Raw genomic sequence first — 115,343 nt, forward strand, 5'->3', positions numbered from 1 at the left:
ATTTACCGTTCGAATCAACAATCGCTGTGAAGGTGTTGTTGTCTTTGTCTGTCACGATAATGGTATCGCCAGCTTCGCCTGTTCCTGCCAAGCCATTGCCATTGTTGGAAGCTCAAAACACTAAGCTGATTATTATCATCAAAGACAACACTATTACTATTTTCAGCATTAAAATAATTTTCGATTATTATTTTTTCACCATTTTTCAAAGTAATAATTGCATTATTACCACTTCGCTCGATTGAAAGTACATCTTGTGCAGAGGCTTTAATCTGCACAACAGAGTCACCATTCAACTTAATTTGATTATTATTAACTTTTTCTAAAATCTGGTGTGTTTTTTTAGAAATAACTTGAATGTTTGACATAAACCCCTCCATGTCATTAACTGGCTTTCTGTCACGTAGAGCAGCAACAAAAAATTAGAAATCATGTTTTGTTTAACATTTATTGTTTTTTATGAGAAATACTATTTGCTTAAATGTAAGACTACTTATTTATTATTAAACCATTATTTAAATTTAATTTAATAATAATAAAGCATTGATTTTTAAATACAAAAAAAATAAAAATACTGCACACTTACCATGTAGATATTGACTTATGTCACATTAATATTATTTTATGTAAGTTTTGACAATTTTATAAGATTAAAACAATCTTTATATTTTTTTATTATAATAATCATACATTTTTAATATTTTATTGAAATAGATAATGAAAATAAATAAATCTTAATAATAGATTGTATTTTTAATTATGAATTAACAATTAAATTACATTTTTTGTTTAATTATAGAAGTAATTCACATAAAAATAATGAAATGTGATTCAAGATATTATTTAGAAATAATGTAGAGTGCTCAATAAAAAACACTCAGCATATATTGTCTGACAAAAGACAAATAACTGAGTGTTTCTATTTAACGCAATATATGAGTATCGATTACTCGATTAAGCAGGAATACGTAACACCTGACCTGGGAAAATATCATCAGCATTTTTCAGTAATGGGCGATTAGCTTCAAAAATTTTGTTGTATTGATTTGGATCACCATAAAACTCTTTAGAAATTTTCGATAAATTATCACCAGATTTAACAGTATAAAATTTACTTTCAGGCTCTGGTGTTGCTACTGTGATCTGATCATCCACTTGTGCAACATGATCCACATTGCCAATCGCCAAAACAATTTTTTCTTTATCCGCTTGGGTCTGTACTTCACCACGCACTGTAGCCAAATCTGTTTCAGAGTTATAACTCACTGACAGTCCTGTAACAGGCAGTCCTAAGCTTTTGACCAATCCTAATAATTTATTTGCGACCTCTTGTGCAGTCGGTTCAGCTGGAGTTGCTGGTGTTTGTGGTTCAGCAGGTGCAGTATTTTTCTTACCGATACCTTTAACAAAATCAAATAATCCCATGTTGTACTCCGTGTTGTTTTATTCAAAATGAATGTGGTTATAAAAATTGTTCTTCTTGTATAACCAAATTCATTGCTGAAAAAAAGTACTATTATTCTGATTCACGTAAAGACTTGTAACTTGAGATAAAATTCATCTAATTTGTGCCGATTTAAGCCATAAAAAAAGCCACCCAAAGGTGGCTTTCATTCGTAGAAAAACTACGCAATATGCAAATTAACCAAGTTTCTTAGAAACGTAGTCGATTGCAGATTGAACTGTAGTGATTTCATTTGAATCTTCATCAGGGATAGTGATGTCGAAGTCATTTTCGAAAGACATTACAAGTTCAACTAAGTCTAAAGAGTCAGCACCCAAATCATCCATAAAAGATGCTTCGTTTTTGATTTCTTCAGCTTTCATACCCAATTGTTCTGCAACAGCTTGTTTAATGCGTTGTTCGATATCGCTCACAGGAATTCTCCTCATTGCTTGTGGCGGCTTTTAATTGCCTATAGTTTAATTGATTATTGAATTTTTTCAAAGTTTATACATCGCATTAAGCCATGTATAAACCACCATTTACGTGTAATACTGTACCAGTGATGTAACTAGCTTTGTCTGAAGCCAAGAAACTCACTGCATTTGCGATATCTTTTGGCTCGCCGAAACGGCTTAGCGCAACTTGATCGCTCATTTTCTTACGAATATCTTCACTTAATTGCTCAGTCATTTCTGTCGCAATAAAGCCCGGTGCAATACAGTTCACTGTAATTTGGCGGCTACCCATTTCTTTTGCAAGACTACGGCTAAATGCCTCAATACCCGCTTTTGCAGCTGAGTAGTTGGCTTGACCCGGATTTGCAAAATGAGCAACCACAGAACTGATATTGATAATGCGACCAAAACGCGCTTTGGTCATACCTTTAAGCACACGTTTTGATAAACGGAATACTGCTTTAAGATGGATATTTAAAATATCATCCCAGTCATCTTCTGACATACGAAGCAATAAATTATCTTTGGTAATACCTGCATTATTCACCAAAATCATGACTGAACCAAAGTTTTGTTCAATATCAGTCACCAATGCATCAATCGCTGCACCATCGCGTACATCAAGTACACGACCTGCACCATTTTCAGCAAAAGTTGCTGATATTTTTTCAGCACCAGATTCAGATGTTGCAGTACCTACAACAAAATAACCGTCTTGAATGAGTTGCTGTGCAATCGCCGCCCCAATTCCTCGGCTTGCACCTGTAACTAAAGCAACTTTACGTTCTTGTGTCATGCAATTTTCCCTTCTGCCACCAAAATGGCATTTAGTGCATCTTCCATACGACTTTTCGTATCGATTGGAAAGGCTTTTTCAATATTTGGTAAGCGTTTTGCCAAATTTGCAAGTACATTGCCCGGACCACACTCAACAACATATTCGATCCCTTGATCTTGGATATATTGCATTGTTTTTGTCCATTGAACTGATTTGTATAATTGTTCAGTCAATGCTTTGCGTAATGCAGCAACATCAGTTGCAATTTCAGCACCTACATTTTGTATTACAGGAATACTTGGTAGCTCAATGGCAGTATGTTCCAATGCTTCCGCAAACTTTTCAGCAGCAGGAATCATCAATGAACAATGTGATGGCACAGATACAGGAAGTGCAATTGCTTTACCTGATTGTTCTTTTGCCAATGCCATAACGTCTTGTACCAATGCTGTTGTTCCAGCAATCACAACTTGACCTTGTGCATTGTAGTTCGCAGCTTCAACAGAACCATTTCCAGCTTGAGAAACGCTTTGGCAAAGTTCAATCACTTTAGCATCTTCCAAACCTAAAATAGCGGCCATTGCGCCCTCGCCTTGAGGAACTGCGCTTTGCATCAATTGACCACGTAGGTTGACCAATTTCACAGCATCACCAAGTGACATCGCATTTGCCGCAACAAGTGCACTATATTCACCAAGTGAATGACCAGCCAAATATTTAGGTGCAACACCACCCAAATCTAGCCATACACGCCATAAAGCAATACTCGCTGTCAGTAAAACAGGTTGAGTATTTTCAGTACGATCTAAACCTTCACCGCTTTGAGCGATGTGCCATAAGTCAAAACCAATTGCATCAGATGCTTCAGCAAAGGTGTCAGACACACCGCTAAACTGTTCTGCAAGTTCAGCCAGCATTCCGACTTTTTGTGATCCTTGTCCAGGAAACAAAAATGCTGTTTTGGTTGCTTGAGCTGCTTGCTCGAGTCGTTTAGCAGACATATAAAATCCTTTAATCGGGGAATATTTTTTATTCAATGAGAATAGAATAATCAACACGCCCTTATCTTAGCTTTTTTCTGGGGGCAAATTTAACACTTAATTTTGACGATGATAATTGCGAAAAAGAACAAAAAAAGGGAGCTTTCGCTCCCATTTTTTCTTAAGCATGACGCTTAATTTGGTTTCAATTATTCAGCATCAGCTGCTTTAGCGAATAATTGACGACCACGGTAGAAACCATCTTTAGTTACGTGGTGACGACGATGAGTTTCACCAGTAGTTTGGTCTACAGTTAATGCATTCTCGGTTAAAGCGTCATGTGAACGGCGCATGTCACGGCGAGAGCGACTTTTACGGTTTTGCTGAACGGCCATGATGGCTCCTTACAAATCGAAAAAATGGATCAGAACAAATTTGGTTGTCTTAACTTAACAGTATAACACAAATCAGTTAAGTTTACCCTTCAAACTTGCCAAAACATCAAACGGATTATCCCGTTTTTCTTCAGCTTCGTCCTGAACGGTAGGCTGATGCTTATGCTCACAAGCGTCATGCTTAGGAGATAAAGGCATCAACAATAACAATTCATCCTCTATCAGTGAGAGTAAATCAATAGAAGCAGGAGTATCAAAATCTCCTTTAACTGTCGATTCGCTTTCACCTAAAACGATGAAATCAGCATCCTCATCCAAGCGCTCTATCAGTGATTCATCATCCACAAGAGCTAAATGAAAATCTGAAACGAGAGTGATTTCAACAGGTTCCAAACAACGTTGGCATTCCATTGGAACCTTCGTTTCAACATGACCATCTAACCATACGATACGATGATACGTATCCATTGATAGTTTACAGTCTATGTTGATCAATTGGTTATCAATTGATCCAACAGCTTCACGGGCAATACGAGCAAAGCGAGACAATGGCAGTGTACCTGACCATGTAAAGCCTTGTTCAGCCCATTTAAACGGCTCAATCTGTGCCGGAAAGGTATTTGCTGACATAATTAAGGCGGCAATTCTACAAATTCATGGGTACTCTGTCAAAGATTAAGATACAATTTTGTACTTATTTAGACAGATCGCTTGGGGAAATAAGTCATGCACCTGTTGCAGCCGCAACCCGAAATAACAACTTCATCACCTATCAAGCCCCTGTCAACTCTTGATTCTGACTTGGATTTAGACCATGTGCAACGTGATCCATGGGTCAATTTAAAAACAGAAATCGAGCAAGTTGACTGGCTTATCTTACACTTTAATCATTGGTTTTCCCACTTAAATGTGACGCTTGTTCGTGGAGATTTTGAACCAGAATATTTTCCAGCTGAAAATAATGCACCTGCACGTATCCAATTTGCCCATGGTTTTTTCAATAGTGCCTTGCATGAAATTAGCCATTGGACGATTGCTGGGGAAAAACGTCGTTTATTGCCTGATCTTGGCTATTGGTATGCGCCAGATGGACGAACTGCGGAGCAACAAGCCTTATTTGAACAAGTCGAAATCAAGCCTCAAGCCATCGAATGGATGTTTTCTACAGCCTTCGGAAGACCTTTTCGAGTCTCTTTAGACAATCTCACTGGTGAAGGTGGTGACGGTCAGATTTTTAAAGACCGTGTTTATGCTCAAGTACAAAAATTTTTCTCTGGGGAAAGCCAACTTCCACGTGATGCAAAACGATTTATTGACTGTATTTGTCTATGCACCCGAGGTGGCAAAATATTACAATCAAATGAGTTTAATCGGTCAATGCTCGGTTAATTTACAGATTTCAACGTGTAAATGATTGCCAGCAATTGAATTAAACCTACATAATAACGAAAAGGTAAATCTGGGAGATAATAGATGTTGCACTTAAGAATACACCCTGATAATCCTCAACCGCGTTTAATTGATCAAGCTGTTGAACGAATTCGTGCTGGAGATGTGGTCGTTTACCCAACAGATGCAGCGTATGCAATTGGTTGTCAAATCGGAAATAAAAATGCAATGGAGCGCATTTCACAAATTCGTGGTCTAGGTCCTAAACACCAATATGCGATTATTTGTGCAGATTTATCAGATATTGCAACCTATGCCAAAGTAGATAATGCGATGTATCGTCTACTCAAAGCCAATACGCCTGCGGTCACAACCTTTATTTTACCTGCGACGAGTGAAGTACCTCGACGTTTGATGCATCCTAAAAAGAAAACCATCGGGCTACGTATCCCAAGCAATCCAGTCTGTCAAATGCTACTCAAAGAGTTGGGCGAACCTCTTTTGACCAGTACTTTGATATTGCCGGGGCAAACTGAACCTTTGGATGATCCTTATGATATTGAAAGCCAGCTTGAAAAACGTATTGATGTATTCATTGATAGTGGTTTAGGTACACTTAGCACCACCAGTATTATTGATTTATCAGGTACTAATCCTGAAATCATACGTCGTGGTGTAGGTGATGTCAGCGCATTTGAGTAAGAGATCAATGCTGTGGATCTGCAATATGTCCTCTTAAATATAAATCAGTTTCAACATGATGCTGTAATTTATGCTCAAAAGCCTTGGACACTCATGTCTGAGGCTTTTGTTGTTTCTGAAGATCAAATCATAGAGCTTAAAAATGCTGAGCCGTGCCATTTTTTGGCTGTATATCAAGTGAGAATGTTACTCAGCAAATTTCAGACACAAAATCTATGTTTAAATGATCTTTGCTTGAGAATAATTGAGTATGCTATACAACTAAAATAATCTTTTAGATTTATAAAAATGAAAAAAATAATCTTTGGAATCATCTTCGCTATTGTTGGAATCATTTTATATCTCCATTTTAAAGGTCCAAATTTAGTTATATCGACGACAAAAAATAGTGTCGCAATCAATAGTGTATTTTTAGGTGACTATCATTTAGGTTTTAGTAAAATCAGAATTATTCAATATAAAAACAATGCTCTAGTATGTGAACTCATACATCGACATTATTTTCGAGCGAATGATGCCATTATTCAATTAAAATATGGAACAAATACAGAAGCCAGTATTTTTGGTAGCGCTCCACAAGATGGACTACAAAAGAACTGCATCTTAAATCAACAAAAATATCTCGTTGAGGTTTGGGGGAATAATGGCTTTGCAAATCAAACCAAAGCGACAACATTGATTGATTTAAATAAATAAAGTAAGAGGGATAGTGTATGGATTCAAATCAAAATAATTTACCCCAAAATAATCAAAACAATTCACCAGATTTAACACTCATTACAAAAGAAAAAAAGCGTATACGACTCGTTTTAAAATATGCATCGTTTCAGGCATAATTTTTTCAATATTATTCTGTATCTTTTATATTCAATAATATTTATTTTCACACTCAAAAAATAAGCATTCCAACATGATATCGTTAGAATGCTTATTTTATAAAATATCTAAATTCGAATATATTAATTCCGTATCACCTGCGTTTCCCAACCATCATAGTCACCCCCTACTTCAACTACCATAATCTTGTCCTCTAATTAATTCATATTATTTTCGATATATTTTCAGACGATACATTGTTTAGCATTACAAATTAGTTGCTTTTATACAACTGCATAAAATCCCCCAATCGAATCTTTTGCTGACCATTCTCATCAAAATTATCTGCTTTCAACCAAGCAAGATAGGCTTTTTCTAAAGTGCCCCATTCTTCATCCAGTATTGAATACCAATCAGTATTGCGATTACGCCCTTTGGAAATACGATCCTGTCTAAATGTGCCCTCATAACTGAAACCAAATCGATCCGCAGCGCGTCTTGAAGGCTCATTTAAAGAGTTACACTTCCATTCAACTCGACGAAAACCCTGATCAAAACATGCTTTTAATAATAAATAGATCGTTTCAGTTGAGGCAGTTGACTGTTTCATTTTATGGGAAAAATATACATTACCAATCTCAATGACGCGATCATTGGCACGTTCATTAAGTAGACCAATCCAGCCCACAGCCTGTTGATTGACGATGATGAGATAATGGGTTGAACCTTTAAAGCCAAAATTATGCTGCAATGCTTGTGCTAACTCAGCCTCAGATTCAAAACCCGAATAAGGCAAATACGTCCAACAACGACGATCAGGCTCACTGCTGACACATTGCCATATCTGCTCAAGCTGATCAGCTGGTAGCGTATTTTCTGATAAAGCAACTAAATGCACAGCACTACCCTGCAATGTCTCCGCTAGAAAATGAGTCGCTAAAGGATTGGGAACAGCCCACCCGATCGCTTGTCCGAATTCATTCGCCTCAGTTTTTTTAAAATTTTGCATGAGAATGGTTCAACTTATCAATTTGGGATCAAATGATCTCTTTTATAGCGTATATATCTAAATTTTCATTGATTAATTACAAATCATATTGTCAAAAAATATGTCATTTACCATCAAGCAAAAAAATGTTCTCTATTTATTTACAGTTTTTTTGCGCTTTTTAATGTTTTAGCAATTTATTCATTGTGATTTTTATTTTAGAATAGACATACTTTCTATATGCAATTCGTCTTTCACTCATCTCCTTACTCATCCGAAGAGTGATTCTGAATCCAACATGCTTTTGAAAATTCGCGTGGCTAATAATTGTAATGACCCAAATCATCCATGACCCTATGGAATCGACCCCACACATCCGAATCTTAGATGAGTGGACAGATACGATTCCAGAGGACTTGTACATCCCGCCTGCCGCATTCGAAATTTTACTTGAACATTTCGAAGGACCACTCGATTTTCTCATTTACCTGATCCAAAAAAGCGGTTTTGATTTATTACAAGTGGATATTGCCCCGATTGCAACACAGTATTTATCCTATATGGACAGCATGAAGTCGCTCAATATTGAACTGACTGCTGACTATATGGTGATGGCAGCCTTGCTTGCCGATTTAAAATCTCGTTTGTTATTGCCTAAACCAACATCAGTTCATATCGAAAAAGATCCAAAACAAGAACTGATTGATCGTTTAGAAACCTATTTACGTATAAAAAAGGCAGCTGAACGCTTAGGTCAAATGACTGTTTTTGAAAGAGATACTTTCTCTACAAATGTGGCTATTGGACATATTGCTAAAAGCTATGACGGCTATCAAGCTGATATGCTTCGTGATGCTATTTTTTGTATTTTCAATCGTCCAGAACCGATTACACATCAAATTGTACAAGAACCCGTTTTACTCGAAGAACGTATTGCCTATATTGAGCATATGATTGATTCGGGGGAAGTTTTAAGTTTTGAACAACTTTTAAAACCAAGCCAAGGTAGAATGGGAATGGTGGTAACTTTTATGGCTATTTTAGAGCTTACTCGCCAACAGAAAGTCAATATTATTTCGACTGGTATTGAAGCGCCTTTGAGTATTCAGGGAGCGTTGCAATGACAGCCGATCAGCAAAATGCATTTCATGTAGATGAACTCCATCATGAAGTGCTCATGCAACTTGAAGCGATTATTTTTGCCAGTGATGCTCCTGTATCACTCGCCCGCTTAAAAGAAGCGTTTCAAAACCAATACAACAAGCAACAACTACGTCAGTATTTGGCACAACTTGCTGTATTACAACATGGTCGTTCAATTGAGCTTGTTGAATCTGCTCAAGGATTTCGTTTTCAGGTCCGTGCAAAATATCGCAATATTATTGCGCAGGTTTGGCCTGAAAGACCAACTAGATTATCACCATCACTGCTCGAAACCATAGCAGTGGTCGCTTACCATCAGCCTGTTACCCGGGCAGATATTGAGCAAATTCGTGGAGTAACAAATAATAGTCAGATATTACGGACTTTATTTGATTGGAACTGGATTAAAGAATCGGGTTTCCGCGAACTCCCAGGAAGACCTGCGTTGTTAGTGACAACGCCACAATTTTTGAACGCATTTGGTCTAATTTCACTAGATCAATTGCCTCCCCTGCAGGATGCCAAGGAAGCTTTTATGGCTTTGGATGTGCAAGCACCCAAATCATAAATAGGTGAACTGTTGATGAATATTTCTAAGGTTATGCTGTCATGAGTGAAAAATTGCAAAAGGTATTAGCGCGGGTTGGATTGGGTTCTCGCCGTTATATGGAAGAAGTCATTGCTGCTGGACGCGTTAGTGTCAACGGTCAAGTTGCTCAAGTAGGTGAGCGTATTGAACCGGGCGATGAGCTTCGTATCGATGGTCGTAAAGTCCAATTTCAAATCGAAGATGAAATTCGTCGTCGCGTACTCATTTATTACAAACCAGAAGGTGAAATCTGCTCACGCAACGATCCAGAATCGCGCCCAACTGTGTTTGATCATTTACCAACAATTGCCAATGATCGCTGGGTCATGGTTGGTCGTCTAGACATTAACTCAACTGGTTTGCTTCTTTTTACAAATGATGGCGAACTTGCTAACCGTTTAATGCACCCTTCAAATGAAATTGAACGTGAATATGCGGTACGTGTGATGGGTGAAGTCACTCCACAAATCCGTCAAAATATGTTGAATGGTGTTGTATTGGACGATGGTCCTGCCAAATTTGAATCTTTTACTGAAATTGGTGGTGAAGGGATCAACCGTTGGTATCAAGTGGTTGTAAAAGAAGGTCGTAACCGTGAGGTTCGTCGTATTTTTGAATCACAAGGTTTAAAAGTAAGCCGTTTGCTACGTACTCGTTATGGTACGGTTATCCTTCCTCGTGAGCTTCGTACAGGTCGCTGGATGGAGCTTGATAAAGCGGACATCGATAACTTGACCAAAATCGTGGAGTTAAAACCACGTCAAGGTACTGGTCTATTCGGTATGGCTAAACGTCGTAATGAACGTATGCAAGAAAAACCAATGGCAGCACGCCGTGGTGGTTACTTGCGTCAACAACGTCGTGATAATGAAGGTGAAAACCATCAGCACGAAGGTCAAGGTCAAACTCAAGGTTTTAATAACAATTATCGTCAAGAACGTCAGGACAATCGCTCTGAACGTAACGATAACCGTTATGATCGCAATGATAATCGTGGCAACCGCAACGACAATCGTTCAGCGCGTGGCGAAAATCGCTATGACCGCAATGAAAGAGGTTTTGATGAGCAACGTGGTGAACGTTCAGGTCAACGTAAACCATTTGTGATCAATAAGGGCTTTAAAAAGTTCTAATATTTACTTAAAAGTTAAATCAAGTGATTGATTAGACTAAACCGCAATATCATTTCAACATGCTATTGCGGTTTTTTACGTTCATTTTCAAGCAAGTTTCAACAAAATCGAATGTGAATTTATCCTATAAAAATACTTCTATTCATTTGATTTATACCACATCAAGATGTTTGTTTTTGCTTCCAAAACTCGTATAACTCAAAAGGTAAATTTGTTGAAAGTTGCACAAATTGCAGACCTTCTTGACGATGTGGTTCCTGACGTAATTTTTCAGCAATAGCTGCTGTAGACAATCCAAATGGCTCTGCATCAGCATTTGAATAGGCATAAACAATTTTTTCTATGCCAGCCATTCTCAAAGCAGCAAGGCACATCGGACATGGTTGACCACTTGCATATACAGTACAATCTTTCAAAGTTAAACTTTTCAAATTTTCACACGCTTGACGCAAAGCGTTAAGTTCAGCGTGAGAGGTCGGATCACCACTCGTCAAAATCTGATTTACACCTTGGCTAACGACCTCACCATTTTTTACAATCACTGCTCCAAATGGGCGACCACCTTGCTCTACATTATCTTTTGCAAGATAAATTGCTTGTTGTAAAAAACCTTGATCGTCCATAAATTTCCTCGATATCGCTTAGATCTGATTGAACATTTTCAGCCTAACATATTTTCAACAATCACCTTAAAAGTTGCTATATTTTACCTAATTATTCACATAAAAGATTGAAGCTGATCTTGATCGAATTTTTCATGTATTCTGTAGATGATCATTTTTATTTAAATATCTCATTTGCTATATAAATCATATGAAAAAGAATAATCCCACCACTCAAGCAACAAAAAAGAAAATATATTTGATTCTATTTGCAATCTGGTTGATCGCTTCTACGTCTATTGCCTATCAAGCACAGTTTATTGGTGGTTATCTCGTTCATGTCCGAGGAATGACACAAGAGGAATATCAATATCCACTTGAACACGTGCAGATGCTTTGCGGATTTTTAGGGCTACTCATTCTCAATGAAGCTTATCTAATCACAAGCGAATTCAGTTATAACCATCCTATTTTTTGCTATTTTATCTGCTCCATCGCTCCACTATTTCTCAGTGCAATAGCTGTATTTAGCGCGATGCATGCAGCAGATTATTTAATCAATTTTATCCTACTCGTCCTACTTATAAGTCTGTTCCATTTTTTGATTTTGCCTTTTCTTTTAGTTAAATTTCACAAAATAATTCACAAAAAATACTGAAGCTACTCAAGGATAAATTTCACATGTATTCTGTACATGATCATTTTTATTTAAATATCTCATTTACTATACAAATTATATGAAAAAGAATAATCACATTACTCAAGCAACAAAAAAGAAAATATATTTGATTTTTTTGACGATCTGGTTGATCGCTTCAACATATATTGCCTATGAAGGACAATTTGAGTCACCTTACAGATTTCATCCTGCAGGGGTAGAGCACCTTCCTTTTGAGTATCCGTTATTTGGCGTCACGTTCGCTATAAGCTTATATTTACTTGAGATGCTAAATTATGCATTGCTCTTTTCAAACAGCTCGATCGTCAAACATCCTATAATATCGTACCTCTTCGCGTCCATTATTCCATTCAGTCTTTTATGCATCGCATTTTTAGGTGCGATGCATGCTGCTCCATTTTGGGGGGCATTTATTCAAGTGATTCTTTTTACATCACTCTTCCATTTATTGATTTTACCGCCAACGATCAGTCATTTTAGGCGCAACCATCAAATTGAAGAAAGCAATGAAAATTAATTGATCACTGGAATATCAATCCATTTTGCTTTAGGAAAATGCTTCGCTAAATAGGCTTTCAGGTAATCTGAAGTATCTTTGGAAATTAATGCATCTTGAGACTCATCATTGAGATTATATGCCAATGCATAGAGTTCGATTTGACGTGATTTAAGCGCTTCAAGACTCAGTAAAGTATGATTAATGCTACCTAAACGTCCCGAACTAACCAAAATTACTGGAAATTTCTTTTGCTCGATATAGTCAATGGTCAGCAAATCAGTGGTGAGTGGAACCATTAAACCACCTGCCCCTTCAAGCAGTACGGTGTCGTATTTTTCACACAATGCCTGAGTAGCATCTTCTATTTTTTTAAAATCAATTTCACGAGAATCAATCTTAGTCGCCAAATGCGGTGAAGCAGGATAAGTAAAAATTTCTGGCATGGTGAGCTTGCTTTCATCTTCAGGAAACCACCCCATTCCCATGATCTCACGATGCTGTTCAATATCTTCTGAAATATCAGTATTTCCAGTTTGAACCAGCTTTTGCGTGATGGTTTTAATGCCCTGTTCATTCAATTGTTTTGCCAAAATACCTGTGGTAAACGTCTTACCAATACCTGTATCTATACCGCTAATAAAATAAATAGGAGCTGTCATTTTTCTCTCCGAGCAACACAATAAATTGGGTGATAAGTCAATGGATACTTCATTTGATTCATAGCATCGAAATAGCCATATTTTTGATAATCTTGATAAAAACTTTGCAATGAGGCTTTATTCCAACGATGTCCAGAAGCAGTCGCGGTCACCCCAGTCGCTTTGAGATGCTTTAAGATATCTTTAGGATGCTCAAAGCTAAGAGTCTTGGTTTCTTCAGACAGGTGTAAAATCTCAAAACCCTGCTCAATGAGCATGGTTTGGATCTCCTGCATCGTTAAATAGCTTAGGCCTTGACCTGTTAACTGTTTAATTTGTTGAAGATTATCTGGACCGAAAGTCGAAAAACAAAAATAGCCATTCGGTTGCAAAGCATGATTGATCGTGGACATTAGTTTTGCTAGATCATCCATCCATTGCAAAGCAGAACTCGAACAAACCAAATCCAAATGTGCAGGAAGCTCAAGCTGTTCTACATCCCCGATGCAAAAACTAATTTCAGGAAAGTCTGTGAAATGTTGTTCAATCTCAGGATATATATCATTTAAATAAAGCTGCTCTATTTGAAATTTTTGTAGTAAAAGGGTCGTTAAATTACCTGAACCACAACCGATCTCCAACACCTTAGATAAATGTTCTTGTGTTAAAAAACGTCGTATCAAACCGATTAAAGCAAAACAAATGTCTTTTTGCACAAACGCCTGTTGATTGTAACTTTGCGTCGCTTTGGCAAATCGCCGAGCTACCTGTGATTTATTAATATTCACTTTTATCTTCCATCACAATAACGCAATTAAAGCATCTATTTCTGATTGCTCAATCAAAGCCGTCAGCGAAATACGCAATCGAGCACTCTGCTTCGGCACTGTCGGTGGACGTACAGGCATCACATAAAAACCTTCACTTTGGATATGTTTCGCGAGATTGACCGTTTTTTGCGACTCACCAATAACAACGGGAACAATATGACTGGTCGATGGACACTCGTACTGTTTAGCAATAATGCTTCGCTGCAAATATTGACTCAAATCATGCAATTTTTCGCGTGAAGCATTTAATAAAAAGACTTTTTTTAAGACAAAATTAGTCCATGCCATACAAATCGGTGGTTGAGCTGTACTGAAAATCAAAGGACGCATGCTATTGATCAAATACTCTCGAATAATAGGATGACAAATCAAATATCCACCAATAGAAGCAATGGCTTTTCCAAATGTTCCCACCAGCAAATCTATATCATTAATCACGTGATATTGTTCAGCACAACCTAAACCTTGTTTGCCTCGCACCCCGATTGCATGAGCTTCGTCTACATAGAGCATGACATTTGGGTATTTATTTTTGATCCGAACCAATTCAGCAAGATCAGTTTCATCACCGTCCATACTAAAAATACTTTCAGTAACCACGATAATTTTATTAAAGGCTTCATCTTGCTGATATTTTTCTAATAATTGTTCAAGATGTTGCAGGTCATTATGTCGATAACGCAGATACTTCGCAGCAGATAAACGAATCCCATCAATCATACTGGCATGAACCAATTTATCAGCTAAGATCAAGGTTTTACTATCACTGAGTGCTGGCAATATACCAATATTCATGTGATATCCACTATTAAATAAAAGTGCTGATCTACCTAAAAAAGCTTTACTTAGCGTATCTTCAAGCTGTTCATATTGAGGGAAATTTCCTGTTAATAAGCGTGAAGAAGCAGCACTCATCACACGAGCTGAGTGATCTGTAACATCAAAAAACTCCTCACGTAACTGTATATTTGATGCCAAGCCCAGATAATCATTTGAGGATAAGTTGAGCATCCGTTGCTGTTCGATAGTAATGTATTTATCTTGCTGAATATTCGATGTAAAACGGCGTAAATTTCCTTGCGATTTAAGCTGTTGCAAGGACTCTGCATATTGATCCAATAAATTCATGATCAGATCTCCTGCATCTCTTTCACGACCTTAACTAAAGCCTGTAACAATAATTCAAGTTCTTGTTTTGAAATAATATACGGTGGCATGACATAAACCAATTTTCCAAAAGGTCGAATCCAAATACCTTGATCAATAAATTTTTGTTGTAGTGACTGCATATCGACATTAAAGGTCAGCTCAACCACGCCAATTGCCCCCAACACTCTGACATCTTTCACATAATCAAGTTGGGATAATTGAGGTAAATATTGATTTAATTGTCCTTCAATTCTTTGGATATTACTTTGCCAATCTTGACTAAGTAATAATTGAGTACTTTTCAGAGCAACAGCACAAGCCAAAGGATTTGCCATAAATGTCGGGCCATGCATAAACACACCCGCCTCGCCCAGACTAATGGTTTCAGCCACATGCTTGCTCGTTAAAGTTGCTGACAAAGTCATATAACCGCCTGTTAAGCCTTTACCGATACACATGATATCGGGCTCGACGCCTGCATGTTCCCAAGCGAACAACTTGCCTGTACGACCAAACCCCGTGGCAATTTCATCGAAAATCAATAAAATTTGATATTTTTCACAAAGCAATTTTGCTTGGCGTAAATATTCAGGATGATAAAAACGCATCCCTCCTGCACCTTGCACAATAGGCTCTAAAATCAGTGCGGCAATCATTGAATGGTTTCGTGATAATTCATTTTCCAATTCAACAATATCTGCTGGGTCCCAATCTTCAGCAAATGTCGTTTGTGGCGCAGGTACAAAAATACGATTGGGTAAACTACTACCAAAAATCTGATGCATGCCTGTTACAGGATCACAAACAGACATCGCATTCCACGTATCACCGTGATACCCCGAACGGGGTGTAACAAAGTTGGTTTTTTTGCTATTTCCTTGCGAAGTCCAGTACTGAACTGCCATTTTCAAAGCAACTTCTACAGCAACTGAACCCGAATCTGCATAGAAAATTTTGTCTAGACTTGGTGGGGTAATTTCAATCAAAAGCCTTGCTAAATCAATCGCTGGTTGATGCGTCAATCCACCAAACATGATATGCGACATATTTTGTAGCTGGTCGATTGCCGCTTGATTGAGCTCAGGATGGTTATAACCGTGAATCGCGCACCACCAAGATGACATGCCATCGATCAAAGTACGACCATCTTCCAATTCGATCAACGCACCATAGGCTTTTTTTACTTTAAATGTCGGCAGTGGTTTCAACATCGAAGTATAAGGATGCCAAATATGTTGCAGATCAAATTGTTGATCATTGAGCGCTATATTTTCAAGCTTGGTCATCCTTAACTCCTGCAGTACATCAAATTTTCAATGTTTTGATGTTAAACCTGCAAGAATAAAAAATAAATTGCGTGATCATCCAAATCTGTCTGAGATTAGTTATTTTTTTCCAAATAATGGCAGATTTTGTCAGTTAACAAGTCAAATTTAAAAACTGGCAAGCCATGCGAGCCTTCAATATTTTCAATTTCCAAAAATTTTGCTGGAATTTGTTGTAAATATTGAGCAACTTTGCAATCAACCAATACATCTTGCTCAGCAAAAATATGATATTGCTTTCCAGAATAATTTTCCAAGATACTCACAAGATTGAGCTGTTCCAACATCGCCAATCCTTGTTTTAGTAGATTGAGTGGTTGTGGCTGGATTAAACTTTGTAAGTTTATAAAATCAACTTTACTTGTAGATACTCCTTGGCAAACCATATAGCCAAATTTTTTCAAAGTCGCAATTGCATCATGTTCGAAAGATGCTTTAAAACTTTGAAATGTCGCTTGAGGCATGGCAGTTTGCCAGTTTTCATTTGCAACAAAGCAAGGGTTGGAAGCAATCGTGATCAATATCTTTTGTTCATGATATTTCTGCTGGATTTGGTCGACTAAGATCGTCGCCAATTGACCACCTAAAGACCAACCAATCATCACATCAAATGTTTTGGCGAATTCAACATTTTTCTCTAATTCATGAGGATCAAGCGCATTAAAAATATTCATCAAATGCACTTCAAAACCTTTAGATTCAAGTGAATTTTTAAATGAATTTAGCAGTTTTGTACCACCACCCCAACCCGTGATCAGGAGAATTTTTTGCTTCAAAATATGACTCGATAAATGTGTTTATTGGTCACTATTATTCAATAAACTTAAACCATTTTCATAAATATTTTCTTTGATCTGCTCTAGACTGATGTATTTGTATAAAAATCCTCATTGTTCTTTAAAGGCTTCATTTTCCAAGTCCAATAGCAGCTTTGCTGGATATACCTTTTCCCAAGTTTGTTTAAATGCTTTATGTACTTGATCGATGGCAAATTGACTCTTGCGACCGATCTCCTGGGCATGAGCGATATTTTCTGCACGCATATAAGCAATCAGATAGTTTTCTCCCTCAAGTTCCACATGGAACCATGATTCAATCGTGACACCTTCGGCTTTTAAAGTTTCAAGCGCCTCACTTTTACGTGCTTCAAGCTGTTCTTGCCAACTTTTGACTTGCTCTTGTGTATCTGGCTTTAGCTTGATGAGTACCGCGCCTATATCCATCTCAATCACCTTGTTTTCATTGTTATTGCCTGAGTTTCAATTTGTGTTTAAAAACTTCACAGCCAAAATTTGCATCGCTAGGTTTTTATGCCTTTGCGTAGGCTTATTCAACTTTTGCTAGCCCAAAAGTTGAGCAAAAGGGCTTTGTTGGACAGATGGGCATACATCCATGTAACCCCTGTCCAACGGACGGCATCCTGCCTTAAATCTCGATAGTATATTTTTATTAAAAGTTCAAAATCTTAATAAAACAGTAAAATTTATAGATAGAGAAATAAAGTTAAGAGTCCTGTAATTATTCATATTTAGTATTGTTTAAATCAATATACAATTACCATAAAATTTCAAAACTTGTTAAGCTTTTATCCATGCACTTTTACACCAAGTGAATCGGATGAAATACTCAAAATTTGTTGCAATGAGCATATTTTCTATTTGTTCAATATTTTCATTTCAAAGCATCACACATGCAAATAACGGCGTATTTTCAAAATTTGAAGACACGCAAAAACAATGGGTAGGCAAAAAAGCGCCTGATTTTAGTTTGCAAGATCAAAATGGGAAACTACATAGCTTAGCGAAATACAAAGGTAAATGGGTTGTACTGTACTTTTACCCTAAAGACAACTCTCCTGGTTGTACTCAAGAAGCCAACCAATTTAAACGCTTATATCCCGATTTTGTTAAAAATAATGCAGTGGTGTTGGGTGTAAGCTTGGACGATGTCAAATCACACCAGAAATTTTCTGAGAAATTAGCTTTGCCTTTTCCAATCTTGGCTGACAACAACCATGTTTTGGCAGATCAATTAGGCATCGTGCGCAATCTAGGGGTTTTGAAAATAGCCAAACGAGAAACCTTTTTGATTGATCCTCAAGGCGTCATTATCTATCACTACGAAAGTGTCAATACACAAACACATGCAACACAAGTATTGGCAGACATTCAAAAAAACAAATGATGCTAGTGCTGAGTGTCTTCGCTATCGTTGTTAATACATAAAAAATAAGTGCAGGCTGCTTGCTCATATTTATCATGTATAGATTATATAAATTTTATATTTAAAATCAAAAACATCGCTACATGTTTTGCAGCGATGTTTTTATTTTCTATAACTTATATGAGTTTCAATAGGATACAAATAATCGTACATTTATTTACAATAAATTCATTTCTGTATCACATAAATTTCACTGTAAAAAATTATTTTGACAGCTCTTTTTTATTAATATTTATTAGGGGCTACATTGAAAAACTCAAAAATTATTCTCCCAGTGGTCTTATCCACTGTGCTTGTCGCATGTAACGATGAATCTAAACCTGTCGCTGTGACCAAACCCATTCCAACGCCTACTCCCGTACCGACTCAACCCACAAAACCTAATCCACCAACACCCCTTCCAACTGACAATGGTGAATTATTAGATCCAAGTAGTCGTGGAGATATTTCGGTGAATGGTGGTGCCACTCGTTTAAAAAAAGAACGTAGTGAAGCCTTGAAAGCATCGATCAGCAATCGTAATGTGAAACATGTAATTTTGTTTATTGGTGATGGTACCAGTGAGTCTGAAATTACCGCAGCACGTAACTATGCTGAAGGTGCAGCAGGATATTTTAAAGGCTTAGATGTGTTTCCATTTACAGGGGCTTATAGTACTTATTCTTTGATTAAAGGCACCAAATCAATTGACTACGTGACTGATTCAGCGGCATCAGCAACAGCATGGGCAACTGGCACAAAAAGCTATAATGGTGCAATCAGTGTTGATCGCGATGCAAAGCCTCAACAGACAATACTCGAACTTGCTAAAAGTGCAGGTTTTGCTACTGGTAATGTCACGACCACTGAATTACAGGATGCAACTCCTGCTGCCCTCGCTGCACATGTCACTTCTCGCAAATGTTATGCCCCAACGCAAACCAGCAAGAGCTGTCCAAAAAATGCTTTAGAAAAAGGTGGCGCAGGTTCTATTACTGAACAACTTTTACAAACCAAAGCAGATGTCACTTTTGGTGGTGGTGGAGCGAGCTTTAAGGATGTTGCGAAAGCTGGGACCTATAGTGGTAAAACGCTCTTTGACCAAGCAATTGCTATGAACTATCAGGTGGTGACTGATGTAAAAAGTATGAATACACTTACAGAAGCCAATCAAAATAAACCTGTATTGGGCTTATTTGCTGATGGCAATTTACCTGTAATGTGGTCTGGACCTAAAGCCCAAGTCGATGGGAACAAGGGCGCAGCAAGTCTATGTACTGCAAATCCTTCACGTAGCTCAAATACACCAACGCTCAAAGAGATGACCGCCAAAGCCATTGATTTGCTAAAAACTCATCAGAAAGGTTTCTTCTTGCAAGTCGAAAGTGGCTCTATTGATAAACGTAACCATGCTGCGGATGCATGTGGTCAAATTGGTGAAACTGTGGCTTTGGATGAAGCGATCCAAGAGGCACTTGCCTTCGCCAAACAAAATCCTGACACCTTAATTATTGTCACAGGAGATCATGCCCATACCAGTCAAATTATCCCAAATGATGCAGATAGTCCTGGAAAAACAGTGAAACTTCTGACCAAAGATCAAGTTGAAATGACGATTAATTATGCGACAAGCAAAGATGGTAGCCAAGAGCATACCGGAGCTCAGGTTCGAACTGCTGCCTATGGTCCTCATGCTGCCAACATCTCTGGTCTATTAGATCAAACGGATCTATTCTTTATTATCAAAAAAGCATTTGGTTTATAAACCTACAAAAAAAAGCAGCTTGTTTAAGCTGCTTTTTTAAATCTTCGATATTACATTTGTGACTGAATATAATTTTGCAATCCAATCAACTCAATCAGACGAATTTGTTTTTCTAACCAATATGTATGATCTTCTTCAGTATCGCTCATTTGCTGGCGGAGCATATCACGAGTAACGTAATCACCTTTTTCTTCAGCAAGTTTGACACCTTGCGCCAGTTTTTCACGAACATGATACTCAAGCTTTAAATCAGCTTTTAAACAAGTCACGACATCTGTACCTGTTTCAATATCATCACGATTCATATTCGGCGTACCTTCCAAAAACAGTACACGGCGAATCAAAGCATCTGCATGTGATGCTTCTTCTTGCATTTCGTGGTCGATGCGCTCATAAATTTTGCTTAAGCCCCAGTCCTCGTACATGCGAGAATGGATAAGATATTGATCACGCGCAGCCAGTTCACCACCGATCAACATATTTAGATAGTCTATGACTTCTGGATTTCCACGCATTTCAATTACTCCATACCTTTTCAGCTATTATGGAGAATTTTCGTGAATAATGCAAAATTATATTATTGTAAGTTTATGATTTTATTATAATTAAAATGAGAAGCATACTCATTTGCAGTTTTAATTAGTAAAATTTCCACATAGAAAATAAGCCTTTGCAAAATTTGAACCATTTCACAAAGTCTTAGTTTCCAGTATTTTTATCATGTCTATTTTTGTAACTAAAATTAATCCGAATAAATTGAATGACAAAATTTATGGCTTTCTCTACTTTGGGGCTTTAGCGATAGACCATATAGAACCTACTTCTGCAATCTGACTTCTCAATCTTGCTTGCTGATAAAAGCGTAAAAATGCTAGAGCGAATAAAATTGCAACTAGATCAATGATAAGCAAACGCCCCATCGAATACCATAAACCCACATCAGGCACGAGATAGGCGATCAGTGAGGTAAATGGAATGGCAAACAAAACGATCGCAATTGCTAACAATAAATGAGGCAATGCCCGTGCAGCACCAAAGCCAAAGGTATAAAGCAAACTCAGTATAAATGCAGCATAATAAGTATAGATAAAGAGATGATTCAGACTGGCTAATTCAGGATAAATCACATAGCCCCATCGTCCCAAAAGCATGCTGACACATACCGCCAAGATCGTTCCAAGACACGCGCCAATCGTAAGATTGGTGACAAATCGAACATCCTTACGCTGTGCTGGAGCAGGAAGATTTGGATTTTTTTGTCTTTTTATCCGTGATTCAATCCATAAAATATTGCCAGAATAAAATAAGAAAGCACCGCCGATTCCCAAAACAAAGTACATCCAACGAGTAAAATCACCACCAAAACTGCCAAAGTGCAAACTGAACATCGACTTTATGACTTTATCTGCAACGGTCGCATGAGGATTTAAAGTAGCGACTTTATATGGCTGTTCTTGATAAGGATTTATGAGCATAAAGTCAAAATTATCCCCTCGAAGCATCTGATCAGCACTGTATAAAGCAACTCGTGCTGATGCCTTTTCTCGTTTATCTAGCTGATTGAAACTGACGGACATAATTTCATATTCTGGAGCGGATTGCTGCAAACGGTATAAAATCTTTTCAACATCAAGTTTAGGCTGTGGGTCTGCAATCTGCGTCGGTGCCGGACGCTCAAACAGTGGCTTTCCTTTGCTGACCAGTTGCCCTAAGGCGTCATACATCAAATCGTGAAAGGCAAACACAATCACTGAAACACAAATAATGATATGAAATGGCAGACTGGTAATCCCAATCACATTATGTGTATCAAGCCAAAAACGCTTCTTATTTTTCCCCTTACGAATTGCAAAATAATCTTTGATCAATGTCGGTAAAAGTACAACAAGCCCAGAAAAAATGGCCAGAAAATACAAAAATGCAATGATGCCCATCACATAGACACCCAATGTATGGTGACCTAATAATCCAGGAATACCTGCAGTTTCATGTAATTGTTCTATTAACCAACCGAGTTTAGATACATTCTCTTTTTTTACCTCAAGTTGACCATCTTCATCCAAAGTCGCCAACATTGTATTTTGCGAAGCATTGAAGCCCCGCCCCTCACCCGCTTTCGAAGTACTCCATTGTATAGGCGCATTGTGCAATTCTTTTGAGGCGAAATTGACTGTAAAACTCTTTTGAGTTTCGGGATATTTTTGCTGTACTTGCTCGACGAGCTGATTATATTGATTTGTCTGAATCGCGGAGAGTTTTTGCTGAGGAGGCGTTGCCCACTGGCTGAGATCATGTTGAAACATAGTCAATCCACCAGCAAAAAAACAAATAAATAGCAATATGCCTGCACTAATCCCCACCCATGTGTGCATTTCTTTTGCTAATTTGAGGATATCCGTTCTAACTTTCATTTCAACCTCGTAGCAGCAATAGCAAAATATACGCGAGCATTGTCGCTAAGCTATAAATAACAATCGCTTGCCAACCTCTAGGGATAAAATAGGCAAGAAAAAGTAAAGGACACCAGATCCAAGGAATCGTCCACATCCCCATTTGCGGCGCAAGTACTGCCTCCATTCTTGTGAAGCTAAGCACGGTCACAATCGCTCCAATACAAACCGAAAATGCAAATCCTAAAAAAACACCTGCAAAAGTTTTGGACAACCAATCAGCGTGAATTTTTGGAAATTTTTGTAATCTCATGCTGTTTCAACTTTTGAAATAGAGGAATAAATGGAATAAAACTCCACATCACGATCGCCGTGATCATCAACATATAAATTGCGACCAGTGCAGGAAGTTTTACAACAAGAATAATGAAAGACAGAAAAAGTAAAATCCCCGCAAGCCAACGATATTGACGTTGCAATGTCACTTGAATCAAAGCCTGATTTGGGTGCGTCAGATACAATGTCAAATATCCAAGCATCGCTAAAATAAAACCCAATATTTTCATTACTCTTGCTACCTATATGATTTTTAAATCATTAAAAAAGCAAAAAGCCTATAAACATAGGCTTTTCAAATATGAATTAAAAATCAAAACTCACGCCTAGCTTATAACTACGCGCTGCACCAACAATGGCATAGTTATCGTTAAACACACCTTCCCAATAATTTTTATTGGTTACATTATCGATATTGGCAAGGAATGTGGTATTTACTCCACCAATTTTAGTCGTGTAACGAGCGCCAAGATCCCAAATGGTAAAGTCTGGAAGTGTTAAGGTATTTGCACTATTCAAATACTGTTCACCGACATAGCTCACTCGTGTATTCACACTCAATCCCTCTACATAAGGAATTGCATAATCTAAACCAAGAGAGGCTGTAAAATCGGGTATACCATAAACATCTTTGTTTTTAAGCGCAGCAGAATTTTTTGTGTATTTAGAATCAATATAAGCAAGATTACCGATCAAATTTAGATCATCGGTTACTTTGCCTGAGAACGACCACTCAACTCCACGAGAACGGGTTTCAGCATTGTCTGTTGTGATTTGAGTTTTTTTATTTTCATCTGCCGCTGCAAACTTTGTCGTCAATAAAGCAGGTTTTTCAATCTGATAAATCGCTAAAGTATGCAACCAATTTGATGTTTGATATTTCGTACCAATTTCATATTGCTTTGTTTGATAAGGCGCAAAAGTTTTATTGTAGTTGACATCATCTTTATAGATTACATCACTCAATGTAACCCCTTCCGATAAGCCCTCAACATAACTTGCATAAAAAGATAAATCTTCGCCGAAAGGTTTGATTACGATTCCTAGGCTTGGTGAGATCTTATCTTCGTTATAAGAGGTCTTTTTTTGCAGATTGACTGTATCAATATTTTGATAACGTGCCCCAATAATCAACTGTAACTTGTCATCCAACATCGAGAGTTGATCAGTCAATGTATAACTGATGTAGTCATTATCACCTAAAGGACGAATGGTTGGATAATCATATGGCATATGACCACCATTACTTGGATTATACAAATTGGTATCTTTAAACGCAAATGTCGTCGCTGCGGTATGCTGCGTGTATTTGCGTTTTAAATAATCTGCTCTTAAACCAAGCGTATGCTTAATCGAACCTGTATCGAATTTGCCTTCAAAGCCCATGTTCGCAGCAGTATTTTTTTCTTTAGACCCAACACGATAATACTGTGAAGTCCCATCACCTTGCGCATTAGTCAAAATCATACGGGTACCAAATAAATGCCCCGAATATTCTTTTTCAATATAGCCTATACCTGCAAAAGCTTTAAAATCAGGAGTGAACTGATATTCTCCAGATAAACCTGCAAATCGGCTATTGGTATAACCTTCTAGATGACGAAAATGATTGGTATCACCGTCTGGTGCCTTAATCACACTGGTCAAGTTTTGCATTGAAACCATGGCAGGTGAACCACCATTACGGCTATCACGAAGCACGTACGAATCAAAATTCAGTTTTAATTTATCAGTCGTATAATCAGCAGCAAGCGCTCCTGAAATATGACGGTCATTCATGCCTTCAATATAATGTTCACCATCACCATAGGTGCCATTGACACGTACACCAAATTCTTTCTCAGCACCAAATCGTCTAGAAATATCAAAACCAGACTGGTAATAACCCTTTTCTTCCATTGAAGCTGACAATTGAGTGAGTTCTTTATCTGCACGTTTTGAATTGGCAATAATCACACCACCCACACTACCTGTAGGCGCGACACCAGCGATAAGTGCATTTGGACCTTTCAGTACCGTGACCGACTCTAAAAATTCGGTTGGTACACGTCCATAAGGTGCAACCCCAAATAGTCCGTTATAAGACATATCTTCGTGATTGACATCAAAGCCACGTAATTTAAAGTTTTCGTTTAAATGCCCCTGATTCGTGGTTACACGAATACCGGCATCATTCTTCAATACATCGCCAACTGTTGTTGCTTGTTGATCCTCAATGATTTTTTGAGAATAAGACTGAACACTAAAAGGTGTATTGAGAATTTTTTTCTCACCCAATGCCCCAAGCTTTGCCTGTTGTACATATGTACCCGTCGCATCCGTTTGACTCAGTTCCTCAGCCTCTGCAGTGATTGCAGGTAGCATCGAAACGTCTTCAGCCCATACGATTTGAGCAGCCCCACCAGACAACATAAAAAATGATATCGCTTTGACTAAAGCTTTTTTTGGCATAAAGATCATAATAACAAAAATAGAATAAATGATAATCATTATTATAAACATTAAGAATATAATTTGTATACAAAACTCTAATATTAAATATGATCAAAAGCGCAACAAATAAAAAAAATTGAAATCTATTTTTTATAATCAAAAAAAAAGCCAAGCAGATCCGCTTGGCTTTTTTAGTTTAGCTTTTCAAAAGGTTATAGCGTCAAACCATAGTCAGCCATCAAAGCCAAGAACGCAGTTTCATCCATAACTGGAATATCTAGTTTGGCAGCCTTTTCAAGTTTAGAACCCGCTTTAGCACCAGCAACAACACACTTAGTTTTGCTAGAAACACTACCGCTGACACGTGCACCAAGCGTTTGTAACATCGCTGTGGCTTGATCGCGGGTCATTTGCTCAAGCGTACCTGTCAGTACCCAACTCTCCCCATTTAAAGGTTGGCGAGTAGGTGCAATCGGTGCATCCCAGTGGATCCCCGCTGCAAGCAAACGCTCAACCACTTCCAAGTTATGCGTTGCTTTAAAGAAATCTTCGATCCATTCAGCGGTGATTTCACCCACATCAGGCGTTTTCTTCAAAGCTTCAATATCAGCCAGACGAAGTGCCTCAAAGGTTTGGAAAGTATTGGCAAGCATACGTGCGGTTGTTTCACCTACCCCACGGATCCCCAGTGCATAGATAAAGCTGGCAAGTGTAGTCTTTTTGCTATTTTCAATCGCATCCAATAAATTTTGAACCGATTTTTCACCCATTTTTTCAAGGCCTAACAGTTCATCTCGATGCTCATGTAGATGATAAATATCAGACACATCTTTGAGTAAGTTCAAGTGCAACAATGACTCAACCCAACGATCGCCTAAACCTTCGATGTCCATAGCCTTACGCGATACAAAGTGACGAATTGCCTCGATACGCTGTGCAGAGCAATATAAACCTCCAGAACAACGTGCCAAAGCTTCACCTTCTGGCATCACGACAGGCGATGAACATACTGGGCATTGTTCAGGTAAATGAACTTCTATCGCATCATCAGGACGAAACTCGGGCCAAACTTTCTCTACCTTTGGAATCACATCACCGCTACGATAAACACTGACTGTATCACCGATACGCACGTCTAGACGGTGGATTTCTCCGATATTGTGTAAAGTCACATTGGAAACTGTCACCCCACCCACAGCCACTGGATTTAGGCGTGCCACTGGCGTTAATGTGCCAGTACGCCCGACCTGCCAATCAATATTTTCAACAATAGTCAGTGCCGCAACCGCAGGAAATTTATAAGCCGTTGCCCAACGTGGTTCACGACTTAAAAAACCCAGTTGTTGCTGTTGTTTTAGGTCATCAACCTTGATCACCATACCATCAATTTCGACAGATAAATTAGGGCGTTCTTGATTGATCTGTTCGTATTTCTCTTGTACTTCTTGGATGTTATCGCAAATAAAATGACGTTCACCAATCGCAAAGCCAAAATTGGTAAGCCACTGCAAACTTCCTGACATCGTGGTTATTTCATTTGCTGGTTCACACTGTGCAATCCCGTAGGCATAAAATGCAAGTGGTCGTGAAGCTGCAATATTTGGATCAAGCTGACGTAGGCTACCCGCTGCTGCATTTCGAGGATTAGCAAACGTTTTTTCTCCCTTTGCCTCATTTTCAGCATTGAGTTTTTCAAAACCTGCTTTAGGCATCAATACTTCGCCACGCACTTCAAGCAAGCTTGGAACGGATACTTTATCTGAGCTAAGTACTTTAGGTAAGTTACGAATGGTTTTAACATTTTGGGTAATGACTTCACCTGTTTCGCCATCGCCACGTGTTACGCCACGAACCAACACGCCATTTTCATACCAAAGCGAAATCGCTAAACCGTCAAATTTAAGCTCAACATCGTACTGAACTTTTTTATTGGGTAGACGTTCTTCTACACGACGAGCAAATGCAAATAATTCTTCTTGATTAAAGACATTTCCGAGAGACAGCATCGGTACGGTATGAGTAATCGTTTCAAATTTTGTCAGCGCCTTACCACCAACTTTATTGGTTGGAGAATCGGACTGTACCCATTCTGGATATTGTTGTTCTAGGGCTTTGAGTTGATGAAAAAGCTGGTCATATTCACTGTCCTCAATACTTGGCTCATCCATCACATAATAGGCATGGTTGTGCTTTGCCAAGAGTTGAATCAGCTGACGCATCTGGGCTACAACTTTAGACTTTTCCATAAAAATATCACCATAAAAAGGGCGGATAATTCCGCCCAAAATTTCTTTCACAAATTATAAATCAATTTTGCTTATTTAAGCTTCTTGTTTAGAGCGATAATCAATCGCTTGATGACGCCAATGTTCTTTCAACTGAGGGGTAAATTCAAGATTATTTTCATCATAAACCGTACCATCAATCTCACGTGCAATCAGTCCTGCAATACTCGCCATCGTATCAAAGCCTTTTTGTACATTTGGATGCGGTAATGCCAAGAAAAATGCCAAACCATTGACTTGTTCAGTCGATAACGTTTCCAAATCAAATCCTGCTGGACCTTCATCTGTAATACGAAGCACAGAGAACATCAACGGGCTAGGCTCATTGATATCTTCATAACGGTGGAAACATGACATTTCCCCAAAACGTAAACCATATTTAAGTAGAACTTTTAAGGTTTTATCGCCTGATAATGCACGGCGTGGATTTGGATAAAGATTTAAACCAATGATTTGTTCTGCATTTGCGAGAATACTCTCATCATCTGAACGCTGTTGTTCATGCAAATGCACATCTAAAATATTGCTTTCGCCTTCAAACTCTTGAATTGCAGCCGCTTCAACATCTGGATTGAGGCTAAATTCAGCATCTTTAGAATCTGGTGTTTGTGCTGTAACTTCCGCAGGTTTTTCTGAAGTTTCAGTAACTTTATCTTGAGCAACTTCAGAAGTTTCTTGTTCAGGAGAATGTGTTGCATCTGAACTTTTTACTGCTTCTTGATCCGCTTTCTCAGTCACTGCTGCTGTTTCAGCACTATTCTCGACCACAGCAAGAGGCTCATCTTTTTGATTGGCAACTTCAACTTGATCCAAAGTCTCAATCGACGGTGTTTTGACTGCATCGGTTACTTCAAGTGATGCAAGCTGATCCAAATTTGGCTCAACACGTTGTCCTGCAGATTCTTCCACAGCCAATTGATCTCGAACATGTCGAGGAATAATCGGTTGCTGGCATTCTGAATTGATATGCAACTCAGATTCTAGTGAGGGTGCCTGATCATTTGACTTACGAAAAATCATTCGCAGTCCCACCAGAATAATAATAACTGCGACAACAATCCCAATAATAGTGGTAACTTCCATACTATGACTCCGCGGCAGCTAGACCGTATTCTTTAGCCTCTTCCAAATTCACAGTGACGAGTTTTGATGTTCCTGGTTCAGGCATGGTCACACCCAGTAAATCTGTTGCCATCGTCATTGCAACTTTATTATGCGTAATGTAAATGAATTGTACCTGTTCCGAAAGTTCTTTTACCAAATTACAAAACCTTCCAACATTCGCATCATCTAGCGGCGCATCAACTTCATCGAGCACACAAAATGGTGCAGGATTTAAACGGAAAATCGCAAAAACCAATGCCAAAGCGGTCAATGCCTTTTCCCCACCCGAAAGTAAAGCCAGCGAACTGTTCTTTTTACCCGGTGGACGTGCCATCAATTTAACACCTGATTGCCAGTCATCTTCAAGGCTTAATGAAGCTTCTCCTCCATTAAACACCTTTGGAAAAAGATTTTGAAGCTCTGCATTCACTTGATCAAAGGTTCCCATAAACAATTTTTTGGTTTCCTGATCAATACTTCGCATCGCATCTTTGAGCGAAGTCACCGTATTTTCCAAATCTTCAATTTGATGACTTAACTCTTCAAAACGTTTTGAAACTTCATCATATTCCTCTGATGCAGCCAAATTCACTGCACCTAATTTTTCAAACTGACGCTGTGATTTTTCAAGCTTAGTCTGATGTGCAGCCAAGTCAATCACTAAACCTTGTACAACTTCACTATTCAGCTCTTTTAACTGCTCTGAATAATGCTGTAAATCCGATTTGGCTGATTGCCAAGCCAAACGTTTATCTTCAAGCGCAGTTCGCAATTTTTCATCACTTTGCTGATGCTGATGACGACGCTCAGTCAAACTCTGTTGTTTTTCCTGAATATTGTTCAGTTCAACTTGCCATTCATTCCAAGTTTTTTGCAATTTTTCAGTGATCAAAAACTGTTCTTGGAACTCAGACTCTAAACTTGGTAGCTCAAGCTGTATCGGATCAACAAATTTTTTGGCACTTTCCATTTGTTGTAGGATTTGCTGATATTGCTGTTTTAAAAATGATAAATCTTTTTCTAAGAGTTCGATTTGTTGCTGATTTTGCACCGTCAAACGACGAGTCGCTTCCAAATCTTGCTGTTTTTGCAACAATTTTTGTTGGGACTCATCTAAGCCATCCGCCAACTCATCCACTTTAAATTGTAGTGTTTTATATTCTGGCAGTGCTTGTTCAAGCTTCATGATCAGAGAATGCATATCGATTTCAAGATCATCTTTTTGCATTGCATCTTCTTCTAACTGTGCATCTAGACCTGCAAGTTGCAGATTTAATTGCTCTTTTTGCACAGCAAAAGCCTGCACAGCAGTTTGAATCTTGACGATTTCAACATCAAAGCTTTGAACCGCCTTTTGAGCTGATTTTAACTGTTCAGCATCTTGTTGAATTTGCTGTTGTAAGGCTTGGATTTTTTGATTTAACTCAGGTAGTTTTTGCTCTGCCAAAGTAAAATCATCAGTCAACGCCGCCAAAGCATTTTCAATTTCTTCCAAACGTACACGATGGCTCAATGCACCTTGGGCTGCCTGACTTGATTCATCAAAAAAAAGACCAATCACCCAATCCGCCCCGACATGATAACCATCCAAGCTTAGGATGGATTGTCCTGCTTTCAAGGCGTGTTGTTGGGAAAGTGCTTGATGAAGGGTTTCAGCAATCGCAACTTGATTCCATAGAGAATACTGCGGTGAACTGATAAAGCTTGCAAGACATGGCAAATCAGCAAGTTGAATCTGTTCAACTGAAGCAGAAGATTTTAACTGACGCGCTAAGCCTTCTTGAAAATTGGTCTCATCAGCAACAACTTGCGCAGATAACCATTTTGCCAAAAACTTTTCGATCAAATTGGCATGTACTTTACCCGCTTCACTCAGTTTCAGCACTTGCATCAACTGCACAGCATTTTGATCCGTTTTGTTTGAGGTCTTCGCTAAAAGTTGATTTAAATTCTTTTGCTCAGACTGCAAAACTTGAATCTCAGAACGCAAAGTCGCAACTTGAGATTTTTGCGTATTGAGTAAGCTTTGCTCTTGCTCCAATGCTGTCTTTTGTTCAGCCATTTTAGCTTCAAGCGTGGCAATCGAAGCCAAACTTTGCGCTTTATCTTGCTCTATTTGCTGAACATCTTCAGATTGATGCTGATTTTGGATCTGAGTCGTTTGCGCTTTTAAAGTTTCTTTCTGCTGTTCAATACGTGCAATATTTTTTGCCAATTGCTCAGATTGTGCAGTCATCTGCGCTTTTTGTTGTTGTTGCTTTTCGGCTTGCGCTTTGATCTGCTCAAATTGTGCCAGAGCATTTTGGTGCTGTGATTTTAAATCAGCAAAACTTTGATTTTGATTTTGTGTTTCTTGATCACTATTTTGCAAAGCTTCAAGCTGTTGTTCTTGCTGAGTTTGCAATGTTTCCAGTTGCAATTCAATCAACTGAATACGTTCTTTGGTTTCCGCCTTTTGCGTTTCTAACTGGCTCAAAGCTTGGCTATTTTGTTGAAATAAACCTTGCTTTTGCTCCAAGGTAATCTTCAGTTCAGCGAGTTTTTTCTCAGCTTGTTGCCATTCGTTTTGTAATGGTGTCGATTGCTGAATCAAACGCTGAAATAGTTCACTGGTCGAACCCAAGTCATGTTCAAGCGTCGTTAATTCAGAGCGAACCAGTTTAAATTGTTCACCTAAATCATGCATATACACATCATATTCTTGTTGAATACGCGTGCTTTGCTCACATTGAAAAGACAAGATTTCAATTTTTAAACTACGAATCTCAGTTTCAAGCGTTTTATATTGGATCGCAGCTTCAGCTTGACGTTTTAAAGTCTTTAGCTGACCTTTCAACTCATGCGCAATATCATCTAAACGCGATAAATTTAGAGTCGTATGTTCCAAATGTTGCATCGTTTCACGGCGACGTGCCTGATAACGTGAAACACCCGCCGCTTCTTCGATAAATACCCGCATTTCTTCAGGTTTGGCATCCACCAAACGGTTGATCATGCCCTGTTCAATGATCGCATAGGATCGAGGACCTAAACCTGTTCCCAAGAAAATATCGGTAATATCGCGACGACGACATTTCGTACCATTTAGAAAATAGTCCGATTTGCCATCTCGCGTCACCTGACGACGAACGGATAATTCATTATACGCATTGTACGCTCCCCCCAGTTTTCCCAAGGTATTTTCAAAACGTAACTCTACGCTTGCCACTCCGACAGGTTTACGCTTTTGCGTTCCTGTAAAAATGACATCCTGCATGCTGCCACCACGAAGCTGACGCGCACTTGATTCCCCCATCACCCAACGGATTGCATCAATCACGTTAGACTTACCACAACCATTCGGTCCAACGACTGCGGTACGGTTTGCTTTAAATTGTAATGTTGAACTATCGGCAAATGATTTGAAGCCAGAAAGTTTTAAGCTGCTTAAACGCATAATGTCCTAATTACCGACGCGATCGACGCGCCCAAGCCAATTCTATTTGTTTCATTCGAGTTAGAGATTCCAACACGAGATTACGCAAGTGTCGACAAAAATCTTCCATAAATAAAGTAGCTTGTTGTGATTTTCGGATCAAAATTGCATCAATCACCAACTTTAAAAGCTCTAGAGACTCTTGTAACTCACGTTTTGATGTATTTAATGTCAAAAAATAGCTTCTGCGAAGTGAAGGTAGCAATTCTTTGTAAAATTTTATGAGATATGGATTGGCAACCATATCCGATTGATGAGCAAGATATTGAAAGATCCCATCATAAAATTTCTCGGTATTGCCCTGCTTGACCTGATCCACCAAATGCTGAAAAACGTGTTGTAAATGTTCAGCTTCATGATTGCGCCATGTCTCACTGATTCTTTGCACGATCTGCCCCAACAAAAGTGCAGTTGTATCAAATAATGCACGTACTTGCCCTGCTGACATTTCTGATACCACAGCACCCCTGCGTGGATAAATCTCGATCAGCTGTGTACGTTCTAAAATGAGTAAAGCCTCGCGCACCGAACCTCGACTGACATCGAGTTCTTTGGCAATACGTAATTCTTGTATTCTTTCCCCTTCTACAAGCTCACCGCTGATGATTTGCTCACTAATATGTTTTGCGATTTGCTCCGAAAGACTATCCACTTCTTCATGTTGCATAGTTGTCCTGTCTTACTTTTTTTAATTTGATGACGATTTCTAGTTATATTTACCCAATTTTATAGGACTATTTCCATGTCTTTGTCTGACAATTTTAGTGACTTTTGGGTCAATAATGTAGATTAGAAACACTTTTTAAAGATATTCTCAATGAATATTCTAAATATTTTGTTATTTCATTCAATGATCTATGGTTTTTAATTTCCACATTTCTTGTCATTTACGAAAAAAATCATTCCAATTTATGACATTTCGCCATGAGCAAAGTGATTATTCAATTAAATCAAGAACGATCAAAAAAACTCAATCCAATATTTCTTCAACGTTTAAACACTTAAACGAAATATTTTCTTCTTCAATTTGGAATACATTATATTTTACATCGTCCCAACCATCATGATTTTTTTCAATATGAAGATCGACAAATTGAGTAAACTTATTTCCAAAATTCCTCATCTCTAAGTTCGTTATATTGACGAATCGAATCTTCAAACGTGGTATGGACTGTTTAAATAAATCAACGGCTAAAATCAATTCCAAATTATAATATCCATTTATTTCATCATATTTCAATAAACACTCAACCACATGATTATATGATAAAAACTTTTGATTAAGCTGATTTATATCAAGCATTATTATTCTCTTATGATGTGTTTATAAGGTTAAGATCAGACCTAGCTCTAACATAAAATAGCTAGGATGAGTTTATATCGTTATAGATAAAATAAGTAAGATCCGCATGATTCAATCAATGCCAGAACCCTTTAAATATAAAATAACAACCAATCACCGTCAGCAAACAGGCAAAGCATTTTTTCAACATCGCAGGCGATAACATGTGTGCGACTTTTGCCCCCAATTTTGCTGTAATAAAGCTCATCACACTGATCCCAATAAACGCATAGATATGCACATAACCTATCGCATTTGGTACATGTACCGCTTCTTTAGCACCAAAGAACATAAAGCCCAAAGCACCTGCGATTGCGATCGGTAAACCACATGCAGAAGAAGTTCCCACAGCTTTTTGCATCACCACGCCATTTTTATTGAGATAAGGTACAGTCAAACTTCCTCCACCAATCCCAAAGATCGCTGAAGCAATCCCGATACCGCCTCCTGCCAACATTTGCATCGGCGCAGAAGGCAAAGATTTAGACTCATCAACAGCGACTTTTGCACCTTTAAACATTTTAAAAGCAACCCAAAGCGCAAATAAACCAATGATGATCTGCAAATGCTGACCCGATAAAATATCTGCGACCCCTGCCCCTAAAAATGAACCTAAAATCAAACCGGGAGCAAGATTGCGGACGACATTCCAAAGCACAGCACCATTTTTGTTATGTGCCATCATTGAACTAATTGAAGTGATCATGATCGTTGCCAGTGAAGTTCCCAAAGCCATGTGCATGATCACAGAAGGATCATAGCCTGCCTGAGTAAAGACCACATATAAAATTGGGACAATAATTAACCCACCGCCTACACCAAATAGCCCTGCTGCAAAACCAGCGATTGCACCAATACCTAAATATGTGATTAACTCCATAAATGTTCTTCCATTCTTCTCAGATTCAACATGGATTTAGAGACACGTCATCTCAGTCAAATTTTGAGCGATGCAGGTCAACTGCCTGAAATTCTCATGCTCAAGAAAAGCACAACATCAACCAATGATGATGTGCGTGAATTCGCCTTAAAAGGTGTCCAAAATATTTTGGTCTGTAGTGAAACTCAGACACAAGGTCGAGGGCAACACCAAAGACAATGGGTCTCGCCTCGAGGCAATATTTATTTAAGCACATTGCTTACGACGAAAACAGCAATTGATGGTCGTTTGGCATTGGAAATCGCGTTAAATATCCTGCAAATGCCGAGCATTAAAGCTTTGCCCGATCTGCAAATCAAATGGCCAAATGATTTGTATAGTCATCAAGGCAAATGGGGTGGCATCTTAGTCGAACCGATTTCAACACACCAAGCAATCATTGGTGTAGGAATCAACCTTATGCCGATTGCCGAATCAGAAGTCACTCAGCAAGCAACTTCATTGATGCAATTAGGTATTCGCCATCCCAATCGCTTACATCTTATCAGTGAGCTTTTTTTGGCAATACGTCAAGCAGGTCAATGGTTTGAGCATGGTTCTTACAATCTCAGCGGTCGCTTCAATCATGTTGCTTCATTTATGGATCAAGAGGTTCATTTTGAACAAATCAAAGGATTTGCCGAGGGGATTTTCAAAGGAATTTCAGATGATGGCTCAGTCAAAATATTGACCCGTCATGGCTTGGAAAATTTCTATCAAGGTCGTTTGAGTTTACAAAAATAAGGCTACAAAGATGAAACAACTTTGGCTCGATGTCGGCAATACTCGCCTAAAATATTGGGTGACTGAAGATAAGCAAATCATTGAACATGCAGCCGAAATGCATCTGCAATCCCCTGCAGATCTGTTGCTTGGATTGATTCACCATTTTAAGAAAATGGGCTTAAGTAATGTCGGTGTTTCCTCAGTTCAAGATAAAAAAAATAATGAACGTATCGTCAAGATTTTAAAACGACTGAATATTCCTGTGACCTTTGCCAAAGTCCATAGCGAATATGCAGGACTACAATGTGGCTATGATGAACCGAGTCAACTTGGTATTGATCGTTGGTTACAAGTGTTGGCCGTTGCTTCAAAAGAGCAAGATATCTGTGTAATTAGTTGTGGAACTGCACTAACGATTGATCTCACCCACGGTCTAAACCATCTGGGTGGCTATATCTTGCCAAATCTATATCTACAACGTGATTCCCTGATTCAAAATACCAAAGGAATTAAAATCCCTGATGCAGCGTTCTCAGAGCTTTCGCCGGGTAGAAATACGATAGATGCTGTTCATCATGGCATCTTTTTAGGTTTGCTCAGCACTGTTGAAAAAGTACTTGAACAAAAACCAAGAACCTTAGTTTTAACAGGCGGAGATGCGCCACTATTTGCAGAATTTTTAGGGAAATATCAACCTATCATCGAAGCAGACTTACTGCTTAAAGGTCTACAGTTTTATATTGAAAATCAATAATTTCTTTTTATAATAAAAAGCAGGCTGTTTTTTAGCCTGCTTTTTTGTATTTTTATAACAATTTTTATTTTGGAACAATAATGAGTATTAAAACAATTGGTTTTTTAGGCGCTATGTTGAGTCTTTCACTCACAGCCTGCACAACACTCAATCAATTACCGCATTCAACACAACAAGTCTCAAGCAAAATAGAAAAGGCACCCATAAACCAACCGATCATTGCCTATTTTACAGCGTCTTCGGCTGATCCAGACAACGAGCATTCAACAGAATATTCGCTCACAGCTGTGGCTAAAGGCTATTATCGCATCCTTTTAGGTCGGGATGATGAAGGACGATTTTTAGTTCAAGATTATTATGCCAATAGTAAAAAGCCACAATCTCTTCCTTTTTCGATCAAAGACCCTGAAGGCTTGAGCAGCTTTAAAAGTATCTATGTGGATGGTCCTGTAACCATATTATCTGAAAATGGAGAAACCATTTTTAAAGCCACTGTTCAAGATTACAAGCCGATCGGCATATCACAAAGCTTCTACAAAAATGGACAACTTGCTCAAGAAAATGACTATGAAAGCTTCGGAGAGGTTCATCAAAAGCTTTGGTATGAAAATGGCAAGCCCGCAGCAGATGCCGTGCTAAACATGGAGTATCAAATCATCAAAGCTCAGTTTTGGAATCTCCAAGGTGAACTTGTAACTGATGATGATGAGATCCAAGCGATCGCCGATGCAATTGAACAAAAAACTGCGCTATAAGCCTTAAAACACTTAAAAGTTTATAGCCTAGACAATAAAAAAAGATGCGACTTGCGCATCTTTTTTTGGTCAGAAATAAAAATCTTATTTCTTATCATTACCGCCAAACAATGGTCCCATACCGCCACCACCACCAAATTGTTTTTGCATACCGCTCAATGAACGCATCATTTTTGCCATACCCGATGGATTAGCAAATTTCTTCATCATTTTCGCCATTTGCGCATGTTGTTTGATGAGTTTATTCACTTCAGCAACATCCATACCACAACCAGATGCGATACGTTTTTTACGGCTTGGATTCATCAAATCAGGATTACGACGCTCTTTGATCGTCATAGACTGAATGATTGCTTCCATTTTTTTGACTTGTTTTTCAGGATTGGCTTGTTCAAGCGCTTGTTGGATACCTGCATTGCTCATGCCCGGCAATTTATCCAAGAAGCCCATCATACCGCCCATTTTATTCATCTGTTCAAACTGCATCAGCATGTCTTCAAAGTTGAAGCTACCGCCTTTTTGCAGTTTTTTCGCCATTTTTTCGGCTTTTTCTTTGTCGATCTTACGTTCAACTTCTTCGACCAAAGAAAGTACGTCACCCATACCCAAGATACGCTGTGCAACACGTTCAGGATGGAATGGCTCAAGAGCATCGAGTTTTTCACCCATACCCAAGAATTTGATTGGCTTACCTGTGATCGCACGAACTGAAAGTGCTGCACCACCACGGGCATCACCGTCAGTTTTAGTCAGAATCACACCAGTAAGAGGCAATGCATCATTGAAGGCTTTTGCTGTATTTGCAGCATCCTGACCTGTCATGGCATCGACCACAAACAGTGTTTCAGTTGGTTTTACTGCAGCATGTAAAGCTTTGATCTCATCCATCATGTCGTCATCGACATGCAAACGACCTGCGGTATCGACGATCAAGACATCAGCAAATTTGATTTTTGCTTGTTCAATAGCACGATTTACGATGGCTATCGGATTTTCAGTCGCTTCAGATGGAATAAACTCAGCACCGACCTCGCCTGCAACAGTTTGTAACTGTTTAATTGCGGCTGGACGATAAACGTCGGCAGAAACCATCGCCACTTTTTTCTTTTGGCGTTCTTTTAGAAAACGGGCAAGTTTTGCAGCAGTTGTTGTTTTACCTGCACCTTGTAAACCCGCTAATAACACAACAACAGGTGGCTTAGCAGCCAAATCGAGGCTTTCGTTTGCCTCACCCATCATTTTAGTCAATTCATTATAGACAATTTTTACGAAAGCCTGACCCGGAGAGAGTTGAGTCATCACTTCTTGACCCAATGCCTCTTCCTTAACTTTCGCGATAAATTCACGAGTTACAGGTAAGGCAACATCAGCTTCGAGAAGTGCCATACGTACTTCACGTAGCGTATCTTTAATATTGTCTTCTGTTAGCTGCCCTGAGCCAGTAACATTTTTTAAACTCTGCGTGAGTCGTTCTGTTAAGGTATCAAACATTGCAAAATCCGCTTAAAATAGCTAGTAGCAAAAAATTCTTTCTAAAAATAGAAAATTTATGCATAAGATGCTATAGGATACTTTAGTTCACTTGGAATTTATATCTTATAACATGAATATTCATCATCCCGAAAAAGGTTTGACATGATTAGCCTCCCCTTGGTTTACACCATTTTAGCATTAATTGCCTATACCACGTCATTTTGGTATTTGTTTTCTCACTTAATGTCTAAACGTACACCAAACCACTGGTTCATTGCCATCGTACTCGGCTTGGGGCTGTTGTTGCATGCTGGAGTTCTATATAACGATATGTTGACTCCTTTGGGGATCAACTATGATGTCTTCAATTTGATGTCATTTACTTCGTTATTAATGCTGTTATTGAGTTTGCTTTATAGTACCTATCGTCCTGTTTTAGCACTCAATTTAATCGGTATTCCTGTCGCAGCTTTGGGTTTGATCTTAGGTTTTGGTTTTAGTAAACCGAATCAATTTATCGAGCAACATTCAATCGGTTTAGATTTTCATATTATTTTATCTTTGTCTGCCTATGCCGTACTGTTCATGGCTGCGATTCAGGCAATGATTTTATGGATTCAAAATCGCGAACTCAAAAATAAATTAAAAAAACGTATCTGGGTCAATCTTTTGCCCTCATTCCAAGCGATGGAAACTTTATTATTTGACTTATTGATCACTGGCTTTGTGTTACTCACAGTTGCATTAGTCTTTGGTTTCTTTACGATTGACAATTTCTTTGCTCAGCATTTGGCGCATAAAACAGCATTTAGTATCGTCTCTTGGTTTGTCTATGGTTCTATATTAATTGGACATTATAAATTTGGCTGGCGTGGTGAAAAAGCGATTCGTTTTACCTTGATTGGCTTTATGTTATTGGCGATTGGTTTTATTGGTAGTAAATTTATTTTAGAAATGGTTTTGCATCGTTAGTCATTTTCATGGCTCTGTTCTGATTAATTTATTATTTTGAATTTGATATAGAAAGTCCCTTCTCACTTTGGGAGAAGGTTAGGATGAGGGTAAATTTTTCATAAAATCCTCAACCTCTTACGCAATATATTTCTCATTATTAAAAAAGAGAGAACTGCATTGAAAAAATATCATTTTAATCTAAAATCTATTTATGCAAGTTAATCTAATAAAACAAAAAGCCTGAGTTAAGCTCAGGCTTTTTATTGCTAATCTAAGATTTAAATATTAGATATTTTCTAATGACCATAAAATACGTTATCAATCCACTAAATACTGTCTTATGCCTTTACAGGCTCATCAGCTTGGACACCTTTTTGGTAAAGTGTATAGATATAAATCGGGATTTCTAAGTCTTCGAGATGCTTATAGATCAGTGGGCTTACATCATCCCAACTCAGACCACCGACACCCGTTGCTAAGCGTGGCAAAGCAAGACTTTCAATTTTTTCATCTTCAATCACTTGTTTTAAAGCTCTAAGCGTTCGATTGACATACTCAATTGATGCTTTACCTGGTTTTGCGCCATTATCATAGGCTGCTTCTTGAGTCAACAAATTGATGATACGTTGACCTTCTGCATTGACCCAAGTCCAAAGCTCACCAGATTTTGGATGGTACAAATGACAATAATTGCGAAAATCTTTATAAAGTGACGGCCAATGTTCTCTTAGGTTAAAAGCTAAACCTGTTGCAAAATTATCATTTGGTGCTACCCCGTGTGCGATTGCCTGTGCCTTACTTAGTAAAATATCACCAGATACTTCATAAATCATATGCTTGCTCCCATTAAAAATATTTAGGTTATTTTCTGTTTTGTCTCTTATTATCCTAACGCATAACCTTATGTTTATATTTAGAAAAACTTACCAGCCAGTCCAATGATTTAAAATAATAATCACGGTTTTTATGTTAAAATTATAGGGGAAGCTATGATTTATTTAATGATCATTTTTTCAAAAGATTTGATGAATAATTTCTAATATTTTAAAGACAAATATGCCTTAAACTGAGTACTTTTTATACTCAAATTCTAAACCTAAAATGCAATAACGCCCTGTTCCCAAAACTAGCTTCAGACGATAACGATCTACTATTTTTCTAAATGACACACATAGTCAACAACTTCATTGACAGTGACGCTAAATTGACTGTTTTCAGGAATATCGAAATATTCTCCTGCACGGACCAGATGAATCTCAGGATCCTGCCCTATTTGCACATGACATTCTCCAGAAATAATTTCTATACGTTCAAATACATGCGTTCTAAAAACCAATGGCTGTTTTGATGGTAAAAAAACGCCTAATGTTTTTTGAGTTCCGTCTTCAAGTTTGATCACATGGCTAATGGATAAACCGCCAAAATGCACATTGGATTTTTTCATTACAGAAACAAAATCAAATTTATTTGTCATGACTTTTCCTCGTATTTTTCTTATTGGTAAATAAAAGCATTTTCACAAAAATGCTAATCTAAACTTATTCTGCATAGCATAAGCAAAATCAGATCATTTGTTGATCGACTTTTAGAAATAAAGTGTAAATGAGTTTTTGAATATTAGCCCATTCTCAGCCAGCATCCTTAGATAGTAACCTAAAGTGATGAACGCTAGACATCCCCTCTAAAATTGCGTATAACCCTCATTTTTAAAACTGATCAGGTCTATCACATTGAAACTCGTTCTTGCTCCCATGGAAGGCTTAACCGATCCAATCATGCGTGATGTACTCACTCATGTCGGCAGCTTTGATTGGTGCGTGACTGAATTTATCCGTGTGACCGATTCGCTATTACCTGATCATGTTTATTATGGCTACTGCCCTGAACTGAAAAATCAGGGGAAAACAGCTGCAGGCACTCCTGTGCATGTGCAGTTCCTAGGCAATAATCCAGACATGCTCGCAGCCAATGCTGCCAAAGTAGTGGAACTTGGTGCGCCTGCCATAGATATGAACTTCGGTTGTCCTGCAAAAACAGTCAATCGTCATCGTGGTGGTTCTGTTTTGCTTGATGAGCCAGAAGTGGTTTATCAGTTAGTCAAAGCCGTCCGAGACGCTGTACCTCGTCATATTCCTGTTTCCGCCAAAATGCGCTTAGGTTATATGGATCGTAACTTTACTATGGAAAATGCACATGCTATCGAAGATGCAGGCGCATCGTGGGTAACAGTACATGCAAGAACCAAAGCCGATGGTTATACCCCGCCTGCATTTTGGGACTTGTTACATCCAATACGTGAAAATCTGAAAATTAACGTGATCGCCAATGGTGAAATCTGGAACAATGCCGATGCCAAACAATGCCAGTTTGAATCAGGCTGCCAAGATTTGATGATTGGGCGGGGTGCCGTGACCACTCCTGATTTAACTCAATGTATTCGCCAAAATACCGACCAAGCGCTCATTACTTGGAATGAATTACTCAATTTACAAATTCGTTTTATCAATGGTCCGAGTAAGACTGAAATTGGTATGGTCGGACGTTATAAACAATGGCTGGGTATGATGAGTAAACATTATCCTGAAGCAAAACAACTTTGGGATCTGGTCAAACGCGTCAAAAAACTTGATGAAATCGTTGCTGTCTTAAAACAAAATCAGCACCACTAACAATGGTGCAGTTCTTCAAATCGTTTGACCAAAAATCCAATTTTATAGCTTAAGACAAGCCTAAGCTCAGTAAAAACTCTATCTCATCTGGCGCAAATTCTTTCATGTAATCAGATGCAGGATTGAGCAAAAGTACCGCACCCTTGGTCATTTCAAAAAAATCACGAGCGGACATAATAAAATAATCTAGATCATCGCCAAAACTGCTTCTTAAAGTGTCCAAGCTCAGAAAAAAAGGAATCGCTTGCTCTCCTTCTGGAGTCTCAAGCATTTGAAAATAAACATTTGATTGGTCACTATCATCACCAATACAGAATACGTCAGAAATTAAAAGTTGATTTAAAAATTCGGAAAATAATTCGGGTTGTTGTGAGGTTTTGCTAAAGAGCAATTCAAGCTTTTGATTTTGCATCATCTTCATCACTTTATTGAAATCGAAAATTGATTTATAAATGGCAAGAAAAATATGCCAGCAAAATAATAGATCAAGCAGTGCATCCCCAATTGACTTGATCTACTTAAAAAATATCACAACAATATTTGCTTGCAATTGATTTTATTGGTTTTAATGTGCAGCAAATCTATACTTTATTTTAAAAAGCTCTACTGATCACAGTTCCATTAAAATTTAAACAATCCTCTACCCGGATCCGTTGAACTTTGGACAATTCATCCAGATTGAACCAACGATATTCAGAATGTTCATCACTCAACTGGATATCTACATGCTCTGATACTTTACATTTAAATATAAAAGCATGTGATTGAACGGCTTGGTGAAAGTACACCCCAGATAAGTACTCAACTTCAACATCACAGCCAATTTCCTCCTGACATTCACGAACTAAAGCCTGATGGATAGTTTCCCCCATATCCAGTGCCCCACCCGGCAAGCCCCATGCATGATCAGCATATGTTGCTTTTAGCAACAAGACTTGGTTTGAAGCATTGAATAACACAGCGTGAGCACTCAAACGATACATATCCTGAAATGCCATAAGATTTCCTCAAGACTTAGCGGGCCAAATAACATTTTGATAGCATTAAGCGTAGTGCATACACAATCGCCATCAGAAAAATACTATAGCCGATCGGCTGAACAAACATAGGAATCGACAGTACAATCATAGCGGTAATCGGATACAGCCATTTTTTAAACCCTTGTAAATGATAAGCTTCATGCAATATCCACAAAGTCGCACTATAAATAATCAGAGAAATCGCAACAAAATAACTTACAAATTCATTTGAAACTTCAGCCTTATGCGCAACGACATCCACGCCTGCGGCAAGCCCTGCCCCAATAGCGGCAATACTAATAAAAATGAAAAAATGCCCATATCCCCAAGTAAACGCCATTTTCTGACTGGTCAATCGTTCAGACACTTCATGATCAAAATATGCCCACCACATGGTAAACATCATGATCAGACCACCGATCATCAAAAAGAATAGTTCAGTGCTTAAACTCACATTGCTCAGGGCATCTTGTATGGCATAAAAACAGCCCACAATCGACTCACCTAGTACGATAATGGTCAACAATGAGTAACGTTCAGCGATATGTTCAGGATGCCACGGCGTCATATTATAAGATTCAGCATAAATCGGTACGGATAGCTCCGCGATCACCAAGAGTGCAAAACAGAAATAGGCATATTGAGGATCTATAAAATGAAATAATATCCAACCGATTTGTACAAAGATAATCCCAAATGCATATCTCAAAGCAGTTTTTCGACGTGCCTGATCATTTTTAGCCGCACGAAACCATTGAGCGACCAGACCTAAACGCATGATCAGATAGCCCAAAATAATCACATCAAAATCTTGTTGCGCAAATGCTGATGGAATACCCGCGGCGATCACCAAGGAACCGATGATTTGGACAAAGGTCAAAATACGGTAAAGCGCATCATCATTATCGTAAGCAGAGGCAAACCAACTAAAATTCATCCAAGCCCACCACAGTGCAAAAAACACCATGAAATACATGGTGAGTCCATGCCAAAAGTGATTTTCGATGATGCTGTGATGTAATTGTTGACCTGCTGTTGCAATCGCAACCACAAAAATCAGGTCAAATAATAATTCTAAAGAAGTCGCAACTCGATGTTTTTCATTTGGGTTACGTGGCAACAGTGGTTTCAGCCACTCATGCGGTGTGCTAAAGGGGTTTGGCATAATCAATCTACTTATAGTTTATTTGACTAAATTTTTTCAAAAGTTGAACTATTTCACAAGAATATTATATAAATTTAGAATTTTTATCTTATAGGAAGCGTAATTTTATTTTTAGAATCTCTGACAAATAAAAAATCTAAATCATAAAAAAATCACTCTAAAAGTAGAGTGATTTAAATACAAATAGTTTTTATTTTTATAATAAAAATAACTTAAATATTCACTTAACCCAAAAGCTTGAGTTTAGGTTCATCTTTCAACACGATTGCCTTACCATCTGCTAAATTGATTGGCATAGAAATATGCTGATGAATCAAACGCCAGTTTTGGTCTTCTTTTTTCATACAAATCGTCGTACGGCACCAAGGCATTTTAATTTTTCCAACCAAAGCTTTATGCTCAACCTTAGAAAAACAATGTACGATTGCTAAATCATCAGATGTATAAACTTTGATATCTTTACGAGAAATCATCATATTTTCATTAAAATACGGACTAAATTTGTACCATTCAGTCTTGTATTCCTCGATCCCATTCATTTGCGAACTCACATCGAACATACTAACATCTTCAGCACAATGATCCGTAATTTGATCAATATCTTTATTGATCACGGCCTGATCCCAATCTTGGATTTGCTGCAGAATTTCTTTACCTAAATAACTGTCACCGATAATTTCAGTAGGCATAAAACACACCTCAAAATATTTTATTTTATGTGATAGAATCTACATTATTTTGTATATTTGTGAAAGCTCTCACTCAATGTTTTTTATAACCGTTTGTAAAGACATGTTTTTATTATAAATTAAACCTTAATATTTAATACTATTTATTAAAAAAACTTAATTTTAATATTTACAATTTTCCAGTTTATTCCTTCTCTTTTTAAAATAAAACTAGTCTTCTGACCATCATCACTGGGAATAATGACTTCAAAATGGTTTAAATCCTGATAATGCATACTAATTTTTTCTTGTGATTTTTCACCTGAAATATCACTAGAAATATGCTTTTCTTCACTTGTTTTTTGCGGTTCTTTTTCAGAGACTATTGCATTTGGGGAAATGGATAATTCTGGCTTTGAATCAACTCCAAATATATTTTCAATTTTATTAAACCATTTTTTTATTGGGGAAATCACCTGATCAGAGGGTAATTTGATCGACTCTTTTAAAGCCTTTCCTTGCAATAACAACTGAATAGCCTCTGGATTAACCACCAAATCCACGACTTGATTAGACAGTTTTTCTGAAACTACCGCCCCCCACGCTTCAATTTGATTATCAGGATGATCTACACCCAATTTATGTTGAATCTGTTGTTGGATTTGCGGTTTTAAATTGTTTCTCAAGCTTGGATAATCAATATATGAAGACAAAGCCTCTGCATTATTTTGATCAACTGCTTGCTTGATCTTGTATAAAGTCCAGTAGGGAGTAGCAAAAAATATTGCAACAAAACACAGGATAATTAAACTAAAAAATATAGTTATTTTTCTCATAAACTACCCTTTTTTCAAAAATATTGCTATTTACTAAGCTTTTACTGCAATCAATTGTACGACAGAAGCCATACCCGTATGATATTTTCCTTCAACAACTCGGCGTTCAATTCGGTGTAATTTCAGGACTTTTAACTGCCCTGAAAAATCACGCTCTAATGATTCTTTCGTGGTCATCAATTCGGTAGATTGACCACCACCAGTAGCAAATTGAAGTTGTTCAGGTGTATAAGCTTCAAGCAAAAATACCCCATCCTTTTTCAATCCTTTTATCACCTTTTGATGCAAAACATGTCTTTGGCTCTCAGTCATTGGACAAAAGATGGAAATAATGCCATCCCATGCATTTTCTTCAATCTCAAAATCATCTAGATTTGCTTGAATTGTGTTGATTTTGACTTGGTTTTCCGCAGCCAATTTTTGTGCTTTATCCAAGCCAACTTGTGAAGCGTCAACTGCCGTCACATCATAATTTTGTAAGGCGAGAAATACAGCATTTCGTCCTTCACCTTCTGCGAGGCTTAGCACTTTGCCTTGAGGAATCCTTTCATAATTTTCAGCTAAAAAGTCATTGGGCTTTTTCCCATAAACATATTCTGCTTCACTATAGCGTTCATCCCACATACGACTCTCCAGCCCTAAAGCACTAAAATGTGATCTCTCAAAGATCATAGTCTTTTCAGAGGTTGAACTCAAACTAAGAGCTAAATTCGATAAAATTAGCTTTCTTTTTCAATAAAAAAAGCATGTATAAACATGCTTTTAATGATTCTAACGCTATTAAACAGTTAAATCTTTAATATGTGTTGAAGGACCGTTTGTTTTCACAGATTCAATACCATGATCACGTGATTGTTCACTTGCATAAAGCTGACTCGTACCAATGATTTGATGATTTGCAGCTTTTAAATTGAAATATGGCTTGCCATTTTTTGCAGTTAAACGCTCATACTTACTCTCATCTGGACTATTCTTTTGCACAGACTCGATACCATTTTGTGCTGAAGCTTTCGCTTTATAGAGTTCACTTGTCAAAATGACTTCACCATTACCCGCTTTGAGTACAAAACGATATTGACCGTCTTTGGCTTGACTAATTTCATAAATTCCAGACATTTCCCACCTCTTTTGTTATTACGGTTTTTTGTGATTTTCAGCGTTTGAATCAATATAAATTACGCTATTAACATGAAATATAGATGAATTATTTTAAGTTGCAAAAGGAAATTTGTTATTTCTTTTGTATATATAAATCATAAATTCTTTGATCTTGCTGATCCATAAAAAGTTCTAAAAATTGACGCGCTTGTTGTTGATTTAGTTCTTTTGTAATGGAATCTACACGAGACCGATAACTGAATAGACCTAAAAATTTTTTTCTCAGCTCAATATCTATATCTGTTTCTACTAAAAATATGATCGATGTTTTATTTCCTATTACAGCTACCCAAAAGAGCCTCTTTTTATCCTGATCCTCAACACTCAGTGTTGGTGAAAATTCCTCGTGATCTGCCAACTCAGCCTGCTCATACCAATCAACTTGATCAAAAAAAGCCAAAATTTCTTGTTTAGATAACAAACCCAAATCACTTGAAGTTTCAAATGTTTGATCTGCATATAACATATCGGTTTTAAAAAGCTTCTGCATGGTATCCCCTTGTAAAATCAAAAAATTAAATCATAAAATAACTACAGTACTCTCATAATATAAATGATTACAATCAAGATGTAGCTCACAAGTGGCAACAATAAAAACCAAAATATTCCCCACTTATTGACTGAAAATATTGTTTTAACAGCGATATAGCTCACCCAACTCGAATATAAACTCATCGCCATGATCAATATCCCTGTCCATATTTCATCGCTCAAAAATGCTGCCAAATAATTTTCATATATAAAAGTTTGTAGCAAAGTAATGATAAAAATAGGAATCGCAAAAATACACCACTGCAAAACGTTTACTTGCCGAACCAAAGTACTATCAGGATTATCCACACCAGACCATGTCAAACGAATTTTATAAAACCATCCATAGACAAACCAAACGATAACACTGGCAAATAAACCAAGCACAAAAACAAAAATCCAATAGTTCGACCAACGCTCCAAAATAAATGCGTAACGACTAAAATCAGGATTTTCATTTAAGGAAATTTTCAATAATTGTTGATCGATACGGTCCATAATCATCAAAATTCCGACAAGCAATGTCGCAAAATGAATGTATTGAGTATCAAGTTTTGGTAAATCTTGAAAAAATTGTTTAGGTTTTAAAAATAATTGTGCAATTCTTTTTGGATTCAGCACTGAATCCTTTTGGATATTTTGTCCTTCTGGTTCTTCTAGCATAGATATTCTCTTTCATTTATTTGTTTTTTAATAAAATATCAGGGTAGAAATGGCGGCATTAAAACACACCATTTTCATTTAATTTTTCAGTTGGAATCGTTTGCCCAATATCCCAAAGTTCAACTATTTTTGCCTGTTCAAATCGACAAATATGTATGACATTCATCCCTATATCATCTATTTCGAAGCGTAAATGTGCATGAACAATCACTGTTTCTTGATCTTGATAAACATGTTTTACATCATAGATTTTATGTGGAAAAAGTTGATCATTTGCCAACATCCCATTTTTTAAACTCTCGCGGTCCCCTTTAAAATAAGCATTATGATGGATCATGTTTTCTGCCGCATAATCTGCATAAGCTTGTTGTATTTCCCCTTGTGTAATCAATCCTAAAAACTCAATTGCCCTTTGCTTTAAATCGAATTGCTTCATTTAAATATTCTCGTATTTTTCTTGAATTTATAATAAAAATCTTACTTTAAAATTTCTATTTATTGTAAAAATTTTATGAATTTATCGTTTTAATAAAAGTAAATGACAGTTTAAAAATAAAAAACCCTAGTAGATACTAGGGTTTGGATGCTTAAGCTTTTTTGACAAATTCAGATTTTAATTTGATTGCACCGATTCCATCGACTTTACAGTCAATATTGTGACCATCTGAAGCATCCGAGATTAAACGAATATTCTTTACTTTCGTTCCGACTTTCACTACTGAGGAAGAGCCTTTCAACTTCAAATCTTTGATGACGCTAACCGCATCACCGTCAGTTAAAACATTACCGAATGCATCTTTAATAATTTCATCATTACTATTATATGAAGTTTCCCCTTCTTTCCATTCGTGTGCGCATTCTGGGCAGATCAGTAAATCACCATCTTCATAAGCGTATTCTGATGAACATTTTGGGCAATTAGGTAAAGACATGACTCACCTCAAAAAACCTAAACTATAGCATTTTTATTTTATTTTCAAAAAGTTAAAATCAATATTTTTTGTAAGGAATAATCTCCACGATATTTCCCTAGTCAAAAAATAAAAAACAACTTCTATTTTACAGCAACAAAGATGTTCTTCCTAAGACTCTAAAATAGATTTCAGCACTGTGGCATGATTTTGATGTTCATTTTTAGCTGCGGTTAGAAGTGTAATATGTTCTTGCTTTGCGAGAGCTTTAAGTTGCTGTAATTGATCATGATGTTCAGCAAGCTCAGCTTGATAGCGCACCTGAAACTCTTCCCAACGTGCAGGCATATCTTCGTGATACCATTTACGCAGTTCATTTGATGGCGTTATTTCTTTCGCCCAAAGATCAATTTTCGCGACCTCTTTTTTGATACCTCGTGGCCAAAGTCGATCCACCAAAATACGTTTACCATCTGAATCAAGGGCTTCGCTATAGATCCGCTTTATTGTAATTGTCACATTATTTTCCTCACTTCATTTCCATCACTTAGACTGCGTATTATGTCGCTGTTTTTCAATCATATTTGATATTTCTTCACCGTACATCCATGTATTCAATATACCATTTGAACTCTCTAAGCCCACAATGTCCATTATATTTTCAAAATTTGTGGCGATTTGTTCAGCCTCATCAGTATCAAATCTATCACGTGGAATTTTATTGATGGTTTCTTGCAAAGTATTCAGCAAATCCGCTTGTGTCGGCTGTTTTTCTTTATACAGTAAAACGAAGTTCAAACTCGCCAAGCGTATACTTTCATTTAAAATATAATGTCTAGTTTTGCTTCCAGATGCAAATTCAGCGAAATGTTCTTGTTCTGAAAAAATCATCAATCGTTTGATCACATCTATATTGAGCTCTAGATAATCAACATTTGGACTAGGTTTAGCCAAGACTGTAGTAAAAGCTGTTGTTTGAAGAAATACGATCAAAATTAATTTAAATATTTTTTGTTTGTATGGCATTTTCATTGCTCAAATTCATATTATTCAAAAAATCTAAATCAAATCTATAAAAAAATCCACGTCTAAGGTGGATTTTCAAGTGAATACTATTGATCAGGAATACTTGGATTGACCAAGAGTCCTAAAAGTTGCAAAGATTCTTGCCACCCCAAATAACATGCCGAAAGAGGAATCGCGTCAGGAATCCCAGACTGGGTGATGATAACTTCCGTCCCCATCGGTACAGAACGAAATTCTATTTTCATTTCAATCGTTCCATCTAAATTTGCATCTTCAAATTGATCGGTATAACGAATCAATTGTTCAGGGATCAGCTCGATGTATGTACCACCAAATGCGTGACTTGTCCCCGTACTAAAATTACTAAATGACATTTTATAAGTCCCGCCCATTCTCTCCTCTAAATGGTGGACTTTTGCAGTAAATCCATGGGGTGCCATCCATTTGACCAATGCATCTGGATCTAAAAATGCCCGATATACGCGTTCTGCTGGTGCACTAAATACCCGATGCAATGTTACAGTGTTGCTCATTTTCCATCCTTGTTTGTTTTATTTATAACAGCTCAGTTTAATATGACCTTCATCGGATTTTGTTGTGCTTTAGTATTTTGAAACTTAAATCATGATATTGAATATAAAAAAAGCACGTCATTTCGACGTGCTTTTTTCTATAGAATATCGCTTTTATAGCCCCATCAAAAGCGTACTCGCAGCTTCAGTCATTAAGCGATCAGCAATATATAAAGCAAAGAAAGCCAAGATTGGAGATAAATCAATCATGCCCATATTCGGTAAAATTTTACGAAATGGCGCAAGCAAAGGCTCTGCAAGCTCTTGAATTACTTCAATATAAGGTGAACGAGACTGGGTAAACATCACCACCCAACTCAAAATAATGGTCGCAAAAATCAAATAACGACAGAACCTGATCAAATCTTGGATCATGGTGACAAAAGTCAAAATCAATAAATGTACTGAACCATTTGGCATAATCCCTTGTAGGTACATCATGCCGTACATTTTCAATAAATACAGTACAACTAACAACACCAATGCTGCTAAATTGACTCGACCTTTGGCAATCGTCGGAAAAATTCGCCCAAAAATGTCTACTATTTTGGTTGCTTTGACCGTAGACATCACAACTGGATTATATGGAGTGACCATCGCCAATTGCATTAAAAAACGGAAGAATACAAGCAATATTGCGACGTTAATGATGATGCCAAAAATTAGCGCAGAATTTGCACCCATACTTGAACTTTCCTAAAAAAAATCGATTACTTCGTGCTATCACTTAATTCTTGAGCGAGTTCTTGGCTACGTTTTTGTGCAGCAGCAAGCGCTGTTTGAATATTTTGTGAAATTTGAGCACGATCAAAAACTTCTAAAGCCGCCTGAGTTGTCCCATTTGGTGAAGTCACATTTTTACGCAATTCTGCTGGAGAATTTGAACTTGTGATCGCCATTTGAGCAGCACCCAAAGCTGTTTGCAAGGTTAAAGCTGTTGCCACTTTTTCATCTAAGCCTAAATTTTTTCCAGCTCGGATCATACTTTCCATCATATAAAAGAAATATGCTGGACCTGAACCTGAAACTGCTGTCACTGCATCGATTTGCGCTTCAGTATTTACCCAAATCGTCAAACCAGTTGCTGATAATACTTGGCTTGCCAAATCACGGTCTTTGGCTGCAACAACATCTGTTGCATATAAACCGTGTGCACCTGTTTGCACAAGCGCTGGTGTATTTGGCATCACACGAACGATTTGGTCTGTGCCTGTGAGATTGGAAATTGTGTTTATTTCAGCACCTGCGACGATTGAAATAATCAACTTTCCTTCAAACAAACCTTTTAATGGTTTCAGTACATTTGCCAAAACTTGTGGTTTTACCGCAAATACCACAACATCTGCATCTTTAATTGCTGCGATATTATCATCTGTGACATGTACATCTTTTTCTTGTAATAGCTGTCGAACTTTCTCTACCGGATCTGAAACAGTAATACGTGTTGCAGGTAAACCACGATTAATCAAGCCACCAATTAGGGCTTGAGCCATATTACCGCCACCGATAAAACAAATATTACAATTTAAAGCTGCACTCATAAATTTCGCTCGACCTTGAATCTTTTATAACGAAGAAATCAATTCTGGCTGCCAACCATCTATTTCACAATAGGAAGATTGTGCTAACCAAAAACCTTTCGGCGTAAAAACACCAAGCATAACATTATCTATGCTTAATATTTGAATTGTATGACGCTTCCATGGAAAAATTTGTGCTTCTTGAATTGCTTTTTTCAATGGCCACGCCCCAACACGCCCGAATAAATGGATTTTCTCACCACCTTGACGCTGTTTTAAATCCAACTTTTGATTTAATAATGCAAAAGATAGACCCATTTTAGTCTTTTTGATATAAAAATGACCGCTAGGCAGCTCAATCTCTTGATCGAGCCCTAGTTTCAGCGCTTGTTCTACTTCAATTTCATCATTTTTTTCAGCTAAATATTGCTGTTTTTCTAGCCGATACAGCACATTTTGATAGCGAACATAATAATATCCTGACCAATGCACAGCTGCCTGTCGATCGGATTTTGCTTGAATCACTTCATGTTGAATGCGCTGTACCATTTCAAAGGCAGGTCGATATTGCCCTTCACCTTTGATCCAAGATGAAAGTAATTGTCGCTGTCTTGCCTCAGAAAGCGTGCCCAATTTTGTCAAATCAAGTTGATTCTGATCACCGCAAAAGTTTAAATCTTCGACCACAACTTCATCTAAAATTTGATTTGCATCCTGCATCAGCATACTGGTGCGTGCCAAAGATTGCTGCATTTTTGGAAAACGGCTTTGCAAAATATTCCAAAGTTCATGTCGACACCATGAACGATCATAGCGGGTATCTAAATTTGATGGATCATCAATATAACTGATATCTAGCTCATGCACCCATTGGCAAATCTGCTCACGAGACAAATCCAAAAGTGGTCGCCAAATACTCAATTGATCACGCACATCGAATGTCTGCATAGCAGCAAGACCATTAACCCCTGCTCCAGACAACAGTCTAAGCATCACAGTTTCAGCTTGATCTTGTTGATGATGAGCCAGAACTAAGACTTCATGAGTCGCGATATGCTGCTGATATGCGGTATATCTTGCTTGGCGTGCCTGATTTTCCATATTGCCTGTAGCAACGTCGACTTTTTCAATGATGTATGGAATTTTGAGTTTTTGGCATTGTTCTGCGACAAAATCGCCCCATTCAGCACTGATTTTTTGCAGCTGATGATCGATATAGATTGCACGTATTTTATTTGGACAAATCAAAGACATGAGATGTAGCAAGAGCATGGAATCCATGCCACCGCTACATCCAATCAGAAATTGGGTATTTTCTGGAAAAGTATCTAACTGTTTTAAGATGCTAAGCCGGCATTGTCGCTGCCAAATTTCATTAAACGCTGATAACGTGCTTCGCATCGCTCATCGGCTTCCATAGGTTGAACTTCATCGAGTGCTTGTTTTAACACATCTTTGAGTTTTTCCATAACCTCAAGTGGATGTAAATGAGCGCCCTCACCTTCATCGACAACATATTCGATGATACCGATTTCTTTTAATTTATCGGCAGTAAGCGCAAGTGCTTCACTCGCCTGTTCAGCTTTTTCTGCAGTTTTCCACAAAATAGATGCACAGCCTTCTGGTGAAATCACAGAATAGATACTGTGTGAAAGCATAATTACTTTATCTGCCACACCGATACCGAGTGCACCACCAGAACCACCTTCACCTAAAACTGTAGCAATAACAGGAACTTTAAGGCTTGAAAGTTGTGCAAGGCTAGTCGCAATTGCTTCAGCTTGACCGCGTTCTTCTGCACCTACACCAGGATATGCACCCATAGTGTCAATAAAGGTAAATACTGGAAGATTGAAACGCTCAGCCATATCAAGTAAGCGCTGAGATTTACGATAACCTTCAGGATTACACATCCCGAAATTGTGCTGTAACTTCTCACGGGTACTACGACCACGATGTTGACCGACCACCATCACAGGTTTTCCATCAAAACGTGCTAAACCGCCGACCATTGCACCGTCATCACCGTATAATCGATCACCATGTAATGTATCGAATTCGGTAAAAATTTCACTCACATAATCTAAAAATTGCGGACGGTCTGGATGACGCGCAATTTGAACAGTTTTCCATGCTTTAGATTGAGCAGCTTTATTTTTCATAAGTCGATTATTATCCTTGAATTAACCAATATCTAGTTAACTGATAAATTGTTTGTTGCATTGATAAATCGCAAAAGATTTTTAATGATCAACAAATTGTTCCGACTGAATATTCAATTCAATATCCCAGTGCTTAAACTGAACTTGCTCATCGTGCAAATCAGCTACAAGCAGTGGCCATTGTTTGGCATCACCAGAAACGCTGAGTTGCCATTGTTGCGCATCATGCACCGTTAATTCAATGGCAGGAAGCATCTCATCGCTACGGCTATGATTGAGTAAAACAGCGAGTCTCAAAATCAAACAAAGATAAACAAGACTGTCTCCGCCGACTTTTTGTACTTCATTTTTGGTGTCATTTCGCAATTTTCGGCGATGATGAGCGACCAAATGTGCCAAATGGTTTTGATCAATTTGTGAAAAACCAGGAATGTCTGAATGCTGTAATAGATAAGCACTATGACGTTGATAACCACTATGGCTAATTGCTAAACCAATTTCATGTAAATATGCAGCACGACGCAACAAATCACTATCATCACTGGTCAGTTTAAGTTTTTTAGCCACACTATCAAATAAATGCTGTGCAGTATCGACGACACGCTGCGCTTGTTTACTATCTGCACCATAACGCCCCATCATCGCTTGTACGCTACGATCTCGCACATCTTCGTGTTGGAAACGACCTAGCAAGTCGTACATCACTCCTTCACGTAATGCGCCATCTGAATAAACCAATTTATCCAAATTCAGCACTTCAAAAACCGTATATAAAATCGCGATACCCGCAGGTAATACCGCACGTCGATCTTCTTTTAGACCGACAAAATCCATGTCTGATACATGTTTAAATTTTAAAAGCTTATCTTTTAATTTTTCGATGCCTTCACGTGTCAGCGTTTCTTGCTCATCACTCCAGCCCATATTCACTGCGATTTGGCGACAAGCTTTGATGGTCCCACTCGAACCAACAACAGTATCCCAACCTTCAGCTTTATAAGTATTGGCAATAGAATTGAGTTCTTTACGTGCAGCAACGACCGCTTTATCAAAAGACTTTTGACTAATCTCGCCTTCTGGAAAATACGACTTGGTAAAAGCTACGCAGCCCATCTGTAGAGATTCGGTATGAATAGGCTCAAACTCTTCACCAATAATCAACTCTGTCGAACCACCGCCGATATCAATCACCAAACGACGACCACTATTGACCATCGTATGTGAAACACCGAGGTAAATCAGACGCGCTTCTTCACGTCCTGCAATGATTTCAATGGGTTTAGGTAAAATAGTCGCTGCTTTTTGGATAAATTCATGACCATTTTTCGCTTGACGTAAGGCATTGGTTGCCACGATACGTAAACGATTCGGTTGCACCGAACTTAAACGCCCCACAAAACGAGCCAAACAATCCAAACCACGCTGCTGCGCAACTTCTGTCAAATTTTTATTTTCATCTAAGCCAGCACCAAGCTGTACTTTTTCTGACATTGAAGCGACTTTTTTTACTTCACCATGATCCACACGAGCAATTGCCAAATGGAAACTGTTTGACCCCATATCAATAGCAGCAAGTAACTCTTCATCAATCAAAAAATCAGACATTCTTTTAAACTAACTCTTTAGAATTGTGCTTAGATTAATTCACTCCCACCCAATTTAAAAGCCATTTATTCAGACAAAGTCACGAGTTTTTATTTTTTCAACATATATGACAATTTCATGACAAAGCAATCGGATTGCAAAGATCATTTCAAAAGGAATTAATCCCTATTTTTATTTAAGAAATTATCAAAATTTAAATATCTTAATAAGTTATCTATATTTTGTAGCATTTTTTTGCAAAAAATATTTGTGTAGCATTGTGTTCATCAATTAAGCGAATCGAATATTCAAATCGAAAAATTACATAACGGACTATTTTGATCAACTTAGCTATGTAATACTTAGCGCCATAGCTGTTTTAAAATTATTTTGGAGCAAATTCCATGTCTGCAAACATTGTAAATACGACAGATGCGAACTTCGAAGCTGACGTTTTAAATTCTGACACACCTGTACTCGTTGATTTCTGGGCTGGCTGGTGTGCGCCATGTAAAGCGATTGCACCTGTATTAGAAGTGCTTTCAACTGAATACGAAGGCAAAGTAAAAATCGTTAAAGTAGACGTGACTGCTTGCGAAGCAACTGCTGTAAACTACAACATCCGTAACATTCCAGCATTATTGATGTTTAAAAATGGTGAAGTTGTTGCACAACAAATCGGTGCAGTGCCTAAGTCTAAATTGACTGCATTTATTGATGAAAATATCTAAGCAAATATTCAATTTTAATATTTGATTATAAGTCATCAAAAAATTAGTCATAAAATACGTCATAAAAATGGCGTATTTTTTTTGACTATAAATTGACAAATCGTTAGATCTCACTTATATTTCATGCTCAAGGAACATTTGGATAATCTTTAATTTCCCAGTTTCTTAGAAAGACACAACACATAAGATCGCCGCTCGGCAATAGAAATTGTTTTACACATTTCTCCTCAAAAGAACTTAATCAGATTCTGAGTTTGTTATTGTGCAAATACAATTGCGTCTCTACATTTGCAATGCGTCGATTTTAGCTGATCTCTATCCGTGTACCACACATCCTATATCAATCTGATCATATATGAACTTAACCGAACTCAAGAAAAAACCAATTGGCGAACTCATCAAGATTGCTGAGTTTATGGGCCTTGAAGGAATGGCTCGTAACCGCAAGCAAGATATTATTTTTGCCATCTTAAAGCGTCACGCGATGAATGGTGAAGAAATCTTTGGGGATGGCGTTCTTGAAATTCTCTCTGATGGTTTTGGATTTTTACGCTCTGCTGCAGGTTCTTATCTTGCAGGCCCAGACGATATCTATGTCAGCCCGTCACAAATCCGCCGTTTTAATTTGCGCACTGGGGATACAATTACAGGAACAATCCGTCCTCCAAAAGAAGGCGAGCGCTATTTTGCACTATTAAAAGTTAATCAAATTAACTATGACACCCCAGAAAACTCGCGCAATAAAATCCTTTTCGAAAACTTAACGCCTCTTTTCCCAACCGAACAAATGGTTATGGAACTAGGTAATGGTTCTTCAGAAGATTTAACAGCACGTGTAGTCGATTTGGTTGCGCCTATTGGTAAAGGACAACGTTCTATCATCGTTGCTCCGCCAAAAGCGGGTAAAACCATGTTGTTACAAAACATCGCTCAATCGATTGTGCGTAATAACCCTGAAGTGTTCTTGATCGTATTATTGATCGATGAACGCCCAGAAGAAGTAACCGAAATGGAACGTTCAGTTCGCGGTGAAGTTGTTGCTTCTACATTTGATGAATCACCTGCTCGTCACGTTCAAGTGGCAGAAATGGTGATCGAAAAAGCAAAACGTTTAGTTGAACATAAAAAAGACGTAGTGATTTTATTAGACTCAATCACTCGTTTAGCACGTGCCTACAACACTGTAATTCCTTCATCTGGTAAGGTTTTAACAGGTGGTGTTGATGCGCATGCATTAGAACGTCCAAAACGTTTCTTCGGTGCTGCACGTAACATCGAAGAAGGTGGTTCACTGACCATCATTTCAACTGCATTGATTGAAACAGGCAGTAAAATGGATGAAGTGATCTATGAAGAATTTAAAGGTACAGGTAACCAAGAAATTACCTTGGATCGCCGTATTGCTGAAAAACGCGTCTTCCCTGCAATGAATATCAAGAAATCAGGTACTCGTCGTGAAGAACGTTTGATGAGTGAAGAAAATCTACGTAAAGTTTGGATCTTGCGCAAATTGCTTCACCCTATGGATGAACTTGCTGCAATGGAATTCTTGCTTGATCGTATGAAAGAAACCAAAACAAATGATGATTTCTTTGATCAAATGAAGCGTAAAGCAGCAAACTAAATCAAAGAACTTTTCAATAAAAAGGCCATCATTAACGATGGCTTTTTTATTTGGTTGACATCTTTTACATAAAGATACATTTGACTATCGCTTTTGTAATTTTATATTTAAAGCTTTGATTATAAATAACTAAGCTCCTATAAACATATAATTTTTATACAATAAAACTCAGGATAACCGATATAAATACGCAAATCGATTGTTATTTTCTGTTAAAAAATAGCCAATTTTTCCACTTTTTTTCATATTTTTTTGAAGTAGCTAGTAGTATTTCAAAATGCACAGTGATAGCATAGCTTCTAGTCCAGTTAGACTGCTCCATGCGTTTTAGACCTATCTAGCGTTAGGAATAATAAGAGCAAAACAGACTAACTTGGGTTTTTTATAGTCTCTAATTTTATGAGAGTGATGCCATGTTATTCAAAAAATTCGCTGTTGTTGCTGCAGTTGCTGCTACTTTGGCTTTCGTTGGTTGTACTAAAAAAGAAGCTACTGATGCGAACGCTGCTGCTTCTCAAGCTGTAACTGCTGCTTCTGAAGCTACTGCTGCTGCTGATGCTGCTACTCAACAAGCTGCTTCTGCTGCTGACACAGCTGCTTCTGCTGTTGCTGCTGCTTCTGCTGCTGTTGACGCTGCTCCTGCTGCTTCTGCTGCAAAATAATAATCGCTTAGATTATTATGAGAAAAAGAGAACCCTTTGGTTCTCTTTTTTTATGCCTATATAAAAGTAAAGATAAATTAAAATAATCCCCCCTACTAACTCTCTCCTTTTAATTCATCATGATTGAAATACACGCTAGGCTTAAAACCCGTTCAACATGAATATCAATATTAATGCCTAGTTCAGGATTGGTCTGTATATCTCAACATGGCATTTGCTTGTATTCAATTTCATTTTGAACAATGAACTAAAGCAATAAAATCTTAGCCAATAAAAAAGCCTTAAATAGAATTCCTATTTAAGGCTTTATTTGGACAAACAGAAATTAGCTTTCTGCTTGCTCAGTACCTACACGTTGTCTAAATTTTTGTCCAGCACGGAAGGTAACCACACGGCGAGCAGAAATTGGAATTTCTTCACCAGTTTTAGGGTTACGACCCGGGCGTTGGCGTTTATCACGCAATTCAAAATTACCAAAGCCTGATAATTTCACTTGTTCTCCAGCAATAAGTGCATTGCTGATTTCATCGAAAAACAACTCGACCATTTGTTTTGCTTCACGACGGTTTAAACTCGTAAGCTCACTTAAATGATCAGCCATTTCTGCTTTTGTTAATGCTGTCATGAGGCCCTCAATGTCGCTTGATAAGTGTTCTCTAACACTTCGATTATATGATCCATTCCAGATTTAATTTCAGCATCTTCAAGCGTACGTGATGGGTGCTGCCACAACAATGCAAATGCCAGAGAGCGTTTGCCATTTTCAACACCTTGACCAGTATACACATCGAACAACCAAGTTGAGTCTAATAGATCTCCGCCAGACTTTTCGATAAGTTGCTGAATTTCTCTAACATTAATATTATCATCTATTAACAGCGCAATATCACGTCTAACCGACGGAAAACGTGATAATTCTGTAAAATTAGATACATAAGTTTGCAAAACTGCGGATTGGTCCAGCTCTGCAACCCAAGTTGTGCCCAAATCTAGTGCATCCTCGAGAGAAGGGTGTAATCGACCTAAATATCCTATTGATTTTCCATCAACGACTATTTCAGCAGACTGACCCGGATGTAACCACGATTTGTTTGAACGTACATATTCGGCTTGAACACGACCAGCAGCTAAAACTTCTTCAACTTCACCTTTGAAATCGAAAAAGTCCATTGCTTGTACTTTGCCATGCCAAGATTCAGGTGTACGTGACCCAACAGCGATTAATGCCAATGTTGGAATTTGTTTTAATTCTTCAATAGATTCAGCATTTTGATAATCAAAACGCAAACCCAACTCGAAGAATCTTACACGGTTTTGTTGACGATTTAAATTATATTGCACACATGGAATCAAACTTGAGAGCAAAGTTGAACGCATAGTAGCCAAATCGCTTGAAATTGGGTTCGCCAACATCAAAGGATGGACTTCTGGGTTAAGTTGTTTTTCAAGTTTTAGATCAGCAAAACTAAAGCTAATTGCTTCTTGATAACCCAAAGTTGCTACAGTTTGACGCAATTGAGCCAACTCAAATTGATCTTGATGTTTTGCCAATTTGACATCAATCACAGGTAGACTCATTTGGATATTGTCATAACCATGAATACGAGCGACTTCTTCGATCAAGTCTTGATAAATTTCCATATCATAACGATGAGATGGTGGAACAACTGTCCATTCACCTTGTGCTTTCACTGTTACAGCACAGCCTAGGCGTTGCAATGCATCTATAATAAAGTCTGATTCAACTTGATAACCGAGCAATTGATCAACTTGTGCTTGTTTCAATTCGATGGCATGACGCTGTGGTAAAAGTGCAGTATTTTCAGCGACTGTAATCGGACCAAAATCACCACCTGCCAATTCAGCAATCAGTTGTGAAGCTCGGTTCATCGCGATCATTGGCAATTCAAAGTCAACACCACGTTCATAACGCTGTGAAGCATCAGTATGCAAACCAAAACGACGAGCACGACCAACGATTGCCAGCGGTGCAAAGAATGCTGATTCGAGGAAAATTTCGGTGGTTTCATCAGAAACGGCTGATGATACGCCCCCCATAATCCCTGCAATTGCTAATGCTTTTTGATCATCGGCAATCACCATCACATCTTCGCTCAGCTCAACTTCTTGATCGTTGAGAAGCACAAGTTTTTCATTGGCAGTTGCTTGACGAACGTGTACAGCACCTTCAACTTTACCACCATCAAAAGCATGTAATGGTTGACCCAATTCCATCAAGACATAGTTGGTAATATCGACCAAAATACTATGTTGACGAATACCTGAACGAGCAAGCGCCTGCTCCATCCATTCTGGTGTTGGGGCTTTAGTATTTACATTTTTGATCACACGACCGAGATAGCGCGGTGCACCCTCAGTATCTACAACAACTTTTTTCTCATCAGAAATTGTCGCAGGAACTTCACTAATCGCTGGAGCATTAACAGCAAGTTGATTGATCACACCAATTTCACGTGCAACACCACGAATACTGAAGCAGTCGCCACGATTTGGAGTAATGCTGATATCAATCACATGATCATCAAGATTTAAATATTCACGGATATTTGTACCAATCGGAGCGTCCGCTGGGAGTTCTAATAGACCATCCAATTTATCTTCAAGATCAATCTCTGAAGCACCACACAACATACCGTGTGATTCGATACCGCGAAGTTTACCTTTCTTGATTTTGAAATCACCCGGTAAAACTGCGCCGATCGTCGCTACTGGAGCTTTCATTCCAGCACGAACGTTTGGTGCGCCACACACAATTTGCAATGGCTCACCAGAACCAATGTTAACTGTTGTTACACGTAAACGATCTGCATCAGGATGCTGTTCTACTGTTAAAACTTCACCAACAACCACACCTGTAAATGCTTTTGCAGCAGGTGTCATCTCATCAACTTCTAAGCCAAGCATAGTCAACTGATCAGATAAAGTATCGCTATCAACTGCAGGATTAACCCACGTGCGTAACCAATTTTCGCTAATTTTCATTGTCTTAAAAACCTATAAATCTAAATTCTGAATCCCCCTCTAACTCCCTCTTTGAGAAAGGGGGAGAACCCTAAATCATTTTGATATTGATCATCCCTCCCCTTTTAAAGGAGAGGTTAGGAGAGGATTAATTAAAAACCATTAAGCAAATTGGCGTAAGAAACGCACATCATTTTGATAGAACATACGTAAGTCATTGATACCATAACGAAGCATTGCAAAACGTTCTACACCTAGACCAAATGCAAAACCTTTGTATTTTTCAGGATCAATACCCGCAGCGCGAAGCACATTTGGATGAACCATACCGCAGCCCAATACTTCTAACCAACGACCACGTTCATCCATAATATCCACTTCAGCACTTGGTTCTGTAAATGGGAAATAAGACGGACGGAAACGTACTTTCAAATCTTTTTCAAAGAATTCATTGAGTAGATTGACCAACAAACCTTTCAATTCAGCAAAGCTTGTATTTTCAGCCACATACAAACCTTCGATTTGATGGAACATCGGAGAATGCGTTTGGTCTGAGTCACAGCGATAAACACGACCCGGACAAACGATACGAATCGGTGGCTGATTTGTTTCCATCGTACGAACTTGCACACCAGAGGTATGAGTACGAAGTAAATGATTTGCATCAAAATAGAAAGTGTCATGCATCGCACGAGCTGGGTGATGACCCGGAATATTCAATGCTTCAAAGTTGTGATAATCATCTTCAACTTCAGGACCAGTCGCAACTGTAAATCCAGCTTTAGTAAAAAATTGGCAAATACGTTCCTGCACCTGCGTCACAGGGTGGATACTCCCCATCGCTTGACCGCGACCAGGCAATGTAATATCAATCGTTTCGCTTGCTAGTTTTTGTTCTAGTGCGGCTTTTTGTAATTCGGTTTGACGCTCACTTAAAGCTGTATTAATGGCTTCACGCACTGCATGAATTGCAGCACCTTGAACTTTACGTTCTTCAGGATCCATTTTACCTAATGCTTTAGATTGTTCCGCGAGCTGGCTTTTTTTCCCTGTAAACTGCACTCGAACCGAATCAAGTGTAGCAAGGTCTTCTGCTGCTGCGATTGCAGCGAGCGCTTCAGTGGTCAGGGCTTCCAGTGACATAGTAACTCTCAAAGCAACAAATTTAGAAAATATATAACGCGATATTCTAACAGTTTTTATGCAATAGGATGAAGTTTATAACACAGGAAAATACTCAGCTTTTTATAATAATTTTATGCATAATCAAGCATTCATGACAGAATGCTCAACAAAACCCTTACGCTATTTTATAAAAAGTATAAAATAATCATACTGTCACTGAGATCTACAACAAATGGCACTCGATCAAATTTGGAAACCAGAGCTTGCTTTAGTTACATATGCTAATGAATACCTAAGCCAAGATTATAGTTTTGCGTTTTGGGTAAAACATTCTATTTTCAATCAGCACATCTTTACATTTCGTGATCTGATCAGCCAACATTTGCTCGCACAGCATTTTCAAATTTGGCTTGAAGGCTTGAAAAAACAAGGGGTTTACCGTGTGAGCTTGCATAGTTCGAGCTTGCTAAACGATGAGCAAAACCCAAATGCCAATGTTGAACTTTTGGCGATCCCACATTTCATCGTCAGTCATGAAAAAAATAAGAAAACGGCGTGGATCTTCGGTAAAGAACTTGCCGAATGGTATAGCGGTGATAATGACTACGAAGCCCCGATTTATCAACGCTCAGATGTTCGTAATGAGGTTTTCTGGCGTTTTGAATTGAGTTCAAAAATCACTAAACGTATCGACAATGATTTGGCACAGCCCAATTGGGATGATATCCAAGCCTATACAGACAATGAATTGTTTAATAGCAAATATGCACAAGGCTTTATCGAACCCAACAATCGTGGCCTACCCTATTATGGGATTAAACAGGTGCAAAATGCAGATGGCACAATCATTGAAAATGGACAATATCTTCCGCTTCTGCCACAGGAATATGCTGCGGACTATGCCAATGATACGCTTGTTCGATTAGATGCCTTATCGAGTTTTCTTCAAGAGAAAATACAGCAGCCATACCATGAAAATGGTGAAATTTTATCGCCTGATGAACAGCTCAATCTAAGACATTTCTCGCAAAAATTAGATGATTTACAAGCAAAATTTATTGTAAAAGTAGCCAATCACTACAAATCAGCCCGACTCACCAAAATCGAAGCACCGTCGCCATTTGATGAGACGCCAAGTACCAATAAGCTCTCATCTTCGCCTCGACATCCACAAACACAGCAACATCATCCCAAAGGTAAAACGGGTGTATTTGCTCTGATCATCATTACTGTGATTATCTGTATTTGCGCCTATTATTTCGGTTTATAAAATAGCGACACATTTCAAAGTGAAATTTCCAGCAATTTTCTAATCTGAAAGTTGCTGGCGTGCTTCCATTAAGGCAAAACCGAGAAGATTTAGACCTTGCCAAGACTCAGGATTGGTTGCATCAAGATGATCTTCTGCCAATCCTATTCCCCAGATCTTATCAACTGGTGAAGCTTCAACTAAAATTCGATTTTGAGTACTTTGGAGAAATTGCTTCAGCCCACTATTTTGTGAAAATTTAGCTCTATTCCCCTCTACAACAATATTAAAACGATGAGCTTGCCATATTTCTTCATCATAATTTTTAACTTTTCTGCCCAAAGCTTTTACTTCGCCTGGCGTTTTCACACTCACAATCTGTTGAAAAATCTCATGATCTTGAAACAGTTTTGCTTTTTGTGCCATCATATAATGCTCTGCCGTTGGATAATCAATCCCATCCACATTAAATGCCGATGGATACCACTGACTTAAACAACTTTTATCGGCTGCATTTTCTTGCTTTGGCGTATGTCCCCAGAAAAAAAGATACTTAAAATGTTGTCCATGTTTCACCATTTCTTGCAAATTTTCTAAATATTTTAGATCAGACATTATTTCCTCACTTATTTTAAGAATCTATAAATTTAAATCCCGTTCGTATCGTAATTCTTTCAAATCCTGACCATAACCAGATGCATCAACTTCCTCAGCACATTTTGCCAATCTCATCATGCCATTTCCATAGTTAAATCACTAGCTCAAAAACGATTTAGAAAATACGCCATCTCAGCATGGCTTCTTAAACGTATAAACTGAATATGTGCATAACGTGGATCTCCCATCATTTCCATATATTTCTTACGATTTTTAGCATGAGTCTTGATCATCCACCAAATAATAGAATCTCGACTTAAAAGTTGAGAGAAACTTTCCTTATTGTTTGAGTTTTTCCATAAATTTTCTTTATAAAATGATCTTTTAAATGCGCGTTTGATAGATTGAAAAAGATTCATTGAAAATGGTAAATCCAACCAAATCACCGTATCGATCTCTTTCCATTTTATATGTGTTGTACGGGTATAGTTGCCATCGATCACATAGCCATTTGAAGCATTTTCAATCTTTTGTTGTAACTTTTGAAAGAAATCCTCATCGCTCGATTCTTGCCAATCATTTAACCAAAATAAATCATCTAACTCGATATATTTCAGATCAAGTTTATCCGCCAATTTTCTTGAAAATGTCGTTTTACCTACAGCTGAAGTACCCACGACATTGATTCTTTTCATTTCAAAACCCCATAAAAAAAGTAGCGCATCTTTGCTACTTTTTATCTATACAAAGCAAATGAATGCAATGAATTTTATCTAACTATTCACATGAAAATAATGGTCGAATCGTCAAGATAACCTTATGTTCATTGGCATGCTGATTGATATAATGATTCACCTCAGTCACTTCGCCTTTCACTTCAGCATCTGCACCATACATCACTTTGACCGTTTCCCCGATCCTTGGAATCGACTGCAGTTCCACTTCGATTGAACCTTGCTGTAAACCTTCTATTTCAACACGCATTTCCAACTCCAAAAAGATTTTTATTTTGATCTTACTTTATGTTAGAAAGTCAGAAAGACCTATAAACTTCATGTTGAAATTGTGTAATATTTATTCACAATACCTTTTTATTCATCACCATATTCCAGTTCATTTTCATCTATATTTTTATAATCAGGTTCAGGGGTTTGAGCAAATTGCACAGCTTTGATTTTTGTATAGCCTAACAATTTCGCTTTTGCGACACGATGCATGCCATCCATCACCCGCCCTTCTGCACATAAAATAATTGGATAGGACAAATCGGCAGCATTGACCAATTGAAAATGTTCGATGATTTGCAGTATTGTTGGATGCTGATCAGGAAACCAATATGCTTCTTGCAACTCTTTAATCGCTGAAAGCTCAACTTCAATCACAGGAAAATTTTGGCTCAGCAAAACAAGATGATCGACATCCCAAATATAGATATCATTTTGGACTTTACGGAAGTGATATTGTTTACGCATTTAGCTTTCCATATCATCAGTTAAACGCTAGGATCATATGATAGTTTCAGATACACCACTTATAAAATATGAAAAATAATTATTGGCAATTTATTTTAGGTTTACAGCATAACGCACAGCGCTACTTCGAAAATCAAATTGCACTCTACGAGATCCAATATGATTGGAGTTCTGACTCAAATCAATTGTTCATGATCCGTGACTTTGAAACAAATGAATTGATTTATGACTCAGTGGGACAATTCATTGTTGATATGAGGGGACAACAAACCCAGCACTGCAAGCTCATTCCATTTCATCTGCTCTTCCCCAATTTTACAACGCATTTTAAACAATTTAATTTTGAATCAACGAACTATCCACTTGCAGTATTTCTAGAAAAAAATGAAAGCTTTGCTTTAGTAAATATACAAAATGAAATAGTCAGAGAATTAAAGACATCATGGGATCCACGCGAATTTAGTGGATTCACCTCAACTCAAACTTCTGATAAGTTTTATTTATTTACGCTCATCAAATTAGATCAAAAACAACAACAAGTTTTAGAGCAATTTATTAAACCGCAAAATTGGAAAGAAATTTATAAAAATATAAAAACCAAATACATAGAAAGTAGGTTTAATTTCAAACAAGATACTAGCTTCACGCTGGTAAATAATTTAGTTTCAAATGATGGCTATGATTCTAATTTTCTTAAAAATCCTAAAAATGAAACCAATTTAGCCTTTTCTTTGATCAATAAGTTAATAAGTCTGCAAGATATGATTGATACTGAAAAATACATGTCACGCGAATGTCGATATTCTTTTTCGACAATTATTGATCGTCATTATGATGAGATTTGTCTTTTCCAAAATCAACTTAATGATGAGCTGAGTACTTTAATTTCTCATACAGCTAATAACTATGAAAATGCGTATGTTGATCTGGATTTCAACTCTATTCCGCCTCCCCCATCAAATACGCACGCACTCGATCTTTCACAGAATGAGAACAACAATGAAAAAGATGATAATCACGATTCCGAAAAAACAACTTCTTTTCTAGAATCTACGACCTATCTGATTCTATTTATTATTATCTCTTTAGGATTATTGTATGGTGTCTTTTGGCTAGTCTCTAATTATGCATTTGCAAAATTTACATTTTTTGCAATCTTATGCATTATCGTCCTATCTGTTTGGGCTAGAAAATAAATTTCAACCATAAAAAAACCGCCTAAAAGGCGGTTTTCTTTGAATCTCTAAGCTTATGCAGCTAAAGCACCTTTAGCTTTTTCAGCTAAAGCAGCGAAAGCAACTGCATCATGCATAGCGATGTCAGCTAATACGCGACGGTCGATAATCACTTGAGCTTTTTTCAAGCCATCGATCATACGGCTGTATGACAAACCGTTTTGACGAGCACCAGCATTGATACGCGCAATCCATAGAGCACGGAATTGACGTTTCTTTTGACGGCGGTCACGGTAAGCATATTGACCAGCTTTGATTACGGCTTGGAACGCTACGCGATAAACACGTGAACGAGCACCATAGTAACCTTTAGCGCGAGCAAGGATTTTTTTGTGACGGCGATGAGCCTGTACACCACGTTTTACACGAGCCATTTATAATCTCCTTAGATGTATGGGCACATACGACGAACTGATGCAACGTCACTTACGTGAACCATTACACAACCGCGTAATTGACGGATACGCTTAGCAGATTTTTTGGTCAAGATGTGGCGTTTGAACGCTTGCTTGCGTTTGAAACCGTTAGCAGTCGCTTTGAAGCGTTTAGCTGCACCACGGCGAGTTTTTAATTTAGCCATAGCAACCTCTTTTAAGCACCTGTTTGGCACGTTTGCACTATTGCAAATCGACCGGCAGGTAAGGAAGGCGATATTCTACATGTTCTTTGTATAAAACGAAAGCGTTTTACGCATTTACTCGGGCAATTTAAAAATCTATTTTTAAATGAGAATAGGTCATTTATGAATGTTATTTCCGATATTAAAAATGATGATTTTGTGAACATATTGGCATTTTATCTTTATAATCATCACATCATGATAAAATTGGACCATCAATGAACCCTGCACAGGATGCTTTTGCAGCATTACGCTATCGGGATTTTTCAATTGTAACGATTAATCAATTTTGCCTCACCCTAGCGATTTTGATACAAGAAATTATTGTTGCTTTTTCTCTATATCAAATCACCAAAGATCCATTAACTTTGGGTTTGATTGGGCTTGCTGAAGCGATTCCTTTTATTGCCCTGTCACTTTGGGGTGGTTATTTTGCAGATAAATTTAACAAACAAGTCATTATGAAAATTTGTTTGTTTTTTTCATTTCCGCTTCCTCTGGTGCTTTGGTATCTTTTTTATAGCTTTGATCACGGCAACATCGGAATCGGTACCCTATCGTGGGGTATTTATGCTGTCATTTTTGGTCTCGGTACTATTCGTGGTTTTTATAATCCATCGGCGACCTCGCTCAAACCGTTTTTAATACCAAGAGAACTGTATGCCAATGGTGCAACATGGACCACTATCGGTTGGCAAAGTGGTGTCATTATCGGCCCTATGCTTGGTGGTTTTATGCTGGCAGGGCTTGGACGTGAAACCAGTTTACTTTTAGTTGCTGGTCTTTTATTTATCTGTTTTATCCTGATTAACCTCCTCAAAAATCGTTCATTCCCAGTACTGGAACAAAACAATTTATGGGATAGTTTAAGTGAAGGTTTCCGTTTTATTTGGAAAACTAAAATCGTCCTTTGGGCGATTTCCTTAGACCTTGTTTCAGTATTATTTGGTGGTGTGGTCGCGCTTTTACCGATCTTTGCAGCAGACATTTTAAAAGTGGGTCCTGAAGGTTTGGGCTATCTTCGTGCAGCCCCGTCTATCGGTGCACTGATCACCATGATTGCCTTAACCAAGTTTCCCCCTACCCATCATGCATGGCGTAACATGCTATTTGCGGTTGCTGGATTTGGGGTATTTACCATCGTTTTCGCATTTTCAAGCAATGTCTGGCTGTCGCTCTTTGCACTGGCGATGACAGGTGCCTGTGACAGTATTTCTGTCGTCGTGCGTCAAACTATTTTACAAGTCTATCCACCTGAAAATATGCGTGGTCGTGTCGCTGCGGTAAACGGAATGTTTGTGTCTAGCAGTAATGAATTGGGTGCATTTGAATCAGGGCTTGCAGCAAAATATCTCGGTACGATTACAGCAACACTATTTGGTGGCTGTATGACGATGGCCGTAGTCGCATTTTGTTGGTTCAAAACATCTGACTTATTTAAAGTCGATATTACCAAAGGTCACGAAGACCATCATTAACAAATCAACATGCCTTTCGCTGCATTTTTTATTGCGATCAAAGCATTTTCGATAAATACTAAGACAATTTTAAACTTTATGTAGAAATCATGAAGTTTAGAATTGTTTTATACATTTTTATTCATCCATAAAGTAGCATGTGTAAATGCTCATACGAATTGTCTTATGAAACGATCACTCTGCCTCGCTGTCATGATTTGCATGCCATTTTCGTCAAGTTTTGCAGCAAAACACGATAAAAGTTTGCAACTCGACATCCAAAAATCAGCTTCAGAATCTGCACATCTGACAACCCGTTTACAATGGACCAAATATCCACATCCAAATTATAAAACTTCCGACCTCCAAGATCAGGATCGTGTCGCAATCATTCGTGTCTATGCCGATCCTGCTGGCAAAATTACCCGTGCAGAAGTCAAAGAAACCACTGGCATTTCAAACCTAGACCAAAAATTGGTTGATGCTGTGATGCAAGCACGCGTCAAACCTTATGTAAAAAATGGTGAAGCCAAAGCAACCATTGGCTATCAAACATTTACTTTAAAATTGAGTGATGCAGAAGATCAACACGCTGCAAACAGTCAATGTACCTATCATTTTGATTCTAAAGTTTGGTTAAAACAACAAGATGATAAGTCTGTTCCTTTCCAATATGTAAATCAGCCTCAACTTTCTGTTCCACGTGAAGCTTTAAAATATGCTGATCGCACAGTCAAATTTAAGTTTAAAGTGAATAAAAACGGTGACATTTCTCATGTCAAAGTCACCAAACACTCTGGCGTCAATGAGATAGACCAACGTGTAGTGGAAGCTGTAGAACACAGTAAAGTTCAAGTAAAACGTACTTATAAAACACTGTGGATTTATAAGAAATCAACATTAAGCGATCAAATTAATTTTCCTGTGAATCAATGTCGTTAAAATAAAATACGATCTCGCTCAGACCTAACGTGTTTCTGAGCGATTTCAGCTTACAATCTAAAATACATCCGACTTCACTTTTGAACTGCGATATTTTAAATATGAAAAAAATTATTCTATTTACGACTTTACTCATTTTAAACCAAGCTGTTTTTGCTGAAAATACGCCTCAAAACTCAAACCCAAATCGACATACGCCTAAACAGCAACAACTTAAAGACATACAGTGGTTAAGACACCCTCAAGTAAGAATTACACAAGATGATCTCGAAAACCAAAATCGCTATATCAATTTACGCCTGAGTGTTGATGGATCAGGTAAAATAACAAATATCAGTATTTTAACAAGCACTCAACTTCCAGCTTTGGATAGAAAAGTAATCCGTGCAACACAGAAAGCCCTCTTTAAAGCAACAGGCTATCCCTTTGTTGTAGATCAAGATTTTAAGTTGGATTTAGCTTCAGATGATAATCCTCAAGAAAGTAGTGAAGAGGATCTATAGACTACCAATATTTGCCCATTTACAAGTCAAATACGGTTTTAGAAAAGCAAATCAAAGGCATCGGTTTTTAATGATCTGATCAATCGTCCTCAAACAATCTTAGATCACACCTAGATAGATCAGATACAGTACGATATAACGCCCTGCTTTAGCCAAAGTGACGATGAGTAAAAAACGCCAAAAGTTTTCTTTCATCAAACCTGCAATAAGTGTGATTGGATCACCGATCACAGGTGTCCAACTCAAAAATAATGACCAAAAACCGTATTTTTGATAAATATTTTCAGCTTTTTGCATCTTTTCTGCTGAAACAGGAAACCATTTTTTATCTTTAAATTGCTCTATTTTCAGCCCCAAATACCAGTTGACACAGGAACCGAGCACATTACCAATTGTTGCAACGACGATCAGGATCAAGGCTGAATGTTTCGCTTGTACCAACAAAGCGATCAAAACAGCTTCTGACTGAAGTGGCAATAAAGTTGCCGCGCCAAAAGCCGAAATAAATAGAAAAAAATAAGCCATTAAGTTCTGCTTTGGGATTTTGTGTTCAATTTATATAAAGTAAAAGAAATAATAAATGGGAAAATAAACAACAACCAAAACGAAAGAGGAGATTTTATCATTTTTTGCAGAATATTCAGTTTGATGACATTTCCATCTTGAGGATCAATATCGATATTTAAGTTTAACTCTAAATATTGCAGTACAACTAAATAGCTCACTGTGCCAAGTACGACAACAAAAGTATGCAATAAAGAATGCTGCCATTTCACTTGTGCGACCGCATATAAGCCTGAAAAGATGCAGCCGAACACGCCAAATAGCAAAAAAACCAATATTCCAACTTTGTCTATAGAATATTGGTTTTGCATCCATGCACATATGATCGCAGCAACTAAAAACAATCCTGCAGAAAGCATGAAGTGTTTTAACCAGTGCTGGATCACCATTATACCTTGATCGAAAGAGCTCTTTGCACAGCAGGACGTGCAGTCAAACGCTCAACATACTCTTTCACATAAGGATAATCTTCAAGTTGGATATTTTGCCATTCATGGCGTAAAACCCACGGTAAAATCGCCATATCCGCAATTGAATACTCACCTGCGACATATTTTTGACCAATCAATTGTTTATTGAGTACGCTATATAAGCGTTTTGTTTCATTGAGATAACGCTCAATTGCATAAGGAATTTTTTCAGGTGCATAACGTCCAAAGTGATGATTTTGACCTAGCATCGGACCAAAGCCACCCATCTGCCACATCAGCCATTGTTCAACTTCGACACGCTCTTGTTCATCTGTAGGATAGTAAAGCCCTGTTTTACGTCCTAAATACTGTAAAATTGCACCTGATTCAAAAACTGAAATCGGCTCATCTTTGGGACCATTTTGATCCACAATGGCAGGGATTTTATTGTTTGGCGAGATACGCAAAAAATCAGGTTGGAACTGGTCATTTTCCATAATATTGATTGGGAATATTTTATATTCCAAGCCCATTTCCTCTAAAGCAATCGTAATTTTATGACCATTGGGAGTACCCCAGTAATATAAGTCGATCATCTCTATTCCTGTCCAATTTTTGCTGTCTATTGTGTTTATTTGAAAAGCTTCATCATGTTTATAGCATGTTTTAGCAAATAACACAGCTGAGGATTTTTACAAATGATCCTTAAAACCCGGTTATCTATACTAAAAAATTTACATGATTATCATATTTGGAGAATATACGAAACTTTAGCTATTTATCCTTCATTAGAAAAATGAATGATAAGTTTCAATCACTTCACAAATTTTTATATAGAAATCTATGCATAAAAAAAGCTGGATCAAAATCCAGCTTTTAAACGAGTAAAATAAGTTTTACGCGCCTGTTTGATAATGTGCTTGCGGTACAGCAGTTGAAGCTTGATAAGGATTGACAAAGTCATTCAAACCAGCAGCAGCTTCATGGATATCTTTACCTTCTTTAATCACGAAAGTATCAAATCCAGAACGTTTTAAATAATTTAAAACATCTTTGAAAATATCGCCAACTGCACGAAGCTCGCCTTGGAATCCTTGACGGCGTAATAACGCTGCAAATGAATAGCCACGACCATCATTAAAACCAGCAAATTCGATAAAAATCGTATCCAATTGCTCAAGTGGAAATTGATGATCTTCTGGAGAATCATTCACCGTAACAAATAACGCTTTACGACCTGAAACTTCAGCAAGTTGATCAAGCTGAGCTGTAGTCAATACAACATCACCTTGTGGTAATACGCCATCTTCAGCGATCAACTGGTAAGTATTATCGATAATCGTGCCGTCTTTTTTCAGCACTTGTAGCGCGGTATTAAGCATAAGCACGCTCCTTAAATGGTTGAATACCCACACGACGATAAGTATCAATAAACTCTTCACCTTCACTACGGAGGTCAAGATAAGTATTTAAAATCTCATCGATCACATCAGGCATAGCTTCAGCTGCAAAAGATGGCCCTAAAATATCGCCAATAGATGCATCATGATCTGCATTACCACCTAAAGTGATTTGGTAAAATTCTGCACCTTTTTTATCTACACCTAAAATCCCGATATTACCGACATGGTGATGACCGCAGGCATTCATACAACCTGAGATGTTGAGATCAAGATGACCAAGATTGTAAATCGTGTCTAAGTCTTCAAAACGACGGCTGATCGCTTCCGAAATAGGAATAGATTTAGCATTCGCTAATGAACAGAAATCACCACCTGGGCAGCAGATAATATCGGTAATGAAACCAATATGCGCACGCGCCATGTTGTGCTGTTCAAGCGTTTGCCAAAGTTCAAACAAATCTTTTTGTGGAACATCAACCAATGCAATGTTTTGTTCATGCGTAGTACGAAGTTCACCAAATGTATATTGATCAGCAAGATCCGCAATCAAATTCATTTCTTCAAAAGTCACATCGCCCGGCGCAACACCAGCACGTTTAAGAGAAATCGTAACAACACGATAGCCTTTCACTTTATGTGCATTGGTATTGATATTGAACCATTGCTTGAATTTTGGATGTTCTGCAAACAACGCTTCCAAATCTTCGTCAGCATAATCTTGGTAAGTAAATGGCGTAAATACTTGGTCCATTTTCTGCAAAGTTTCTGCACTGATTTTGAGTGCATCTTTGGTGTGCAAAAATTCTGCTTCAACTTTTTCAGCGAAAACTTCTGGTGTTAATGCTTTCACCAAAATTTTGATACGCGCTTTATATTTGTTGTCACGACGACCGTGTAAGTTATAAACACGAAGGACTGCATCAAGATATGCAATCAAATCTTCACGTGGTAAAAACTCACGGATCACTTGACCGATAATTGGGGTACGACCTAAGCCACCGCCCACTTTGATTTTATAACCAATCTCACCAGCAGCATTTTTTACGATATAAACGCCGATGTCATGGAAAGAAGTTGCTGCACGATCAATTTCTTCAAGCGCAGATACTGCGATCTTGAACTTACGTGGCAAGAATGCAAATTCTGGATGGAATGTAGACCATTGACGGATCAACTCACACGTTGGACGTGGGTCAGCAATCTCACCCGCAATCACACCTGCATATTGGTCAGTTGTGGTATTACGAATACAGTTACCAGAGGTTTGGATCGCATGCATTTGTACTGTTGCAAGCTCAGCCAAAATATCAGGCACATTTTCAAGTGCAGGCCAGTTCAACTGGATATTTTGACGTGTTGAAACATGCGCATACCCACGGTCATAGGCTTTTGAAATTTCAGCCAACTTGCGCAGTTGCTTACTGTTCATCAAACCATAAGGTACGGCGATACGTAACATTGGTGCATAACGTTGTACGTATAGACCATTTTGTAGACGAAGCGGGCGATATTCATCTTCTGTGAGTTTACCCGCTAAATAGCGTTCCGTTTGATCACGGAATTGAGCAACACGTTCATTGACCAGTTGCTGATCGAAATCAGTATATAAATACATGGCGTACAGCTAGTAGATTCATTATAACGGCTGACAGAATAGCGAGAATTGTTCTATCAACAAAATGTATTTTTTACATATTTCATAGCGGTTTTATTGATAAGCGAATTCTATATATATGTTTTATTGATACATTTTGGGAAATAAACCCATTTATTTAGATATTGATTATATTTTCACTTACTTATCTATTTTTATGCTAAATAAAAAAGACATCTTAAAGATGCCTTTTTCGGGTTAAATGAATGAAATCAATTAAATCATTTTACTCATTCTTTGGAAAATATGTTGAATATCAATTTAGAGAATTATGATTGATCCTCATCCGATGCCGATTGTTCCTCTTCATGTTCTTGCAATTTATTTTCTGCAACTTTTGCAGCTTCATACCCTGCAAATGCACCCGCAGCTTTTTCTAAAAAACCTGCATCTGGATCAAGCTTATCGACACCTTGTTCAGCGATAACAGCACCAGCAATTTTGCCTAATTCATCCAATAAACCACTCATATTCTTTGCTCCAAAGAAGGATTAACTTAAGCTTTGAGTGTAGTCTGAGCAATTGTTAATCGTGCAGTATATGCGTGGTAGATTTAGACAAGTTTTATGAGTATTCAGCAATTTTATTTAGTAAATTATTCCAATTAAGATGGCTTTAATTTTTTAAGGCTCGCTTTAGTACCAATATCCCAACATATCTAGCACATCATCATTCCAATCAATTTCCCCTATTTTTTTATACATCAAACCTTGACCACTTTGCTCTATTTTTATCCCATAATTGATATGTTGATCTATCGCTAACCATTTTATATTTTGTGAAAATTTAACTTGATAATATCCAAATTTTTCATAAAATTTAGGTGTTTGGGTACACAGCAAAATGAAATCAATATTTATTTTATTTTTTTCAACCAGTTGATCTAGCTCCAAGAGTAATCGCCTTGCCCAGCCTAGACCTTGATAATCATTTAATATAGCAATATCTATCACCCCTAAAACTCTTATCGCAATCTGACCAAGAGTCATCACTCTATAATCCAAAGCAAGTTGCCCGATAATCTTCTCCTCTTCCTTCAATAACAGTCGATAATGGGGGCGTTGCTTAAAATAAGTCCGCCCCTGAAAATCGTCTTCAGGAAAACAATTTTTAAGTAATCCTGCGATTTGATACTGTTCACTTTGACTGAGTTGAAACTCTGCAACAAGATCGATTTTCATCTTTGTAAATTCTTATTTTCAAAATTAAATTTTGTAATACTATATTTACATCTATATGAAAAAACTCTTTAGTTATAGATCCTTTTTAAATTTGCAGATAGGTATTTTCCCAGATATTTTCTGCAAAATCACCTTCGACCAACTGTACAAAATGTCCATAAACTTGATCCACAGCGATACAGTCATCCACTTCTAAAACACGGTCTGTATGCGCCTTGTACCAACCTTGCGCATAAAACTGCTTACCTTTTTCCTTAGCAACCATTTCATTTTGCGCAACCACCAATACATAACGATGTAGCTCACCAAATTCTTTAGGGTCATAACCACCGAGATTAATTAAATAAAGCTTTTGCTCTGATGGATTCGGCATAGCCTCAGTAAAATGCAATTGATATTTTTTAGCTTCAAACTCAACACCCTGAATCTGTGCCCACGCATCAATATGCAAACCTTTTTGCTCAGCAAACCAAGCCTGTTTAAGCTGTGGATAGACCTCCTCCAAGCTATTTCCGACTGCCAGTACGACATCGTGAACTTCAGTATTGGCTTTGGCATGACGACCACCAAGCATGACAACGAAAAGACTAGGCATAAGGAAACTCTATTTGAAAATCTAAGCATTAAAAAAGGAAGCTACTTTATTTATAACTTCCCTTGCCCCTCCTTCTAAAAGGAGGGAGATATTTTGGAATATTTCAAATCAAAAATGATTTACATATCCACCATTTCTACACCGTCAATACGCGCGACGGTCATCAAATCTTTATCACCACGACCAGAAACAGTCGCAATAATAATCTGATCTTTAGACATGGTTGGTGCAAGCTTGGTGACGTATGCCATCGCATGTGAACTTTCTAAAGCAGGAATAATACCTTCGATATGAGTTAAATCACGGAAGCCTTGCAGCGCTTCAGTATCATTAATAGGTACATATTCAACACGATGCATATCTTTTAGGAAGCTATGTTCAGGACCAACACCCGGATAGTCTAAACCAGCAGAAATTGAATGTGTTTCGATGATCTGACCTTGTTCATCTGACATCAAATAAGTACGGTTACCGTGCAATACACCGACATGACCTGCATTTAATGGTGCAGAATGTTTACCTGTTTCAATGCCATAACCTGCTGCTTCAACGCCATAGATTTTGACATCTTGATCATTTAAGAATGGATAAAACAAGCCCATTGCATTTGAACCGCCACCCACGCAAGCAACCAATGCATCAGGTAAACGCCCTGCTTGCTCTAAAATTTGTTTACGTGCTTCACGACCAATAATCGATTGGAAATCACGAACCAATTGCGGATACGGATGTGGACCTGCCACTGTACCAATCACATAATAGGTACTATCAACATTGGTGACCCAGTCTCGCATTGCTTCATTCAATGCATCTTTCAGCGTTTTTGAACCACTTTCTACAGGAACAACTTTTGCACCCAATAAACGCATACGATAAACGTTCATGGCTTGACGTTTTACGTCTTCTGCGCCCATGTAGACCACACATTCCATACCCAAACGTGCTGCAATGGTTGCTGTCGCTACACCATGTTGACCTGCGCCAGTTTCTGCGATGATCCGTTTTTTACCAGAAAGTTTTGCCAGTAAAGCCTGACCAATAGTGTTGTTGACCTTGTGCGAACCTGTATGGTTTAAGTCTTCACGTTTTAAATAAATCTGTGCACCACCCAACTCACGTGACCAACGTTCAGCATGATAAAGTGGGCTTGGACGACCCACATAATAAGCAAGATCACGATCAAATTCGGCAAGAAAATCTTGATCCGTTTTCATACGGTTATATAAATTCTCTAGATCTTCAAGCGCAGCCATCAACGTTTCAGAAACAAAACGACCACCATGAATCCCAAAATGTCCTTTTTCATCTGGATACTGGGTATAGTCAATCATTTGACCTTTTTGATTATCATTTTGCTGATCCACGTTGGACTCCTTGCATAAATTGTTCAATGAGTTGTTGGTCTTTTATACCTTTTGCGGATTCGACTCCGCCACTAACGTCCACAGCATAGGCTTCTGTTGTGTGTATCGCTTGTTCTATATTTTCAGGTTTTAAACCACCTGCCAAAATGATTGGAATATCCAATTTTGGAAATTTTTCCCAGTCAAATTGGTGACCTGTACCACCTTTAAGTTCAGGATGCCATGCATCCAGTAGAATAGCACTTGCACCTGCCTGTTGATATTGCGAAATCGCTTCAATTAAATCCAAATCAGGTTTGACCTGAATGGCTTTATACCAACGACGATGCGTTACTGCTGCAATGTGCTGGCACTGCAAAGGCGTTTCATCACCATGTAACTGTAAAATATCTAATGGAACTGCTTGCAAAACTGCGGATATTTCGTCGGCTGTCGCATTGACAAATAAACCAACGATACTGACATAAGGCGGAATTTTTTTAACCAACGTCTGCGCTGTGGCAATATCTACATAGCGTGGACTTGGTTCAAAAAATACCAGACCGATCGCATCAGCACCTGCTTGTATAGCAGCATCTATATCTTGAGGTCGTGTAATTCCACAAATTTTGGCACGAGTTCGCATATTTTAAAGCTCAAATCTCGGCTTGGATCAAGCCATTTCTATCTATTTAAGGTCAAGCATTGTAATGCAAGTTGATATGATTTGCCGAGATTTTCAGAAATTTTGCACAATATGAAAAAGTGTTTTAGTTTCTATTTATCTAAAAAGACTGTAACAATCCCACAATAATATTGTTTATAAATTTTACAAACTTTATACTGCGCCCAAATACAGCAAGTTCGGGAAACTGGTGAAAATCCAGCACTGCCCCCGCAACGGTCATAATGAAACATCATTCTGTTCAACCTCGATATCTTGACCAATCTGAGGATGAAATCCACTGCATCATTGATGTGGGAAGGTGGAATGGCGAATCAAAGATTCTATATTTAAGTCCGGATACCAACTTGTTGTGCCCACTCACTCAATCATTCACGTGGGGTGAATGTATGGAGCAAAACATGTCTATAAAATCTCAACCTACTCGTTTAGTAGGTGCTATTGCGCTTGCAATGGGTCTATCTTCAACTGCTTTTGCAGATGACCAAGCTACACAAGATCAAGCAGTTTTATTATCTCCATTGGTCGTAACCGCTTCTCGCTCTGAAGAAAAGATCGAAGATGTTCCAATGCGTATATCTGTTATAGATGAAAAGACAATTCAACAAAATCCATTATTAAACGTTTCAGATATTATCCAGCGAGACTCTGCTGTATATATCAAACAAAGTGGTGGTTTAGGTCAAATTTCTGACATTGGACTACGTGGTACTAAATCAGTCCATACATTAGTCCTTAAAGATGGCGCTCGTCTAAACAGTCAAAACGACCTTGGACCACTTTATCCTGCATTTTTAGATACAACAGATGTTCAGCAAATTGAAATTTTAAAAGGACCAGCTTCAGTACAATATGGTAGTGATGCCATTGGTGGCGTCATTCAACTTATTTCAAAAAAACCTGAAAAGTCTGGCGCGCAATTAACTGGAATTTATGGTGAAAATAACACTTATAAAGCGATCGTAAATGCTGATTTAGTGACAGATCAAGGCTTCTATGCACAAGTTGGCGGACAGCGTTTAGAAAGCGATGGTACTCGTATTTTTGAAAGCCAATCAGAAAGTGATAAAGCAGGCTATGACCAAAAAGGTTATCACGCAAAAGCAGGTTATTATCAAGAAAATGTTGTAGATGCCTCTGCTTCAATTAGCGAAAATAAAGGTACTAACGTTTTCAGTAACGATTATATTAATAACACCGCACAGCGACAATTTGAAAATCGCGTGATTAATGCAAAAGTTGCTTACAATATCTTGCCTAATTTGATCTTAAATGCACATTATGCCAATGTTCAAGACAAGCAGAACGTACCAGTTTTTGGCTCATATTATAATACTGAAAATAATCAAGGCGATCTCAGCCTAAAATGGCAATTTACACCGCACCAAAATATTTTAGCGGGTGTAACTTATAACGATGCAAACTATAAAAGTAATACCATTGTAAACAACAATCAAAGTGTCGATAGTACTGGCTACTATTTACAGCACCAATTCAAAAATGAACTATTTGATACTCAAGTCGGTGTTCGTTTAGAAGACAATGAGCGCTTTGGTACGCATACAGTTGGACAAGGTGCTATTCGTTATCACTTTTTACCAAATGCAAGTGTCTATGCCAATATTGGTAGTGCATTCAGAGCACCAACTTTAAACGAACTTTATACTCAATGGGGTGGCAATGAAAATCTCTCCCCTGAAAAAAGTACGTCTTACGAAATTGGTGCTGATTACGATATAACACCAAATATTAGTACTAACCTTTCTGTCTACCACACTCAAATTAAAAATCTTATTGCTTATAGCTCTCCAGCAGGCAATATCAATATCGATAAAGCTAAATTCACTGGTGGTGAAGCTGGCGTAAAATGGCATCAAGATGACCTTTTCTTATCTGCTGAATACGCTTATGTAAAAACAGAAAATGAAAAAAATGACAAAGAAATTGTTTATCGACCTAAACAAACATTGACTTTGAGTACTGGTTTAGAAAATGCTACATATGGAATTAGTGCATCGTTAATCGCAAGAGCAAAATCTTATGCAGATTCAAATAACCTGAACCGCGTTCCAGGTTATGCGACAGTGGACTTAAATGCTTACTGGAATCTTAACCCAAATGTTAAAATTTTCACCAATATTCAAAATGTAGGTGATGTTCAGTACCGTGAAGTATTAAATACATACCCTAGTACTGATTGGTATGTTAATGGGGGCCGTTTTGCCTCAGTGGGCATAACGCTTAAATACTAAGTCACCGAAACCTAGTTAAAATCATTTTAGGATAATGTCATATTTATGGCATTATCCTTTTTATTGCCTAATATTTTTTAAGCGTTTGAGCAAGGAGCCAATATGGGACATCGTTTAAGTAAAATTTATACACGTACAGGCGATGCTGGTACGACTGGACTTGGCGATGGAACACGTGTAGCCAAAGATGATTTACGAATCCATGCCCTCGGTGATGTCGATGAACTCAATGCCATCATCGGTGTGCTTCGTTCTCAAATCACAGCCAGCCAAATCACAGATAAAGCCGCATGGGATAAAAGCTTGAGCTTGATCCAACATTGGCTATTTGATTTGGGCGGGGAAGTTTGCATTCCAAATTACAACCTCCTACAGCCTATCAGTGTCGAATATCTGGAAAAAGAAATCGATCGCATGAATGAAGATTTGCCTATGCTCAAAGATTTTATCTTGCCTGCTGGTAGTCTTGCATGTAGCTATGCGCACCAAGCCCGTGCGGTTTGTCGTCGTGCGGAGCGTAGTTTGATGACAGTACAAAGCCGTGATCAAAATATCCAAGCGACTGCACTTCAGTTATTAAATCGCCTATCTGACTGGTTATTTGTTGCATCGCGTACCTTACAAAGAGCTGAAGGTGGCAGCGAAGTCCTTTGGCAAAAAAATATTAACGAAACGATTTAAAACATCGCCCTCTTCTTCAAAGAGGAAAATGATCAAATCCCTTTCGCCTCCCTTTACAAAAGGGAGGCGATATACAGATTGAAATTTATCTGCCCAAATCAATCCAAATCAGAATAAAAAGACTCGAATGGATGAGAAGCGAATGTCTTAAAAATAAATGAGTTCCAAAATGCTTTAGCAAAACTGACTACAAACAAATCACAAGCAATAAACAAATTTAAATCGGATATTTGTTCTAAAATAACAATACTCATCGAATTGATAGAAGAGAACAATATGCTCATCATTGGTCACCGAGGTGCTCGCGGAGAAGCGCCCGAAAATACTTTGGGTGGATTTCAATACATTCATGATCTCGGTATTCGCGCTGTCGAATTTGACGTTCGCCTGCTCAAAGATCAAGAACTGATCATCATGCACGATGACAACTTTATTCGCACAACAGGAATCGACCAAAATATCTATCAGTGTGCAAGTAATGAGCTAGATGCTTATAACCAAGCTGCAATTTGGATGGATTGGAAACACATCGAAATGACACCAAAATTAAGCCAAGCATTAAAAATTATGCAAGACTTTCAACATTTAGAAGTCGAAGTTAAAGCGGTCAAAACCGAACAAGATGCCGAAGCTTTAACAACTGTGCTTGAAAAAGCATTAAAAGGCTTTGAGGAAAATGCGGTCATCACCAGTTTTGACCTCAAAATCCACCAAGCCTTGCAAAAACAGCAATCAAAGTTTAAACGTGGTCTTTTGATCGAAGATGATATTGGCTTGAAAAGCATAGACCAAGCTTTGGCCTTAGAGTGCTGTCAGATTGGCTGGATGAATCAACTTGCAAGCGATGAAATGATCCATGCAACTCAAAAAGCAGGATTAAATCTAAGTGTTTGGACGGTCAATGATGTTGAGCGAGCTAAACATTTAAGAGAACTTGGTGTGCAAGGCTTGATTACTGATTTTCCTAAAATGATGCAAAAAGAATTGCAACAGATTCAATGAAATTTTGTCTGAATGATGTCTATAGACTAAAGATATTCAACGGTTTAAGTCGTTGTTTTCTTTGTCTTGTCATATCTAAGACTTAAAATGACTTGGAAAATACATTTGGCGAAGCTGCATAATCAAATGTTATTTTTAAAATGAGTTTATAATTGTTTGAAAATGATCATTTTTTCCAGTACAAAAAATCAATCCATTTTCAACTATCGTTTCTCTATACCATGCCCGCTTTGATTGACGATAAAATCAATAAAAAGCCTGTTTAAAACTGTTACTGTTTATACAATACAACTGTAAAATAATACTAGTGAATAAATGTTCACACATGCTAATATCTGCCTAAGTATAGCCTAAAAAGACACTGAGCTATGCTTTCGTTATCCACCTTATTTTAAAGGTTTTTAGGAGTGCTGTTGGAGATGAATCCTCCCTTGCCCAAGGCCCCAATTAACTGGATCGGTGTATTTGCATTGGTCTTTTTGCCAATCGTTGCAATCATTGCTCTTCCCCTTTACGCATGGCATCACGATTTTAGTGCTGCTGCTTGGATCAGTTTATTTGTCTTACTTGGCTTTAGTAGCTTAGGTATTACAGCGGGTTACCACCGTTTATGGGCGCATCGTGCTTATGAAGCAACGTTGCCACTGAAAATAATTTTAATGATTATGGGGACATTTGCAGTTCAGAACAGTGTACTTTTCTGGGCTTCTGGTCATCGTACCCATCACCGCCATGTTGATGATGTCGATCAAGATCCGTATTCAATCAATAACGGTTTTTGGTATGCACATATTGGTTGGATGTTACGTGACTATCCAGCAGCTGAACCAAACTATAAAAATGCACCGGACCTGCTCAATGACAAATTGGTCATGTTCCAGCATAAATACTACATCCCATTGGTAGTGATCGTGCATGTCGCGATTTTATTACCGATCGGTTGGGCCGTTGGTGATATGTGGGGTGTCTTGCTTTTAGGTGGTTTACTGCGCCTAATCTTCAGTCACCATGTTACATTCTTCATCAACTCTTTATGTCATATGTGGGGCAAACGGCCTTATACAGATGAAAATACTGCACGTGATAACTTCGTACTTGCAATCGCAACTTGGGGCGAGGGTTATCACAATTATCACCATATTTTCCAATACGACTATCGTAATGGCGTGAAATGGTGGCAGTACGACCCTACAAAATGGTTGATTTGGAGCTGTTCAAAGCTTGGTTTGGCAAAAAATTTGCGTCGTATTCCAAGTTTCAATATCAAAAAAGCTGAACTTGCAATGCGCTTCAAATATGCTGAACAAGACTTGGCTGTTTATGGTCATGATGTAAATGCTGATATTGCTGCAATGAAACAGAAAGTTGCGCAAGAGTATGAGGCATTTACCAACACTCTAAATGACTGGGCAAAACTCAAAGAGCAAGAGCTTCAAGCGAAAAAAGCGTCTGTAGCTGAGAAATTACATTTAAAAGATGTCAAACTTAAAGTGGATTTCCAACTTGCAGAACAAAAATTGGCTTACCATCGTGAACGTTTAGAAACATTGATGCGTAATATCAAAAAGAATGTTGTTTCAGATTAATCACTGATATATCGTCAAAAGCTCCTTTTTAGGGGCTTTTGTTTTATTAGGGTTTAAGGAAAATCCAAATGGATATAAAGAATAGGTTTCTTTTTTATAGCATTTATCGCCCTATTTAAATTTTCAAAATCATAATCCCAATACAATCCACGTTAAGGCAGGATACCGTTTGTCGGGCAAGGGTTACAAGGATGTAGCCCATTTGTCCGACGATGGTTTTGCCTACTTTTGCCAAAACAAAAGTAGGGTCAAATTATCTATGCGAAGGCTAAAAATTATAAGTATAAAACCATAGATATAAAATAAAGCTGTAGAAATAGCCAAATAAAAAGATTTTAGAACTTAAATAAAATACGAAAAATACCTCTAGATAAAAGCGAATGATCATCAATTAAAACAATATAATGTCATGATGCAAACTGTTTATAGTTGACTAATTTTGTAGGGTATCGAATCCCCTGCATAACTTTGTTATAGTGAGATCAAAGTCACTGCCCTGTTCTGCCATGCAATTTAATACACGCTATTCATTACTCGACTCAAAGCTTTTCCATCAACAAATGCCTGCCCCGCTGATTGGTGCAAAAGCAGGACATTTCAATGCCGCTTTGGCAGATGAACTCGGCTGGTCAGAAGCCGATAAAGCAGACTGGGTACAAATTTGTAGTGGTCAAAAAACCTTTGCCGAATTTCCTCCTCTAGCAATGGTCTATGCAGGACATCAATTTGGACAATGGGCGGGACAACTCGGTGATGGACGTGGATTATTACTTGCCCAAATCATCGATCAACATGGCAAAACGATTGATCTACATTTAAAAGGTGCTGGTAAAACCCCTTATTCTCGTATGGGTGATGGACGAGCTGTATTACGTTCAGTGATCCGTGAATATTTGGCAGGTCATGCTCTAAATGCTTTGGGTGTACCTTCAAGCAATGTTGTTGGGTTTACAACATCAACTCAACCGATTCAACGAGAAAAAATAGAACATGGCGCAATGATGTTACGCAGTTCAGACTGCCATATTCGTCTTGGACATTTTGAATGGATCAATCAATATGCCCCTAAATTGCTCCCTGAATTTACCCAAAAATGTATCGAATGGCATTATCCAGAATGTCTTGAGCATGAACAGCCCATTTTAGCTTTCGCCACTAAAGTCATTCAAAATACCGCAATTATGATCGCAAAATGGCAACTGGTCGGTTTTGCTCATGGTGTGATGAACACGGATAATCTGAATATTACAGGCTCAACTCTGGACTTTGGTCCTTATGGTTTTATGGAGCGCTTTCGTCCGAACTGGATCAACAACCATTCTGATCATAGTGGTCGTTATACATATCAACAACAACCGAGTGTGGCACATTGGAATCTCTGGGTTTGGTTAAATAATCTCATTCCGCTAGCAAAAGCTGAAGAAAAGGATATTTTCAAAGAACAACTGGCTCAGTGCTTGGAGCATTTTGAACCCACATTCCTAGAACATTATCAACATGGCTTATCCCAAAAAATGGGCTTGCCTCATTTTCACAAAGATAGTTTTGATTGTGCGATGCTATTTTTACGAATTTTACAAAGTGAACAGCTCGATTACACCCAAAGTTTCTTGCGTCTGCAAAATAAGCAATATACCGAGCTAAAAGATGATTGCTTAGATCCTCGTCAATTTGATGATTTTTTAACGCAATATGAAAATATCCGCATGCATCAAGATACCGAACAACTTGATCTGGATATGAAAACAGCAAATCCTGTTTATATTTTACGAAACTACATGGCACAAAAAGCCATCGAACTGGCTGAAAATGATGATTTTTCCGAAGTTGAGCGTTTATTTAATTTATTAAAACAACCATTTAGCAAACAAAGTGACTTAGAAAAAGCAGAAGATCTCGCACCTTTGGCATCAGATCAACCTGAAGTTATGGTCAGTTGCTCATCTTAAAATGGCTGATATAAATTAATCACAGTTACCCACAATTTCTGTGGATAAACTTGTGTTTATCCACAGGATAAAAAGCTGTGTGTAAATCAGCATTGCAATTTGCACAATTTTGTTTAAAAATCAGACAATTCTATTTGCTTAATTTTTATATAAATAAAGATGAAAAAATATAAATTGGTATTGGCTGCTTTGATTGTTATTTTGCTTAGTGTATCTCTCTATGCGTACAAATCTTACAATCGCTTCATTCCCACTACAAATATTGCGCTGCAAACGCTGACTCAGCAGCAAATGGCGGATATACGGAAGCAAACGCCCATCACAGAACTCCGTGTATATAAGTCTAAACGTACTTTAGAATTGGTCAGTCATGATCAAATTATCCGAACCTATCCAATGCGCTTAGGTTTCGATCCACTTGGTCACAAGAAACAAGAAGGTGATGGTAAAACGCCAGAAGGTAGATATAGCCTAGATTGGCGCAATCCAAATAGTGCTTTTTATAAGTCATTTCACATCTCTTATCCAAATGAGCAAGATAAAGCACAAGCCAAAGCCAGAGGTGTATCACCTGGCGGTGATGTGATGATTCATGGTTCAACCACTTCAAAAATCAATAACCTGCCTGAAATGATGAATTATTTACCACAAAAAGATTGGACTTTTGGCTGCATCGCTATTCGAAATGTTGATATAGATGAATTATGGACATTGGTCGATGACCATACACCGATTATCATTTATCCTTAAAATATTCACTCAAATGTCGTAGCTAACTATAAATGGATGAATTATATGAACGGATCAGATATACAACATCATGCCAAGCAATATGCCGCAACTTTACCAGCGGCAGAACTCTGCTTCCCTTTTGGCGATGAATATGCAGTCTATAAAGTCATGGGAAAAATGTTCTTACTTTGTGCCCATGTTTCCGAAGAAAAAGTCGTAAATCTTAAAGTCGATCCAGATCATTCTGAAGTACTGCGTGATTTATACCCATCCATCCATACGGGTTATCACATGAATAAACGCCACTGGATCTCAGTCTATGCTGGTGAAAAGATAGATAAAGAATTAATCGAAGATCTAGTGCAAGCGTCTTATGCACTCGTCGCAAGTAAACTCAGTAAGCTCGATAAAATAAAGCTGAGTGCTCACCAAAATTAAAAAAACTCCCAGCACAATATCCATGTAGGGAGTCTATGCAACGCTTCGCACAAAAAGGAGTCTGTTATCGGCTTGGAACGCTATCCCAACGTTCATCACCTAATGTCACTTGCAATACTGATTTAGCCAAAGAAACTGCGCTAAATACGGAGTTATCTGTTTGAACTTTCAAATAATCTTCAAAAAGCGGGAACGTCCCAGCAGTTTGTTCAATCTTAATATCATCAAGCATCCACCCTCTAAAATAGTTGTAATGTTGATCAACTGAATTAAATCTAAATTTAATCCGAACATCTTTTTGACCTACGTATTCATCAAGTGAAATCGGTTCTTGCTGAGTTAAAATCGGTGCCAAGTAATACCCAGCATTCGTATATGGAACATGATCGAGCGCTAGGCTAGACTGCGGATCCGATAATGGGTTTAAACGAGTTAAAACAAAATACGTTTTACCCCCATCTTTTGAAATCAATACATCCATGATATCAAAGCCTTTTTGGTTGGGATTTACCGACTCTATTTCCCACCACGTTTTAAAACTTAAGCTAAGTGGCTTGCTATATTGACTCAAATCTATACTCGGTGACTCTAACTCTCCAAAACTTGATTTGGTAGCCGCTGAACCATAATTCCCCGTAACAGCATCACCAAACCAATATGATGTATTACCCTCAAGAGGAGCAGAAATATTCCCCTGACTTAGATCATTTGTAGCAACAAAACTTAACAACCCTGCTGCATTATTGATAATGCTATATGGTCCGTCCAAACGATTCCAACTGACCTGAGCATTGGTTGAATAAGTCAGCCAACTATCACGTGTTTTCGAATCCGCTTCAAAATTTTCATGCCACAATACCGTTGGACTTGCTGTATATGCCTTGCTTAAATTAAAGGTATTTGCATAAGAACCAGATGCATTCACATTGACTACAAGCTCCTGTGTTTCATACCCTGCCGCTAAAATTTTCAATGTTGAATTTTCAACAACCGAAGCGAGTTTTGTAGCAACATTAATCGGTAAACTAAAATAACCATTTGCATCAGTGATTGCAGTCACATATGCCCCATTGGTTTTAGGACCCGCTGCCAATGAAACTTGAGCATTTGCCACTGGTAAATTGTCCGATACAACTTTGCCCGTAAACTGCCCGATGAGTGCATTTATCCCATCCACATCACTACAGCTTAAGTCAGTACAACTCACATTTGGATGTAGAGAAATTCCCTCCAAATAATCATTAGAAGCAATCGAAATAGCCGTGATTACCGTTTTTTGATTCATCTTGATCAGAGCAAAATACTGCCCTGCAACAAGAGGCTCTATTTCAATTTTTCCACTCTGGTCCGCAATCCACTCAGTTTGATAGTTAAATGCAGATGCTTCAGGAAGACTACTACTGTCCACAAAATACTTTTTTAAACCTTCATTTGCCGAAGCCACTGTATTTTTTAATATTTTTACTGAAACATTTTTCAATAAAATATTATTTACATCAAATACTTTCACCATCATTTGCTTTTGCAAACTTGTAAGATTACTTTCGGTTGTTTGCCCCAAGTTTTGATTAACGTCAGGTTGGCTGACTTCTGGTTTCATACCTGTTTCCACATCAGGTAAGCTGCCATTGCCTCCAGAATTATCAGTATTTCCTGTTAAAGCCCCATTGTCACTTCCTGAACCTTCAGGAGTACTTTCGCCATTTCCAACATTTACATTTTGATCTACTTCACTTTCACCCTCTGTTTGATTTCCATTAATTTCTGTATTTTGTGTCTCATCATTATCTTTAACTAATGATGTACTATCACTATTTCCTCCACCGCCACACCCCGTTAATGAAATAATACTAGAAGCTAAAATCGCCAACATAAATCGATTTTTTTTCATGATACTTCCCCATTAATTAAAAGCTTAAAACTATAAATACATTATTAAATCCAACTATTGATTAAACTACTTCTTTGGATAGAAACTTCTATCCGTCCCCATAAATATTACTATACGCCTTTTATATAAAAATAAAACATTAAAAATCACTTATTTACAAAAATAATATTTCGTGTTTTTTAAATTTTTAGTTAAATCAATCATAATATTTTCCATAAAAAGTTATGAGCACAACTATTTTCATCCGAAACTGTGAAAATTATTTATATATTTTTTAGATAAATAAAGTTTAATTTAACTTCATATTTTAGATGAATAGTTAAAGGTATTTAAGATTAGTTTGACGCTTGAAATCTTTAAAATTTATTATTTAGACTGCTTCATAGGTTTTAATTTTTTTAGCAGACTTTCTTTGAAATAAAAAAAATCGAAGATACAAATCTCCGATTTTTATAAAAGTACTAAATTTTTCAGTCGTCAGGATACTCAAATCGATAGCCTACTCCGTAGACGGCTTGTACCCATTCATGACGATTGCCTGTTTCTGCAATATCAGAAATTTTACGGCGTAAATTTTTGATATGACTATCGATCACACGATCGGCAACATCAAAACTATCTGGATTGATATGATCGAGCAATTGTACCCGTGAATAAACTTGACCCACATGCTCTAGGAACAATTCTAAGAGTCTAAATTCTGTCGGTGTCAAATTCAGTGATTTTTGTTGATACCAAATACGTTGTTGAGCTTTGTCGATTCTAAATAGATTATTGTCTTCTGGCTCAGCTTTACGGTCTAGACGGCGTAATACCGCTTGTACACGCGCCACCAATTCTTTAGGGCTGAATGGTTTACAAATATAATCATCTGCACCCATGTTAAGTCCAAGTACGCGATCAATTTCTTCAGTACGCGCAGTCACCATAATAATCGGCAAATCAGACTGTTCACGAACTTTACGACAAATCGTCAAGCCATCCATATGTGGCACCATCAAATCTAAAATCATCAGACTTGGTTTACGTTGCAAGAAGCTATCGTATGCTGCTTGACCATCATGAAACATACTGACTTCAAAGCCAGCTGCTTCTAGATAATCACGTACCAGTTCAGCAAGTTCGACTTCATCTTCAACGAGCATAATATGTTTCATCAATCATTTATCCTATGCTTTTTAAGATTTTAAATGTTTTTGGAAAGTCAGCTTACAACGCAAACCGCCCAATGGTGAATGATCAAAGGTTAATTGACCACCCAAAGCTTCCGCAATTTTACGGGAAAGTGCTAAACCGAGTCCTGTACCACCTGTACTACGTGTACGCGAATCATCCACTCGGTAAAAACGCTCACCCAAATGGGCCAATTGTTCATCGCTCATGCCTAGTGGACTATCATCAACATACACTGTCCAAGTCTGATCATCTTGCTCAGCATGAACCTCTATTTGACCGCCTGCTTCGGTATAGCGAATACAATTACCCAGTAAGTTGACCATAATTTGCTTAAAGCGATCTTTATCTAATTGTAATAAAGTCCCAGAGCCTTGTGCAGAAATCGAGAGCGAAGCCTGCGCAAATTTTGGTTTAAAGTTTTCAATCTCTTGTAATACCACACTCCAAGGATCTACCTCAGCAAAGTAACACGTTAATTGCTGCGCATCTGCCTGCGCTAAATCTGCCAAATCCTGAGTCAATTTTTTCAAACTGCTGACTTGATTAAGCATTGAAGCGAAATGCTCAGGTGTCGGTTTACGAATACCATCCTGCATCGCTTCAATTTGTGCTTGTAAAACAGCCAATGGCGTTTTTAACTCATGTGAAGTATCCGCAACCCATTGGCGGCGTGATGTTTCATGTTGATCCAAGATCACAGCCAACTGATTCAACTCTTTAGATAAATCGCCCAATTCATCGTTTCGGTTAATTTTGATTTGATGTTGATAATTTCCATCGGTCAATTCACGTGTGCCTAACAACAAACGCTGAATCGGTTTTTTGAAATAGGTTGCCAACAATAAAGCGGCTACTAAACTAGAAACAATCGTGAGAATATAAATCAATAATAAATAACGTTTTTGGTTACTAAAGAAGTTGATACTTAACGCATCATCTTCATCCAAAACGGGTTTCAAACCCAGATAACCCACGATTTCATTCTTGACCATAATCGGGCGAAAAGTTTCTTGATCTCCACCAGGTTCACCAACGATAAAATGGTGATTTACATCATACAATGCCAAACGAGAACTCAAACCCAAACGGTCTGGCATTGCAATAAAACGCTTTTTACCATTTTGTGAGGTGCTGATCATCATCCTATTTTTATTTTCTTTGGACTGTTTTTCAGGTGGCTTAAACATATTTTGGTTAGCACTGAGCGGAAAAATTAAACCTTCAAACGGTTGAAACTGCGAAGGTAAATTTTCTTCCAATATTTTTATTTCTTCTTTTTTATCAACATTTGGCTGCGTTTGCTGAGTGTCATTTGCATACTGATTGATCAAAGTATGTTCTTTAAAATAGCGTTGCTGTAATGCAATATCATACTGACGGCGCAACCACCAATGTGAGAGCTTGTCATAATCATCAGGCGCTGCTGTCCCTTCAATTTGCAAAATTTGCGCTTGAATTGCATTGCCCCAATCATTGTAAATGCCATACACGCCAGCCAAGTTTTCGATCAAACGGTCAAGCTTTTGCATTTCAACATTGGCGACATAAGAAGAAAAGTTTTTTTGCACAGTCCAATGCAATACACCCAAACTCACTGTGGTAATCACCAAGGTCGTCAGAAGTACTGTCAAAAATAAGCGTAAGGCTATTGGGACACGGCGAGCTTTCAAAATATATTCTCTCGTTGTTTTCTAAAATAGTGACTAAGCAATAAAGATTCTTTCAGCTTAATCCACAATTAGGATAAAAAACATTTAAAAATGTCGACTACGTCCATTGTAACCAACACTCATACAAAAAACCCTCCATTGTTTCTTCATCATTATTATCTAATCTTTAAAGCATCAAAACGAATATGCTTAGATCCTTCGGAGATAATCACAATGAACAATATGGCAAAAATCGCGCTTGTTTCTGCTAGTGTTTTAACTATGGGTGCATTAACTGCTTGTCAATCCAATCCGGGGCCGAAAGACAAACAAGATGGTCGTCCTATGATGCATCATGGACACCACGAAAAAATGTCGCCTGAGCAACGTGAACAGTTTAAACAAATGCGTGCAGAACGTCATGAGTTTAAAAAACAAGCTAAATCTGCATGTGATAATAAAGCTGCGGGTACTGCGGTTCAAATTAAAGTTGGTGATAAAACAATTGATGGTACTTGTTCAATCAATTTCCGTCCTGACCGTGGTGCAATGAAAGACATCCGTATGGCAGATCATAAAGATTTTCAGTTCAAACGTGGTCAAGAACTTACAGCTGAACAAAAAGCACAAATGGAACAATTCCGTGCGGATCGCCAAGCAAAATGGGCAGCATTACAAAGTGCTTGTACAGGTCAAAGCAATGGCAAACAAATCCAAGCTAAAATTGATGACAAACTCATCCCTGGTACATGTTTTGTTCATTTCAAACCAGACGCTCGTCCAGACATGATGGGTGGACCAATGGGTCAAGCGCCAGCACCACAAGCGAACGCAAATTAATTATATCTGTTCCTCATCATCCCTCTCTCCCAATATCAAAGACGCTAGATGCGTCTTTTTTACTGGACATATCTTTTTACGATTTTGACAATTTGTTTCATTCATTTTTACTGAAAAGTATTTACACTCAATACACTTAGCTGTATCTGGTAATTTTTCTTTGACTTTACAGTCACAGAGAAATCACCAAGAAATACTTGTACGACCAAATAAGATGTAGCACGATGTAGCAGAACAAATATGTGTCATAGATGACACGACTCTCTCTTGATTAAGATTATAAATCTGGTTTAACCAGTATTGAGGAAATCGATATGCCACAATACAAAGCACCCTTACGTGATATGCAATTCGTTTTGCATGAATTATTAAATGCTGAAGAACACTACTCAAAATTACCTGCATTCAAAGACAACGTAAGTCGTGAATTGGTTGATCAATACTTAGAGGCGGCAGCAGATTTCTGTGAGAATGAACTTTCTCCTCTCAACCAAATCGGTGACCGTGAAGGCTGTAAATGGAATGATGGCGTTGTTACAACCCCAACAGGCTTTAAAGAAGCATATCAAAAATACATCGAACTCGGTTTCCCATCTTTAGCCGTTGCTGAAGAACATGGCGGTCAAGGTTTGCCGGGTTCACTTGCAACGTCTATTTCAGAAATGGTCGGTGCTGCGAACTGGGCATGGGGCATGTACCCAGGTCTTTCTCATGGTGCAGTTCGTACCATTGAACATCACGGTTCTGCGGAACAAAAAGCGACTTATTTACCTAAACTTGTTTCAGGTGAATGGACAGGCACAATGTGCTTAACAGAATCTCAAGCAGGTTCTGACTTAGGTATTATCCGTACTAAAGCTGAACCAAATGCGGATGGTAGCTATGCAATTTCTGGCGAGAAAATCTTTATCTCTGCTGGTGAACATGACATGGCAGACAACATCGTACATATCGTGTTGGCTCGTCTACCAGGTGCACCTAAAGGTACTAAAGGGATTTCATTGTTCATCGTGCCAAAATTCAATGTAAATGCAGACGGATCGATTGCTGACCGTAATGCAGTACGTTGTGGTTCAATCGAACACAAAATGGGTATCCATGGTAATGCCACTTGTGTCATCAACTTTGACCAAGCAAAAGGTTTCTTGATTGGACCTGAAAACCGCGGTTTACACGCAATGTTTACATTCATGAACACCGCTCGTATTGGTACTGCTGTTCAAGGCTTAACAGCTTCTGAATCTTCATTCCAAGGTGCACTTGTTTATGCAAAAGAACGTTTGGCAATGCGTTCACTTTCTGGTCCTAAAGCACCTGAAAAAGAAGCAGATCCAATTATCGTTCACCCTGCTGTACGTAATATGTTGTTAACACAAAAAGCATTTGCTGAAGGTGGTCGTGCATTGGTTTACTTCCTTTCACAATATGCTGACACTGTTGAGCATGGCGAAACTGAAGATGAACGCAAATATGCTGACAGCATCTTGTCATTGTTGACTCCAATTGCAAAAGCGTTCTTAACTGAAACGGGTTATGAAGCTGCAAACAAAGGCGTTCAAGTCTTTGGTGGTCACGGCTTTATCTCAGAACATGGTATGGAACAAATCGTGCGTGATACACGTATCTCTTGTCTATACGAAGGTACGACTGAGATTCAAGCACTCGATTTGTTAGGTCGTAAAGTTCTACAAACTCAAGGTGCTATGCTTCGTGATTTCACAAAAATCATTTTCAAATTTACTGAAGCAAATAAAGACAATGCGGATTTGAAAGAATTAGTTGAACCACTTGCTGCTCTTAACAAAGAGTGGGGAGATTTGACGATGCAAATCGGTATGAAAGCAATGCAAAATCCAGATGAAGTCGGCGGTGCTGCTGTTGATTATCTATATTTCTCTGGCTATGTAACGCTTGCATACTTCTGGGCACGTATGGCACTTGTAGCACAACAAAAACTAGCTGAAGGTTCAACTGAAACTGGTTTCTACAATGCAAAACTAAAAACAGCTCAGTTCTACTTCAAGAAAGTATTGCCACGTGTTCGTGGACATGTTGAAGTCATCGCTGGTGGCTTAGAACCGTTGATGTCATTGGATGCTGAAGATTTCGCATTCTAAAAAACTGGACTCATAAGTACAGTATTTGGGAAAGGACGGTCATAGCTTTGGCGGTCCTTTTTCTTTATAAAGTACAACTGAAAATATAATGCTTAGGGATAGCGCGCTTTATGCTGCAGATTAATGTATATTTTTAATCTAAATATAAAATACGCTAAACTTTAGTCGTCTAACACCGACCGATAGCAAAAGATTAGACTGATTCAAGTATCTTGATTCAAACAAAAAATAGGTAACTGAAAATGCCAATTTATAATGCGCCACTCGCGGACATGCGTTTCATTTTAAATGATGTATTTAATGCAGAACAATTCTGGCAATCAAATGAAAAACTAGCACATGTTGATGCTGCAACAGCAGAAGCTATTTTAGAAGAAATGGCTAAATTTGCGCAAAACGTCACTCTACCAATCAACCGTACAGGTGATGAAGAAGGTGCGCACTATGAAAATGGAAAAGTTACAACCCCTGCTGGCTTTAAAGAAGCTTTCCGTCAATACGCTGAAGGCGGTTGGATCGGCTTAGGTGCTGATGAAGAATGGGGCGGTCAAGGCATGCCAAAAATGCTGACTGTACTTGCAGACGAAATGCTTTTTGCAACAAACCCATCTTTCATGCTCTACCCGCTCCTTTCTGTTGGTGCTGGTATGGCGCTGAACAGCTATGCATCACAAGAACAAAAAGAGACTTATTTACCTAAAATCTATACAGGTGAATGGTCAGGTACAATGTGTTTGACAGAACCACATGCAGGTACTGATCTCGGTATTATCAAAACTAAAGCTGAACCAAATGTGGATGGTTCGTATAACATCACAGGTACAAAAATCTTTATCACTGGTGGTGATCACGATTTAGCTGAAAACATCATTCATTTAGTCCTTGCTAAAACACCTGATGCTCCTGCTGGTTCACGTGGTATTTCATTATTTATCGTACCTAAATTTATCGTCAATGCAGATGGTTCATTGGGTGAACGCAATGCAGCAGGTCCGGGTTCTATCGAACATAAAATGGGGATCAAAGCATCTGCAACATGTGTAATGAACTTCGATGGTGCTAAAGGTTATCTCGTTGGTCAAGAAAATCATGGTTTAGCAGCAATGTTTGTCATGATGAACTACGAACGATTATCTATGGGTATCCAAGGCCTAGGCGCTTCAGAATTTGCTTATCAAAATGCCGCTCAGTATGCGACTGACCGTGTTCAAGGTCGTAGCGCAACTGGAGTAAAATCTCCAAATAAACCAGCGGATAGCATTTTAGTACACGGCGATGTACGTCGTATGCTTTTAAACGCACGTGCGAACAATGAAGCTTCACGTGCATTTGCAGTCTATGTCGGTCAACAACTCGACATCACCAAGTTCTCAACAGATAGTGAAGCTGTCGCTAAAGCCAACAACCGTGTTGCTTTGTTGACTCCAATTGCCAAAGCCTACCTCACAGATACGGCTTTTGATGCAGTGATAGATGCGCAAATGTGCTTCGGTGGACATGGTTATATCCGTGAATGGGGTATGGAACAATGTGTTCGTGATCTACGTATTGCTCAGATTTATGAAGGTACGAATGGCGTTCAATCTCAAGATTTGATCGGACGTAAAACCATTAAATGTAATGGTGAATTTATCGCAGAATACATCAGTGAAATCCGCGATTTCGCCAATGATCTAGGTACAGAATTAAACTTCATCAAAGATGCAACACTCGATGTAGCAACTGAAGTGGACATGATTACTCAATATATCATTGAACAAGCGAAAGAAAATGCTGATTTCGCCAACGCTGCTGCAGTAGATTATCTACATGCTGTAGGCTTGTTGAGCTTCACTTATATGTATGCACGCATTGCCAAAGCGGCTCAAGCAAAATCAGGTGAGTTCTACCAAAACAAATTGGCATTGACACACTACTATATCCAACGTGTACTGCCAGATCTATCTTCACGTATTTCAAGAATCAAAGCTGGTCCTGAAGTGATCATGAACTTTAGCGAAGATTATTTTACCAATCAGGCTTAAGTACAGATCACAAAGCTGTTTTGCATAATCCTCTATTTTAAAAATACCCCTGAACATGTCAGGGGTATTTTTTATCACTTTTTTATTTAGCCACGTTTTTAATATTCTTTAGAACCATCTGGACTGGTCTTAAAGATCTCAGGCAGTTCAGCATTTTCAGTAAAACCACCTCCTTTGAAAATGTTGACCACTTCAATTTTTCCTAAAATTTGCTGATTAAACTCATCTAAGCGTTCAGCAGGAATCCACATTTCCTGACAAAAATCATCACCAACCGTATGAATTTCAAATTGAGCTAAATACTCATCGCTTAATTCAAAACGCGTAACATAGCCGATATAACCACTGGCTTGATCTTTGGTATTCCAATCTAATGCAATTTTTTCGGCATATTTTTGATTAAGTACAGGATAAAAAATCGGTTGCCAATACAAGCGTGGTGGAAAAGCCTGAAAATTTGCAGACTCAATTAAACGATATTCAAATAATCCGACGGGGCGATATAAATACATAGGTGTCCTTATTTTTATCAAAATTGCTCTTTTCAATTATTTTAAACGAGCAACAACTATTCGCAAAATTTTATTTATTTCGAGCTTCACTTTCATGTGCACGAAATTTGCATACGGTTAAATACTGTTATGAATCACAAATGGTGGATATGATGAATAGAGCACCCCGTACCAAAAGATTTGAAATAATCCTAGATCGATTTGGCAATCTAGCAGTGGAAACATTTCATTATATTGCATTATTTATTATTGGCTGTTTGATCACATGGTCGGCCGTACATACTTTGATTGAAATTTTAACAGTTAAACGATATGCCAGCATTGATGATATTTTATTGTTATTCATCTATTTAGAGCTAGGCGCAATGGTTGGAATATATTTTAAAACCAATCATATGCCTGTTCGCTTTTTGATTTATGTTGCCATTACAGCACTGACACGCTTATTGATTTCAAATATTCAACATGAACATAAAGCCAGTATGGATCTGGTGATTATTACAGGGTCTATTTTAATCTTGGCTGCTGCAATTTTTGTTGTTCGATTTGCCTCGTGGCATTACCCATCGGTCATCAAAAGTAAGCACCAAGAACGCCCACTGGCCCGTGGCACAACACCCCGCCCTGAGGATGATGAGTTGGCATAAAAAAGTGGGAATCTCCCACTTTTCTGATTTGACGATACTTAGTAATAATTACCACCAAATAAAATTTGGGAAATAATACCAGTCGCCAATGCCACTAAAATATAGTTTCCATCTACATTTGCCCAACGATAGCCACGTGGTGGCTCATTAAGATGGTAATTTTGCCAATCATTTACATAATATCGAGTAGTACGGTACATCGTTGGCAAACGATCACCTGTACGATAAATCACTCGATCACGATACGCATCAGATCCACGATTTACATAAGTGTAGCGGTCACGATCTGAGCCATAACGATAGTTGTATTGGTTTTGATTGTGGGCGTTTTGGTTGTTCCAATTTTGACTGTTCCAATGCTGGTTATTCCAGCCTTGATTGTTGCCAGTTCTGTTCGACCAAGTTTGGTTATTTGCTGTTTGCCCACGCCAATTTTGTGCTTGATTGCCTTGTTGTTGCCAACCTGAATGAGTATTCCAAGCTTGGTTTTGCGCTGGACGACTACCTTGAGAAGAAGCATAAACATTGTTCGAACGTGGCTGAGCATTGGAATTTGAACCGCGATCATTTCCCCAAGATGGGTCTGCCAAAGCTGACATAGAAGCGGTCAATGCACAAACCGAAATCACGCTGATAAAAAGAGACTTGTTCATAAATATTGCCTCATGAAGTTATGATTACAAGATACGCCTAGATATTGTAGAAATCATGAATGACTCATTATTTAGTCAAATATTCTTATAAGCCTCTTGTTTTTATTATTTTTTAATTTACAAAATAATATTGGATATACAGAGCTGACTTTGTACTCTGTTTTTAGATGAAAATTAACATAATCTTTTTCACTCTAAATCATGTGATTATTTTCTTCCTTTTTTAATCTTAACGTTGAAACCATTTCAAAAATTATTCTCTTTCTCTTGCGTAGATTTTATTTATCCGCAGCACAATTTTTGCTGTAGTGCTGAATCTGTTATATTTGCTTTAAATTATCAATGATGTGGTTGTATGTTATGGCTGAGATGAGTTTTGATCGCCTATATCAATTTTTTTCTAAAGTGCCGAGTGTCGGAGAAAAATTTATTGATTCTCATGGAACAGATGGAAAACATGCTTGGTGGTTTAAATTTCAGATCGATATTCAACATCCTTTGGCTTGGCAAACAGTACAAGAATTGGGGCATGTTTTAAATTATCTTTCAACCAATGAACGTCTACCGACTTTATTTTTCCCTGTATCACCTCCACCTTATATGAATGGTGAAGCCAAAGACTTTTTGGCATGGGTGATTCAATGTAACCACCCTGATTTCAATGCTGATGTAGTCTGCGATTGGCTTGAAGCACGTTTACCAAATCCAGTTGATGATGAAACACAATGGAAAATCAAAACTGATTTATCTGAGTTGGATAAAATTTCAGACAAAGATTTGGATAAAATGGTGCCGCCGAATCCTGAAAAACATTAATGTTTCATATCAATCAGCAAGTATAAACGGATGCTTATTTTTGCTGATTCCAAAAAAAATCCTTCCATATTCGGAAGGATTTTTAAGTTTAGAAAGTCGACAATCCAGACCATTCCATAAATCGATAGAGCCAATATTTTAAGCTTGAATCATCTGCATATTTTGCATATTCAACACTCATATGTCGCCCATCTAAATTTTGCCAGTTGCGCTCGAAGTATTGATTTGCATCAACAAAAACCTTTTGATTGGCTGCACCAATAACTCTAAGATCTGTTTCAAGATTATAATTTTTTAGGTTTCTCGCAGTAAAGTTTGCAGAACCTAAAATAAGCTCAACTGAAGTTGCATTGTGTTTTAAAATCATTTTGCTATGACATTGTTCACCATGCGTATCGCACCAACGGACATCGATACCATTTTCATGTAATTCTTTGGCAACTTGACGGTTTGGAATACCATTTTTCTGACGACCAAATGCATCTTTATTTGGATCAAGTAAAACGCGTAACTTGATGCCTCTTTCTTTAGCAGCAATCAATGCCTTGATAATTTGACGTTCTGAGAGATAGAACATCGCCAAATCAATTTGATCACCTGATTTTGCAGTATTGATCATATTGAGCACAGATTTTAGGATAGCTTGCTCAGTCAAGACCTGCACTTGTGGCTCTGTCGCTTTTCCATCAACATTGCCAATCACGATAAACGGCGTATTACTTTGCGAAAATTGCGCCACCGTTTGTTCGGTTTTTAAAACATCAACTGCGGTATAACCCGTAACCAATAAACCCACATTGGAATGGCGTGAGCTTCCATCATGCGGGTTCTGTGAAGAAACCAATGTTTTCCAACCATCAGCTGTATCAACCAATAATGTTTTACGATGATTTGCTTTAAAATTTAACAAACTCATATAGCTACGCAGTGTTACCTTACCATCACCAACTGGATTATTTAACCAACCAGCATCGGGATTGTTTTGAATCCCTTGGCAGCATAGATACCAAAAACCAGACCAGACTGGATTTGAAGCACGAAGCCCAGTCAAATCTGTTGGAATAACATCAATTCCAGATTGGCGTAGTTTGGCAAAATTTTCAGGATTGGTACCGCCATAAGCAGTATTAATCGGATCAGTGATCACGGTTATATCCATGTTTTGATTGGATAAGCGTTTTTGAATCAAAGCTTGTGTCAATTGTTCCGACATTGGTCTCTGCTGAAGCTTTGAATCCCCCACTGAGCTATTAAATAAAAACATATCCAAGACGATGGTATTTTGTGCTTCTTTAATCATCTGCAAGGCTTGATCAAAAATATGCTGATCAAGCTGCTGTTTTCCATTGGCATCGATATAAGTTTCATCTGCCAAAAACTGTACATCGGCATGTCGCAAAGGACCTGTATAGTCCAAGCCTTCAGGCATCGGTTTATTGGCTTGATATATTGCCGAAGCGACATATCCCAAAAATAAAGCACCCAATACAAGACTGAAATAGCGTCCCGTAGACCAATTCAATTTTTCGTGAAGACGATTAAAAATACGCATAAAACAAAACCTAGCTGACTAAGTTCAGGCTAGGTTCTATTGGTTGATTTTTCAAGAGGATTTTCGTTTTGTTTTTGGAAAATCCTCAAAAAAAGTACATTACGATTAAAAGCCGAGGGTTAATCCAACACTGAAATTACGACCTATTTGTGGAATGTTGGATAAAAATGAAGTATGGTTATAGACTTGATCATCCAATAAATTGTTGGCATTGAAGAAGACTTTATAATTTACATCATCACTATATTTGCCTGCATAAGCCAAGGCCAAATTGAGCATGTTATAACCTTCAGTTTCGTGTTCATAAGATGCAAATTTATCTTGTTTGAAAACATGATAATACTCAGCCGATCCTGTCCACGCATCACTAAACTGCGCATCAACTTTTGTGCCTAAACGCCCTGCTGGGACACGTGGTGCATTTTCATTATCAATTTTCCCACGGACATAATCACCGAACACACCTAACTTATAGCGATCCGTGATTTGATAAGCAGCTTGAGCTTCTGCACCATAAAAACGAGCTTTGTCTTGGCTGTATTGAATCAGACGAAAATCTTTATATTGATCTAAAGTTTTCGCATAAATAAAGTTGTCATACCACTGATGATATAAATTGATGCCATAACTGAACTTGTCAGCATCAAAATTTAATCCAAGCTCAAGATTGTTAGATTTCTCTTTACTTAAATTGTCATTGCCTAGCTCATAAGTATTGGTCGCAAAATGCTTACCATCTGAGTAAAGCTCTTGGGCAAGCGGCAAACGTTCTTGATGTGATGCGGTTAAAGCTAATTTATAATTTGGCGCAAATGACCAAGTCGCACTTCCAGCATAAGAAAAAGCATTTTCATCAAAGTCTTTTTGTGCTGATGAAATGTCTATTTTTTGCTGATCAAAGCGTGATGAAACTTGGAATAAGATCTCATTCCATTGCTTATGCTCGGCTGCAAATAGACTCCATTTTTGCGTCTTATTGGGCGCTAGAGTCGCTTCTTCACCTGAAATATTTAGTTTCTGCTGACTTGCTTCTAGACCAATCACCCCTTCCCATGTTGCGATTGGATTATGAAATAATTCGAGACGACCATCATAAGCTTTGCTTTTAAAAGTCGTCATCGCCTGACCTTCTTCTATTTCATCATGCTGATAATCGGTATAGCTGGCAGACGCTTTTAATTTTTTAAATCCTGCAAATGGATCATTTAACTCTGAACGAAAATCATAACGCTCTGATTTTAAGTCAATCCATGGACCTGCATGATCGTGCTCTTCTTCCTCGTGCCCATGCCCGTGGTTATGACTATGCGCTTGATCGTGGTCATGTCCATCCTCATCATGGTCATCATGATCTCCACAATGTAGGCTCAAACCATGTAAATGACATGATTCATATTCATGACTATGTCCCGGCAAACCATATTTATCTTGGCGATTGCTATAGGACACGCCTGCATAACCACGATCCCCAATCCAAGATAAACCGAGGTTAAAATTGTCAGACTTAGCAAAAGTATCTGCCACACGACGCTGTCGATCTACATGTTGATGATCACCGTGATCTTCAATCACTGAGTAATTTGGCACAATATAATTGTTCGCATCACGGCTAAGCCCTTCTACACGCAAAGCAATATGATCACTTAGACCAACCGTAACCCCAGCCTGAGCCAGCGTTTCATCATTTCCAGTGTTATAACGAAGTCCGACAGTTCCCTCATAACCTTTTGCAGGCATTTCAGTTGCAATTTTATTGTCGACCACATTGACCAAACCACCAACAGAACCTGCACCATAAAGTAAGGTTTCTGGACCACGAATCAGTTCAACTTTTTTAGCCAATTGAGGATCAACCATCACTGCATGGTCAGGTGACAAAGTTGAAACATCCATGGTGTCAGAGCCATTTTGGAGTACTTTGGCGCGCGCACCATCTTGACCACGAATCACTGGGCGGCTGGCACCTGCCCCAAACGAATCTGCATAAATCCCCAACTGATCTTTGAGGGCTTCACCAATCGTTGTACTGGATTGCAATGTATCGCTAGATGACAGAAGTAAACGATTTGAAGAATCATCAGCATCGTCTTTACTTGCTGTAGCAGAAATTGCAGTAATTTGTTGCACTTCCACCTCATCCTCAGCAAAAGCAGTCGGTGTGAGCACAGATAAAATGGATAGCGCGAGTATTTTTTTATGAAAAGTCATCATCATTCCCCTAAACTTAGGTGAAAGATATGTTATAACATAACATTAATCAACCTTTTTACTAAAAAATTTGACAATTCCTACAATATTTATCATTTATCTTTTTGAAATATTTATGAATCTTCGTATCTGAGTAAACACATAAGATCAACCGAATATAATTAAAATAATACGATTACGTTTAAAAGAGATGAAACACTGAATTTAATCAATGACAACAAGTATAAGCTTTGAGATGTGGGTGCATTGATATGTACACGAATAATAAATAATCACATTTTGTTTAAATAATATTCACAAAAATAAGCTGATTACATCATAAAATATTTTTTCTTAATAATTCATCACAACAGTTTAGTAGATCTCTTGCATAAATCGGAAAAATACAATCATTTATTATTTTATAAAATGAATATAGAAAGACTCTTCTCCTTGAGCAAAAATCAAAGCACTGCTTTGATCGCAGTGCAAGACTTAGTGAGTAAAAGGTTAGGATAAGAGTAAATTTATAATAGAATCCGCCTTGCGAACATGTTCCCGATCTTTTAAGAAAGGAGAAGAAAGTTCATTGTAAAATATCACCTTAACCTAAAATCCATTTATGCGAATGATCAAATATATTAGATCGGAATCATATTATAAAAATTAATACCCTCCTTAGTAAATACATTTATAAAAGTCAATTTCTATCTATTAATTATATTTTTACACAGAAATGAAATGATATTTCCTACATACATTTTATTTCACTCACTTACTTAAGTGAATATTTTACATTACAAAAAAAATCATTAATTTAAATATGATCACGTATTATATTGATGTCTTCAATCCTTTTTATATTATGCCCTTCACATTATCACATGCTGTTTTAGCCCCTCCTATCTCTAAATTAAGTGGTCAACGTTTGCCCATCGCAGCAGTTGCAATAGGTACAATGACGCCTGATTTATATCGCATCATGAGTAAAACAGAGATCCTTGTAAATCATCAATTTAAAGGGCTGATTCAACCTGATTTATGGGTTGGGTTATTTTTTTGCTTATTGTGGTATGGCTTATATCGACCCGTTATTTATAAAATTTTAGCCATCAAAGATGACCTGCAACTCGACTCAAGCTTAGCGTATTTTAAATTTATCCTCATGATGTGTATTGCTATCATAGTTGGAACCTGTACGCATATTATTTGGGATGGTTTAACTCATTTAGATTTTAGAACCTTGGCATTTCAGAGTTTTTTGGCTCGTCCAGTTCACATTTTTTCTACAATTTATCCTATGCATCGGGTTTTACAGATCGCTTCCTCCGCTATTGCATTGCCATTTCTAGCATGGATGACCTTGCATTATTATTTTAAATATAAAATTGCTTTAACAAACTCTCATTTAATGAAAAATACTGGGATATTTATCCTTATTTTTTCTTCTATAGTCGGTTGTATTTACTACATTTATATAGCAAAAAATACGGGTTTTATTCCCCAGAGTAATGATCTTTATGATGTATTTGGATTTTTCTTCAAGTTCTTTTCACAAGGCGCACTTATTTGTTTCACTCTACTCTGCTTGGTATTTAGAGTTTTTATTGAGCGTAAAGACCTAGGTTGACCAAACCATGTCATGACAATCGACTAGACTTGAAATGATACTGTTATACATGCGCTAAATGTCTTTTCGATTTTGAAAATTCGTCAATATATCTAGATCATCTTAAACAAAAAATGATGTTTTTATCGCTAGTCCTTGAGAGTCATGGCTCAAAGAGGCATAATCGTACATTACTTTTAAGGCGGTACGCTGTTTACGTATTCGCTTTTTCATAACCCATATAGTTGGATTTTTTGCGCTATGATGCGAACTCACTATTGCGGCTCATTAACAGAAGCCCAAATTGATCAAACAGTAACTCTCTGCGGTTGGGTACACCGTCGTCGTGACCACGGTGGTGTGATTTTCCTTGATATGCGTGACCGTGACGGTCTCGTTCAAGTGGTTATCGACCCAGATACTCCAGAAGCATTTGCAACAGCTGATAAAGCACGTTCTGAATATGTATTAAAAATTACAGGTCGTGTTCGTCGTCGCTATGAAGGCACTGAAAATGCAAATATGGTGAGTGGTCAAATCGAAGTTTTAGGCAAAGAAATTGAAGTTCTTGCATCTTCTGAAACTCCGCCATTCCCATTAAACGATGAAAATGTAAACGTATCTGAAGATGTTCGTTTAAAATATCGTTTCTTAGACATCCGTCGTCCAGAAATGTTAGATCGCTTACGTTTCCGTTCAAAAGTAACGACTTTGATCCGTAACTATCTTGATGAAAATGGTTTCTTGGATGTTGAAACACCGATCTTGACTCGTGCAACTCCAGAAGGTGCACGTGACTACCTCGTTCCAAGTCGTGTTTCAAATGGTAGCTTCTATGCTCTTCCACAATCACCACAATTATTCAAACAATTGTTAATGGTGGGTGGTATTGATCGTTATTACCAAATCGCAAAATGTTTCCGTGACGAAGACTTACGTGCTGACCGTCAACCAGAATTTACCCAAATCGATATTGAAACATCATTCTTAACTGATGATGACATTATGGATTTGATGGAAGGTATGACTGTTAAATTATTTAACGACCTTCTTGGCGTGAAATTCGACAAATTCGAACGTATGACTTATGCAGATGCGATGCGTGATTATGCATCTGATAAACCAGATATGCGTATTCCTTTGAAACTTGTTGACGTTGCTGATTTGATGCAAGACGTTGAGTTCAAAGTATTTGCTGGTCCTGCAAAAGATCCTAAAGGTCGTATTGTTGCACTTCGCGTACCGGGTGCAGGTTCTCTTCCACGTAGCCAAATCGACGAATATACAAAATTTGTAGGTATCTACGGTGCGAAAGGTTTGGCTTATATCAAAGTCAACGAACTTGAAAAAGGTATCGAAGGTCTTCAATCTCCAATCGTTAAATTCATCGAGCCAATCGTGCTTGATCTATTGAAACGTGTTGGTGCTGAAAATGGTGATATCGTATTCTTTGGTGCTGATAAAGCAAAAGTTGTAAATGATGCAATGGGCGCGCTTCGTGTCAAAATTGGTCATGACATGAAACTTTCAACTAAAGAATGGGCACCTTTATGGGTTGTCGACTTCCCAATGTTTGAAGAAACTGATGATGGCAAATGGACTTCTGTTCACCACCCATTCACACTTCCAAAATCAAGCGTTGAAGATGTGAAAAACAATCCAGGTCAAGCACTTTCAGTTGCTTATGACATGGTGCTGAATGGTACTGAAATCGGTGGTGGTTCACTTCGTATCTATACTTTAGAAATGCAAAAAGCTATTTTTGAAGCACTTGGTATCGGTGAAGAAGAAGCCGAAGAAAAATTCAGCTTCTTGCTCAATGCACTTAAATTCGGTGCTCCTCCTCACGGTGGTTTGGCATTTGGTCTTGACCGTTTAGTGATGCTCATGACTGGTGCATCTTCTATTCGTGATGTGATTGCATTCCCTAAAACTAAAACAGCGGAATGTCCATTGACTCAAGCACCTGCTCCAGTTGAAGCAAATCAACTTCGTGACTTAGGTTTACGTTTACGTGAAAAACCAAAGGCTGAAGGAAAAGAAGCTTAAGCTTTTTTTGATAAAAAAGCCCTGCACTAAGCAGGGCTTTTTTATGATTATTTATTTAATACAATATCAACAGACCATAAATATCTTTTTACATTACTAAAATATTTATACCTTTATACAAACCATAAAACATTCATTTATATTTAAAAGATGAAAAATAATATATAAGAGCATCATTCTTTTTATGAAAAAAAATAAATACAATTATTCCATTATTTCTTCATATTGTCCTAAAATGTATTTCATCCAATACCTAAAGAAAAAAATATATAAGCTTTTAAATAAGCTACAAGAGCGGAAATATAATTCTCATTGGTATATTCGTTTTGGATGGATAGACCCAAACCAAGATATCAAATCACAAATACAAAATTTATATGAAATTCACCCTACTTCAAGTGATTATCTATATGCAGATGGTTTTTATGCTCAACATGAAAATCGAGAATATATTTTTATTGAAGAAATTAATAATACTCACCCAGATGGATTTATTTCAGTCATTGAGATATTTAAAGATGGTACATATACTCAACCACAGCCGATCATGAAGCTAGATTACCACCTATCTTTCCCATGCGTTTTCAAGATTGCTGAGGAATGGTATATGGTTCCAGAAAGCTTTAAAAATCATACAATTGAATTATGGAAGTCAAACAAATTTCCATATGAGTGGGAAAAACATAGTAATTTGATGGAAGATGTTATTGCAGTCGATTCTATTCCATTTTTTCACGAAGGCTATTGGTACTTATTTACCTCCCTTCGCCAAAAATGCAAAAAATTCGGTAATCATCTAGATCTTTTTTATACTGAAGATTTACTCAATCCGGACTGGAAAGCTCACCCACAAAATCCTGTATGTAAAGGCCTACTCAACCAGCGAATGGCAGGTATACCTTTTTATCATAATGACAAACTTATACGACCAGTACAAAATTCGCTAAAACGTTACGGTGCAGAACTGGAGTTAAGGGAGATCATCGAACTTAGCCCGACACAATATAGTGAAAAATTCATCGAAAAAATTTCATCAGAGTGGAATAAACTTGATGATGGTTGTCATACTTTGAATATTGTAAATAACTTTATCATTATGGATGCAATTCGTTTAAGCTCTAAAATAAATAGATCCGCAATAAAAACCAATTCAGCATTGAAAATTTAAGCTTCTGATATTTGATAAATAAATAGGTAATGTAGTTGAACTACCCTACTTTTAAACACTTAGAATACAAGCATTATTTGTGATCACATCACTAAAATGGCATAATGTTCGGGTTCAATTTTTAGGAATATCTCCCATGGCTATGCGTCCTGATGTTCGTCGTCATTCCATTATTATTATTGCATTTGCAGTCATTCAATGGGCTTTTGTGCAATATATTATTAACCATCAATTGTTTGGTTTGGATACATATCATCGAATTCTTTATTTCTGCCTAAGTGCTTTTGGTGGCGCATTTCTTATTTTTGGTGCATTGATCTATATCGTAATTAAAGGAAATGCGGATAAACAATAATGCCAAAGAAAAAAATTCTTGTTATCGGTAAAAGAAATGGCATATTACAATGGTTTGAAAATATCCTTGATATCGACACGTCAAATTTAAACATGGAGATTCAAGGATTTGCTTTAAATCATAACAATAGTAAAGAAAGACTCATAAAAAAAATTATTCTGAATAAAAGCAAATATACTGCACGATTATTAAACAATAAAATTAAATCATTTCAACCTGATTTAATTTTGATTGCTGACCTATTTTATTTTGATGCACCTATTTTAAATGTCTTGTCTCAATCAAATGCAAAAAAAGTACATTGGATAGGAGATTTTTTTGATCAACGATTAGCGGTTGCAAAAGATGTCATTGATTTATTTTGCTTTACAGATTCTACATTTATAGATGATGCAAAGCAGATTGGAATAGATCATACAACCTACCTCCCGCTTGCTTATAATCCTAAAATTTTTTATGAAAATGATTCTAAAAAATCTGATCGCCTACTCTTTATTGGAGCATGGAGTCCAAATCGCCAAGAATTAATTGAACAAATACCTATTCCAATGAGTATTTACGGAAAAGGATGGGATCAATTGAAAAAAGCCAAATGTACAATTCACCCTCATAATATTCCCTTAAATCAAGTTGCTGAACTTTATCGCCAGCATCGTTATGTTTTAAATCTAATAAACAAAAAAAATATTCGTCAAGGTATGAATATGCGCTGTTTTGAAGCGCCTGCATGTGGAAGTATTCTCGTAAGTGAATTTGTAGAAGATCTAAAATATTCCTTTGACCTTGAGCAAGATATTATTACTTTTTCTTCAGCAGAAGAATTACAACACGTGTTAAATCAATCGAGTATTGATGCTGCATCCGCAATGAATAAAGTTCAAAAAAATCATACCTATAAACATAGGTTGATCTATCTATCCGAAATTTTACTCTCCTAAAAACCGATATTTAAAGGCTCTTATTCTCGTGTTCGTCAGTGTCATTGTCCCTAGCTATAACCATGCTCCTTATCTTGAAGCACGGATTGAAAGCATTCTAAATCAGAATTTTGAAGATTTCGAAGTAATTTTATTGGATGATCTTTCACCAGACCATAGTGCTGAAATTTTAAAGCAATATAGCCACCATCCAAAAGTCTCACACTGTATTATCAATGAAAAAAATTCAGGCTCTACCTTTGCTCAATGGAATAAAGGTATTCAATTAGCTAAAGGTGACTTGATCTGGATTGCAGAATCTGATGACGTTGCCGATCTTAATTTCTTAGCGAAACTTGTGCCACAGTTTGATAAAAATCCCCAGTTAGTATTAGCCTATAGTCAATCAAATCGTATGAATGCTGAGGGACAAGTTACAGGTACTTGGAAGGATTTCACAGATGCTGTAGATCCTATTCTTTTCGAAAATGATTTTTCTATGTCTGGTTTAGAATATTTTGCTAGGTTTTTAAATAATCAAAATACTATCCCCAATGCTAGCGGTGTCATATTTAAAAAACAAAGCTATCTTGATGTTGGTGGTGCAAATGCAAGCTTAAAATTCATTGGGGATTGGGAAATTTGGTCAAAAATAGTCACCCAAGGAGATATTTTCTTTTCACATGAATGTCTAAATTATTTCAGATATCACAATACGAGTGTTATTGCACAAGCTCGACAAAAAAAAGATCATTTTGAAGTGCGTAGACAAGTGATTTTATTTCGTGAAAATATGTCTGACTTTCTAAATACATATCGAAAGAAAAATATAAATGCTGAGCTTATTTATGTTTTAAATCAGAAAAAGTTAAATCAAGATCTGAGAAAAAATGCGTCACTTGCTATAAGGCGGCATTATTATGATAAAATCATACCAACAAGTTTAACTGCATTTAAAACATTATCTTGGTATATATTACCATTTTACATAATACTGCTGATTATCCAATTTATAATTGCAACTTTCTTTGTTGCTCCTTATAAAATTCTCACAGGCAATTTTAAATAGCACTACATAATTAAACATACTTTATTCAACAATATTCACATCAATTAGAGTATCTTATGAGCGACCTGATAAAAACTTTCAGATATTTATACCAAGACCAAAAAAGCCTTGGTAAATGCTGGCAGTTGTTTAGACGCCATTTCAATCAATATAATTTAGAGTCTACTCGTTATTTATGGAAAAAATTCCAAAACCTTGCGAATTTAGAACAATGGAAAAAGAGAGAAAATAAAACCATTCAAATATTAGCAACACCACATACATGTTTTATTGCTGAATTAATTGTGAATGCACTTAAAAAAACAGACCTTCACTTTAAAATCACGATTAAAGAAACAGAAATTAAATACAATGACGATGATTTATATATTGTCATTTGCCCTCAGTATTATAAAAAACTTCCCAAAACATATATTGCCTTCCAATTAGAACAAACTGTTTCAGACCGATGGTTTACTCAGAAGCAAATGGTAAAGTTAAAAAACTCATTATTAGTTGTTGATTACTCACTTCATAACATTGAATATTTAACTAGCAAACTTCCATTTTCACAATTATATTATCTTCCTATTTCCCCTATCCAACTAGACAGAGAAAGTCACCGTGAGTATGAATATGATGTGCTTTTTTATGGAGATACAAATAATCAACGTCGACAAGAGTATATTAAAGAGCTAAGTAAACATTTTAAAATTAAAATCGTTAATAATGCTTTTGGTAATGAGATTTGGCATGAAATCAGAAAAAGTAAAATCGTTGTCAATATACACTACTATGAAGATGCTTTACTTGAAACAACCAGACTTTATGAATGTTTATCAAATCATGCTTTTGTTATTTCAGAAAAAAGTGCAGACTTTAATCAACATACCGATTTAATAAATCTGATCGACTTTGTTGATGTTGGTGATATAAATCAAATGATAACGCGAATAAGTTATTACTTAAATAATATCAATGAGTTTGAACAAGCTAAATCACGTATTTCAAAATATATACAGCAACAACATAGTCCATTCAACTATTATTTCTATCGTGTACTCCTTTCACTTGATTTAATCAGTTTTGATTTTTTCTATGAAAACACGCATAAACTGTGGCAACCCCAATCTAATTTTTGGTCACTGGGTCTTCCTGAATCTATTGAAAGAAAACAAGAGTTTTGTAAAGAGTTAGAGAAATATTCTGAGATCTGGTGTTTCCCCGGCATTCGTCATACCAAACCATGGATTGGCTGTGGTATGAGTTATAAATATATTATTCGTTATGCAAAAGATAATAAGCTACCGAATATTACGATATGTGAAGATGATGTTCTATTACCTCAAGGATTTAAAGAAAAGTTTGAAGATATAAATCAGTTTCTAGATAAGCGAACGCATCAATGGGATATATTTTCAGGTCATGTAACAGATTTGGATGATTCATCAGCCATAGAACCAATAGACAAAGATAGTAACTTTACTTATATAGCGTTAACCAAAACAACTGGTATGTTATTCAATAGGCGGATTCAAGCAGCAAGTGCAACAGTATAAAAACCAGCCATAACTTCACTTGGCGTATACCAGCCTAGTGTTTTTCTAGGACGATGGTTGAGTGAAAATTCTATCTGCTCTATTTCATCGTTTGACACGTCATCAAACGATGATGATTTTGGCAGATATTGCCGGATTAAACCATTCGTATTTTCATTTCTAGCTCGCTGAATAGACTTGTAAGGATCAGCAAAATAAGTATCTATGCCGACATCAGTAATTCTTTTGTGTTCGGCAAATTCCTTTCCATTATCAAATGTTACACTATAAGCATGGCTCATTCGTAAACGATCTAATGCACAAGTAATCGTTTTAGAGGATGCTCTCGTTGACCCTAAATGAACAATATGTACGTACAGGCTCTTTCGATCAACGAGGGTTAATAAAGCTCCTTTATGATGTTTACCAATCACCGTATCACCTTCGAAATCTCCTAAACGTTGTCGCTGATCAATGACCTGGTCTCGGCAATGAATACTTGTTTTATCAATGATTTGCCCTCTACGATCCGTGTTTTTGTAACCTCGTTTTCGATATTTCTTCTGATGCCTTAAGTGTAGATGGAGGTTACCTCCTTGTGATTTATCTTGATAAATGTGCTGGTAAATCCACTCATGTGAAGGTACATCCAGCCAACCGCGTTGTGTTAAAGCACCTGAAATTTGTTCTGGTGACCAGTCTAAGCCAATTAAGTAATCAATATAAGCGAAGGCAAATGCTGTCATGGATGATGAAGGATGGTACCGTCTTTGACTTGCAAATTTCGCTGCCTGTTGAGCTCTATATCCACGTTGCCCAGTATTTCTTTTTAACTCACGGTAGATGGTTGATCGTGAACGCCCTAACTCCCGAGCAAGGCTAGCGATTGAACTTTTACTTTTCAAAGTAGCATAAATTTCGTATCTTTCATCTTGAGAAAGTTGGGTGTATTTCTTCATTGTGTGCTTTCCAATTGCGAGTTGAAAAAGTCTAATGATTCTATGAATACACCTAACTTTTTCAACTAACTACAAGTGTGTTGCACTTGGGATTTGAATCTGCGATATTTATCATCACTCAATTTATGATTATATTTTAGAGTGGAACGAAAAAAATCTTAATCTAGATTGCAATGCTATTGATCGCTATATAGAACAAAAATCAGAACTCAACGTGATAACAACACTACCCTATCTTGTTGAACATAAGGAAAATATTCCATCAACGATTTGGAATAGAAATTGTTGTAACTTTAGTTATTCTTCAATGAGCGAAAAAAGCCTTCAAAAAATTAAAGAACAAATTAAAAGTTAATCAAAATATAATGCATGCTTAAATTATTGAGCATACATTATTTTAATAAATGCACTTAAAAGGTATTAAATAAATAGATGATAGATAGAAATACAATCTATCATCTATTAACCCCTTTATTTCAATAAATGAAATGCATCTGCGATTTTGTCTTTATCACTGACTAAGACTTCTGCGATATTTTCTAATGGCCATTCAATAGCTAAGCTTGGATCATCCCAAAGAATAGCGCCTTCACTTTCTTTATCATAATAATTTGTCGCTTTATATAAAAATTGTGTGTTGTCTTCAAGTGCAATAAAACCATGTGCAAATCCTTCTGGAATCCAAAACATTGTCTTATTTTGAGCACTTAATTCGATACCCACCCACTGACCATAAGTCTTTGAATCTTTACGGATATCAACTGCAACATCCCAAGCCTTACCTTGTACTACACGGACTAGTTTACCTTGTGCATACGGTGCATTTTGATAATGTAAACCTCGCAAAACTCCAGTTTGTGACAAAGAATGATTATCCTGAACAAACTCAGGTACATCTAAACCCAATTCTTGTAATGCATTTGCAAATCGTTGCTGGTTAAAACTTTCCATAAACCAACCACGATCATCACCAAAAACTGTTGGATGAATAATTAATAACCCTTCAATTTTTGTTTGTTCAACCTTCATTTTGATTCATCCAATAATTTGTAAAGATATTGCCCATATTCAGTTTTACTGAGTTTCTCAGCAGAAGATTTCAACTGATCTCGATCGATCCAACCATTATGAAATCCGATTTCTTCTAAACAAGCAACTTTTAAAGATTGGCGTTTTTCAATGGTATATACAAATTGTCCAGCCTCTAGCAAAGACTCATGTGTGCCTGTATCCAACCATGCAAAACCTCTTCCGAGTAATTCAACATTGAGTGAACCATCTTTTAGGTAAGCATTATTAATATCTGTAATCTCAAGCTCACCACGCTCGGATGGCTGAACCTGCTTTGCAAATTCAATCACACGATTGTCATAAAAATATAGGCCTGTAACAGCATAGTTCGATTTTGGTTGCGTAGGCTTTTCAGCAATACTTAACACTTTACCTGATTGGTCAAATTCAACCACACCAAAACGCTCAGGGTCTGTCACATGGTAACCAAAAACGGTTGCCCCATTTTCACGATTATTTGCAGTTTCAAGTTGTTTACCAAAACTTTGACCATAATAAATGTTGTCACCTAAAATCAGGCATACATCATCTTGGCCAATAAACTCTTCACCAATTAAAAATGCCTGAGCCAAACCATCAGGAGTCGGCTGTACTTTATAACTTAGCTTTATACCGAAATCGGCACCATTACCTAAAAGTTTCTCAAAATTTGGCAAATCTTCAGGTGTTGAAATAATCAAAATTTCTTGGATTCCAGCCAACATCAAGACAGATAACGGATAATAAATCATCGGTTTATCATAAATTGGTAAGAGCTGTTTCGATACGCCTTTGGTAATTGGATGCAAACGTGTACCAGAACCGCCAGCTAAAATTATGCCTTTACGTTTTTTTATCATTTGTCAAATAGCTCCACGATTGCGCGCTTTACACCTTGTTGCCATGCAGGAAGATGTAAATTAAAAGTTTGCTGGATTTTTTGATTTTCTAATCTAGAATTTAATGGTCTTTTAGCTGG

Annotated in this window: 120 protein-coding genes and 1 riboswitch (1 of these 121 only partly in view); of the genes, 42 read left to right on the plus strand and 78 right to left on the minus strand. The window is 37.6% G+C overall.

The window, feature by feature from the left end:
• Positions 1 to 14: 14 nt before the first annotated feature.
• From F960_RS15250 to F960_RS15280, 7 genes are all read right to left on the minus strand, one after another.
• The gene (locus F960_RS15250) at positions 15 to 368 is read right to left on the minus strand and encodes a BapA/Bap/LapF family prefix-like domain-containing protein (protein WP_004867169.1); all 354 of its coding nucleotides are present in this window, start codon (positions 366 to 368) and stop codon (positions 15 to 17) included.
• Positions 369 to 954: 586 nt separating this feature from the next.
• Positions 955 to 1,425, minus strand: coding sequence for a peptidoglycan-binding protein LysM (gene lysM, locus F960_RS15255; RefSeq protein WP_004867172.1), 471 nt, complete (start codon positions 1,423 to 1,425; stop codon positions 955 to 957).
• Between the two features lie 216 nt (positions 1,426 to 1,641).
• Positions 1,642 to 1,878 (minus strand): acyl carrier protein, encoded by a 237-nt coding sequence (acpP, locus tag F960_RS15260; RefSeq protein WP_004867175.1) that lies wholly within the window; start codon positions 1,876 to 1,878, stop codon positions 1,642 to 1,644.
• Between the two features lie 85 nt (positions 1,879 to 1,963).
• Positions 1,964 to 2,698: a 3-oxoacyl-ACP reductase FabG gene (fabG, locus tag F960_RS15265; RefSeq protein WP_004867178.1), complete on the minus strand. Its 735-nt coding sequence runs from the start codon at positions 2,696 to 2,698 to the stop codon at positions 1,964 to 1,966.
• On the minus strand, positions 2,695 to 3,681 hold the full coding sequence (gene fabD / locus F960_RS15270) for an ACP S-malonyltransferase (RefSeq protein WP_004867181.1): 987 nt from the start codon (positions 3,679 to 3,681) through the stop codon (positions 2,695 to 2,697). Before fabD ends, fabG begins: the two co-directional genes overlap by 4 nt.
• Before the next feature lie 188 nt (positions 3,682 to 3,869).
• Positions 3,870 to 4,055, minus strand: coding sequence for a 50S ribosomal protein L32 (gene rpmF, locus F960_RS15275; RefSeq protein ID WP_004723964.1), 186 nt, complete (start codon positions 4,053 to 4,055; stop codon positions 3,870 to 3,872).
• A 72-nt stretch (positions 4,056 to 4,127) separates the two neighbouring features.
• Positions 4,128 to 4,685: a YceD family protein gene (locus F960_RS15280; RefSeq protein WP_004867183.1), complete on the minus strand. Its 558-nt coding sequence runs from the start codon at positions 4,683 to 4,685 to the stop codon at positions 4,128 to 4,130.
• A gap of 96 nt (positions 4,686 to 4,781) precedes the next feature.
• Between F960_RS15280 and F960_RS15285 the strand changes: the two genes are divergently transcribed.
• The 3 genes from F960_RS15285 (at position 4,782) to F960_RS15300 (ending at position 6,842) form a co-directional block, all read left to right on the plus strand.
• Positions 4,782 to 5,444 carry an elongation factor P hydroxylase gene (locus tag F960_RS15285; RefSeq protein WP_004867184.1) on the plus strand — a complete coding sequence of 221 codons (663 nt, stop codon included), beginning with the start codon at positions 4,782 to 4,784 and terminating at the stop codon, positions 5,442 to 5,444.
• 84 nt (positions 5,445 to 5,528) lie between these two features.
• Positions 5,529 to 6,146, plus strand: a complete 618-nt coding sequence (locus F960_RS15290; RefSeq protein WP_004867186.1) for an L-threonylcarbamoyladenylate synthase — start codon at positions 5,529 to 5,531, stop codon at positions 6,144 to 6,146.
• Positions 6,147 to 6,434: 288 nt separating this feature from the next.
• Entirely contained in the window at positions 6,435 to 6,842 is a 408-nt protein-coding gene (locus F960_RS15300) for a hypothetical protein (protein WP_004867189.1), read from the plus strand.
• Between the two features lie 394 nt (positions 6,843 to 7,236).
• Here F960_RS15300 and F960_RS15305 read toward each other — a convergent pair whose 3' ends face one another.
• The gene (locus F960_RS15305; protein WP_004867192.1) at positions 7,237 to 7,971 is read right to left on the minus strand and encodes a GNAT family N-acetyltransferase; all 735 of its coding nucleotides are present in this window, start codon (positions 7,969 to 7,971) and stop codon (positions 7,237 to 7,239) included.
• Positions 7,972 to 8,282: 311 nt separating this feature from the next.
• On the opposite strand from F960_RS15305, the gene F960_RS15310 reads away from it, so the two are divergent.
• Genes F960_RS15310 through rluB form a run of 3 tightly spaced genes read left to right on the plus strand, consistent with a single transcriptional unit; the run spans position 8,283 to position 10,815 of the window.
• On the plus strand, positions 8,283 to 9,074 hold the full coding sequence (locus F960_RS15310; protein WP_004867194.1) for a segregation and condensation protein A: 792 nt from the start codon (positions 8,283 to 8,285) through the stop codon (positions 9,072 to 9,074).
• Complete coding sequence (gene scpB / locus F960_RS15315; RefSeq protein WP_004867196.1) at positions 9,071 to 9,661, plus strand: SMC-Scp complex subunit ScpB; 591 nt, start codon at positions 9,071 to 9,073, stop codon at positions 9,659 to 9,661. Before F960_RS15310 ends, scpB begins: the two co-directional genes overlap by 4 nt.
• 41 nt (positions 9,662 to 9,702) lie before the next feature.
• The gene (rluB, locus tag F960_RS15320; RefSeq protein ID WP_004867198.1) at positions 9,703 to 10,815 is read left to right on the plus strand and encodes a 23S rRNA pseudouridine(2605) synthase RluB; all 1,113 of its coding nucleotides are present in this window, start codon (positions 9,703 to 9,705) and stop codon (positions 10,813 to 10,815) included.
• Positions 10,816 to 10,976: 161 nt separating this feature from the next.
• Here the strand turns inward: rluB and F960_RS15325 are convergent, their stop codons facing one another.
• Complete coding sequence (locus F960_RS15325; RefSeq protein ID WP_004867199.1) at positions 10,977 to 11,438, minus strand: nucleoside deaminase; 462 nt, start codon at positions 11,436 to 11,438, stop codon at positions 10,977 to 10,979.
• A gap of 190 nt (positions 11,439 to 11,628) precedes the next feature.
• On the opposite strand from F960_RS15325, the gene F960_RS15330 reads away from it, so the two are divergent.
• Both F960_RS15330 and F960_RS15335 read left to right on the plus strand, forming a co-directional pair.
• Complete coding sequence (locus tag F960_RS15330; protein WP_004867202.1) at positions 11,629 to 12,075, plus strand: hypothetical protein; 447 nt, start codon at positions 11,629 to 11,631, stop codon at positions 12,073 to 12,075.
• A gap of 79 nt (positions 12,076 to 12,154) precedes the next feature.
• Complete coding sequence (locus F960_RS15335; RefSeq protein WP_004867205.1) at positions 12,155 to 12,613, plus strand: hypothetical protein; 459 nt, start codon at positions 12,155 to 12,157, stop codon at positions 12,611 to 12,613.
• On the opposite strand, the gene bioD is transcribed toward F960_RS15335, so the two are convergent.
• The 6 genes from bioD to F960_RS15365 form a co-directional block, all read right to left on the minus strand.
• Complete coding sequence (gene bioD, locus F960_RS15340) at positions 12,610 to 13,254, minus strand: dethiobiotin synthase (RefSeq protein ID WP_004867207.1); 645 nt, start codon at positions 13,252 to 13,254, stop codon at positions 12,610 to 12,612. The genes F960_RS15335 and bioD overlap by 4 nt on opposite strands.
• Entirely contained in the window at positions 13,251 to 14,021 is a 771-nt protein-coding gene (gene bioC / locus F960_RS15345; protein WP_004867210.1) for a malonyl-ACP O-methyltransferase BioC, read from the minus strand. Before bioC ends, bioD begins: the two co-directional genes overlap by 4 nt.
• Positions 14,022 to 14,033: 12 nt before the next feature.
• The gene (locus F960_RS15350; protein ID WP_004867213.1) at positions 14,034 to 15,191 is read right to left on the minus strand and encodes an 8-amino-7-oxononanoate synthase; all 1,158 of its coding nucleotides are present in this window, start codon (positions 15,189 to 15,191) and stop codon (positions 14,034 to 14,036) included.
• A gap of 2 nt (positions 15,192 to 15,193) precedes the next feature.
• On the minus strand, positions 15,194 to 16,498 hold the full coding sequence (gene bioA / locus F960_RS15355; RefSeq protein ID WP_004867216.1) for an adenosylmethionine--8-amino-7-oxononanoate transaminase: 1,305 nt from the start codon (positions 16,496 to 16,498) through the stop codon (positions 15,194 to 15,196).
• Between the two features lie 95 nt (positions 16,499 to 16,593).
• Positions 16,594 to 17,313, minus strand: a complete 720-nt coding sequence (locus F960_RS15360) for an alpha/beta hydrolase family protein (RefSeq protein ID WP_004867218.1) — start codon at positions 17,311 to 17,313, stop codon at positions 16,594 to 16,596.
• A gap of 111 nt (positions 17,314 to 17,424) precedes the next feature.
• On the minus strand, positions 17,425 to 17,760 hold the full coding sequence (locus F960_RS15365; RefSeq protein WP_004867221.1) for a DUF6176 family protein: 336 nt from the start codon (positions 17,758 to 17,760) through the stop codon (positions 17,425 to 17,427).
• 418 nt (positions 17,761 to 18,178) lie between these two features.
• Between F960_RS15365 and F960_RS15370 the strand changes: the two genes are divergently transcribed.
• Both F960_RS15370 and phoA read left to right on the plus strand, forming a co-directional pair.
• On the plus strand, positions 18,179 to 18,721 hold the full coding sequence (locus F960_RS15370) for a peroxiredoxin (protein ID WP_373855082.1): 543 nt from the start codon (positions 18,179 to 18,181) through the stop codon (positions 18,719 to 18,721).
• Between the two features lie 286 nt (positions 18,722 to 19,007).
• Positions 19,008 to 20,504, plus strand: a complete 1,497-nt coding sequence (gene phoA, locus F960_RS15375; RefSeq protein ID WP_004867226.1) for an alkaline phosphatase — start codon at positions 19,008 to 19,010, stop codon at positions 20,502 to 20,504.
• Between the two features lie 50 nt (positions 20,505 to 20,554).
• Here the strand turns inward: phoA and ftn are convergent, their stop codons facing one another.
• The 11 genes from ftn to F960_RS15430 all read right to left on the minus strand — a co-directional run bounded on the left by ftn (position 20,555) and on the right by F960_RS15430 (position 34,749).
• Positions 20,555 to 21,019: a heteropolymeric bacterioferritin subunit Ftn gene (gene ftn / locus F960_RS15380; protein ID WP_004867229.1), complete on the minus strand. Its 465-nt coding sequence runs from the start codon at positions 21,017 to 21,019 to the stop codon at positions 20,555 to 20,557.
• Positions 21,020 to 21,286: 267 nt separating this feature from the next.
• Complete coding sequence (locus F960_RS15385; RefSeq protein WP_004867231.1) at positions 21,287 to 22,915, minus strand: PepSY-associated TM helix domain-containing protein; 1,629 nt, start codon at positions 22,913 to 22,915, stop codon at positions 21,287 to 21,289.
• A 1-nt stretch (position 22,916) separates the two neighbouring features.
• Positions 22,917 to 23,207 carry a hypothetical protein gene (locus F960_RS15390; protein ID WP_004867233.1) on the minus strand — a complete coding sequence of 97 codons (291 nt, stop codon included), beginning with the start codon at positions 23,205 to 23,207 and terminating at the stop codon, positions 22,917 to 22,919.
• On the minus strand, positions 23,173 to 23,460 hold the full coding sequence (locus F960_RS15395; RefSeq protein ID WP_004867235.1) for a hypothetical protein: 288 nt from the start codon (positions 23,458 to 23,460) through the stop codon (positions 23,173 to 23,175). The genes F960_RS15390 and F960_RS15395 overlap by 35 nt, the downstream gene beginning before the upstream one ends.
• A 76-nt stretch (positions 23,461 to 23,536) precedes the next feature.
• A complete protein-coding gene (locus F960_RS15400; protein ID WP_035373379.1) occupies positions 23,537 to 25,690 on the minus strand; it encodes a TonB-dependent receptor in 2,154 nt (717 codons plus the stop codon).
• A 185-nt stretch (positions 25,691 to 25,875) separates the two neighbouring features.
• The gene (gene ligA, locus F960_RS15405) at positions 25,876 to 27,909 is read right to left on the minus strand and encodes an NAD-dependent DNA ligase LigA (protein WP_035373377.1); all 2,034 of its coding nucleotides are present in this window, start codon (positions 27,907 to 27,909) and stop codon (positions 25,876 to 25,878) included.
• A gap of 75 nt (positions 27,910 to 27,984) precedes the next feature.
• Entirely contained in the window at positions 27,985 to 29,031 is a 1,047-nt protein-coding gene (locus tag F960_RS15410; RefSeq protein WP_004867241.1) for a cell division protein ZipA C-terminal FtsZ-binding domain-containing protein, read from the minus strand.
• 1 nt (position 29,032) lies between these two features.
• Positions 29,033 to 32,488, minus strand: coding sequence for a chromosome segregation protein SMC (smc, locus tag F960_RS15415; protein ID WP_004867244.1), 3,456 nt, complete (start codon positions 32,486 to 32,488; stop codon positions 29,033 to 29,035).
• A gap of 10 nt (positions 32,489 to 32,498) precedes the next feature.
• Positions 32,499 to 33,194: a GntR family transcriptional regulator gene (locus tag F960_RS15420; protein WP_004867247.1), complete on the minus strand. Its 696-nt coding sequence runs from the start codon at positions 33,192 to 33,194 to the stop codon at positions 32,499 to 32,501.
• A 303-nt stretch (positions 33,195 to 33,497) separates the two neighbouring features.
• Positions 33,498 to 33,830 (minus strand): PIM8 family immunity protein, encoded by a 333-nt coding sequence (locus tag F960_RS22765; protein ID WP_004867249.1) that lies wholly within the window; start codon positions 33,828 to 33,830, stop codon positions 33,498 to 33,500.
• 115 nt (positions 33,831 to 33,945) lie between these two features.
• Positions 33,946 to 34,749: a sulfite exporter TauE/SafE family protein gene (locus F960_RS15430; RefSeq protein WP_004867251.1), complete on the minus strand. Its 804-nt coding sequence runs from the start codon at positions 34,747 to 34,749 to the stop codon at positions 33,946 to 33,948.
• Positions 34,750 to 34,779: 30 nt separating this feature from the next.
• On the opposite strand from F960_RS15430, the gene F960_RS15435 reads away from it, so the two are divergent.
• From F960_RS15435 to F960_RS15445, 3 genes are all read left to right on the plus strand, one after another.
• A complete protein-coding gene (locus tag F960_RS15435; RefSeq protein ID WP_004867252.1) occupies positions 34,780 to 35,532 on the plus strand; it encodes a biotin--[acetyl-CoA-carboxylase] ligase in 753 nt (250 codons plus the stop codon).
• 10 nt (positions 35,533 to 35,542) lie between these two features.
• Entirely contained in the window at positions 35,543 to 36,268 is a 726-nt protein-coding gene (locus tag F960_RS15440; protein WP_004867254.1) for a type III pantothenate kinase, read from the plus strand.
• A gap of 80 nt (positions 36,269 to 36,348) precedes the next feature.
• Positions 36,349 to 37,023 (plus strand): toxin-antitoxin system YwqK family antitoxin, encoded by a 675-nt coding sequence (locus F960_RS15445; protein ID WP_004867257.1) that lies wholly within the window; start codon positions 36,349 to 36,351, stop codon positions 37,021 to 37,023.
• A gap of 84 nt (positions 37,024 to 37,107) precedes the next feature.
• Here F960_RS15445 and ffh read toward each other — a convergent pair whose 3' ends face one another.
• Positions 37,108 to 38,514 carry a signal recognition particle protein gene (gene ffh, locus F960_RS15450; protein ID WP_004867260.1) on the minus strand — a complete coding sequence of 469 codons (1,407 nt, stop codon included), beginning with the start codon at positions 38,512 to 38,514 and terminating at the stop codon, positions 37,108 to 37,110.
• A gap of 144 nt (positions 38,515 to 38,658) precedes the next feature.
• Between ffh and F960_RS15455 the strand changes: the two genes are divergently transcribed.
• Positions 38,659 to 39,468, plus strand: coding sequence for a cytochrome C assembly family protein (locus F960_RS15455; RefSeq protein WP_004867262.1), 810 nt, complete (start codon positions 38,659 to 38,661; stop codon positions 39,466 to 39,468).
• A 320-nt stretch (positions 39,469 to 39,788) separates the two neighbouring features.
• On the opposite strand, the gene F960_RS15460 is transcribed toward F960_RS15455, so the two are convergent.
• Positions 39,789 to 40,283: a macro domain-containing protein gene (locus tag F960_RS15460; RefSeq protein ID WP_004867263.1), complete on the minus strand. Its 495-nt coding sequence runs from the start codon at positions 40,281 to 40,283 to the stop codon at positions 39,789 to 39,791.
• A 317-nt stretch (positions 40,284 to 40,600) separates the two neighbouring features.
• Positions 40,601 to 40,924 (minus strand): pyrimidine/purine nucleoside phosphorylase, encoded by a 324-nt coding sequence (locus tag F960_RS15465; protein WP_004867265.1) that lies wholly within the window; start codon positions 40,922 to 40,924, stop codon positions 40,601 to 40,603.
• Between the two features lie 256 nt (positions 40,925 to 41,180).
• Here F960_RS15465 and F960_RS15470 point away from each other — a divergent pair, with 256 nt between their 5' ends.
• The gene (locus F960_RS15470) at positions 41,181 to 42,119 is read left to right on the plus strand and encodes a tRNA dihydrouridine synthase (RefSeq protein WP_004867267.1); all 939 of its coding nucleotides are present in this window, start codon (positions 41,181 to 41,183) and stop codon (positions 42,117 to 42,119) included.
• A gap of 49 nt (positions 42,120 to 42,168) precedes the next feature.
• Here F960_RS15470 and F960_RS15475 read toward each other — a convergent pair whose 3' ends face one another.
• The 19 genes from F960_RS15475 to ppx all read right to left on the minus strand — a co-directional run bounded on the left by F960_RS15475 (position 42,169) and on the right by ppx (position 55,955).
• Positions 42,169 to 42,534, minus strand: coding sequence for an SseB family protein (locus F960_RS15475; protein ID WP_228134715.1), 366 nt, complete (start codon positions 42,532 to 42,534; stop codon positions 42,169 to 42,171).
• A gap of 178 nt (positions 42,535 to 42,712) precedes the next feature.
• On the minus strand, positions 42,713 to 43,117 hold the full coding sequence (locus tag F960_RS15480) for an NUDIX hydrolase (protein ID WP_004867270.1): 405 nt from the start codon (positions 43,115 to 43,117) through the stop codon (positions 42,713 to 42,715).
• Positions 43,118 to 43,133: 16 nt separating this feature from the next.
• Positions 43,134 to 44,303 (minus strand): low temperature requirement protein A, encoded by a 1,170-nt coding sequence (locus tag F960_RS15485; RefSeq protein WP_004867272.1) that lies wholly within the window; start codon positions 44,301 to 44,303, stop codon positions 43,134 to 43,136.
• Positions 44,304 to 44,527: 224 nt separating this feature from the next.
• A complete protein-coding gene (locus F960_RS15490; protein ID WP_004867274.1) occupies positions 44,528 to 44,992 on the minus strand; it encodes a YybH family protein in 465 nt (154 codons plus the stop codon).
• A 146-nt stretch (positions 44,993 to 45,138) separates the two neighbouring features.
• Entirely contained in the window at positions 45,139 to 45,807 is a 669-nt protein-coding gene (locus tag F960_RS15495) for a DUF2939 domain-containing protein (protein ID WP_004867275.1), read from the minus strand.
• Positions 45,808 to 45,840: 33 nt separating this feature from the next.
• On the minus strand, positions 45,841 to 46,431 hold the full coding sequence (locus tag F960_RS15500; protein ID WP_004867277.1) for a class I SAM-dependent methyltransferase: 591 nt from the start codon (positions 46,429 to 46,431) through the stop codon (positions 45,841 to 45,843).
• A gap of 156 nt (positions 46,432 to 46,587) precedes the next feature.
• Positions 46,588 to 46,923 (minus strand): YegP family protein, encoded by a 336-nt coding sequence (locus F960_RS15505; protein ID WP_004867279.1) that lies wholly within the window; start codon positions 46,921 to 46,923, stop codon positions 46,588 to 46,590.
• A 115-nt stretch (positions 46,924 to 47,038) separates the two neighbouring features.
• Positions 47,039 to 47,455: a hypothetical protein gene (locus F960_RS15510; protein ID WP_004867280.1), complete on the minus strand. Its 417-nt coding sequence runs from the start codon at positions 47,453 to 47,455 to the stop codon at positions 47,039 to 47,041.
• A 41-nt stretch (positions 47,456 to 47,496) separates the two neighbouring features.
• Positions 47,497 to 48,159 carry a YIP1 family protein gene (locus F960_RS15515; RefSeq protein WP_004867282.1) on the minus strand — a complete coding sequence of 221 codons (663 nt, stop codon included), beginning with the start codon at positions 48,157 to 48,159 and terminating at the stop codon, positions 47,497 to 47,499.
• Positions 48,160 to 48,217: 58 nt separating this feature from the next.
• On the minus strand, positions 48,218 to 48,595 hold the full coding sequence (locus F960_RS15520; RefSeq protein WP_004867284.1) for a nuclear transport factor 2 family protein: 378 nt from the start codon (positions 48,593 to 48,595) through the stop codon (positions 48,218 to 48,220).
• A 151-nt stretch (positions 48,596 to 48,746) separates the two neighbouring features.
• Positions 48,747 to 49,091: a zinc ribbon domain-containing protein YjdM gene (locus F960_RS15525; protein ID WP_004867285.1), complete on the minus strand. Its 345-nt coding sequence runs from the start codon at positions 49,089 to 49,091 to the stop codon at positions 48,747 to 48,749.
• Between the two features lie 150 nt (positions 49,092 to 49,241).
• On the minus strand, positions 49,242 to 49,589 hold the full coding sequence (locus F960_RS15530) for a DUF488 domain-containing protein (protein ID WP_004867287.1): 348 nt from the start codon (positions 49,587 to 49,589) through the stop codon (positions 49,242 to 49,244).
• A gap of 24 nt (positions 49,590 to 49,613) precedes the next feature.
• Positions 49,614 to 50,096 carry a DUF4844 domain-containing protein gene (locus tag F960_RS15535; RefSeq protein ID WP_004867289.1) on the minus strand — a complete coding sequence of 161 codons (483 nt, stop codon included), beginning with the start codon at positions 50,094 to 50,096 and terminating at the stop codon, positions 49,614 to 49,616.
• Positions 50,097 to 50,182: 86 nt separating this feature from the next.
• Positions 50,183 to 50,629 (minus strand): SRPBCC family protein, encoded by a 447-nt coding sequence (locus F960_RS15540; RefSeq protein ID WP_004867291.1) that lies wholly within the window; start codon positions 50,627 to 50,629, stop codon positions 50,183 to 50,185.
• 153 nt (positions 50,630 to 50,782) lie between these two features.
• Entirely contained in the window at positions 50,783 to 51,352 is a 570-nt protein-coding gene (locus F960_RS15545) for a YggT family protein (RefSeq protein ID WP_004867292.1), read from the minus strand.
• 26 nt (positions 51,353 to 51,378) lie between these two features.
• Positions 51,379 to 52,209 (minus strand): pyrroline-5-carboxylate reductase, encoded by an 831-nt coding sequence (gene proC / locus F960_RS15550; RefSeq protein ID WP_004867294.1) that lies wholly within the window; start codon positions 52,207 to 52,209, stop codon positions 51,379 to 51,381.
• A gap of 24 nt (positions 52,210 to 52,233) precedes the next feature.
• Positions 52,234 to 53,589, minus strand: a complete 1,356-nt coding sequence (tilS, locus tag F960_RS15555) for a tRNA lysidine(34) synthetase TilS (RefSeq protein ID WP_081401796.1) — start codon at positions 53,587 to 53,589, stop codon at positions 52,234 to 52,236.
• Positions 53,526 to 54,350, minus strand: a complete 825-nt coding sequence (locus F960_RS15560) for an acetyl-CoA carboxylase carboxyltransferase subunit alpha (protein WP_004867298.1) — start codon at positions 54,348 to 54,350, stop codon at positions 53,526 to 53,528. Before F960_RS15560 ends, tilS begins: the two co-directional genes overlap by 64 nt.
• An 81-nt stretch (positions 54,351 to 54,431) precedes the next feature.
• The gene (ppx, locus tag F960_RS15565; RefSeq protein ID WP_004867300.1) at positions 54,432 to 55,955 is read right to left on the minus strand and encodes an exopolyphosphatase; all 1,524 of its coding nucleotides are present in this window, start codon (positions 55,953 to 55,955) and stop codon (positions 54,432 to 54,434) included.
• A gap of 383 nt (positions 55,956 to 56,338) precedes the next feature.
• Here ppx and trxA point away from each other — a divergent pair, with 383 nt between their 5' ends.
• The 3 genes from trxA (at position 56,339) to F960_RS15580 (ending at position 58,951) form a co-directional block, all read left to right on the plus strand.
• Positions 56,339 to 56,665, plus strand: a complete 327-nt coding sequence (trxA, locus tag F960_RS15570) for a thioredoxin (protein ID WP_004867302.1) — start codon at positions 56,339 to 56,341, stop codon at positions 56,663 to 56,665.
• 355 nt (positions 56,666 to 57,020) lie between these two features.
• Positions 57,021 to 58,289 carry a transcription termination factor Rho gene (rho, locus tag F960_RS15575; RefSeq protein ID WP_004867303.1) on the plus strand — a complete coding sequence of 423 codons (1,269 nt, stop codon included), beginning with the start codon at positions 57,021 to 57,023 and terminating at the stop codon, positions 58,287 to 58,289.
• 413 nt (positions 58,290 to 58,702) lie between these two features.
• Positions 58,703 to 58,951, plus strand: a complete 249-nt coding sequence (locus F960_RS15580) for a hypothetical protein (protein WP_004867306.1) — start codon at positions 58,703 to 58,705, stop codon at positions 58,949 to 58,951.
• A gap of 325 nt (positions 58,952 to 59,276) precedes the next feature.
• On the opposite strand, the gene F960_RS15585 is transcribed toward F960_RS15580, so the two are convergent.
• From F960_RS15585 to pheS, 3 genes are all read right to left on the minus strand, one after another.
• Positions 59,277 to 59,576 carry an integration host factor subunit alpha gene (locus F960_RS15585; RefSeq protein ID WP_004867307.1) on the minus strand — a complete coding sequence of 100 codons (300 nt, stop codon included), beginning with the start codon at positions 59,574 to 59,576 and terminating at the stop codon, positions 59,277 to 59,279.
• Positions 59,573 to 61,954 carry a phenylalanine--tRNA ligase subunit beta gene (pheT, locus tag F960_RS15590; RefSeq protein WP_004867309.1) on the minus strand — a complete coding sequence of 794 codons (2,382 nt, stop codon included), beginning with the start codon at positions 61,952 to 61,954 and terminating at the stop codon, positions 59,573 to 59,575. Before pheT ends, F960_RS15585 begins: the two co-directional genes overlap by 4 nt.
• A gap of 141 nt (positions 61,955 to 62,095) precedes the next feature.
• The gene (pheS, locus tag F960_RS15595) at positions 62,096 to 63,076 is read right to left on the minus strand and encodes a phenylalanine--tRNA ligase subunit alpha (protein WP_004867311.1); all 981 of its coding nucleotides are present in this window, start codon (positions 63,074 to 63,076) and stop codon (positions 62,096 to 62,098) included.
• Between the two features lie 214 nt (positions 63,077 to 63,290).
• Between pheS and F960_RS15600 the strand changes: the two genes are divergently transcribed.
• On the plus strand, positions 63,291 to 64,328 hold the full coding sequence (locus F960_RS15600) for a hypothetical protein (RefSeq protein ID WP_004867314.1): 1,038 nt from the start codon (positions 63,291 to 63,293) through the stop codon (positions 64,326 to 64,328).
• 39 nt (positions 64,329 to 64,367) lie between these two features.
• Here F960_RS15600 and ybiA read toward each other — a convergent pair whose 3' ends face one another.
• From ybiA to F960_RS15620, 4 genes are all read right to left on the minus strand, one after another.
• Positions 64,368 to 64,922, minus strand: a complete 555-nt coding sequence (gene ybiA / locus F960_RS15605) for a riboflavin biosynthesis intermediates N-glycosidase (RefSeq protein WP_004867315.1) — start codon at positions 64,920 to 64,922, stop codon at positions 64,368 to 64,370.
• 146 nt (positions 64,923 to 65,068) lie between these two features.
• A complete protein-coding gene (locus F960_RS15610; RefSeq protein ID WP_004867318.1) occupies positions 65,069 to 65,599 on the minus strand; it encodes a P-loop NTPase family protein in 531 nt (176 codons plus the stop codon).
• Positions 65,600 to 65,681: 82 nt separating this feature from the next.
• Positions 65,682 to 65,888, minus strand: coding sequence for a hypothetical protein (locus F960_RS15615; protein ID WP_004867320.1), 207 nt, complete (start codon positions 65,886 to 65,888; stop codon positions 65,682 to 65,684).
• Between the two features lie 107 nt (positions 65,889 to 65,995).
• Positions 65,996 to 66,376: a ParB N-terminal domain-containing protein gene (locus F960_RS15620; protein ID WP_004867322.1), complete on the minus strand. Its 381-nt coding sequence runs from the start codon at positions 66,374 to 66,376 to the stop codon at positions 65,996 to 65,998.
• Between the two features lie 68 nt (positions 66,377 to 66,444).
• Between F960_RS15620 and F960_RS15625 the strand changes: the two genes are divergently transcribed.
• On the plus strand, positions 66,445 to 67,572 hold the full coding sequence (locus F960_RS15625; RefSeq protein WP_004867324.1) for a hypothetical protein: 1,128 nt from the start codon (positions 66,445 to 66,447) through the stop codon (positions 67,570 to 67,572).
• A 53-nt stretch (positions 67,573 to 67,625) separates the two neighbouring features.
• On the opposite strand, the gene rplT is transcribed toward F960_RS15625, so the two are convergent.
• Positions 67,626 to 67,985: a 50S ribosomal protein L20 gene (rplT, locus tag F960_RS15630; RefSeq protein ID WP_004867327.1), complete on the minus strand. Its 360-nt coding sequence runs from the start codon at positions 67,983 to 67,985 to the stop codon at positions 67,626 to 67,628.
• A gap of 11 nt (positions 67,986 to 67,996) precedes the next feature.
• The gene (gene rpmI / locus F960_RS15635; RefSeq protein WP_001096359.1) at positions 67,997 to 68,191 is read right to left on the minus strand and encodes a 50S ribosomal protein L35; all 195 of its coding nucleotides are present in this window, start codon (positions 68,189 to 68,191) and stop codon (positions 67,997 to 67,999) included.
• A 257-nt stretch (positions 68,192 to 68,448) separates the two neighbouring features.
• On the opposite strand from rpmI, the gene F960_RS15640 reads away from it, so the two are divergent.
• The 3 genes from F960_RS15640 (at position 68,449) to F960_RS21605 (ending at position 71,132) form a co-directional block, all read left to right on the plus strand.
• The gene (locus F960_RS15640) at positions 68,449 to 69,708 is read left to right on the plus strand and encodes an MFS transporter (RefSeq protein ID WP_004867329.1); all 1,260 of its coding nucleotides are present in this window, start codon (positions 68,449 to 68,451) and stop codon (positions 69,706 to 69,708) included.
• Positions 69,709 to 69,873: 165 nt separating this feature from the next.
• Positions 69,874 to 70,629 (plus strand): energy transducer TonB, encoded by a 756-nt coding sequence (locus F960_RS15645; RefSeq protein WP_035373345.1) that lies wholly within the window; start codon positions 69,874 to 69,876, stop codon positions 70,627 to 70,629.
• A gap of 101 nt (positions 70,630 to 70,730) precedes the next feature.
• Positions 70,731 to 71,132, plus strand: a complete 402-nt coding sequence (locus F960_RS21605; RefSeq protein WP_004867333.1) for an energy transducer TonB family protein — start codon at positions 70,731 to 70,733, stop codon at positions 71,130 to 71,132.
• A gap of 99 nt (positions 71,133 to 71,231) precedes the next feature.
• Here the strand turns inward: F960_RS21605 and F960_RS15655 are convergent, their stop codons facing one another.
• From F960_RS15655 to F960_RS15700, 10 genes are all read right to left on the minus strand, one after another.
• Positions 71,232 to 71,657, minus strand: coding sequence for a YqaA family protein (locus F960_RS15655; protein WP_004867335.1), 426 nt, complete (start codon positions 71,655 to 71,657; stop codon positions 71,232 to 71,234).
• A complete protein-coding gene (locus tag F960_RS15660) occupies positions 71,657 to 72,082 on the minus strand; it encodes a hypothetical protein (protein WP_154650775.1) in 426 nt (141 codons plus the stop codon). The genes F960_RS15655 and F960_RS15660 overlap by 1 nt, the downstream gene beginning before the upstream one ends.
• A gap of 2 nt (positions 72,083 to 72,084) precedes the next feature.
• Positions 72,085 to 72,702: a glutathione S-transferase N-terminal domain-containing protein gene (locus F960_RS15665; protein ID WP_004867339.1), complete on the minus strand. Its 618-nt coding sequence runs from the start codon at positions 72,700 to 72,702 to the stop codon at positions 72,085 to 72,087.
• Positions 72,703 to 73,002: 300 nt separating this feature from the next.
• Positions 73,003 to 73,488, minus strand: a complete 486-nt coding sequence (locus F960_RS15670) for a DUF934 domain-containing protein (RefSeq protein WP_004867342.1) — start codon at positions 73,486 to 73,488, stop codon at positions 73,003 to 73,005.
• Entirely contained in the window at positions 73,481 to 75,124 is a 1,644-nt protein-coding gene (locus F960_RS15675; protein ID WP_004867344.1) for a nitrite/sulfite reductase, read from the minus strand. The genes F960_RS15670 and F960_RS15675 overlap by 8 nt, the downstream gene beginning before the upstream one ends.
• Before the next feature lie 308 nt (positions 75,125 to 75,432).
• Positions 75,433 to 75,633, minus strand: a complete 201-nt coding sequence (locus tag F960_RS15680) for a hypothetical protein (RefSeq protein ID WP_004867346.1) — start codon at positions 75,631 to 75,633, stop codon at positions 75,433 to 75,435.
• A gap of 165 nt (positions 75,634 to 75,798) precedes the next feature.
• Complete coding sequence (locus F960_RS15685) at positions 75,799 to 76,344, minus strand: GNAT family N-acetyltransferase (protein WP_004867348.1); 546 nt, start codon at positions 76,342 to 76,344, stop codon at positions 75,799 to 75,801.
• An 85-nt stretch (positions 76,345 to 76,429) separates the two neighbouring features.
• Positions 76,430 to 76,939, minus strand: coding sequence for a DUF1543 domain-containing protein (locus F960_RS15690; RefSeq protein WP_004867350.1), 510 nt, complete (start codon positions 76,937 to 76,939; stop codon positions 76,430 to 76,432).
• Positions 76,940 to 77,058: 119 nt separating this feature from the next.
• On the minus strand, positions 77,059 to 78,270 hold the full coding sequence (gene trpB, locus F960_RS15695) for a tryptophan synthase subunit beta (RefSeq protein ID WP_373855084.1): 1,212 nt from the start codon (positions 78,268 to 78,270) through the stop codon (positions 77,059 to 77,061).
• Positions 78,271 to 78,286: 16 nt separating this feature from the next.
• Positions 78,287 to 78,928 carry a phosphoribosylanthranilate isomerase gene (locus tag F960_RS15700; RefSeq protein ID WP_004867354.1) on the minus strand — a complete coding sequence of 214 codons (642 nt, stop codon included), beginning with the start codon at positions 78,926 to 78,928 and terminating at the stop codon, positions 78,287 to 78,289.
• Between the two features lie 220 nt (positions 78,929 to 79,148).
• Positions 79,149 to 79,311, plus strand: a riboswitch (cobalamin riboswitch).
• Positions 79,312 to 79,356: 45 nt separating this feature from the next.
• Between F960_RS15700 and F960_RS15705 the strand changes: the two genes are divergently transcribed.
• From F960_RS15705 to F960_RS15735, 7 genes are all read left to right on the plus strand, one after another.
• Positions 79,357 to 81,219: a TonB-dependent receptor plug domain-containing protein gene (locus F960_RS15705; protein ID WP_020846752.1), complete on the plus strand. Its 1,863-nt coding sequence runs from the start codon at positions 79,357 to 79,359 to the stop codon at positions 81,217 to 81,219.
• 102 nt (positions 81,220 to 81,321) lie between these two features.
• Positions 81,322 to 81,900: a cob(I)yrinic acid a,c-diamide adenosyltransferase gene (locus F960_RS15710; RefSeq protein ID WP_004867360.1), complete on the plus strand. Its 579-nt coding sequence runs from the start codon at positions 81,322 to 81,324 to the stop codon at positions 81,898 to 81,900.
• Between the two features lie 276 nt (positions 81,901 to 82,176).
• Entirely contained in the window at positions 82,177 to 82,902 is a 726-nt protein-coding gene (locus F960_RS15715) for a glycerophosphodiester phosphodiesterase (protein ID WP_004867364.1), read from the plus strand.
• A 419-nt stretch (positions 82,903 to 83,321) separates the two neighbouring features.
• The gene (locus tag F960_RS15720; RefSeq protein ID WP_004867366.1) at positions 83,322 to 84,488 is read left to right on the plus strand and encodes an acyl-CoA desaturase; all 1,167 of its coding nucleotides are present in this window, start codon (positions 83,322 to 83,324) and stop codon (positions 84,486 to 84,488) included.
• 506 nt (positions 84,489 to 84,994) lie between these two features.
• The gene (locus F960_RS15725; protein WP_004867370.1) at positions 84,995 to 86,437 is read left to right on the plus strand and encodes a protein adenylyltransferase SelO; all 1,443 of its coding nucleotides are present in this window, start codon (positions 84,995 to 84,997) and stop codon (positions 86,435 to 86,437) included.
• A gap of 159 nt (positions 86,438 to 86,596) precedes the next feature.
• A complete protein-coding gene (locus F960_RS15730; RefSeq protein WP_004867374.1) occupies positions 86,597 to 87,187 on the plus strand; it encodes a L,D-transpeptidase family protein in 591 nt (196 codons plus the stop codon).
• Positions 87,188 to 87,232: 45 nt separating this feature from the next.
• A complete protein-coding gene (locus F960_RS15735; RefSeq protein ID WP_004867376.1) occupies positions 87,233 to 87,607 on the plus strand; it encodes an MmcQ/YjbR family DNA-binding protein in 375 nt (124 codons plus the stop codon).
• Between the two features lie 64 nt (positions 87,608 to 87,671).
• Here the strand turns inward: F960_RS15735 and F960_RS15740 are convergent, their stop codons facing one another.
• From F960_RS15740 to baeS, 3 genes are all read right to left on the minus strand, one after another.
• Positions 87,672 to 89,498 (minus strand): carboxypeptidase-like regulatory domain-containing protein, encoded by a 1,827-nt coding sequence (locus F960_RS15740; RefSeq protein WP_004867378.1) that lies wholly within the window; start codon positions 89,496 to 89,498, stop codon positions 87,672 to 87,674.
• 470 nt (positions 89,499 to 89,968) lie between these two features.
• Complete coding sequence (locus F960_RS15745; RefSeq protein WP_004867379.1) at positions 89,969 to 90,655, minus strand: response regulator; 687 nt, start codon at positions 90,653 to 90,655, stop codon at positions 89,969 to 89,971.
• A 21-nt stretch (positions 90,656 to 90,676) separates the two neighbouring features.
• A complete protein-coding gene (gene baeS, locus F960_RS15750; protein WP_004867381.1) occupies positions 90,677 to 92,344 on the minus strand; it encodes a sensor histidine kinase efflux regulator BaeS in 1,668 nt (555 codons plus the stop codon).
• A gap of 213 nt (positions 92,345 to 92,557) precedes the next feature.
• On the opposite strand from baeS, the gene F960_RS15755 reads away from it, so the two are divergent.
• The 3 genes from F960_RS15755 to F960_RS15765 all read left to right on the plus strand — a co-directional run bounded on the left by F960_RS15755 (position 92,558) and on the right by F960_RS15765 (position 97,304).
• On the plus strand, positions 92,558 to 93,163 hold the full coding sequence (locus F960_RS15755) for a hypothetical protein (RefSeq protein WP_004867383.1): 606 nt from the start codon (positions 92,558 to 92,560) through the stop codon (positions 93,161 to 93,163).
• A 314-nt stretch (positions 93,164 to 93,477) separates the two neighbouring features.
• Positions 93,478 to 95,280: an acyl-CoA dehydrogenase C-terminal domain-containing protein gene (locus F960_RS15760; protein WP_004867384.1), complete on the plus strand. Its 1,803-nt coding sequence runs from the start codon at positions 93,478 to 93,480 to the stop codon at positions 95,278 to 95,280.
• Positions 95,281 to 95,522: 242 nt separating this feature from the next.
• On the plus strand, positions 95,523 to 97,304 hold the full coding sequence (locus tag F960_RS15765; RefSeq protein ID WP_004867386.1) for an acyl-CoA dehydrogenase C-terminal domain-containing protein: 1,782 nt from the start codon (positions 95,523 to 95,525) through the stop codon (positions 97,302 to 97,304).
• Positions 97,305 to 97,402: 98 nt separating this feature from the next.
• Here the strand turns inward: F960_RS15765 and F960_RS15770 are convergent, their stop codons facing one another.
• A complete protein-coding gene (locus tag F960_RS15770; protein ID WP_004867388.1) occupies positions 97,403 to 97,816 on the minus strand; it encodes a hypothetical protein in 414 nt (137 codons plus the stop codon).
• A gap of 152 nt (positions 97,817 to 97,968) precedes the next feature.
• Here F960_RS15770 and F960_RS15775 point away from each other — a divergent pair, with 152 nt between their 5' ends.
• A complete protein-coding gene (locus F960_RS15775) occupies positions 97,969 to 98,463 on the plus strand; it encodes a phosphate-starvation-inducible protein PsiE (RefSeq protein ID WP_004867390.1) in 495 nt (164 codons plus the stop codon).
• A 38-nt stretch (positions 98,464 to 98,501) separates the two neighbouring features.
• Here the strand turns inward: F960_RS15775 and F960_RS21610 are convergent, their stop codons facing one another.
• Positions 98,502 to 99,116, minus strand: a complete 615-nt coding sequence (locus tag F960_RS21610; protein WP_004867391.1) for an RcnB family protein — start codon at positions 99,114 to 99,116, stop codon at positions 98,502 to 98,504.
• Positions 99,117 to 99,476: 360 nt separating this feature from the next.
• Between F960_RS21610 and F960_RS15785 the strand changes: the two genes are divergently transcribed.
• Complete coding sequence (locus F960_RS15785) at positions 99,477 to 99,932, plus strand: hypothetical protein (RefSeq protein WP_004867395.1); 456 nt, start codon at positions 99,477 to 99,479, stop codon at positions 99,930 to 99,932.
• 88 nt (positions 99,933 to 100,020) lie between these two features.
• Here the strand turns inward: F960_RS15785 and F960_RS15790 are convergent, their stop codons facing one another.
• Both F960_RS15790 and znuD read right to left on the minus strand, forming a co-directional pair.
• Positions 100,021 to 101,484, minus strand: coding sequence for a phospholipase D-like domain-containing protein (locus tag F960_RS15790; RefSeq protein ID WP_004867397.1), 1,464 nt, complete (start codon positions 101,482 to 101,484; stop codon positions 100,021 to 100,023).
• Between the two features lie 105 nt (positions 101,485 to 101,589).
• Positions 101,590 to 103,692, minus strand: a complete 2,103-nt coding sequence (gene znuD, locus F960_RS15795) for a zinc piracy TonB-dependent receptor ZnuD (RefSeq protein WP_020846748.1) — start codon at positions 103,690 to 103,692, stop codon at positions 101,590 to 101,592.
• An 844-nt stretch (positions 103,693 to 104,536) separates the two neighbouring features.
• Between znuD and F960_RS15800 the strand changes: the two genes are divergently transcribed.
• The 7 genes from F960_RS15800 (at position 104,537) to F960_RS15830 (ending at position 112,376) form a co-directional block, all read left to right on the plus strand.
• Complete coding sequence (locus F960_RS15800; protein ID WP_035373356.1) at positions 104,537 to 105,301, plus strand: DUF4184 family protein; 765 nt, start codon at positions 104,537 to 104,539, stop codon at positions 105,299 to 105,301.
• A 240-nt stretch (positions 105,302 to 105,541) separates the two neighbouring features.
• Positions 105,542 to 107,329 carry an aspartate--tRNA ligase gene (gene aspS, locus F960_RS15805; RefSeq protein ID WP_004867403.1) on the plus strand — a complete coding sequence of 596 codons (1,788 nt, stop codon included), beginning with the start codon at positions 105,542 to 105,544 and terminating at the stop codon, positions 107,327 to 107,329.
• Positions 107,330 to 107,564: 235 nt separating this feature from the next.
• Positions 107,565 to 108,497, plus strand: a complete 933-nt coding sequence (locus tag F960_RS15810; RefSeq protein ID WP_042072551.1) for a glucosamine inositolphosphorylceramide transferase family protein — start codon at positions 107,565 to 107,567, stop codon at positions 108,495 to 108,497.
• A gap of 136 nt (positions 108,498 to 108,633) precedes the next feature.
• Positions 108,634 to 108,852 (plus strand): hypothetical protein, encoded by a 219-nt coding sequence (locus tag F960_RS15815; protein ID WP_004867409.1) that lies wholly within the window; start codon positions 108,634 to 108,636, stop codon positions 108,850 to 108,852.
• Positions 108,852 to 109,790: a CgeB family protein gene (locus tag F960_RS15820; protein ID WP_004867412.1), complete on the plus strand. Its 939-nt coding sequence runs from the start codon at positions 108,852 to 108,854 to the stop codon at positions 109,788 to 109,790. Before F960_RS15815 ends, F960_RS15820 begins: the two co-directional genes overlap by 1 nt.
• A gap of 28 nt (positions 109,791 to 109,818) precedes the next feature.
• Positions 109,819 to 110,838 carry a glycosyltransferase gene (locus F960_RS15825; protein WP_004867415.1) on the plus strand — a complete coding sequence of 340 codons (1,020 nt, stop codon included), beginning with the start codon at positions 109,819 to 109,821 and terminating at the stop codon, positions 110,836 to 110,838.
• Positions 110,839 to 110,894: 56 nt separating this feature from the next.
• Positions 110,895 to 112,376 carry a glycosyltransferase family 25 protein gene (locus tag F960_RS15830; protein ID WP_004867417.1) on the plus strand — a complete coding sequence of 494 codons (1,482 nt, stop codon included), beginning with the start codon at positions 110,895 to 110,897 and terminating at the stop codon, positions 112,374 to 112,376.
• On the opposite strand, the gene F960_RS15835 is transcribed toward F960_RS15830, so the two are convergent.
• The 4 genes from F960_RS15835 to rfbD all read right to left on the minus strand — a co-directional run.
• Entirely contained in the window at positions 112,352 to 113,314 is a 963-nt protein-coding gene (locus F960_RS15835; RefSeq protein WP_004854881.1) for an IS30 family transposase, read from the minus strand. The two genes, F960_RS15830 and F960_RS15835, sit on opposite strands and share 25 nt — an antisense overlap.
• 471 nt (positions 113,315 to 113,785) lie before the next feature.
• Positions 113,786 to 114,343, minus strand: a complete 558-nt coding sequence (rfbC, locus tag F960_RS15840; RefSeq protein ID WP_004867419.1) for a dTDP-4-dehydrorhamnose 3,5-epimerase — start codon at positions 114,341 to 114,343, stop codon at positions 113,786 to 113,788.
• On the minus strand, positions 114,340 to 115,224 hold the full coding sequence (rfbA, locus tag F960_RS15845) for a glucose-1-phosphate thymidylyltransferase RfbA (protein WP_004867421.1): 885 nt from the start codon (positions 115,222 to 115,224) through the stop codon (positions 114,340 to 114,342). The genes rfbC and rfbA overlap by 4 nt, the downstream gene beginning before the upstream one ends.
• A protein-coding gene (gene rfbD / locus F960_RS15850; protein ID WP_004867423.1) for a dTDP-4-dehydrorhamnose reductase crosses the window boundary here: on the minus strand, positions 115,221 to 115,343 show its end. 771 nt of this gene lie beyond the right edge of the window; only the last 123 of its 894 coding nucleotides appear in the window; its start codon lies beyond the right edge, outside the window; it ends in the stop codon at positions 115,221 to 115,223. The genes rfbA and rfbD overlap by 4 nt, the downstream gene beginning before the upstream one ends.

It is taken from the genome of Acinetobacter gerneri DSM 14967 = CIP 107464 = MTCC 9824, assembly GCF_000368565.1.
GTDB lineage: Bacteria > Pseudomonadota > Gammaproteobacteria > Pseudomonadales > Moraxellaceae > Acinetobacter > Acinetobacter gerneri.

Coding starts and splice junctions, on each gene's coding strand:
- F960_RS15390 (WP_004867233.1), bottom strand. CDS start 23,207: ATGAGATTACAAAAATTTCCAAAAATTCACGCTGATTGGTTGTCCAAA.
- F960_RS15300 (WP_004867189.1), top strand. CDS start 6,435: ATGAAAAAAATAATCTTTGGAATCATCTTCGCTATTGTTGGAATCATT.
- F960_RS15685 (WP_004867348.1), bottom strand. CDS start 76,344: ATGAAAATCGATCTTGTTGCAGAGTTTCAACTCAGTCAAAGTGAACAG.
- F960_RS15730 (WP_004867374.1), top strand. CDS start 86,597: ATGAAAAAATATAAATTGGTATTGGCTGCTTTGATTGTTATTTTGCTT.
- F960_RS15560 (WP_004867298.1), bottom strand. CDS start 54,350: ATGAAAAATAAAGCTGCTCAATCTAAAGCATGGAAAACTGTTCAAATT.
- F960_RS15735 (WP_004867376.1), top strand. CDS start 87,233: ATGAACGGATCAGATATACAACATCATGCCAAGCAATATGCCGCAACT.
- F960_RS15740 (WP_004867378.1), bottom strand. CDS start 89,498: ATGAAAAAAAATCGATTTATGTTGGCGATTTTAGCTTCTAGTATTATT.
- F960_RS15290 (WP_004867186.1), top strand. CDS start 5,529: ATGTTGCACTTAAGAATACACCCTGATAATCCTCAACCGCGTTTAATT.
- ppx (WP_004867300.1), bottom strand. CDS start 55,955: ATGTCTGATTTTTTGATTGATGAAGAGTTACTTGCTGCTATTGATATG.
- F960_RS15250 (WP_004867169.1), bottom strand. CDS start 368: ATGTCAAACATTCAAGTTATTTCTAAAAAAACACACCAGATTTTAGAA.
- ligA (WP_035373377.1), bottom strand. CDS start 27,909: ATGGAAAAGTCTAAAGTTGTAGCCCAGATGCGTCAGCTGATTCAACTC.
- fabG (WP_004867178.1), bottom strand. CDS start 2,698: ATGACACAAGAACGTAAAGTTGCTTTAGTTACAGGTGCAAGCCGAGGA.
- F960_RS15455 (WP_004867262.1), top strand. CDS start 38,659: ATGATTAGCCTCCCCTTGGTTTACACCATTTTAGCATTAATTGCCTAT.
- F960_RS15690 (WP_004867350.1), bottom strand. CDS start 76,939: ATGCCTAGTCTTTTCGTTGTCATGCTTGGTGGTCGTCATGCCAAAGCC.
- F960_RS15285 (WP_004867184.1), top strand. CDS start 4,782: ATGCACCTGTTGCAGCCGCAACCCGAAATAACAACTTCATCACCTATC.
- F960_RS21610 (WP_004867391.1), bottom strand. CDS start 99,116: ATGAACAAGTCTCTTTTTATCAGCGTGATTTCGGTTTGTGCATTGACC.
- ybiA (WP_004867315.1), bottom strand. CDS start 64,922: ATGTCTGATCTAAAATATTTAGAAAATTTGCAAGAAATGGTGAAACAT.
- F960_RS15745 (WP_004867379.1), bottom strand. CDS start 90,655: ATGAAACATATTATGCTCGTTGAAGATGAAGTCGAACTTGCTGAACTG.
- F960_RS15700 (WP_004867354.1), bottom strand. CDS start 78,928: ATGCGAACTCGTGCCAAAATTTGTGGAATTACACGACCTCAAGATATA.
- rpmF (WP_004723964.1), bottom strand. CDS start 4,055: ATGGCCGTTCAGCAAAACCGTAAAAGTCGCTCTCGCCGTGACATGCGC.
- znuD (WP_020846748.1), bottom strand. CDS start 103,692: ATGACTTTTCATAAAAAAATACTCGCGCTATCCATTTTATCTGTGCTC.
- F960_RS15395 (WP_004867235.1), bottom strand. CDS start 23,460: ATGAAAATATTGGGTTTTATTTTAGCGATGCTTGGATATTTGACATTG.
- F960_RS15820 (WP_004867412.1), top strand. CDS start 108,852: ATGCCAAAGAAAAAAATTCTTGTTATCGGTAAAAGAAATGGCATATTA.
- F960_RS15715 (WP_004867364.1), top strand. CDS start 82,177: ATGCTCATCATTGGTCACCGAGGTGCTCGCGGAGAAGCGCCCGAAAAT.
- F960_RS15760 (WP_004867384.1), top strand. CDS start 93,478: ATGCCACAATACAAAGCACCCTTACGTGATATGCAATTCGTTTTGCAT.
- F960_RS15585 (WP_004867307.1), bottom strand. CDS start 59,576: ATGACAGCATTAACAAAAGCAGAAATGGCTGATCATTTAAGTGAGCTT.
- F960_RS15505 (WP_004867279.1), bottom strand. CDS start 46,923: ATGTCTGGAATTTATGAAATTAGTCAAGCCAAAGACGGTCAATATCGT.
- F960_RS15495 (WP_004867275.1), bottom strand. CDS start 45,807: ATGAGAAAAATAACTATATTTTTTAGTTTAATTATCCTGTGTTTTGTT.
- F960_RS15410 (WP_004867241.1), bottom strand. CDS start 29,031: ATGGAAGTTACCACTATTATTGGGATTGTTGTCGCAGTTATTATTATT.
- F960_RS15460 (WP_004867263.1), bottom strand. CDS start 40,283: ATGATTTATGAAGTATCTGGTGATATTTTACTAAGTAAGGCACAGGCA.
- F960_RS15705 (WP_020846752.1), top strand. CDS start 79,357: ATGGAGCAAAACATGTCTATAAAATCTCAACCTACTCGTTTAGTAGGT.
- F960_RS15370 (WP_373855082.1), top strand. CDS start 18,179: ATGAGCATATTTTCTATTTGTTCAATATTTTCATTTCAAAGCATCACA.
- F960_RS15440 (WP_004867254.1), top strand. CDS start 35,543: ATGAAACAACTTTGGCTCGATGTCGGCAATACTCGCCTAAAATATTGG.
- F960_RS22765 (WP_004867249.1), bottom strand. CDS start 33,830: ATGCTTGATATAAATCAGCTTAATCAAAAGTTTTTATCATATAATCAT.
- F960_RS15485 (WP_004867272.1), bottom strand. CDS start 44,303: ATGCCAAACCCCTTTAGCACACCGCATGAGTGGCTGAAACCACTGTTG.
- F960_RS15835 (WP_004854881.1), bottom strand. CDS start 113,314: ATGAAGAAATACACCCAACTTTCTCAAGATGAAAGATACGAAATTTAT.
- F960_RS15640 (WP_004867329.1), top strand. CDS start 68,449: ATGAACCCTGCACAGGATGCTTTTGCAGCATTACGCTATCGGGATTTT.
- F960_RS15310 (WP_004867194.1), top strand. CDS start 8,283: ATGACCCAAATCATCCATGACCCTATGGAATCGACCCCACACATCCGA.
- F960_RS15540 (WP_004867291.1), bottom strand. CDS start 50,629: ATGAGCAACACTGTAACATTGCATCGGGTATTTAGTGCACCAGCAGAA.
- F960_RS15480 (WP_004867270.1), bottom strand. CDS start 43,117: ATGGCATTTCAGGATATGTATCGTTTGAGTGCTCACGCTGTGTTATTC.
- F960_RS15515 (WP_004867282.1), bottom strand. CDS start 48,159: ATGCTAGAAGAACCAGAAGGACAAAATATCCAAAAGGATTCAGTGCTG.
- rplT (WP_004867327.1), bottom strand. CDS start 67,985: ATGGCTCGTGTAAAACGTGGTGTACAGGCTCATCGCCGTCACAAAAAA.
- F960_RS15800 (WP_035373356.1), top strand. CDS start 104,537: ATGCCCTTCACATTATCACATGCTGTTTTAGCCCCTCCTATCTCTAAA.
- F960_RS15330 (WP_004867202.1), top strand. CDS start 11,629: ATGAAAAAGAATAATCCCACCACTCAAGCAACAAAAAAGAAAATATAT.
- tilS (WP_081401796.1), bottom strand. CDS start 53,589: ATGCGAAGCACGTTATCAGCGTTTAATGAAATTTGGCAGCGACAATGC.
- F960_RS15815 (WP_004867409.1), top strand. CDS start 108,634: ATGGCTATGCGTCCTGATGTTCGTCGTCATTCCATTATTATTATTGCA.
- F960_RS15665 (WP_004867339.1), bottom strand. CDS start 72,702: ATGATCGACTTATATTACTGGGGTACTCCCAATGGTCATAAAATTACG.
- pheT (WP_004867309.1), bottom strand. CDS start 61,954: ATGAAAATTAGCGAAAATTGGTTACGCACGTGGGTTAATCCTGCAGTT.
- bioD (WP_004867207.1), bottom strand. CDS start 13,254: ATGACAGCTCCTATTTATTTTATTAGCGGTATAGATACAGGTATTGGT.
- rpmI (WP_001096359.1), bottom strand. CDS start 68,191: ATGGCTAAATTAAAAACTCGCCGTGGTGCAGCTAAACGCTTCAAAGCG.
- F960_RS15620 (WP_004867322.1), bottom strand. CDS start 66,376: ATGCGTAAACAATATCACTTCCGTAAAGTCCAAAATGATATCTATATT.
- F960_RS15385 (WP_004867231.1), bottom strand. CDS start 22,915: ATGAAAGTTAGAACGGATATCCTCAAATTAGCAAAAGAAATGCACACA.
- F960_RS15770 (WP_004867388.1), bottom strand. CDS start 97,816: ATGTATTTATATCGCCCCGTCGGATTATTTGAATATCGTTTAATTGAG.
- F960_RS15675 (WP_004867344.1), bottom strand. CDS start 75,124: ATGTATTTATATACTGATTTCGATCAGCAACTGGTCAATGAACGTGTT.
- F960_RS15610 (WP_004867318.1), bottom strand. CDS start 65,599: ATGAAAAGAATCAATGTCGTGGGTACTTCAGCTGTAGGTAAAACGACA.
- scpB (WP_004867196.1), top strand. CDS start 9,071: ATGACAGCCGATCAGCAAAATGCATTTCATGTAGATGAACTCCATCAT.
- rho (WP_004867303.1), top strand. CDS start 57,021: ATGAACTTAACCGAACTCAAGAAAAAACCAATTGGCGAACTCATCAAG.
- F960_RS15775 (WP_004867390.1), top strand. CDS start 97,969: ATGAATAGAGCACCCCGTACCAAAAGATTTGAAATAATCCTAGATCGA.
- F960_RS15465 (WP_004867265.1), bottom strand. CDS start 40,924: ATGACAAATAAATTTGATTTTGTTTCTGTAATGAAAAAATCCAATGTG.
- F960_RS15720 (WP_004867366.1), top strand. CDS start 83,322: ATGAATCCTCCCTTGCCCAAGGCCCCAATTAACTGGATCGGTGTATTT.
- proC (WP_004867294.1), bottom strand. CDS start 52,209: ATGAGTGCAGCTTTAAATTGTAATATTTGTTTTATCGGTGGCGGTAAT.
- F960_RS15790 (WP_004867397.1), bottom strand. CDS start 101,484: ATGCGTATTTTTAATCGTCTTCACGAAAAATTGAATTGGTCTACGGGA.
- lysM (WP_004867172.1), bottom strand. CDS start 1,425: ATGGGATTATTTGATTTTGTTAAAGGTATCGGTAAGAAAAATACTGCA.
- F960_RS15785 (WP_004867395.1), top strand. CDS start 99,477: ATGGCTGAGATGAGTTTTGATCGCCTATATCAATTTTTTTCTAAAGTG.
- pheS (WP_004867311.1), bottom strand. CDS start 63,076: ATGTCACTGGAAGCCCTGACCACTGAAGCGCTCGCTGCAATCGCAGCA.
- F960_RS15305 (WP_004867192.1), bottom strand. CDS start 7,971: ATGCAAAATTTTAAAAAAACTGAGGCGAATGAATTCGGACAAGCGATC.
- bioA (WP_004867216.1), bottom strand. CDS start 16,498: ATGACCAAGCTTGAAAATATAGCGCTCAATGATCAACAATTTGATCTG.
- F960_RS15445 (WP_004867257.1), top strand. CDS start 36,349: ATGAGTATTAAAACAATTGGTTTTTTAGGCGCTATGTTGAGTCTTTCA.
- F960_RS15400 (WP_035373379.1), bottom strand. CDS start 25,690: ATGATCTTTATGCCAAAAAAAGCTTTAGTCAAAGCGATATCATTTTTT.
- F960_RS15755 (WP_004867383.1), top strand. CDS start 92,558: ATGAACAATATGGCAAAAATCGCGCTTGTTTCTGCTAGTGTTTTAACT.
- aspS (WP_004867403.1), top strand. CDS start 105,542: ATGATGCGAACTCACTATTGCGGCTCATTAACAGAAGCCCAAATTGAT.
- F960_RS15420 (WP_004867247.1), bottom strand. CDS start 33,194: ATGCAACATGAAGAAGTGGATAGTCTTTCGGAGCAAATCGCAAAACAT.
- F960_RS15680 (WP_004867346.1), bottom strand. CDS start 75,633: ATGAGTGGTTTATTGGATGAATTAGGCAAAATTGCTGGTGCTGTTATC.
- F960_RS15510 (WP_004867280.1), bottom strand. CDS start 47,455: ATGCAGAAGCTTTTTAAAACCGATATGTTATATGCAGATCAAACATTT.
- fabD (WP_004867181.1), bottom strand. CDS start 3,681: ATGTCTGCTAAACGACTCGAGCAAGCAGCTCAAGCAACCAAAACAGCA.
- ffh (WP_004867260.1), bottom strand. CDS start 38,514: ATGTTTGATACCTTAACAGAACGACTCACGCAGAGTTTAAAAAATGTT.
- F960_RS15500 (WP_004867277.1), bottom strand. CDS start 46,431: ATGTGGGATGAACGCTATAGTGAAGCAGAATATGTTTATGGGAAAAAG.
- F960_RS15670 (WP_004867342.1), bottom strand. CDS start 73,488: ATGCTTAATACCGCGCTACAAGTGCTGAAAAAAGACGGCACGATTATC.
- F960_RS21605 (WP_004867333.1), top strand. CDS start 70,731: ATGAAAAAAATTATTCTATTTACGACTTTACTCATTTTAAACCAAGCT.
- F960_RS15710 (WP_004867360.1), top strand. CDS start 81,322: ATGGGACATCGTTTAAGTAAAATTTATACACGTACAGGCGATGCTGGT.
- rfbC (WP_004867419.1), bottom strand. CDS start 114,343: ATGAAGGTTGAACAAACAAAAATTGAAGGGTTATTAATTATTCATCCA.
- F960_RS15325 (WP_004867199.1), bottom strand. CDS start 11,438: ATGGACGATCAAGGTTTTTTACAACAAGCAATTTATCTTGCAAAAGAT.
- F960_RS15335 (WP_004867205.1), top strand. CDS start 12,155: ATGAAAAAGAATAATCACATTACTCAAGCAACAAAAAAGAAAATATAT.
- F960_RS15545 (WP_004867292.1), bottom strand. CDS start 51,352: ATGGGTGCAAATTCTGCGCTAATTTTTGGCATCATCATTAACGTCGCA.
- F960_RS15520 (WP_004867284.1), bottom strand. CDS start 48,595: ATGAAGCAATTCGATTTAAAGCAAAGGGCAATTGAGTTTTTAGGATTG.
- F960_RS15435 (WP_004867252.1), top strand. CDS start 34,780: ATGGATTTAGAGACACGTCATCTCAGTCAAATTTTGAGCGATGCAGGT.
- smc (WP_004867244.1), bottom strand. CDS start 32,488: ATGCGTTTAAGCAGCTTAAAACTTTCTGGCTTCAAATCATTTGCCGAT.
- F960_RS15655 (WP_004867335.1), bottom strand. CDS start 71,657: ATGGCTTATTTTTTTCTATTTATTTCGGCTTTTGGCGCGGCAACTTTA.
- F960_RS15625 (WP_004867324.1), top strand. CDS start 66,445: ATGAAAAATAATTATTGGCAATTTATTTTAGGTTTACAGCATAACGCA.
- trxA (WP_004867302.1), top strand. CDS start 56,339: ATGTCTGCAAACATTGTAAATACGACAGATGCGAACTTCGAAGCTGAC.
- F960_RS15535 (WP_004867289.1), bottom strand. CDS start 50,096: ATGCCATACAAACAAAAAATATTTAAATTAATTTTGATCGTATTTCTT.
- F960_RS15830 (WP_004867417.1), top strand. CDS start 110,895: ATGAGCGACCTGATAAAAACTTTCAGATATTTATACCAAGACCAAAAA.
- F960_RS15810 (WP_042072551.1), top strand. CDS start 107,565: ATGTATTTCATCCAATACCTAAAGAAAAAAATATATAAGCTTTTAAAT.
- F960_RS15350 (WP_004867213.1), bottom strand. CDS start 15,191: ATGAATTTATTGGATCAATATGCAGAGTCCTTGCAACAGCTTAAATCG.
- rfbA (WP_004867421.1), bottom strand. CDS start 115,224: ATGATAAAAAAACGTAAAGGCATAATTTTAGCTGGCGGTTCTGGTACA.
- F960_RS15365 (WP_004867221.1), bottom strand. CDS start 17,760: ATGGATATAGGCGCGGTACTCATCAAGCTAAAGCCAGATACACAAGAG.
- F960_RS15580 (WP_004867306.1), top strand. CDS start 58,703: ATGTTATTCAAAAAATTCGCTGTTGTTGCTGCAGTTGCTGCTACTTTG.
- F960_RS15280 (WP_004867183.1), bottom strand. CDS start 4,685: ATGTCAGCAAATACCTTTCCGGCACAGATTGAGCCGTTTAAATGGGCT.
- ftn (WP_004867229.1), bottom strand. CDS start 21,019: ATGCGTGGAAATCCAGAAGTCATAGACTATCTAAATATGTTGATCGGT.
- rluB (WP_004867198.1), top strand. CDS start 9,703: ATGAGTGAAAAATTGCAAAAGGTATTAGCGCGGGTTGGATTGGGTTCT.
- F960_RS15475 (WP_228134715.1), bottom strand. CDS start 42,534: ATGATGCAAAATCAAAAGCTTGAATTGCTCTTTAGCAAAACCTCACAA.
- F960_RS15430 (WP_004867251.1), bottom strand. CDS start 34,749: ATGGAGTTAATCACATATTTAGGTATTGGTGCAATCGCTGGTTTTGCA.
- F960_RS15525 (WP_004867285.1), bottom strand. CDS start 49,091: ATGTCTTTACCTAATTGCCCAAAATGTTCATCAGAATACGCTTATGAA.
- F960_RS15615 (WP_004867320.1), bottom strand. CDS start 65,888: ATGCGTGTTGAAATAGAAGGTTTACAGCAAGGTTCAATCGAAGTGGAA.
- F960_RS15765 (WP_004867386.1), top strand. CDS start 95,523: ATGCCAATTTATAATGCGCCACTCGCGGACATGCGTTTCATTTTAAAT.
- F960_RS15490 (WP_004867274.1), bottom strand. CDS start 44,992: ATGCCTACTGAAATTATCGGTGACAGTTATTTAGGTAAAGAAATTCTG.
- trpB (WP_373855084.1), bottom strand. CDS start 78,270: ATGATTGACTATACCCAGTATCCAGATGAAAAAGGACATTTTGGGATT.
- F960_RS15645 (WP_035373345.1), top strand. CDS start 69,874: ATGAAACGATCACTCTGCCTCGCTGTCATGATTTGCATGCCATTTTCG.
- F960_RS15600 (WP_004867314.1), top strand. CDS start 63,291: ATGGCACTCGATCAAATTTGGAAACCAGAGCTTGCTTTAGTTACATAT.
- F960_RS15725 (WP_004867370.1), top strand. CDS start 84,995: ATGCAATTTAATACACGCTATTCATTACTCGACTCAAAGCTTTTCCAT.